107 protein-coding genes and 1 riboswitch (2 of these 108 cut by a window edge) are annotated in these 113601 nt (G+C 58.2%); of the genes, 60 read left to right on the top strand and 47 right to left on the bottom strand.

Annotated features, from left to right (window positions below; translation table 11 throughout):
• The 4 genes from UR289_RS02245 to modC all read left to right on the top strand — a co-directional run.
• On the top strand, nt 1-116 hold the 3' portion of the coding sequence (locus tag UR289_RS02245; RefSeq protein WP_023310811.1) for an AcrZ family multidrug efflux pump-associated protein. 34 nt of this gene lie to the left of the window's left edge; 116 of the gene's 150 nt are visible here — the last part of the coding sequence; its start codon lies beyond the left edge, outside the window; the stop codon is at nt 114-116.
• 178 nt (nt 117-294) lie between these two features.
• Complete coding sequence (gene modA, locus UR289_RS02250) at nt 295-1068, top strand: molybdate ABC transporter substrate-binding protein (RefSeq protein WP_069303833.1); 774 nt, start codon at nt 295-297, stop codon at nt 1066-1068.
• Entirely contained in the window at nt 1068-1757 is a 690-nt protein-coding gene (modB, locus tag UR289_RS02255) for a molybdate ABC transporter permease subunit (RefSeq protein WP_033144966.1), read from the top strand. The genes modA and modB overlap by 1 nt, the downstream gene beginning before the upstream one ends.
• A 2-nt stretch (nt 1758-1759) precedes the next feature.
• On the top strand, nt 1760-2818 hold the full coding sequence (modC, locus tag UR289_RS02260; protein ID WP_029742082.1) for a molybdenum ABC transporter ATP-binding protein ModC: 1059 nt from the start codon (nt 1760-1762) through the stop codon (nt 2816-2818).
• Here modC and UR289_RS02265 read toward each other — a convergent pair whose 3' ends face one another.
• Nucleotides 2819-3637: a pyridoxal phosphatase gene (locus UR289_RS02265; protein ID WP_320709093.1), complete on the bottom strand. Its 819-nt coding sequence runs from the start codon at nt 3635-3637 to the stop codon at nt 2819-2821. It abuts the gene before it with no gap.
• Nucleotides 3638-3777: 140 nt separating this feature from the next.
• Between UR289_RS02265 and pgl the strand changes: the two genes are divergently transcribed.
• Nucleotides 3778-4773 (top strand): 6-phosphogluconolactonase, encoded by a 996-nt coding sequence (pgl, locus tag UR289_RS02270; RefSeq protein WP_064672112.1) that lies wholly within the window; start codon nt 3778-3780, stop codon nt 4771-4773.
• A 77-nt stretch (nt 4774-4850) separates the two neighbouring features.
• Here pgl and UR289_RS02275 read toward each other — a convergent pair whose 3' ends face one another.
• Nucleotides 4851-6134: a putative acyl-CoA thioester hydrolase gene (locus tag UR289_RS02275; protein WP_048976073.1), complete on the bottom strand. Its 1284-nt coding sequence runs from the start codon at nt 6132-6134 to the stop codon at nt 4851-4853.
• Between the two features lie 226 nt (nt 6135-6360).
• On the opposite strand from UR289_RS02275, the gene hutI reads away from it, so the two are divergent.
• The 5 genes from hutI to hutH all read left to right on the top strand — a co-directional run bounded on the left by hutI (nt 6361) and on the right by hutH (nt 12606).
• Nucleotides 6361-7584: an imidazolonepropionase gene (hutI, locus tag UR289_RS02280; RefSeq protein ID WP_047061391.1), complete on the top strand. Its 1224-nt coding sequence runs from the start codon at nt 6361-6363 to the stop codon at nt 7582-7584.
• The gene (gene hutG / locus UR289_RS02285) at nt 7581-8519 is read left to right on the top strand and encodes a formimidoylglutamase (protein ID WP_320709094.1); all 939 of its coding nucleotides are present in this window, start codon (nt 7581-7583) and stop codon (nt 8517-8519) included. The genes hutI and hutG overlap by 4 nt, the downstream gene beginning before the upstream one ends.
• Nucleotides 8520-8538: 19 nt before the next feature.
• A complete protein-coding gene (locus UR289_RS02290; RefSeq protein ID WP_023310841.1) occupies nt 8539-9273 on the top strand; it encodes a histidine utilization repressor in 735 nt (244 codons plus the stop codon).
• Nucleotides 9274-9400: 127 nt separating this feature from the next.
• Nucleotides 9401-11086: a urocanate hydratase gene (gene hutU / locus UR289_RS02295; protein WP_029741916.1), complete on the top strand. Its 1686-nt coding sequence runs from the start codon at nt 9401-9403 to the stop codon at nt 11084-11086.
• Nucleotides 11086-12606 carry a histidine ammonia-lyase gene (gene hutH / locus UR289_RS02300; RefSeq protein ID WP_063440577.1) on the top strand — a complete coding sequence of 507 codons (1521 nt, stop codon included), beginning with the start codon at nt 11086-11088 and terminating at the stop codon, nt 12604-12606. The genes hutU and hutH overlap by 1 nt, the downstream gene beginning before the upstream one ends.
• Before the next feature lie 84 nt (nt 12607-12690).
• On the opposite strand, the gene UR289_RS02305 is transcribed toward hutH, so the two are convergent.
• Both UR289_RS02305 and bioA read right to left on the bottom strand, forming a co-directional pair.
• Entirely contained in the window at nt 12691-13167 is a 477-nt protein-coding gene (locus tag UR289_RS02305) for a kinase inhibitor (protein WP_008501131.1), read from the bottom strand.
• A gap of 48 nt (nt 13168-13215) precedes the next feature.
• Nucleotides 13216-14523, bottom strand: a complete 1308-nt coding sequence (gene bioA, locus UR289_RS02310; RefSeq protein ID WP_320709095.1) for an adenosylmethionine--8-amino-7-oxononanoate transaminase — start codon at nt 14521-14523, stop codon at nt 13216-13218.
• A 68-nt stretch (nt 14524-14591) separates the two neighbouring features.
• Here bioA and bioB point away from each other — a divergent pair, with 68 nt between their 5' ends.
• The 4 genes from bioB to bioD are packed head-to-tail and all read left to right on the top strand — an operon-like array spanning nt 14592 to nt 18219.
• Nucleotides 14592-15632 carry a biotin synthase BioB gene (bioB, locus tag UR289_RS02315; RefSeq protein WP_023310845.1) on the top strand — a complete coding sequence of 347 codons (1041 nt, stop codon included), beginning with the start codon at nt 14592-14594 and terminating at the stop codon, nt 15630-15632.
• Nucleotides 15629-16786, top strand: coding sequence for an 8-amino-7-oxononanoate synthase (gene bioF, locus UR289_RS02320; protein WP_167818313.1), 1158 nt, complete (start codon nt 15629-15631; stop codon nt 16784-16786). The genes bioB and bioF overlap by 4 nt, the downstream gene beginning before the upstream one ends.
• Entirely contained in the window at nt 16770-17525 is a 756-nt protein-coding gene (gene bioC / locus UR289_RS02325) for a malonyl-ACP O-methyltransferase BioC (RefSeq protein WP_094934364.1), read from the top strand. The genes bioF and bioC overlap by 17 nt, the downstream gene beginning before the upstream one ends.
• Nucleotides 17518-18219, top strand: coding sequence for a dethiobiotin synthase (gene bioD, locus UR289_RS02330; protein ID WP_167818311.1), 702 nt, complete (start codon nt 17518-17520; stop codon nt 18217-18219). Before bioC ends, bioD begins: the two co-directional genes overlap by 8 nt.
• Here bioD and UR289_RS02335 read toward each other — a convergent pair.
• Complete coding sequence (locus UR289_RS02335) at nt 18182-18904, bottom strand: ABC transporter ATP-binding protein (RefSeq protein WP_320709096.1); 723 nt, start codon at nt 18902-18904, stop codon at nt 18182-18184. The genes bioD and UR289_RS02335 overlap by 38 nt on opposite strands.
• A gap of 752 nt (nt 18905-19656) precedes the next feature.
• On the opposite strand from UR289_RS02335, the gene uvrB reads away from it, so the two are divergent.
• On the top strand, nt 19657-21672 hold the full coding sequence (gene uvrB, locus UR289_RS02340) for an excinuclease ABC subunit UvrB (protein ID WP_029742168.1): 2016 nt from the start codon (nt 19657-19659) through the stop codon (nt 21670-21672).
• Between the two features lie 72 nt (nt 21673-21744).
• On the opposite strand, the gene yvcK is transcribed toward uvrB, so the two are convergent.
• The gene (gene yvcK / locus UR289_RS02345; RefSeq protein ID WP_039261383.1) at nt 21745-22653 is read right to left on the bottom strand and encodes a uridine diphosphate-N-acetylglucosamine-binding protein YvcK; all 909 of its coding nucleotides are present in this window, start codon (nt 22651-22653) and stop codon (nt 21745-21747) included.
• 225 nt (nt 22654-22878) lie between these two features.
• A riboswitch (molybdenum cofactor riboswitch) is annotated at nt 22879-23012 on the top strand.
• On the opposite strand from yvcK, the gene moaA reads away from it, so the two are divergent.
• The 6 genes from moaA (at nt 23000) to UR289_RS02375 (ending at nt 26479) form a co-directional block, all read left to right on the top strand.
• Nucleotides 23000-23989 carry a GTP 3',8-cyclase MoaA gene (gene moaA / locus UR289_RS02350; protein WP_033144979.1) on the top strand — a complete coding sequence of 330 codons (990 nt, stop codon included), beginning with the start codon at nt 23000-23002 and terminating at the stop codon, nt 23987-23989. It overlaps the preceding riboswitch by 13 nt.
• 24 nt (nt 23990-24013) lie before the next feature.
• Entirely contained in the window at nt 24014-24526 is a 513-nt protein-coding gene (gene moaB, locus UR289_RS02355; RefSeq protein WP_320709097.1) for a molybdenum cofactor biosynthesis protein B, read from the top strand.
• Between the two features lie 3 nt (nt 24527-24529).
• Nucleotides 24530-25015 (top strand): cyclic pyranopterin monophosphate synthase MoaC, encoded by a 486-nt coding sequence (gene moaC, locus UR289_RS02360; RefSeq protein ID WP_047650631.1) that lies wholly within the window; start codon nt 24530-24532, stop codon nt 25013-25015.
• Nucleotides 25008-25253: a molybdopterin synthase sulfur carrier subunit gene (gene moaD, locus UR289_RS02365; RefSeq protein WP_023334974.1), complete on the top strand. Its 246-nt coding sequence runs from the start codon at nt 25008-25010 to the stop codon at nt 25251-25253. The genes moaC and moaD overlap by 8 nt, the downstream gene beginning before the upstream one ends.
• A gap of 1 nt (nt 25254) precedes the next feature.
• Complete coding sequence (gene moaE / locus UR289_RS02370) at nt 25255-25707, top strand: molybdopterin synthase catalytic subunit MoaE (protein ID WP_240607936.1); 453 nt, start codon at nt 25255-25257, stop codon at nt 25705-25707.
• A gap of 64 nt (nt 25708-25771) precedes the next feature.
• On the top strand, nt 25772-26479 hold the full coding sequence (locus tag UR289_RS02375; protein ID WP_033144982.1) for a Bax inhibitor-1 family protein: 708 nt from the start codon (nt 25772-25774) through the stop codon (nt 26477-26479).
• Between the two features lie 100 nt (nt 26480-26579).
• Here the strand turns inward: UR289_RS02375 and UR289_RS02380 are convergent, their stop codons facing one another.
• The 3 genes from UR289_RS02380 to UR289_RS02390 are packed head-to-tail and all read right to left on the bottom strand — an operon-like array spanning nt 26580 to nt 29538.
• Nucleotides 26580-27542: a lysylphosphatidylglycerol synthase transmembrane domain-containing protein gene (locus UR289_RS02380; protein WP_023310857.1), complete on the bottom strand. Its 963-nt coding sequence runs from the start codon at nt 27540-27542 to the stop codon at nt 26580-26582.
• Nucleotides 27542-28780, bottom strand: a complete 1239-nt coding sequence (clsB, locus tag UR289_RS02385; RefSeq protein ID WP_167818308.1) for a cardiolipin synthase ClsB — start codon at nt 28778-28780, stop codon at nt 27542-27544. Before clsB ends, UR289_RS02380 begins: the two co-directional genes overlap by 1 nt.
• Complete coding sequence (locus tag UR289_RS02390) at nt 28777-29538, bottom strand: endonuclease/exonuclease/phosphatase family protein (RefSeq protein ID WP_320709098.1); 762 nt, start codon at nt 29536-29538, stop codon at nt 28777-28779. Before UR289_RS02390 ends, clsB begins: the two co-directional genes overlap by 4 nt.
• Nucleotides 29539-29671: 133 nt before the next feature.
• Here UR289_RS02390 and UR289_RS02395 point away from each other — a divergent pair, with 133 nt between their 5' ends.
• Nucleotides 29672-30082 carry a YbhQ family protein gene (locus UR289_RS02395; protein WP_014883088.1) on the top strand — a complete coding sequence of 137 codons (411 nt, stop codon included), beginning with the start codon at nt 29672-29674 and terminating at the stop codon, nt 30080-30082.
• Here UR289_RS02395 and UR289_RS02400 read toward each other — a convergent pair.
• The 5 genes from UR289_RS02400 to cecR are packed head-to-tail and all read right to left on the bottom strand — an operon-like array spanning nt 30044 to nt 35684.
• Nucleotides 30044-31150 carry an ABC transporter permease gene (locus UR289_RS02400; protein WP_023310860.1) on the bottom strand — a complete coding sequence of 369 codons (1107 nt, stop codon included), beginning with the start codon at nt 31148-31150 and terminating at the stop codon, nt 30044-30046. The genes UR289_RS02395 and UR289_RS02400 overlap by 39 nt on opposite strands.
• Before the next feature lie 9 nt (nt 31151-31159).
• Complete coding sequence (locus UR289_RS02405) at nt 31160-32293, bottom strand: ABC transporter permease (protein WP_320709099.1); 1134 nt, start codon at nt 32291-32293, stop codon at nt 31160-31162.
• On the bottom strand, nt 32283-34022 hold the full coding sequence (locus tag UR289_RS02410; protein WP_182383200.1) for an ATP-binding cassette domain-containing protein: 1740 nt from the start codon (nt 34020-34022) through the stop codon (nt 32283-32285). The genes UR289_RS02405 and UR289_RS02410 overlap by 11 nt, the downstream gene beginning before the upstream one ends.
• Nucleotides 34015-35010 (bottom strand): secretion protein HlyD, encoded by a 996-nt coding sequence (gene hlyD, locus UR289_RS02415; RefSeq protein WP_087822211.1) that lies wholly within the window; start codon nt 35008-35010, stop codon nt 34015-34017. The genes UR289_RS02410 and hlyD overlap by 8 nt, the downstream gene beginning before the upstream one ends.
• A complete protein-coding gene (gene cecR / locus UR289_RS02420; RefSeq protein ID WP_214538240.1) occupies nt 35007-35684 on the bottom strand; it encodes a transcriptional regulator CecR in 678 nt (225 codons plus the stop codon). The genes hlyD and cecR overlap by 4 nt, the downstream gene beginning before the upstream one ends.
• Nucleotides 35685-35891: 207 nt before the next feature.
• Between cecR and rhlE the strand changes: the two genes are divergently transcribed.
• The 3 genes from rhlE to ybiB all read left to right on the top strand — a co-directional run bounded on the left by rhlE (nt 35892) and on the right by ybiB (nt 40856).
• Nucleotides 35892-37277 (top strand): ATP-dependent RNA helicase RhlE, encoded by a 1386-nt coding sequence (rhlE, locus tag UR289_RS02425; protein ID WP_096150598.1) that lies wholly within the window; start codon nt 35892-35894, stop codon nt 37275-37277.
• A 97-nt stretch (nt 37278-37374) separates the two neighbouring features.
• Entirely contained in the window at nt 37375-39540 is a 2166-nt protein-coding gene (dinG, locus tag UR289_RS02430) for an ATP-dependent DNA helicase DinG (RefSeq protein WP_320709100.1), read from the top strand.
• Between the two features lie 353 nt (nt 39541-39893).
• Nucleotides 39894-40856 (top strand): DNA-binding protein YbiB, encoded by a 963-nt coding sequence (gene ybiB, locus UR289_RS02435; RefSeq protein WP_320709101.1) that lies wholly within the window; start codon nt 39894-39896, stop codon nt 40854-40856.
• Between the two features lie 116 nt (nt 40857-40972).
• On the opposite strand, the gene ybiJ is transcribed toward ybiB, so the two are convergent.
• The 3 genes from ybiJ to mcbA all read right to left on the bottom strand — a co-directional run bounded on the left by ybiJ (nt 40973) and on the right by mcbA (nt 42174).
• Nucleotides 40973-41233, bottom strand: a complete 261-nt coding sequence (ybiJ, locus tag UR289_RS02440; RefSeq protein WP_023310874.1) for a DUF1471 family protein YbiJ — start codon at nt 41231-41233, stop codon at nt 40973-40975.
• Between the two features lie 285 nt (nt 41234-41518).
• A complete protein-coding gene (locus tag UR289_RS02445) occupies nt 41519-41785 on the bottom strand; it encodes a DksA/TraR family C4-type zinc finger protein (RefSeq protein WP_039261413.1) in 267 nt (88 codons plus the stop codon).
• A 122-nt stretch (nt 41786-41907) separates the two neighbouring features.
• Nucleotides 41908-42174 carry a DUF1471 family periplasmic protein McbA gene (mcbA, locus tag UR289_RS02450; protein WP_032661263.1) on the bottom strand — a complete coding sequence of 89 codons (267 nt, stop codon included), beginning with the start codon at nt 42172-42174 and terminating at the stop codon, nt 41908-41910.
• 243 nt (nt 42175-42417) lie between these two features.
• Between mcbA and rlmF the strand changes: the two genes are divergently transcribed.
• Nucleotides 42418-43329, top strand: coding sequence for a 23S rRNA (adenine(1618)-N(6))-methyltransferase RlmF (gene rlmF, locus UR289_RS02455; protein WP_167818301.1), 912 nt, complete (start codon nt 42418-42420; stop codon nt 43327-43329).
• A 48-nt stretch (nt 43330-43377) separates the two neighbouring features.
• Here the strand turns inward: rlmF and ybiO are convergent, their stop codons facing one another.
• The 6 genes from ybiO to rhtA all read right to left on the bottom strand — a co-directional run bounded on the left by ybiO (nt 43378) and on the right by rhtA (nt 49975).
• Nucleotides 43378-45591 carry a mechanosensitive channel protein gene (gene ybiO, locus UR289_RS02460; protein WP_320709102.1) on the bottom strand — a complete coding sequence of 738 codons (2214 nt, stop codon included), beginning with the start codon at nt 45589-45591 and terminating at the stop codon, nt 43378-43380.
• A 124-nt stretch (nt 45592-45715) separates the two neighbouring features.
• Nucleotides 45716-46438 carry a glutamine ABC transporter ATP-binding protein GlnQ gene (gene glnQ, locus UR289_RS02465; protein ID WP_087822220.1) on the bottom strand — a complete coding sequence of 241 codons (723 nt, stop codon included), beginning with the start codon at nt 46436-46438 and terminating at the stop codon, nt 45716-45718.
• Nucleotides 46435-47094, bottom strand: coding sequence for a glutamine ABC transporter permease GlnP (glnP, locus tag UR289_RS02470; RefSeq protein WP_003858462.1), 660 nt, complete (start codon nt 47092-47094; stop codon nt 46435-46437). Before glnP ends, glnQ begins: the two co-directional genes overlap by 4 nt.
• A gap of 84 nt (nt 47095-47178) precedes the next feature.
• The gene (glnH, locus tag UR289_RS02475) at nt 47179-47922 is read right to left on the bottom strand and encodes a glutamine ABC transporter substrate-binding protein GlnH (RefSeq protein WP_320709103.1); all 744 of its coding nucleotides are present in this window, start codon (nt 47920-47922) and stop codon (nt 47179-47181) included.
• 362 nt (nt 47923-48284) lie between these two features.
• Nucleotides 48285-48788: a DNA starvation/stationary phase protection protein Dps gene (gene dps / locus UR289_RS02480; protein WP_010428924.1), complete on the bottom strand. Its 504-nt coding sequence runs from the start codon at nt 48786-48788 to the stop codon at nt 48285-48287.
• Between the two features lie 299 nt (nt 48789-49087).
• Nucleotides 49088-49975: a threonine/homoserine exporter RhtA gene (rhtA, locus tag UR289_RS02485; protein WP_023334998.1), complete on the bottom strand. Its 888-nt coding sequence runs from the start codon at nt 49973-49975 to the stop codon at nt 49088-49090.
• Nucleotides 49976-50329: 354 nt separating this feature from the next.
• On the opposite strand from rhtA, the gene ompX reads away from it, so the two are divergent.
• Nucleotides 50330-50848, top strand: coding sequence for an outer membrane protein OmpX (gene ompX / locus UR289_RS02490; RefSeq protein ID WP_023310884.1), 519 nt, complete (start codon nt 50330-50332; stop codon nt 50846-50848).
• 364 nt (nt 50849-51212) lie between these two features.
• On the opposite strand, the gene UR289_RS02495 is transcribed toward ompX, so the two are convergent.
• Complete coding sequence (locus tag UR289_RS02495; RefSeq protein WP_320709104.1) at nt 51213-52796, bottom strand: phosphoethanolamine transferase; 1584 nt, start codon at nt 52794-52796, stop codon at nt 51213-51215.
• A gap of 283 nt (nt 52797-53079) precedes the next feature.
• Nucleotides 53080-53208, bottom strand: a complete 129-nt coding sequence (gene mntS, locus UR289_RS02500; protein WP_045887583.1) for a manganase accumulation protein MntS — start codon at nt 53206-53208, stop codon at nt 53080-53082.
• Nucleotides 53209-53391: 183 nt separating this feature from the next.
• Here mntS and mntR point away from each other — a divergent pair, with 183 nt between their 5' ends.
• From mntR to UR289_RS02545, 9 genes are all read left to right on the top strand, one after another.
• Nucleotides 53392-53865 (top strand): manganese-binding transcriptional regulator MntR, encoded by a 474-nt coding sequence (gene mntR / locus UR289_RS02505; protein WP_023310887.1) that lies wholly within the window; start codon nt 53392-53394, stop codon nt 53863-53865.
• The gene (locus UR289_RS02510; protein WP_320709105.1) at nt 53862-54971 is read left to right on the top strand and encodes an anion transporter; all 1110 of its coding nucleotides are present in this window, start codon (nt 53862-53864) and stop codon (nt 54969-54971) included. The genes mntR and UR289_RS02510 overlap by 4 nt, the downstream gene beginning before the upstream one ends.
• Before the next feature lie 101 nt (nt 54972-55072).
• On the top strand, nt 55073-56167 hold the full coding sequence (locus UR289_RS02515; RefSeq protein ID WP_320709106.1) for an HlyD family secretion protein: 1095 nt from the start codon (nt 55073-55075) through the stop codon (nt 56165-56167).
• Nucleotides 56164-57735, top strand: a complete 1572-nt coding sequence (locus UR289_RS02520) for a DHA2 family efflux MFS transporter permease subunit (RefSeq protein ID WP_047061442.1) — start codon at nt 56164-56166, stop codon at nt 57733-57735. The genes UR289_RS02515 and UR289_RS02520 overlap by 4 nt, the downstream gene beginning before the upstream one ends.
• Nucleotides 57735-59258, top strand: a complete 1524-nt coding sequence (locus tag UR289_RS02525) for an efflux transporter outer membrane subunit (protein ID WP_048976793.1) — start codon at nt 57735-57737, stop codon at nt 59256-59258. The genes UR289_RS02520 and UR289_RS02525 overlap by 1 nt, the downstream gene beginning before the upstream one ends.
• Nucleotides 59259-59360: 102 nt before the next feature.
• Nucleotides 59361-60401: an aldo/keto reductase gene (locus UR289_RS02530; RefSeq protein WP_048976794.1), complete on the top strand. Its 1041-nt coding sequence runs from the start codon at nt 59361-59363 to the stop codon at nt 60399-60401.
• A 148-nt stretch (nt 60402-60549) separates the two neighbouring features.
• Entirely contained in the window at nt 60550-61926 is a 1377-nt protein-coding gene (locus UR289_RS02535) for a glycoside hydrolase family 1 protein (RefSeq protein ID WP_033145006.1), read from the top strand.
• A gap of 51 nt (nt 61927-61977) precedes the next feature.
• Complete coding sequence (locus UR289_RS02540; protein WP_320709107.1) at nt 61978-63300, top strand: PTS sugar transporter subunit IIC; 1323 nt, start codon at nt 61978-61980, stop codon at nt 63298-63300.
• Between the two features lie 15 nt (nt 63301-63315).
• Nucleotides 63316-64032 carry a GntR family transcriptional regulator gene (locus UR289_RS02545; protein ID WP_320709108.1) on the top strand — a complete coding sequence of 239 codons (717 nt, stop codon included), beginning with the start codon at nt 63316-63318 and terminating at the stop codon, nt 64030-64032.
• A 42-nt stretch (nt 64033-64074) separates the two neighbouring features.
• Here the strand turns inward: UR289_RS02545 and ldtB are convergent, their stop codons facing one another.
• On the bottom strand, nt 64075-64995 hold the full coding sequence (gene ldtB, locus UR289_RS02550; RefSeq protein WP_029740604.1) for a L,D-transpeptidase: 921 nt from the start codon (nt 64993-64995) through the stop codon (nt 64075-64077).
• 222 nt (nt 64996-65217) lie between these two features.
• Here ldtB and UR289_RS02555 point away from each other — a divergent pair, with 222 nt between their 5' ends.
• Nucleotides 65218-66813 (top strand): ABC-F family ATPase, encoded by a 1596-nt coding sequence (locus tag UR289_RS02555; protein ID WP_039261438.1) that lies wholly within the window; start codon nt 65218-65220, stop codon nt 66811-66813.
• Between the two features lie 92 nt (nt 66814-66905).
• On the opposite strand, the gene UR289_RS02560 is transcribed toward UR289_RS02555, so the two are convergent.
• Both UR289_RS02560 and UR289_RS02565 read right to left on the bottom strand, forming a co-directional pair.
• Complete coding sequence (locus UR289_RS02560; protein WP_320709109.1) at nt 66906-69269, bottom strand: glycoside hydrolase family 31 protein; 2364 nt, start codon at nt 69267-69269, stop codon at nt 66906-66908.
• A gap of 17 nt (nt 69270-69286) precedes the next feature.
• Nucleotides 69287-70588 (bottom strand): MFS transporter, encoded by a 1302-nt coding sequence (locus UR289_RS02565; protein WP_014883122.1) that lies wholly within the window; start codon nt 70586-70588, stop codon nt 69287-69289.
• A gap of 288 nt (nt 70589-70876) precedes the next feature.
• Here UR289_RS02565 and UR289_RS02570 point away from each other — a divergent pair, with 288 nt between their 5' ends.
• Complete coding sequence (locus UR289_RS02570) at nt 70877-71950, top strand: LacI family DNA-binding transcriptional regulator (RefSeq protein ID WP_064672142.1); 1074 nt, start codon at nt 70877-70879, stop codon at nt 71948-71950.
• Here UR289_RS02570 and UR289_RS02575 read toward each other — a convergent pair.
• From UR289_RS02575 to UR289_RS02590, 4 genes are all read right to left on the bottom strand, one after another.
• Nucleotides 71947-73203 carry a DUF1479 domain-containing protein gene (locus UR289_RS02575; RefSeq protein WP_320709110.1) on the bottom strand — a complete coding sequence of 419 codons (1257 nt, stop codon included), beginning with the start codon at nt 73201-73203 and terminating at the stop codon, nt 71947-71949. The two genes, UR289_RS02570 and UR289_RS02575, sit on opposite strands and share 4 nt — an antisense overlap.
• A gap of 149 nt (nt 73204-73352) precedes the next feature.
• A complete protein-coding gene (locus UR289_RS02580; RefSeq protein ID WP_047061452.1) occupies nt 73353-74168 on the bottom strand; it encodes a Cof-type HAD-IIB family hydrolase in 816 nt (271 codons plus the stop codon).
• 166 nt (nt 74169-74334) lie between these two features.
• Entirely contained in the window at nt 74335-76767 is a 2433-nt protein-coding gene (locus UR289_RS02585) for a formate C-acetyltransferase/glycerol dehydratase family glycyl radical enzyme (RefSeq protein WP_320709111.1), read from the bottom strand.
• A 4-nt stretch (nt 76768-76771) separates the two neighbouring features.
• The gene (locus tag UR289_RS02590; protein WP_320709112.1) at nt 76772-77671 is read right to left on the bottom strand and encodes a glycyl-radical enzyme activating protein; all 900 of its coding nucleotides are present in this window, start codon (nt 77669-77671) and stop codon (nt 76772-76774) included.
• Nucleotides 77672-77799: 128 nt separating this feature from the next.
• Here UR289_RS02590 and fsa point away from each other — a divergent pair, with 128 nt between their 5' ends.
• Entirely contained in the window at nt 77800-78462 is a 663-nt protein-coding gene (fsa, locus tag UR289_RS02595) for a fructose-6-phosphate aldolase (protein WP_210867314.1), read from the top strand.
• An 89-nt stretch (nt 78463-78551) separates the two neighbouring features.
• On the opposite strand, the gene moeB is transcribed toward fsa, so the two are convergent.
• Entirely contained in the window at nt 78552-79304 is a 753-nt protein-coding gene (moeB, locus tag UR289_RS02600) for a molybdopterin-synthase adenylyltransferase MoeB (protein WP_320709113.1), read from the bottom strand.
• A 1-nt stretch (nt 79305) separates the two neighbouring features.
• Complete coding sequence (moeA, locus tag UR289_RS02605; RefSeq protein WP_320709114.1) at nt 79306-80538, bottom strand: molybdopterin molybdotransferase MoeA; 1233 nt, start codon at nt 80536-80538, stop codon at nt 79306-79308.
• 188 nt (nt 80539-80726) lie between these two features.
• On the opposite strand from moeA, the gene iaaA reads away from it, so the two are divergent.
• From iaaA to gsiD, 5 genes are read left to right on the top strand one after another with little or no spacing between them, the layout of a single operon-like run.
• Entirely contained in the window at nt 80727-81665 is a 939-nt protein-coding gene (iaaA, locus tag UR289_RS02610) for a beta-aspartyl-peptidase (protein ID WP_320709115.1), read from the top strand.
• A gap of 11 nt (nt 81666-81676) precedes the next feature.
• On the top strand, nt 81677-83548 hold the full coding sequence (gene gsiA, locus UR289_RS02615) for a glutathione ABC transporter ATP-binding protein GsiA (RefSeq protein ID WP_320709116.1): 1872 nt from the start codon (nt 81677-81679) through the stop codon (nt 83546-83548).
• 23 nt (nt 83549-83571) lie between these two features.
• Nucleotides 83572-85110 carry a glutathione ABC transporter substrate-binding protein GsiB gene (gsiB, locus tag UR289_RS02620; protein WP_033145024.1) on the top strand — a complete coding sequence of 513 codons (1539 nt, stop codon included), beginning with the start codon at nt 83572-83574 and terminating at the stop codon, nt 85108-85110.
• A 5-nt stretch (nt 85111-85115) separates the two neighbouring features.
• Entirely contained in the window at nt 85116-86036 is a 921-nt protein-coding gene (gsiC, locus tag UR289_RS02625; protein WP_023310911.1) for a glutathione ABC transporter permease GsiC, read from the top strand.
• Nucleotide 86037: 1 nt separating this feature from the next.
• The gene (gene gsiD / locus UR289_RS02630) at nt 86038-86949 is read left to right on the top strand and encodes a glutathione ABC transporter permease GsiD (RefSeq protein WP_024908682.1); all 912 of its coding nucleotides are present in this window, start codon (nt 86038-86040) and stop codon (nt 86947-86949) included.
• Nucleotides 86950-87063: 114 nt separating this feature from the next.
• Here the strand turns inward: gsiD and rimO are convergent, their stop codons facing one another.
• The gene (gene rimO / locus UR289_RS02635) at nt 87064-88389 is read right to left on the bottom strand and encodes a 30S ribosomal protein S12 methylthiotransferase RimO (RefSeq protein ID WP_058841665.1); all 1326 of its coding nucleotides are present in this window, start codon (nt 88387-88389) and stop codon (nt 87064-87066) included.
• 216 nt (nt 88390-88605) lie between these two features.
• On the opposite strand from rimO, the gene bssR reads away from it, so the two are divergent.
• Nucleotides 88606-88989 carry a biofilm formation regulator BssR gene (gene bssR, locus UR289_RS02640; RefSeq protein WP_064672152.1) on the top strand — a complete coding sequence of 128 codons (384 nt, stop codon included), beginning with the start codon at nt 88606-88608 and terminating at the stop codon, nt 88987-88989.
• A gap of 106 nt (nt 88990-89095) precedes the next feature.
• The gene (locus UR289_RS02645; RefSeq protein WP_087822246.1) at nt 89096-90214 is read left to right on the top strand and encodes a PQQ-dependent sugar dehydrogenase; all 1119 of its coding nucleotides are present in this window, start codon (nt 89096-89098) and stop codon (nt 90212-90214) included.
• On the opposite strand, the gene UR289_RS02650 is transcribed toward UR289_RS02645, so the two are convergent.
• Nucleotides 90215-90841 (bottom strand): glutathione S-transferase family protein, encoded by a 627-nt coding sequence (locus UR289_RS02650; RefSeq protein WP_039261465.1) that lies wholly within the window; start codon nt 90839-90841, stop codon nt 90215-90217.
• A 240-nt stretch (nt 90842-91081) separates the two neighbouring features.
• On the opposite strand from UR289_RS02650, the gene dacC reads away from it, so the two are divergent.
• The gene (gene dacC, locus UR289_RS02655) at nt 91082-92287 is read left to right on the top strand and encodes a serine-type D-Ala-D-Ala carboxypeptidase (RefSeq protein ID WP_032661393.1); all 1206 of its coding nucleotides are present in this window, start codon (nt 91082-91084) and stop codon (nt 92285-92287) included.
• 97 nt (nt 92288-92384) lie between these two features.
• Here dacC and deoR read toward each other — a convergent pair whose 3' ends face one another.
• The 3 genes from deoR to UR289_RS02670 form a co-directional block, all read right to left on the bottom strand.
• A complete protein-coding gene (deoR, locus tag UR289_RS02660; protein ID WP_008503427.1) occupies nt 92385-93143 on the bottom strand; it encodes a DNA-binding transcriptional repressor DeoR in 759 nt (252 codons plus the stop codon).
• A gap of 67 nt (nt 93144-93210) precedes the next feature.
• Complete coding sequence (ybjG, locus tag UR289_RS02665; protein WP_039261467.1) at nt 93211-93819, bottom strand: undecaprenyl-diphosphate phosphatase; 609 nt, start codon at nt 93817-93819, stop codon at nt 93211-93213.
• Between the two features lie 7 nt (nt 93820-93826).
• Nucleotides 93827-94555 (bottom strand): phosphatase PAP2 family protein, encoded by a 729-nt coding sequence (locus UR289_RS02670; protein ID WP_058841660.1) that lies wholly within the window; start codon nt 94553-94555, stop codon nt 93827-93829.
• Between the two features lie 168 nt (nt 94556-94723).
• On the opposite strand from UR289_RS02670, the gene UR289_RS02675 reads away from it, so the two are divergent.
• On the top strand, nt 94724-95956 hold the full coding sequence (locus UR289_RS02675) for an MFS transporter (protein ID WP_032661345.1): 1233 nt from the start codon (nt 94724-94726) through the stop codon (nt 95954-95956).
• 67 nt (nt 95957-96023) lie between these two features.
• Here the strand turns inward: UR289_RS02675 and UR289_RS02680 are convergent, their stop codons facing one another.
• Nucleotides 96024-96836: a Cof-type HAD-IIB family hydrolase gene (locus UR289_RS02680; protein ID WP_320709117.1), complete on the bottom strand. Its 813-nt coding sequence runs from the start codon at nt 96834-96836 to the stop codon at nt 96024-96026.
• Nucleotides 96826-98040, bottom strand: a complete 1215-nt coding sequence (locus UR289_RS02685; RefSeq protein WP_032661348.1) for an MFS transporter — start codon at nt 98038-98040, stop codon at nt 96826-96828. Before UR289_RS02685 ends, UR289_RS02680 begins: the two co-directional genes overlap by 11 nt.
• 81 nt (nt 98041-98121) lie before the next feature.
• Here UR289_RS02685 and UR289_RS02690 point away from each other — a divergent pair, with 81 nt between their 5' ends.
• Nucleotides 98122-98673 (top strand): TetR/AcrR family transcriptional regulator, encoded by a 552-nt coding sequence (locus UR289_RS02690; RefSeq protein ID WP_033145035.1) that lies wholly within the window; start codon nt 98122-98124, stop codon nt 98671-98673.
• On the opposite strand, the gene UR289_RS02695 is transcribed toward UR289_RS02690, so the two are convergent.
• The 5 genes from UR289_RS02695 to UR289_RS02715 all read right to left on the bottom strand — a co-directional run bounded on the left by UR289_RS02695 (nt 98670) and on the right by UR289_RS02715 (nt 103593).
• A complete protein-coding gene (locus tag UR289_RS02695; RefSeq protein ID WP_320709118.1) occupies nt 98670-99440 on the bottom strand; it encodes an SDR family NAD(P)-dependent oxidoreductase in 771 nt (256 codons plus the stop codon). The two genes, UR289_RS02690 and UR289_RS02695, sit on opposite strands and share 4 nt — an antisense overlap.
• A 118-nt stretch (nt 99441-99558) precedes the next feature.
• On the bottom strand, nt 99559-99990 hold the full coding sequence (gene arsC, locus UR289_RS02700; protein ID WP_047061470.1) for a glutaredoxin-dependent arsenate reductase: 432 nt from the start codon (nt 99988-99990) through the stop codon (nt 99559-99561).
• Between the two features lie 12 nt (nt 99991-100002).
• On the bottom strand, nt 100003-101292 hold the full coding sequence (locus tag UR289_RS02705) for an arsenic transporter (RefSeq protein WP_320709119.1): 1290 nt from the start codon (nt 101290-101292) through the stop codon (nt 100003-100005).
• A gap of 40 nt (nt 101293-101332) precedes the next feature.
• On the bottom strand, nt 101333-101653 hold the full coding sequence (locus UR289_RS02710; protein ID WP_033145039.1) for a metalloregulator ArsR/SmtB family transcription factor: 321 nt from the start codon (nt 101651-101653) through the stop codon (nt 101333-101335).
• Nucleotides 101654-101907: 254 nt separating this feature from the next.
• A complete protein-coding gene (locus tag UR289_RS02715; RefSeq protein ID WP_014169303.1) occupies nt 101908-103593 on the bottom strand; it encodes an aspartate:alanine antiporter in 1686 nt (561 codons plus the stop codon).
• 273 nt (nt 103594-103866) lie between these two features.
• Here UR289_RS02715 and UR289_RS02720 point away from each other — a divergent pair, with 273 nt between their 5' ends.
• On the top strand, nt 103867-104241 hold the full coding sequence (locus UR289_RS02720; RefSeq protein WP_047061473.1) for an inner membrane protein YbjM: 375 nt from the start codon (nt 103867-103869) through the stop codon (nt 104239-104241).
• A gap of 30 nt (nt 104242-104271) precedes the next feature.
• Here UR289_RS02720 and UR289_RS02725 read toward each other — a convergent pair whose 3' ends face one another.
• The gene (locus UR289_RS02725) at nt 104272-104541 is read right to left on the bottom strand and encodes a GrxA family glutaredoxin (RefSeq protein WP_006809455.1); all 270 of its coding nucleotides are present in this window, start codon (nt 104539-104541) and stop codon (nt 104272-104274) included.
• A 184-nt stretch (nt 104542-104725) separates the two neighbouring features.
• Here UR289_RS02725 and nfsA point away from each other — a divergent pair, with 184 nt between their 5' ends.
• The 10 genes from nfsA to UR289_RS02775 form a co-directional block, all read left to right on the top strand.
• On the top strand, nt 104726-105448 hold the full coding sequence (gene nfsA / locus UR289_RS02730; RefSeq protein WP_063408081.1) for a nitroreductase NfsA: 723 nt from the start codon (nt 104726-104728) through the stop codon (nt 105446-105448).
• 69 nt (nt 105449-105517) lie between these two features.
• Nucleotides 105518-106420, top strand: coding sequence for a 30S ribosomal protein S6--L-glutamate ligase (rimK, locus tag UR289_RS02735; RefSeq protein ID WP_033145042.1), 903 nt, complete (start codon nt 105518-105520; stop codon nt 106418-106420).
• A gap of 188 nt (nt 106421-106608) precedes the next feature.
• Nucleotides 106609-107085 carry a YbjN domain-containing protein gene (locus UR289_RS02740; RefSeq protein WP_014169308.1) on the top strand — a complete coding sequence of 159 codons (477 nt, stop codon included), beginning with the start codon at nt 106609-106611 and terminating at the stop codon, nt 107083-107085.
• Nucleotides 107086-107436: 351 nt separating this feature from the next.
• Nucleotides 107437-108549 carry a spermidine/putrescine ABC transporter substrate-binding protein PotF gene (gene potF, locus UR289_RS02745; RefSeq protein ID WP_023335062.1) on the top strand — a complete coding sequence of 371 codons (1113 nt, stop codon included), beginning with the start codon at nt 107437-107439 and terminating at the stop codon, nt 108547-108549.
• Nucleotides 108550-108692: 143 nt separating this feature from the next.
• Complete coding sequence (gene potG, locus UR289_RS02750; RefSeq protein WP_024907855.1) at nt 108693-109826, top strand: putrescine ABC transporter ATP-binding subunit PotG; 1134 nt, start codon at nt 108693-108695, stop codon at nt 109824-109826.
• 10 nt (nt 109827-109836) lie between these two features.
• On the top strand, nt 109837-110790 hold the full coding sequence (potH, locus tag UR289_RS02755) for a putrescine ABC transporter permease PotH (protein ID WP_033145043.1): 954 nt from the start codon (nt 109837-109839) through the stop codon (nt 110788-110790).
• Nucleotides 110787-111632: a putrescine ABC transporter permease PotI gene (gene potI, locus UR289_RS02760; RefSeq protein WP_029739447.1), complete on the top strand. Its 846-nt coding sequence runs from the start codon at nt 110787-110789 to the stop codon at nt 111630-111632. The genes potH and potI overlap by 4 nt, the downstream gene beginning before the upstream one ends.
• A gap of 65 nt (nt 111633-111697) precedes the next feature.
• Nucleotides 111698-112171, top strand: a complete 474-nt coding sequence (locus UR289_RS02765; RefSeq protein ID WP_023310935.1) for a YbjO family protein — start codon at nt 111698-111700, stop codon at nt 112169-112171.
• A gap of 40 nt (nt 112172-112211) precedes the next feature.
• On the top strand, nt 112212-113339 hold the full coding sequence (rlmC, locus tag UR289_RS02770) for a 23S rRNA (uracil(747)-C(5))-methyltransferase RlmC (protein ID WP_320709120.1): 1128 nt from the start codon (nt 112212-112214) through the stop codon (nt 113337-113339).
• Between the two features lie 72 nt (nt 113340-113411).
• Nucleotides 113412-113601 carry the 5' portion of a response regulator transcription factor gene (locus UR289_RS02775; RefSeq protein WP_320709121.1) on the top strand. Its footprint extends 518 nt past the window's final position, so only the first 190 of its 708 coding nucleotides appear in the window; the start codon lies at nt 113412-113414; its stop codon lies off the right edge, out of view.

The following is a 113601-nucleotide window of genomic DNA, read 5'->3' on the forward strand; positions in this document are numbered from 1 at the left end:
TGATCATGGTACCAGTAGTGATGGCCATCATCCTCGGTGCCATCTACGGCCTGGGTGAAGTGTTCAACGTCTTTTCGAACATTGGTCACAAAGACCAGGCTAAAAAGCAGCATTGATTCCCCACAAAACGCCCGGCCAGTCCGGGCGTTTTGCTCTCAAGATTTTCCCGTCTACGCCGATATTATTTAACGCATCACACCGGTTTACCCCTTCAGCGTTACGATTAAACGCTGGGATCTCCCTGACGTAATCGTTATATTAAGATGTATATAACGCTACTCACAGGAGTTACAGATGGCACGTTCATGGATACGCCTTTTCGCAGGGGCAACGCTGACGCTTTCACTTACCGGACACGCGCTGGCGGACGAGGGTAAAATCACCGTCTTTGCCGCGGCGTCGCTGACCAACGCGCTGCAGGACATCGCGGCGGCGTATAAAAAAGAGAAAAACGTCGAGGTGGTCTCCTCTTTTGCCTCTTCCTCGACGCTGGCGCGCCAGATAGAAGCGGGCGCACCGGCGGATCTGTTCATCTCGGCTGACCAGAAGTGGATGGATTACGCGGCGGAGAAGAAATCGATTGATGCGACAACCCGCGAAACGCTGCTGGGGAATAGCCTGGTTGTCGTGGCGCCAAAAGCCAGCGCGCAGGCGGACTTCACCATCAACAAAGAGACCCACTGGACGAGCCTGCTGAACGGTGGCCGTCTGGCCGTAGGCGACCCGGAGCACGTTCCGGCGGGGATTTATGCCAAAGAAGCGCTGCAAAAGCTGGGTGCATGGGAGACATTGTCACCGAAGCTGGCCCCGGCGGAAGACGTGCGCGGCGCGCTGGCGCTGGTAGAACGCAACGAAGCCCCGCTGGGCATTGTGTATGGCTCTGATGCCGTTGCCAGTAAAGGTGTAAAAGTGGTCGCAACGTTCCCGGAAGACTCCCACAAGAAAGTGGAATATCCTGTTGCGATTGTTGATGGACATAAAAATGCGGCCGTGACGGCCTTCCGCGATTACCTGAAAGGGCCGGAGGCGTCCGCAATCTTTAAACGTTATGGATTTACGACTCACTGATGATATTGACCGATCCTGAATGGCAGGCTGTTCTGCTGAGCCTAAAAGTCTCTTCCCTGGCGGTTGCGCTGAGCTTGCCCTTTGGGATCTTCTTTGCCTGGCTACTGGTTCGCTGTCAGTTTCCCGGCAAAACGCTGCTCGACAGCGTGCTGCATCTTCCGCTCGTTTTGCCGCCCGTGGTGGTCGGTTACCTGCTGCTGATTTCGATGGGGCGACGCGGTTTTATCGGAGAGAAGCTCTACGACTGGTTTGGGCTGACGTTTGCGTTTAGCTGGCGCGGTGCGGTACTGGCGGCGGCGGTGATGTCATTCCCGCTGATGGTGAGGGCGATCCGCCTCGCGCTGGAAGGCGTGGACATGAAGCTCGAACAGGCGGCCCGCACGCTGGGCGCAGGGCGCTGGCGCGTCTTTTTCACCATCACGCTTCCGCTCACGCTGCCGGGCATTATTGTCGGGACGGTGCTGGCCTTCGCCCGCTCGCTGGGCGAGTTTGGCGCGACGATCACCTTTGTGTCGAACATCCCCGGCGAGACGCGAACCATCCCGTCGGCAATGTATACCCTGATTCAAACGCCGGGCGGTGAAGGCGCGGCGGCGCGGCTGTGTATTATTTCTATTGTGCTGGCGCTGGTATCGCTGATGGTGTCTGAATGGCTGGCGCGGCTCAGCCGCGAGCGGATGGGGAAATAAGCATGCTGGAACTCCATTTCACCCAGACGCTGGGAAACCATACCCTGACGCTTAACGAGACGCTGCCGGCAAGCGGAATCACCGCTATCTTTGGCGTGTCGGGAGCGGGAAAAACGTCGCTGATTAATGCCATCAGCGGCCTGACCCGCCCGCAGTCAGGCCGTATTGTCCTGAATGACCGCGTCCTGAATGACGTGGAGAACAAAATTTACCTCTCGCCGGATAAGCGCCGCATCGGCTATGTTTTCCAGGACGCGCGCCTGTTCCCGCACTACAGCGTGCGCGGCAACCTGCGTTACGGCATGGCGAAAAGCATGGCCGGGCAGTTTGACAAGCTGGTGACGCTTTTAGGCATTGAGCCTCTGCTCGACAGGCTGCCATCCTCGCTCTCCGGCGGAGAAAAACAGCGTGTGGCCATTGGCCGCGCGTTGCTGACCGCCCCGGAGCTGCTGCTGCTCGACGAGCCGCTGGCCTCGCTCGATATTCCGCGTAAACGCGAACTTCTGCCTTATCTACAGCGACTGACGCGCGAAATTAATATTCCGATGCTCTACGTTAGCCATTCGCTGGATGAGATCCTCCATCTGGCCGACAAGGTGCTGGTGCTGGAAGAGGGCAGCGTGAAGGCCTTCGGCAACCTGGAAGAGGTGTGGGGCAGCAGCGTAATGCACCCCTGGTTACCCAGGGAACAGCAGAGCAGCATCCTGAAAGTGAGCGTTCTGGAACATCACCCGCACTACGCGATGACCGCCCTGGCGCTGGGCGACCAGCATCTGTGGGTCAATAAGATCGACAAACCGCTACAGTCCGCGCTGCGAATTCGCATCCAGGCGTCGGACGTCTCGCTGGTGCTGCAGCCGCCGCTGCAAACCAGTATTCGAAATATTCTGCGCGCCAAAGTCGCGGAGTGTTTTGATGATAACGGGCAGGTGGAAGTGAAGCTTGAAGTCGGCAGCAGGACGCTCTGGGCGCGCATCAGCCCGTGGGCGAGGGATGAGTTAGGGATCAAACCCGGCCTGTGGCTTTACGCGCAAATTAAGAGCGTCTCGATTACCGCCTGATTACAGCAGGTGGGTATAAATGTACTGCGCGATGCTGTCGGTGGTGTTGTCGCCAATCACCACGTTGGCGCGGGCTTTTACCGCGTCGTCGGCATTGCCCATCGCCACGCCGGTACCGGCGGCTTCCAGCATGCTGATGTCGTTGTAGTTGTCGCCAAAGGCGATCACGTCACGCATCGACCCGCCCTGTGATTCCACATACTGCGAAAGGCGCTTGCCTTTGCTGTTGCCTTTGCGGGCAATATCCACCTGGTCATGCCAGGACCATTCGCACTCCAGACCCAGCGTTTGTTCCACGTGTTTTGCGAAGGTATTCAGTTTGGTGGTGTCTTCATCGGTCAGGGCGAATTTCCAGATAGCCTCAACGTCATGGGCTGCCTGACGCAGGGAGGAAACCTGGGTAAAGACTGGACGCTGCGCTTCAGGCAGGGACAACGCCCAGTTGCTGGTGCGCACCACGTGGCCTGTAGGGCGCTCGTACACCATCGCGTTATCCACGTACATCAGGCCGTGAACGGCATGCTCATCCAGCAGATCGATCAGCTGCAGCGCCTGGGGAACCGGTAGCGGGTCGGATTCTAAAACCTTTTTTGCCTGATAATCATACAAATAAGTGCCATTACAACAAATTGCAGGTGTATCTAACGCCAGTGCCTGATAAAAAGGGTGAATGGCAACGTGATGTCGACCCGTTACGATAAGGAGTTGATATCCCACTTCCTGCGCGCGTTTTAGCGCCTCAAGGGAGGAGGGGAGGAGGGTTTTTTGCGGCGTCAGTAAGGTACCGTCTAAATCCAGAGCAATCACACGCGAGGTCATCTGTTTTCCCGGGTTAATATTGAATTTACGTTTTGATGGGATGGTACACCGAGAGGCGAACGCTTCAAAACTCCTGTCGACAATTCAGCATTCACCGTCAAAAGTTAACTACTTTCATGCGCAGTGAGGAGTGAATATTCATGAAACAAACCGTTTATACCGCCAGTCCTGAAAGCCAGCAGATCCACGTCTGGCGTTTAAATACCGAAGGGACACTCACGCTGGTTCAGGTTGTTGATGTGCCAGGCCAGGTGCAACCGATGGTCATCAGCCCGGATAAACGTTTCTTGTACGTGGGTGTGCGCCCGGAGTTCCGCGTGCTGGCCTATCGCATTTCTCCGGACGATGGCGCGCTGACGTACACTGCCGAAGCCCCGTTGCCGGGCAGCCCAACCCATATCTCGACCGATCGTAAAGGCAACTTTGTCTTCAGCGGCTCTTATAACGCGGGCTGCGTCAGCGTAACGCGTCTGGAAGATGGTATTCCGGTCGAAACCGTGGATGTGGTGGAAGGGCTGGAAGGCTGCCACTCGGCGAATATCTCTCCGGATAACCGCACGCTGTGGGTGCCTGCGCTGAAGCAGGATCGTATCTGCCTGTTCACCCTGAGCGACGACGGTCATCTGGTGGCGCAGAATCCTGCCGAAGTGACTACCGTTGAAGGTGCCGGCCCGCGCCATATGGTCTTCCATCCGAACCAGCAGTACGCCTACGTGGTCAATGAGCTGAACAGCTCTGTGGACGTATGGGAGCTGAAAGATCCAAACGGTCAGATTGAGTGCGTGCAGACGCTGGACATGATGCCGTCTGATTTCTCCGATACCCGCTGGGCGGCGGATATCCACATTACGCCAAATGGTCGCCATCTGTACGCCTGTGACCGTACCTCCAGCCTGATTACCGTCTTTAGCGTCTCTGAAGACGGCAGCGTGCTGGCGATTGAAGGGTTCCAGCCAACGGAAACCCAGCCGCGCGGCTTTAATATCGATCACAGCGGTAAATTCCTGATTGCGGCGGGGCAGAAATCCCACCACATCGCGCTGTATGAAATTAAAGGCGAGCAGGGGCTGCTGGAAGAGAAAGGGCGTTATGCCGTAGGCCAGGGGCCAATGTGGGTGGTGGTAAACGCTCACTAAGAGGCTAAAAACAAAAAACCTCGCGAATGCGAGGTTTTTTTATGCCCGGTAAACGCAGCGCCACCGGGCAAAACAGCTTACTGCTTCGGCTCAGCAACCACTTTGCTACCCAGACCGCGGTTGTTGTATTCCCACATGCGGTTGAAGTTAGCGTCGTTCAGATTGCGCTGCACGTTCCCTTTATCATCCACCGCGCCGGTGTTGCCGGAGAACGGACGTTTGGAGATCGCGGCATCAGCCCACGGCTTCGCCATGTTGAAGCCTTCATTGATCACGCTGTCGCGGATCACGACCTGACCGTTGGTCGCTGAGTCCACGTCCAGGGAGCGTCCCAGCTGCGCCACGCCGTCACCGGCAGCGTTAAAGCGGCTGTTCACGGCCAGGAAGCCGTAGAAGAGGTTAGACTGGGTTGCCGGAGCAAACACGTAACCTTCCTGCTGAGTGCGTGAGTTCACCACGCGGAAATCGGTATTATCAAACACCACCGCGCCGCGACCGGACACCAGATCCACGTCACCTTCAACGTAGCTGTTGGTCACCAGAGTACGGGTCAGGCGGTTATTCTGCAGGGTGTTCTGCACGCCGCTGTTGGTCACGAAGAAGGTGTTCTGACGGCCCAGAATGTTGACGTTGTTAATCTGCACCTTATCGCCATCGCTACGCAGCGCAACGGCCTGGTGGCTGCCGGCATCAACGCTGTCGCCCAGGGTATTCTGAATGGTCAGGTTCTGCAGCTGCAGACCGTTATTCTGAGACCAGAATACCGCCGAGCACATCACGCCAATGGTGGCGGAACGCTTGCTCTGGCAGTTATCAAACATATACCACGCCGGTTTGCCCGGCATATATTTACCGGCCGGATTCACCAGGTGACGCCAGGCGTTGCTGTCGATTTCGGAATCAATCGCCAGGCCAATTTTTACGTCGATCGCTTTTTCGCCCAGACCGTAAAGCGTAATGCTGCCAGGGGCAGCCGGAACATACACGGTGCCTTCATATTCACCCGGCAGGATCGCGATGTACTGGCGAGACGCGCTGTGTTTAGTGATGGCAGCATCAACCGCAGCCTGAATAGAGGTATGCGTTACGCCCTGCGCACCCGCCGGGCCAACCACGAAGTCAGGTTGTTTAGGCAGGTTGATAGAAGACGGCGTCCACGGCGCAGCGTTAGGATCCATCGCTGAGAAGTAGTGCGCACGATCGAAGTTCTTCGCTTCATCAGCGGACAAAATCGGGCGGGAGGCGGTACCGGGCGCAACCTGCTCAGAAGGACGCTGATCCGGTGGTGTTGAACTGCATGCGGATAAGGTCACGCCAAAGGCGAGTGCTAACGCCAGACGGGAAATCCTGGAAATGTTCAAGGTAGAGCTCCTGGGTATGCAAGTCTTAAACGGGATAGACGAAATAGCCTGCTTTTTTATACTAAGTTGAGCGAAACGGGAAGATAAAAAGGGTAAAAGTTGCATTTTTAGCCCCGGAGCGGCAGGTAGGTGATCACAAATAAATAACATTTTCCGTTAAGGTGGTTGACAGCAGACGGTGGATGCAAATAAATGTCTATACAACCTAAGACAAGTGGAATGCCCCATGCAGCAGATTCATCCCGACGATGTAATATGGCGAAATGCGCGACTGGCTACGATGGCGCCGGACGTACCTGCGCCTTATGGACTGAAAGAGCAACACGCTCTGGTCGTGCGCGGCCACACTATTCTGGCCGCGATCCCTGAATCTGACATTCCTTCCGGACACCGACACTGTGTCGATCTTCAGGGGCGTCTGGTCACGCCTGGCCTGATTGACTGCCATACCCACCTGGTATTTGGCGGCGACCGCGCGGCGGAGTGGGAGCAGCGCCTGAACGGCGTCTCTTATCAAACCATCAGCGCCCAGGGGGGCGGGATTAACGCTACCGTGACGGCGACGCGCAGCAGCTCAGCCGAAACCTTGCTGAAACTGGCGCAGCAGCGGCTCCAGCGTCTCATGAATGAAGGCGTGACGACCGTTGAAATCAAATCGGGATACGGGCTCAACGCCGAGGCCGAAGAGAAGATGCTGCAGGTTGCCCGCCAGCTGGGCCTCAATAATCCGATCGATATCAGCCCAACGCTGCTGGCGGCCCATGCGGTTCCGCCGGAATACCGGCAGGATCCCGATGCGTACCTCACGCTGGTCTGCGAGCAGATACTGCCCACGCTGTGGCAAAAAGAGTTATATGAAGCAGTCGACGTGTTTTGTGAAAACGTCGGCTTTACCCCGTCGCAAACCGAGCGACTCTTCAAGGCCGCCGCCGAGCTGGGTATCCCGGTGAAAGGGCATGTCGAGCAGCTGTCGAATCAGGGCGGCGCGGCGCTGGTCAGCCAGTATAAGGGCCTTTCCGCCGATCATATTGAGTATCTCGATGACGCAGGCGTTCAGGCGATGGCGGAAAGCGGCACGGTTGCCGTCCTGTTGCCGGGTGCGTTCTATTTTCTGCAGGAGCGCCAGCGTCCGCCGGTTGAACAGCTCAGAAAACAGGGCGTGCCGATGGCCGTCGCCACCGACTATAACCCCGGCACCAGCCCGTTTGCCAGCCTGCACCTGGCGATGAACATGGCCTGCGTCCAGTTTGGCCTGACCCCGGAAGAAGCCTGGGCTGGCGTCACGCGCCATGCCGCGCAGGCGCTGGGCCGTGGCGCAACCCACGGACAGCTCAGGGCAGGGTTTGTCGCCGATTTTATCGTCTGGGATGCACATCATCCGGTTGAGATGGTCTACGAGCCGGGACGCAATCCGCTGTATCAACGTATTTTCCGTGGGGAGGCAGTATGAGGTTATGGCGGCCCGTAGCCGAAACCGTCTGGCAGGGGCGCGATGACAGCGCCGAGGCCAGCAGTGCAAAGCGCATTTTCCAGACGATAAAGCAGCAGGGCCAGTTCACGCCGCTTTCATCCGGCATCGCGCTGATAGGCTTTGAATGTGATGAAGGGGTAAAACGCAATCAGGGCAGGCCCGGCGCCGTGCAGGCACCGGATATGCTGCGAAAAGCGCTGGCAAATATGGCAAGCCATGAGGGACATGACCGGCTGGCGGATATGGGCTCGGTGTACGTTGAAGGCCACGAGCTGGAAGCGGCACAGCAGGCGTTAAGCGATGCCGTCACGGCCTGTCAGCAGTCCGGGATGCGCACGCTGGTGTTTGGCGGCGGGCACGAAACCGCGTGGGCGCACGGTCGCGGCGTGCTGGAGGCCTTCCCGAACGAGCGGGTTGTCATTATCAACCTTGATGCCCATCTCGATCTGCGCAAGGCCGACCGGGCCACATCCGGCACCCCGTTTCGCCAGCTGGCGCGCTACTGCGATGAGCGCGGGCGGGAATTTCACTACGCCTGCCTTGGCGTGAGCCGGGCGGCGAACACGCTGGCGCTGTGGGACGAGGCCGAACGCCTGAACGTCACGCTGGTGGAAGATCTCCATTTCAGGCGCGATGCGCTATCCGCCCTGGAAAGGGTGCTGGCGCAGGCCGATCGTATCTATCTGACGATCGATCTGGACGTCCTCTCCGCCAGCGAAATGCCTGCCGTGTCCGCACCGGCTGCGTTAGGCATACCGGCGCTGGATCTTCTCCCGGTTATCGAACAAATCTGCCGTAGCGGTAAGCTACAGGCCGCCGATCTGGTAGAGTTTAACCCGCAGTACGATCGGGACGGACAGGGCGCTAAGCTCGCCGCCCGCCTGGCCTGGCAAATTGCTCACTGGTGGGCATAACACTATTCAAGGAGTCACGATGTTTTCACGCTCACCTCTGCCGCAGTCGAGCCCTCCCGCGCCTTTCTACGAAAAGGTGAAGCAGGCAATTAGTGAAAAAATCGCTACCGGCGTCTGGCGCCCGCACGATCGCATTCCTTCGGAGGCCGAGCTGGTAGCGCAGTTTGGTTTTAGCCGGATGACCGTCAACCGGGCGCTGCGCGAGCTGACCGACGAAGGGCTTCTGGTGCGCCTGCAGGGCGTGGGGACGTTTGTGGCGGAACCGAAAGGACAGTCGGCCCTGTTTGAAATCCGCAGCATTGCGGACGAGATAGCCGCGCGTAATCATCAGCACCGCTGCGAGGTGCTGGTGCTCGAAGAGACCCAGGCCAGCGCCGAGCAGGCCACAGAGCTTAACGTCAAGGAGGGAAGCCGCATTTTCCACTCCGTGATGGTGCATTTCGAAAACGACATTCCGGTGCAGATTGAAGATCGCTGCGTGAACGCTGAGCGGATACCGGACTATCTGAACCAGGATTACACCCAGACCACGCCGCACGCCTATCTCTCGCTCGTCGCACCGCTGACGGAAGGGGAGCACATTGTGGAGGCCGTGCGCGCCACGCCGCAGGAGTGCGAAAGGCTACGCATTAAAGAGCACGATCCGTGCCTGCTGATCCGCCGTCGAACCTGGTCCTCGTCGCACATTGTGTCGCATGCCCGGCTGCTTTTCCCGGGGAATCGCTACCGGCTGCAGGGTCACTTCATGTCATAAGTTTTATAAGCGTGATCGCTAACGCAATATAACAAAATTGTATCTTTTTTGTTAAATCTGACCTTGTGTGTGCTTGTCTATACAAGTATATCTAAATGCATCATCTGTCCCCTATGAGGAGCACACAATGTCGTCAGGTAAATACCGCCAGCAGGACGTCCGCGCCGCGCGCGGCACCACGCTTACCGCCAAAAGCTGGCTCACCGAAGCCCCGCTGCGCATGTTGATGAACAACCTCGACCCTGAGGTGGCGGAAAACCCCCACGAGCTGGTGGTCTACGGCGGCATTGGCCGCGCCGCGCGCAACTGGGAATGCTATGACGCAATTGTAAAATCCCTGACCGAACTCGAACACGACGAAACCCTGCTGGTACAGTCCGGCAAGCCGGTTGGCGTGTTCAAAACGCACAAAAACGCGCCGCGCGTGCTGATCGCTAACTCTAACCTCGTGCCGCACTGGGCCACGTGGGAACACTTCAACGAACTGGACGCGAAAGGGCTGGCGATGTATGGCCAGATGACCGCGGGTAGCTGGATCTACATCGGCAGCCAGGGGATCGTGCAGGGCACCTACGAAACCTTCGTGGAAGCCGGTCGCCAGCACTATAACGGCTCGCTGAAAGGCCGCTGGGTGCTGACCGCGGGTCTCGGCGGCATGGGCGGCGCGCAGCCGCTGGCCGCCACGCTTGCCGGCGCGTGCTCGCTCAACATTGAGTGCCAGCAGAGCCGCATTGATTTCCGTCTGCGCACCCGCTACGTCGATGAGCAGGCAACCGATCTGGACGATGCGCTGGCGCGCATCAAAAAATACACCTCCGAAGGCAAAGCGGTGTCGATTGCCCTGTGCGGCAACGCGGCGGACATTCTCCCGCAGCTCGTCGCCCGCGGCGTGCGTCCGGATCTGGTCACCGACCAGACCAGCGCCCATGACCCGCTGCACGGTTACCTGCCAAAAGGCTGGACGTGGGAAGAATATCAGCAAAAAGCGGAAACCGACCCGGAAGGCACGGTGCTTGCCGCGAAACGCGCCATGGCTGAGCACGTCTCCGCCATGCTGGCCTTCAGCCAGATGGGCATTCCGACCTTTGACTACGGCAACAACATCCGCCAGATGGCGAAAGAGATGGGCGTGAATAACGCCTTTGACTTCCCGGGCTTCGTTCCTGCCTATATTCGCCCGCTGTTCTGCCGCGGCATCGGTCCGTTCCGCTGGGTTGCCCTGTCCGGCGATCCGGAGGACATCTACAAAACCGACGCCAAAGTGAAGGAGATCGTCGCCGATGACGAACACCTGCATCACTGGCTGGACATGGCCCGCGAGCGCATTAACTTCCAGGGCCTGCCGGCGCGTATCTGCTGGGTAGGGCTGGAGTGGCGTCAAAAACTCGGCCTTGCCTTCAACGAAATGGTGCGCAGCGGTGAAGTTTCCGCGCCGATCGTCATCGGCCGCGATCACCTGGACTCCGGCTCCGTCGCCAGCCCGAACCGCGAAACCGAAGCCATGCGCGACGGCTCGGATGCGGTCTCCGACTGGCCGCTGCTGAACGCTCTGCTGAACACCGCCAGCGGCGCGACCTGGGTGTCGCTGCACCACGGCGGCGGCGTGGGGATGGGCTTCTCCCAGCATTCCGGGATGGTCATCGTCTGCGACGGAACCGATGAAGCCGCCGCGCGTATCGCTCGCGTGCTGCACAACGACCCGGCCACCGGCGTGATGCGTCACGCGGATGCGGGTTACGAAATTGCCATTGACTGTGCCAAAGAGCAGGGCCTTAACCTGCCGATGATCCCTGCCACACAAGGAAAGCATTAATGAACGCATTAACACTCACTCCCGGCTCGCTGACGCTCAAGCAGCTGCGTAACGTCTGGCGTAAACCGGTCACCCTTTCGCTGGATGCAAGTGCCCACGCCGCCATTAACGACAGCGTCGCCTGCGTCGAAGCCATCGTTGCCGAAGGGCGCACCGCCTACGGGATTAACACCGGATTTGGCCTGCTGGCGCAGACCCGCATCGCGACACACGATCTGGAAAACTTACAGCGTTCGCTGGTGCTGTCACATGCGGCGGGCGTGGGTCAGCCGCTGGACGATGAGATTGTCCGTCTGATGATGGTGCTCAAAATCAACAGCCTGGCCCGCGGCTTCTCCGGCATTCGCCTGAGCGTGATTCAGGCGCTGATGGCGCTGGTCAATGCGGAAGTCTATCCGTGGATCCCGGCGAAAGGTTCCGTTGGCGCATCCGGCGATCTTGCGCCGCTGGCGCACATGTCGCTGCTGCTGCTGGGCGAAGGCAAAGCGCGCTGGCAGGGCGAGTGGCTTCCTGCGAAAGAGGCGCTGAAAAAAGCCGGGCTAAACCCGATCACCCTGGCGGCGAAAGAGGGGCTGGCGCTGCTGAACGGCACGCAGGCATCGACCGCTTTCGCGCTGCGCGGCCTCTTTGAAGCGGAAGATCTGTTTGCCTCGGCGGTGGTGTGCGGTGCGCTGACCACCGAAGCCGTGCTGGGCTCGCGTCGCCCGTTCGATGCCCGCATCCACGAGGTGCGCGGTCAGCGCGGGCAGATTGATGCCGCCGCGATGTACCGTCACGTGCTTACCGACACCAGCGAGATCGCGGATTCACACCACAACTGCGAGAAGGTGCAGGATCCGTATTCCCTGCGCTGCCAGCCGCAGGTGATGGGCGCGTGCCTGACGCAGCTGCGCCAGGCGGCAGAAGTGCTGCTGGTGGAGGCCAACGCGGTGTCCGATAACCCGCTGGTGTTCGCCCAGGAAAATGAAGTGGTCTCCGGAGGCAACTTCCACGCCGAGCCGGTGGCAATGGCGGCGGATAATATCGCCCTGGCGATTGCCGAAGTCGGCGCGTTGTCCGAGCGCCGCATCGCGCTGATGATGGATAAACATATGTCCCAGCTACCGCCGTTCCTGGTGCGTAACGGCGGGGTCAACTCGGGCTTTATGATTGCCCAGGTGACCGCAGCGGCGCTGGCGAGCGAGAACAAAGCCCTGTCTCACCCGCACAGCGTGGACAGCCTGCCAACGTCAGCGAACCAGGAAGATCACGTTTCGATGGCGCCGGCTGCCGGGCGTCGCCTCTGGGAAATGGCCTCCAACACCCGCGGCGTGCTGGCGGTGGAATGGCTGGCGGCATGTCAGGGTGTCGATCTGCGTGAAGGGTTAAAATCCAGCCCGCTGCTGGAGCAGGCGCGTCATGTGCTGCGCGAGCACGTATCGCACTACGATGACGACCGCTTCTTTGCGCCGGATATTGATAAGGCGATGCAGCTTCTGGAAGAGGGAAGCCTTGTAGGACTGCTACCTTCAGTGCTGTGATTTTTTGCCCTGTGGCGCTGCGCTTACCGGGCCTACGCGTGCGAAATGTAGGCCGGGTAAGGCGTAGCCGCCACCCGGCTTTTTTTATGAATACATCGCCGTAATCGACGCGCTGCCCAGCGAATGGAAATGCACGTTAAACCCTACCATCGCGCCGCTCGCCCCTTCATCGACCTCAATCTTCTCCACATCCAGCGCGTGCACCGTGAAGATATAGCGGTGGGTTTCCCCTTTTGGCGGCGCCGCGCCGCCGTAGCCCGCTTTACCAAAGTCAGTGCGCGTCTGAATGGCGCCTTCAGGCAGGGCAACCAGGTCTGAACCGGAACCCTGCGGCAGGACGCGCGTGTCGGCAGGCAGGTTCGCCACAATCCAGTGCCACCAGCCGGAGCCGGTCGGCGCATCCGGGTCGTAGCAGGTCACGACAAAGCTTTTGGTTCCGGCCGGAACCTCGTCCCACGCCAGGTGCGGGGAGATGTTGTCTCCCTGATACCCCATGCCGTTGAATACGTGGCGTTCCGGCAGTTTTTCACCGTCGCGCAGATCTTTACTGATGATTTTCATACGGTTTACCCTCGTTGATCGCTCGTTCAGCAAGTGTAATGCATAGGGTTACATCGTGAAATGCGCGGGAATGTTAACGGCTGTTACAACCGCGTCGGTTAATTTATGCAGCTGCTCCGGCGTAATGCTGTACGGCGGCATCAAGTAGATAAGCTTGCCGAAGGGCCGTACCCACACGCCCTGGTTCACGAAGAAGCGCTGCAGCGCCGCCATATTCACCGGATGGGTGGTTTCAATCACGCCAATGGCGCCCAGCCCGCGCACGTCTGCCACAAAATTCGCGCCCGAGGCGGCGCTCAGTTCATCTTTCAGCTGCGCCTCAATCGCCGCAACCTGCGTCTGCCACTCGCCGCTCTCCAGAATGGCAAGGCTTTCGCTTGCGACGGCGCAGGCCAGCGGGTTGCCCATAAACGTCGGGCCGTGCATAAAGCAGCCCGCCTCGCCGTCGCTGATGGTGTCGGCCACCTGGCGGGTCGTGAGCGTGGCGGAGAGCGTCATGGTGCCGCCGGTCAGCGCTTTACCCAGACACAGAATATCCGGCGCAATGCCCGCATGCTCGCAGGCAAACAGCCTGCCGGTGCGGCCAAAGCCGGTGGCGATCTCATCGGCAATCAGCAGAATGCCCTCGCGGTCGCACATCCTGCGAATGCGCCTCAGCCATTCCGGATGGTACATCCGCATTCCGCCTGCGCCCTGCACAATCGGCTCCAGGATCACGGCGGCGATTTCTTGGCGATGCGCCGCCATCAGCCGCGCGAAACCGACCATGTCCATCTCGTTCCACTCGCCGTCGAAACGGCTCTGCGGGGCTGGGGCGAACAGGTTTTCCGGCAGATAGCCTTTCCACAGGCTGTGCATGGAGTTGTCCGGATCGCACACCGACATCGCCCCGAAGGTATCCCCGTGATAGCCGTTGCGGAAGGTGAGGAAGCGCTGGCGAGTTTCACCTTTCGCGTGCCAGTACTGCAGCGCCATTTTCATCGCCACTTCCACCGCCACGGAGCCGGAATCGGCCAGGAACACGCACTCCAGCGATTCAGGCGTCATCGCCACCAGACGACGGCATAAATCCACCGCGGGCTGATGGGTGATCCCGCCAAACATCACGTGCGACATCCGGTCAATCTGGGCCTTCATCGCCGCATTCAGGCGCGGGTGGTTGTACCCGTGAATGGCCGCCCACCATGAAGACATCCCGTCAACGAGCCGCTCGCCGCTGGCGAGGTGCAGCTCGCAGCCGTGGGCCGAGGCCACCGGATAAACGGGAAGGGGGCGGGTGGTGGAGGTGTAAGGGTGCCAGATATGCTGCTTGTCGAAGGCGAGATCGTCCTGGGTCATAATCGACTTGTAAACCATTTTGAAAAGTTTTAGGTTTACGAGTATAAACCGAACCGAAAATTAACAAAACCCTTTGGAGAAGCCCGATGGCTCACCACGCACGCTGGACGATGTCGCAAGTCACTGAATTATTCAACAAACCTTTCCTTGAGCTGATGTTCGAAGCCCAACAGGTGCATCGTCAGCACTTCGATCCGCGCCATGTTCAGGTCAGCACGCTGCTGTCGATCAAAACCGGTGCCTGTCCTGAAGACTGCAAATATTGCCCGCAGAGCGCGCGCTACAAAACCGGCCTGGAGTCCGAACGGCTGATGGAAGTGGAGCAGGTGCTCGACTCCGCTCGCAAGGCGAAAAACGCCGGTTCAACCCGCTTCTGCATGGGCGCAGCGTGGAAGAACCCGCACGACCGCGACATGCCGTATCTGGAACAGATGGTGAAGGGCGTGAAGGAGATGGGCCTCGAAGCCTGTATGACGCTCGGCACGCTGAACGAGGAGCAGGCGCAGCGCCTCTCTGCGGCGGGGCTGGACTACTACAACCATAACCTCGACACCTCGCCGGAGTTTTACGGCAACATCATCACCACGCGGACCTATCAGGAGCGTCTGGACACGCTGGATAAAGTGCGTGACGCGGGGATCAAGGTCTGCTCCGGCGGTATTGTCGGCTTAGGCGAAACGGTGAAAGACCGGGCGGGCCTGCTGCTGCAGCTGGCAAACCTGCCGACCCCGCCGGAAAGCGTGCCGATCAACATGCTGGTGAAGGTTAAGGGAACGCCGCTGGCGGATAACGACGACGTGGATGCGTTTGATTTTATTCGCACTATCGCCGTGGCGCGCATCATGATGCCGACCTCTTTCGTGCGCCTCTCTGCCGGTCGCGAGCAGATGAACGAGCAGACCCAGGCGATGTGCTTTATGGCCGGAGCCAACTCCATCTTCTACGGCTGCAAGCTGCTGACCACGCCGAACCCGGAAGAGGACAAAGACGTTCAGCTGTTCCGCAAGCTGGGGCTTAACCCGCATCAGACCGAGGTGCTGAAGGGCGATAACGAGCAACAGCAGCAGCTGGAGCAGCAGATTTTCAACGCCGACACTGACCAGTTCTACAACGCGGCAGCCGTATGACCTGGCAGGCACGCATCAATACCGCGCTGGACGAACGCCGGGCGGCAGAGGCGTTTCGCGTTCGCAGGGTGGTGGAAAACGGCGCGGGCCGTTTTCTTACCCGCGAGGGGCGGCAGTTTTGTAATTTCTCCAGCAACGACTATCTCGGGCTGAGCCAGCATCCTGCCATCATCCGCGCCTGGCAGCAGGGTGCGGAGCGGTTTGGCGTGGGCAGCGGCGGCTCGGGACACGTCAGCGGCTACACCACGGCGCATCAGGCGCTGGAAGAGGCGCTTGCCGACTGGCTCGGCTACCCGCGCGCGCTGCTGTTCATCTCCGGCTTTGCCGCCAATCAGGCGGTCATTACCGCCCTGATGGGAAAAGAGGACCGTATTGTCGCCGACCGCCTGAGCCACGCCTCGCTGCTGGAGGCGGCAAGTTTAAGCCCGGCGCAGCTGCGCCGCTTTGCCCATAACGATGCGGGGCAGCTCGCCGCGCTGCTGGATAAACCCTGCGACGGACAACAGCTGGCGGTTACGGAAGGGGTGTTCAGCATGGACGGCGACAGCGCGCCGCTTGCCGCGCTGCACGAGGCAGCAAAGCGGCAAAACGCCTGGCTGCTGGTCGACGATGCCCACGGCATTGGCGTAATGGGCGACGAAGGTCGCGGCAGCGCATACCAGCAAAACGTGAAGCCGGAGCTGCTGATCGTCACCTTCGGCAAGGGCTTTGGCGCCAGCGGCGCCGCCGTGCTGTGCAGCGAGTCCGTCGCTGACTATCTGCTGCAGTTTGCCCGACACCTGATCTACAGCACCAGCATGCCCCCGGCGCAGGCCGTGGCGCTGTCTGCGTCGCTGGCGGTGATCCGCAGCGCTGAAGGCGATGAACGTCGTCAGCGGCTGGCAGAGCATATCTCCCGCTTCCGCAAGGGGTTAGCGGCGCTGCCCTTCCACAGTCCCGATTCGCAAAGCGCCATCCAGCCGGTGATTGTCGGCGAAAACGGCCGCGCGCTGGCGCTGGCACAGGCGCTGCGCGAGCGCGGCATGTGGGTGACCGCCATTCGCCCGCCAACGGTCCCGCCGGGTACCGCGCGGCTGCGTTTAACCCTGACGGCGGCGCATGACGCTCGGGATATCCAGACGCTGCTGGAGGCGCTCCATGACGCCGGTGAATAAGCAGGCCGTCGCGGCGGCATTTGGTCGGGCCGCGCAGAGCTATTCTCAGCACGATGAACTGCAGCGTCAGAGCGCGGAGGGGCTTCTGGCCGCGCTTGGCGACAACCGCTTTCCGCAGGTGCTGGACGCGGGCTGTGGTCCCGGCAGCAACAGCCGCTACTGGCGCGGGGCGGGAAGCCAGGTCACGGCTATCGACCTCTCGGACCAGATGCTCGACGAGGCGCGACAGCGGCAGGCAGCGGACCATTATCTGCTGGCGGATATCGAGGCGATCCCGCTGGCGGATGCGCAGTTCGATCTGGTCTGGAGTCATCTGGCGGTCCAGTGGTGCAGCAGCCTGCCGCAGGCCTTGCGCGAGCTTTATCGCGTGGCGAGACCGGGCGGGAAGGTGGCCTTTACCACCCTGCTGGAAAGCTCGCTGCCGGAGCTGAATCAGGCGTGGAAAGCGGTGGATGAGCAGCCTCACGCTAACCGCTTTTTATCGCATGAGCAGGTGATGCAGGCGCTGGCAGGCTGGCGTTACCGCAGCACGGTGCAGACCATCACCCTCAATTTTGGCGATGCGTTCAGCGCTATGCGTTCGCTGAAGGGCATCGGCGCCACGCACCTGCACGCCGGACGGGAGAAAAAACCGCTGACCCGGGGCCAGCTGCAGCGTCTGGAGCTGGCCTGGCCGCAGCAGCGGGGACATTTCCCGCTCTCTTATCAACTTTTTCATGGGATTATCGAACGTGACTGAACGCTATTTTGTTACCGGCACGGATACGGAAGTGGGCAAAACGGTGGCCAGCTCGGCGCTGCTGCAGGCGGCACGACTGCTCGGAAAAAACACCGCCGGATATAAGCCCGTTGCTTCCGGCAGCGAGGTGACGGCGGAAGGATTACGCAACACCGACGCGCTGGCGCTCCAGCGTAACAGCACCCTTGAACTCGCCTATTCAGCGGTCAATCCGTACACCTTTGCCGAACCGACCTCGCCGCACATCATCAGCGCTGACGAAGGTCGTCCGATTGATTTCACCGTGCTGTCAGCCGGGTTACGGACGCTGGAAAGCCAGGCCGACTGGGTGCTGGTGGAAGGTGCAGGCGGCTGGTTTACGCCGCTTTCGGACACGCAGACGTTTGCTGACTGGGTGCAGGCCGAGCAGCTTCCGGTCATTCTGGTCGTCGGCGTCAGGCTGGGCTGCATCAATCACGCCATGTTGACCGCGCAGGCCGTACAGCAGGCCGGGCTGACGCTGGCTGGCTGGATAGCCAACGACGTGGTTGCGCCGGGTAAACGACATCAGGAGTATCTGGCGACGCTCAGGCGCGTACTGCCCGCCCCGTGCCTGGGGGAAATTCCCTGGCTTGCTGAGGGTGCGGAAAATGCCGACACCGGGCGTTATCTCGATCTCAGCGTCTTGCTTCCCGCGACATCCAGTGCGCGATAAGCTCGTCATCCAGTTCGTTAACGTGGCCCTGCGCCACGTTACGCCCGCGATAGAGCATGCAGAAACGGTCCGCAACCCGGCGGATAAACGACAGCTGCTGCTCCGCTAATAGCACCGTCATACCTAACTCCCGGTTTAAGCGCGCCAGCAGCTGCCCCAGCTTCTGGGCGAAGCTTTGTCCTGCGCCGTGCAGGGGCTCATCGAGGATCAGCAGGTGCGGACGGTTCACCAGCGCATTAGCCAGCGCCAGCTGATACTGATCGTCCGGAGAGAGCGTATTGGCGCGGGCCTGCCGCAATGCGTAGAGCGCCGGAAACAGGTCGTAAACGTCACTTTTCGCCTCCGGGTTGGGTTTCCCCATCGCCCGCATGGCGATATGCAGATTCTCCTCAATCGTTAGCTGGGAGAAGATCCGCCTGTCCTGCGGGACATAGCCTATCCCCGGTTCTGAACGCTGTTCTGGCGGCAGGTTAAGCAAATCGCGCGGCGGCGCGCCCGCCTCGTGCCAGATGATGCTGCCGCTTTCAACGGGCACTCTCCCGGCGATGCAATTCATGAGGGTGGTTTTCCCCATCCCCGGCAGGCCAACGACGCCTGTACACATCCCTTGCGGAAAATCCAAATTCACGTTCCATAGCGTATGTTGGCTTCCGTAAAACTGATTCACAGCACGCAGACTCAACATCTTTTTCTCCTTAAAAATGAGTGTAGGTGAGGCTCATGTTTGAATCTGCAAAACCCCTGCCAGAAACCGAAAAGTGTTCAAAAAAACGGCTTTTTTAGGAATGAATCACCAGAAAGCGGTTTATAAAAAACCGGATTGCACAGCGACGGTGCTGGAAGTGGTGAGTTGTGGTGCAGAACCCAAAATGATGAAAATGTGAGCAAGATCCCATCGACTGGTTATGAATGACGCAACTGTTAATCATCAAAAAATAGCTATAAAAATTTTTTACTGCCGTCTCGTGGGAAAAACCGGGAATTTGCCGAGCGCCAGTCTGTATGGGCTGGAAGCAGTTATCCACTATTCCTGTGGATAACCATGTGCATTAGAGTTAGAAAACACGCGATAAGCGAGAGAAGACGCGGCTTACGCCCAAATTGGCGCGAAACGCGGCTTTAGAAAATATCGTTTATTATTTAACTGCTTAGATAAAAGCAATTCCCGTCATGAAAGTGTCACCCGTTGCCACAAAACTATCATTACCTGGCTTGACAAATGTTAAAAAAGAAAAAGTTCTGGGGATAACCTGACCTGACTGGTGTTTTATATTGTCACAGTCCAAATTTTGGCCGCTATCGCGCTAATCATTCAGGCGCTATGCTAAATATCCTGACATGCTACTGGTTTTTCATCCAGTGTTTTTTACTGGCATTCCTGGCAACAACGAGTAAAATTACTCACCTGCCGCTTATAACGTCATCAGGTCGTCGCCCATGAGTAAACCGTTCAAATTGAATTCTGCTTTCCGTCCATCTGGCGATCAGCCTGAGGCGATCCGTCGTCTGGAAGAGGGGCTGGAAGACGGGCTGGCGCACCAGACGCTGCTGGGGGTAACCGGCTCGGGTAAAACCTTCACCATCGCCAACGTGATTGCGGATCTCCAGCGTCCAACGATGGTGCTGGCACCCAACAAAACCCTGGCCGCACAGCTTTACGGCGAGATGAAAGAGTTCTTCCCGGAAAATGCGGTGGAGTATTTCGTCTCCTACTACGACTACTACCAGCCTGAAGCCTACGTACCGAGCTCTGACACCTTCATCGAGAAGGATGCCTCGGTGAACGAGCACATCGAGCAGATGCGTCTGTCGGCCACGAAGGCGCTTCTGGAGCGTCGCGATGTGGTCGTCGTCGCGTCGGTGTCCGCGATCTACGGTCTGGGCGATCCGGATCTCTATCTCAAGATGATGCTGCACCTGACGCAGGGGATGATTATCGACCAGCGCGCCATCGTCCGTCGTCTGGCAGAGCTGCAGTACGCCCGTAACGATCAGGCGTTCCAGCGCGGCACCTTCCGCGTACGCGGAGAGGTGATCGACATCTTCCCGGCGGAATCGGACGATATGGCGCTGCGCGTCGAGCTGTTTGACGAAGAGGTTGAACGCCTGTCGCTCTTCGACCCGCTGACCGGACACGTTGAGTCGGTGATCCAGCGCTTTACCATCTACCCGAAAACGCACTACGTGACGCCGCGCGAGCGTATCGTGCAGGCGATGGAAGAGATCAAAGTGGAGCTGGCCGAGCGCCGTAAGGTGCTGCTGGCGAACAATAAGCTGCTGGAAGAGCAGCGCCTCAGCCAGCGCACCCAGTTCGACCTTGAGATGATGAACGAGCTCGGCTACTGCTCCGGCATTGAAAACTATTCGCGCTTCCTCTCGGGGCGCGGGCCGGGCGAGCCGCCGCCAACGCTGTTTGATTACCTGCCGGCAGACGGTTTGCTGGTGATCGACGAATCCCACGTCACGATCCCGCAGATCGGCGGGATGTACCGCGGTGACCGGGCGCGTAAAGAGACGCTGGTGGAGTACGGCTTCCGCCTGCCGTCGGCGCTGGATAACCGTCCGATGAAGTTTGAAGAGTTTGAGGCATTAGCGCCGCAAACCATTTACGTCTCGGCCACGCCGGGCAACTACGAGCTGGAGAAATCCGGTGAAGACGTTGTCGATCAGGTTGTGCGTCCGACCGGGTTGCTCGACCCAATTATTGAAGTTCGTCCGGTGGCCACGCAGGTGGACGACCTGCTCTCGGAAATCCGCGCCCGTTCCGCCATCAACGAGCGCGTGCTGGTGACCACGCTCACCAAGCGTATGGCGGAAGACCTCACTGAATATCTCGAAGAGCACGGCGAGAAGGTACGTTATCTGCACTCGGATATCGACACCGTGGAGCGCATGGAGATTATCCGCGATCTGCGTCTGGGCGAGTTTGACGTGCTGGTGGGGATCAACCTGCTGCGAGAAGGTCTGGACATGCCGGAAGTCTCGCTGGTGGCGATTCTGGATGCGGACAAAGAGGGCTTCCTGCGTTCTGAACGCTCCCTGATCCAGACCATCGGCCGTGCGGCGCGTAACGTCAACGGTAAAGCGATTCTGTACGGTGACAAAATCACCCCGTCGATGGCGAAAGCGATTGGCGAAACGGAGCGCCGACGCGAGAAACAGCAGCGTTACAACGAAGAGCACGGCATTACGCCGCAGGGGCTGAATAAGAAGGTGGTGGATATTCTGGCGCTGGGTCAGAACATCGCCAAAACCAAAGCGAAAGGCCGCGGCAAGGCGCGTTCAGTGGTGGAAGAAGATACCGTCGTGCTGACGCCGAAAGCGCTGCAGCAGAAAATCCACGAGCTGGAAGGGCAGATGATGCAGCACGCGCAGAACCTGGAGTTCGAAGAGGCGGCGCAGATCCGCGACCAGCTTCATCAGCTGCGGGATCTTTTCATCGCGGCATCGTGAGTAAAGCGTTGTTTTCTCCCTCTCCCCGTGGGAGAGGGCAGGAGTGAGGGCATCAGGCCGCACAAAACGAACCTAACCCAGCGCCTGAATCGCCTTCTCCAGCGCCTCGCGCAGCAGGTGACGATCGTGGCGATACTTGATATCGCTGGCCTCCAGCGGCTCCTGCACCACCAGACGATTGCCAATCCCTGACACATCCACTTTTGGGCCCACGACTACGCCGTCAATGATTTTCTTGCCGACGTAATGCTCCATTAATTCCAGTTTGTCAGCCAGCGACAGGCTCGCCGCCGCGGGGCTCAGTTCACGTCCCAGGTTACCGATGTAAACCATCGGGGCAGGGGTTCGGCGCAGCGCCTGAGCCAGCTCTTTTACGAGTAGAATTGGCATCAGGCTGGTATAAAAACTGCCCGGACCGATCAGGATAAGATCCGCTTCCCCGATGGCCTCCACCGCTTCTCGCGTGGCGGGCACGCTCGGATAGGTCATTAACTCCGTTGGCGGCAGGATGAGCTGGTCGATATTCACTTCGCCGTACACTTCATGCCCTTCGGCGTCGATGGCCATCAAGTCTACCGGTTGTTCTGACATGGGGATCAGGAATGCGTCCACTTTGAGCAGATTACGGATTAAGTTGATGGCTTCCAGAGGCCTTACGCTCAGGTGATCGAGCGCCTTTAACATCAAATTTCCGAGGTTATGCCCGGAAAGTTCGCCATTACCGCCAAAACGGTACTCAAACATCGCCGACGCGACGCTCGGCTCGGTAATTAACTGGTTCAGGCAGTTGCGCATATCTCCCCAGGCAATGCCGCCTTCGGCACGTCGAATGCGCCCGGTTGAGCCGCCGTTGTCGGTGGTGGTCACTATCCCTGTCAGCCTTGAGCCGAGTGACGACAAAGAGGACATAACCCGGCCTAAGCCGTGTCCTCCGCCAAGAGCGACCACTCGGTCAAGATCCGCAAAAGTGCGATTGCGCATACGTATTCCTTATCACGTTCGATCGCGTAACAGTAACCTAACTACCCCTAAAAGACGATGCCTCACCCGATGCAAAATGACGTATATCAATGTGAAAATGCGGTTTTTAGGTATTCTGTAGCGAAAATGCAGGATCGATTCGCTATATAGATAATTATATAGCGTGAAGCGATAATGGCGTCGTCAGAATTTCCGCGCTACTATCGCCCTAACCACGTTTTCAAAATTGAAAACATACACTCTAGCCCTTGTGCCTGTGTCGAAAGATATGGCGCTCTGGCCGTGGCGAATTTGCCACCAGGGTACAGAAAGAAATGACTGTGCCTCCCGATCTGGAAAGGTGTACATGGCTTCACAACTTACTGATGCTTTCGCGCGTAAGTTTTATTACTTACGTCTGTCGATTACCGATGTGTGCAACTTCCGTTGCACCTACTGCCTGCCCGATGGCTACAAACCGGGCAGCGTCACCAATAACGGCTTTCTCTCCGTGGATGAAGTGCGCCGCGTCACGCGCGCCTTCTCTGAACTCGGCACCGAAAAAGTGCGTCTGACCGGCGGCGAACCCTCCCTACGCCGCGATTTCCCCGACATCATCGCCGCCGTGCGTGAAAACGAACGTATCCGCCAGATTGCGGTGACCACCAACGGTTACCGCATGGCGCGTGACGTGGCGAACTGGCGCGATGCCGGGCTGACGGCGATCAACGTCAGCGTCGATAGCCTGGACGCTCGTCAGTTCCATGCCATTACCGGCCAGGATAAATTTCAGCAGGTCATGGACGGCATCGACGCCGCGTTCACGGCGGGCTTCGAAAAAGTCAAAGTCAACACGGTGCTGATGCGTGATGTGAACCATCACCAGCTCGATACCTTCCTGGCGTGGATCAAATCCCGCCCTATACAGCTGCGTTTTATCGAGCTGATGGAAACCGGCGAGGGCAGCGAGCTGTTTCGTCGCCATCACATCTCCGGCATGGTGCTGCGCGACGAGCTGCTGAAACGCGGCTGGATCCATCAAATCCGCCAGCGCAGCGACGGCCCGGCGCAGGTCTTCTGTCACCCGGATTATGAGGGTGAGATTGGGCTTATCATGCCCTATGAGAAAGACTTCTGCGCCAGCTGCAACCGCCTGCGCGTCTCCTCCGTTGGCAAGCTCCATCTTTGCCTGTTCGGCGACGGCGGGGTGGATCTCCGCGATCTGCTGGAAGACGATGCGCAGCAGGCCGCGCTTGAAGCACGTATTTCTGACGCGCTGACGCATAAAAAACAGACCCACTTCCTGCATCAGGGCAATACCGGCATTACTCAGAACCTGTCCTACATCGGCGGGTAATCAGGCTTAAGAAGGAATCAGAAGATGAGTCAGGTAAGCGCAGAATTTATCCCGACACGCATTGCTATCCTTACCGTTTCAGACCGCCGTGGCGAAGAGGATGATACCTCCGGCCACTGGCTGCGCGAGGCGGCCCATGACGCTGGGCATCACATCGTCGATAAAGCGATCGTGAAGGAGAACCGCTACGCCATTCGCGCTCAGGTTTCGCAGTGGATTGCGAGTGATGTGGTGCAGGTGGTGCTGATCACCGGCGGCACCGGCTTTACCGCAGGCGATCAGGCCCCTGAAGCGCTGATCCCGCTGTTCGACCGCGAGGTAGAAGGCTTCGGCGAAGTGTTCCGCATGCTCTCCTTTGAAGAGATTGGTACCTCCACGCTCCAGTCGCGCGCCGTTGCCGGGGTGGCTAACAAAACCCTGATTTTCGCTATGCCGGGCTCGACCAAAGCCTGCCGCACCGCGTGGGAAAACATCATCGCCCCGCAGCTGGACGCCCGTACCCGTCCGTGTAATTTCCATCCCCATTTAAAGAAATAAGCTATGTCACAACTGACCCACATTAACGCCGCCGGCGAAGCGCATATGGTGGACGTCTCCGCCAAAGCGGAAACGGTGCGCGAGGCGCGCGCGGAAGCGTTCGTCACCATGCTGCCGGAGACGCTGGCGATGATTATCGACGGCAGCCATCACAAGGGCGACGTCTTTGCCACCGCCCGCATCGCCGGTATTCAGGCCGCCAAACGGACCTGGGAGCTCATTCCGCTGTGCCATCCGCTGATGCTGAGCAAGGTGGAAGTGAACCTGCAGGCGCAGCCGGAGCATAATCGCGTGCGCATTGAGTCACTCTGCCGCTTAACCGGCAAAACCGGCGTGGAGATGGAGGCGCTGACGGCGGCCTCAGTCGCCGCGCTGACCATCTACGACATGTGCAAAGCGGTTCAGAAAGATATGGTGATTGGCCCGGTTCGCCTGCTGGCAAAAAGCGGCGGCAAATCCGGTGATTTTAAGGTGGACAGCCATGATTAAGGTGCTCTTTTTTGCGCAGGTGCGCGAGCTGGTGAATACCGATAGCCTGACGCTGGATGCGTCCTTCGAAAACGTCGCTGCCCTGCGCGCGCATCTGGCGGCACAAAGCGACCGCTGGGCGCTGGCGCTGGACGAAGGCAAGCTGCTGGCTGCCGTTAACCAGACGCTGGTGGAGTTCACCCATCCGCTGAAGGAGGGCGATGAAGTGGCCTTCTTCCCGCCGGTTACGGGGGGCTAAGATGGCTGAAACCCGAATTCTGGTGAGTCCCGAGCGTTTTAACGTGGGGACCGAATACAGCTGGCTGGCGGAACGTGATGAAGACGGCGCGGTCGTCACTTTCACCGGCAAGGTGCGCAATCACAACCTCGGTGACAGCGTGAAGGCGCTGACGCTGGAGTACTATCCGGGGATGACCGAGAAATCGCTGGCGGAGATTGTCGACGAGGCGCGAGGCCGCTGGCCGCTTGGCCGCGTCACGGTTATTCACCGCATCGGCGAGATGTGGCCTGGCGAAGAGATTGTCTTCGTCGGGGTGACCAGCGCGCACCGCAGCAGCGCGTTTGCGGCAGGGGAGTTCATTATGGATTACCTCAAAACCAAAGCGCCGTTCTGGAAGCGCGAAGCCACGCCGGAAGGTGACCGCTGGGTAGAATCGCGCGACAGCGATAAACAAGCCGCCAGCCGTTGGTAGTCGGTTTACGTGGATGTGTTAATCTTAACGTGTGTGTCTACTTAAACTTAATCAGGAGTGAATCATGGACCGATTTCCGCGTTCCGATTCAATAGTACAGCAGACCCGTAGCGGCCTGCAGACGTATATGGCTCAGGTGTACGGCTGGATGACGGTTGGTCTGCTGCTTACCGCGTTTATCGCGTGGTATGCGGCGAACACGCCTGAACTGATGATGTTTATCTTCTCCAGCAAAATCACCTTCTTTGGGCTGATTATCGCGCAGCTGGCGCTGGTGTTTGTGCTTTCTGGTCTGGTGCAAAAGCTGAGTGCCGGAATGGCGACTACGCTGTTTATGCTCTATTCGGCGCTAACCGGGCTGACGCTTTCCAGTATCTTCATCGTTTACACCTACTCCTCCATCGCCAGCACCTTCGTGGTCACCGGCGGGATGTTCGGTGCGATGAGCCTGTACGGTTACACCACGAAGCGCGATCTGAGCGGTTTCGGCAGCATGCTGTTTATGGGGCTGATCGGGATTGTGCTGGCGTCGCTGGTAAACCTGTGGCTGAAGAGCGACGCGCTGATGTGGGCCGTGACCTACATCGGGGTGGTGATCTTCGTTGGGTTGACGGCGTATGACACCCAGAAGCTGAAAAACATCGGCGAGCAGATCGACGTACGCGACAGTTCGAACCTGCGCAAATACGCGATTCTGGGCGCGCTGACGCTGTATCTGGACTTCATCAACCTGTTCCTGATGCTGCTGCGGATTTTCGGCAACCGTCGCTAAGGTTGTTTTGCCGGGATGCGGTCTGGTGCCCTCACCCTGACCCTCTCCCACGGGAGAGGGAACAAACACTAAAAACGGCAACAAGGTTGCCGTTTTGCTTTTATTTCGCTAACGCCTTCTCGTTCTTCGCTCTCAGCTTTTTCGCCCGACTCTCCAGCACCAGATAACACACCGTTGCCAGGGCCAGCGGCAGGAAGTAATACAGCATGCGGTACGCCAGCAGTGCGGCGATAATCGTTCCCTGAGAGACATGCTCCCCGGCCAGCAACGCGATAAACACCGCTTCCAGCACGCCGATCCCCGCCGGAATATGCACAATCACGCCCGCAATACTGCTCACCAGCAGCACGCCCAGCACGAAGAAGTAATTGACGTCCTCGCCAATCAGCAGCCAGATAATGGCCCCCATCGCCATCCAGTTGGCGCTGGAGACGGCCATCTGCAGCACCGCAAACTTCCACGAGGGCAGCACCAGCTTTTGCCCTTTAATGGTCATATGGCGGCGTTTGGCAAAGGCGCAGGCCCACAGATAAACGGCGATAATCAGCAGCAGTACGATGCCCAGAATGCGCAGCGTAGCCTCATCGATATACCAGTGCGCGGGCAGCTGCACCACGCCGATGGTGAAGATCACCCCGCCGAGCAGAATATAGCCCAGCCAGTTGGTGGTGATGCTTAACGAGAAAATGCGCGTTATGGTCCCGCCCGGCAGGCCGAGCCGCGAGTAGAGGCGATAGCGCATGCCAATGCCGCCGACCCAGGTGCTCAGCGTCAGGTTGAAGGCGTAGCAGATAAACGACACCAGCATAACCTGACGTTTGGCCAGCTTGTGGCCGCAGTAAGCACGGCCCAGCAGGTCATAACAGCCGTACATCAGGTAGCTGACAATAACCAGCCCCACAGCGCCCAGCAGCACCATCCGGTTATAGTTGCGGATGACTTTCCACACCTCTTCCCAGTCAACTTTCTGCGCGTAGACCACCAGCAGAACCGCGACCGCAATAAAAAACAGCCAGGTCAGGATCTTTTTTGCCAGCCGCCAGCGCGGATGCGATTTCGACATCAGGGTTTGCCTCCGTCTTCCGCTTCAATACGGTCCTGGGTTTCCATTTCGGGTTGTACCGGCGGGTCCACCTGCGCAAGCTTAGGCGTATGCGCCGGCAGCCAGCCGACCATGGCCGGGAAATGACGCAGAAAGTGGAACACCACCACGCTGATGCCCAGGTTCCACCAGGTGCGTTTGGGGACCATAGATTCGTCCACGCGCACGCAGTCGTTAACGATCAGCGCCTGCAGGTTATCCCGCAGGGTCTGGTTAAACTGGCGATCGTGAATGATCAGGTTAGCCTCGAGATTGAGCGATAAGCTCAGCGGATCGAGATTACTCGAACCCACGGTGGCCCAGTGATCGTCCATCAGCGCCACTTTGCCGTGCAGCGGTCGGCGGCGATATTCGTAGATCTGTACGCCGCCCTTCACCAGATAGTTATACAGCAGGCGTGCGCCGACTTTGACGATGGGCATATCCGGCTCGCCCTGCACAATCAGCTTCACGCGTACCCCGCGTCGGGCCGCATTGCGCATGGCGTGCAGCAGACGATAGCCGGGGAAAAAGTAGGCGTTAGCAATAATCACTTCGCGCTTCGCGTTGGCGAGCATCTTGAGATAATGACGTTCAATGTCGTCCCGGTGCTCGCCGTTATCCCGCCAGACGAAAAGGGCCTGCGCTTCGCCGGGCTTGCGGTTCTCTTCCGGGCGATGGCGACGTTTCCACCAGCGGCGAACGGCCTCTTTACCCGGCAGGTTCTCCAGCTCAAACAGTAAGATGTCCTGCACCACCGGGCCTTCAATGCGAATGGCGTAGTCCTGCTTCGCCTCCGGGCCGTAGTCGGACATATGCTCAGCGGAGTAGTTAATGCCGCCGACAAACGCCACCGTCTCGTCTACCACCACAATTTTGCGGTGCATCCGGCGGAAAAGATTGGTCCGCATGCCGAACAGGCGAGGGCCGGGATCGTAGTAGCGGAACACCACGCCTGCGGAGGTCAACTCATTCACAAACGTATCGCTGAGATCCGGCGAGCCATAGCCATCAAGCAGCACTTCAATTTTGACGCCGCGCCGGGCGGCGCGCAGCAGCACGCCATGCAGCTGCTTGCCGACGTCGTCTTCGAACCAGATAAAGGTTTCGAGGATCACCTTCTGCTGTGCATGGTCAATCGCTTTAAACACGGCCGGATAATACTCGTCCCCATTGACCAGAAGCGTGATTCGGTTGCCTTCCTGCCAGGAACATTTCATAGGTGGATCTCCGCGCTGAGCGGGGCATGGTCGGAAAGATGTCGCCAGTTAAGGAGCGCCAGGGCGGTCGGGCTGCTGGCGTGGGCATTTTTCACGTAGATGCGGTCAAGCCGAAGCAGCGGGAAACGGACCGGGAAGGTGCGCGCAGGCCTGCCGTTGGCGCGAGTAAAAATCTCCTCCAGCCCGGCATCCACTTTCAACGGATGGTTTGCCCGCTGTCGCCAGTCGTTGAAATCGCCCGCTACCACCACAGGTTCACCTTCGGGAAGCGCGTTGGCCCATTCGGCCAGCATTTTCAGCTGCGCCTGACGATGGGCTTCGCGAAGGCCCAGGTGAACACAGCCGATATGGACAGGTCGCTCGAGGTCGGGCGGCGTAATGCGGCAGTAAAGCAGGCCGCGTTTTTCGCTTTCCCCGACGGAAACGTCGCGGTTTTCGTAATGTTCAATGGGGTAGCGGGACAGCACCGCGTTTCCGTGATGCCCTTCCGGATAGACCGCGTTGCGGCCGTAGGCGTAGTCACTCCACATGGTGTCGGCCAGAAATTCATAGTGCGGCGTATCTGGCCAGTTCTCAAAGTGGAGCGGGTGCACTTCGTGTGCGCCCATCACCTCCTGCAGGCAGACAATATCCGCGCTGACGGTGCGTACCGCGTCGCGCAGCTCCGGTAAAATGAAGCGGCGGTTAAATGCTGTGAAGCCCTTATGAATGTTTATCGTCAGCACCTTAAGCGAGAAATGCTGCATTTTTTGAGTCATAAGCTCCTTCCTGAGTGACTATCCCAATGAAAATAAAGTGTAGTCGTCGTCACAAAAAGATGCGGCGTTACGGAATTTTCCGTAAAGTGCGGTAGTCTGATTAAGCAGAGAAAAATCCTTCAGGAGAGAAGCCATGAAGTGGCAACAACGTGTTCGTGTCGCAACTGGCCTGAGTTGCTGGCAGATAATGTTGCATTTACTGGTCGTGGCCGTACTGGTGATGGGCTGGATGAGCGGCACGCTGGTGCGTGTTGGCCTGGGGCTATGCGTCCTTTATGGCGTCACCGTGCTGTCGATGCTGTTCTTACAGCGCCACCATGAAGCGCGCTGGCGCGAGGTGGGTGATGTGCTCGAAGAGCTCACCACCACCTGGTATTTTGGTGCGGCGATGATTGTGCTTTGGCTGCTGTCGCGCGTGCTGCAAAACAACCTGCTGCTGGCCCTGGCGGGTCTGGCTATCCTCGCAGGGCCTGCGGTCGTCTCGCTGCTGACCAAAGAGAAAAAGCTACGCAATGTTGCGTCTAAACATCGCGTACGCCACTGAGCCCGTCGTGGCCGCTATGACCAGTAGCGGCCACAAACTTCCCCAGACAATATCCAGACTCGCATCCTTCAGATAGATTTGCTTGGTGATGTCCGTAAAGTGCCGAATCGGGTTTACCCACGTCAGATCCTGTAGCCACACCGGCATGTTCTCGACGGGTGAAACATAACCCGAGAGCAAAATCGCGGGCATCATAAAGACGAAGACCCCGATAAACGCCTGCTGCTGCGTCGAGCAGAGCGCCGAGATCAGCAGTCCAAATCCCACCAGCGACAGCCCGTAAATGACCATCGTGAAGTAAAACAGCGCCAGCGAACCGGCGAACGGGATCTGATAGGCCCAAATTCCCACCCCCAGCACGATAGTGGCCTGAAACGTCGCGACGATCAGCGCCGGGACCGCTTTGCCGACGAAAATTTGCCAGGTGGCGAGCGGGGAGACCAGCAGCTGGTCCAGCGTGCCCTGTTCGCGCTCGCGGGCGACGGAAAGGGAAGTCACGATCATCACCCCGATAGTGGTGATCATGGCGATTAGCGACGGCACCACGAACCACTTGTAGTCCAGGTTCGGGTTGTACCAGTTACGCACCACCAGCTCGCTGTTGTTGGGCTTCGGTTTGCCCTCCATCAGCTCCTGCTGGTAATCCTTCACCACCTGCTGCAGGTAGTTGGCGGCTATCTGGGCGCTGTTGGAGTTACGCCCGTCGAGGATCAGCTGCATCGGCGCGGTCTGGAAGGTATCCAGATTGCGGGAGAAATCCGCCGGGAACCGCACCAGCAGCAGCGCTTTTTGCGTGTCGATGGTGGGCTGGATCTCCTGCGGGCTTTTCAGCAGCAGGATGTGGGTAAAGGCTTTTGCACGGGCAAAACGCTGCGTCAGCTCGACGGAATGTTTGCCGTTATCTTCGTTGTAAATGGCAATGGTGGCGTTGGTCACCTCAAGGGTGGCGGCAAACGGGAACAGTAAAACCTGGATCAGCACCGGCAAGACCAGAATGGCGCGGGTTTGCGGCTCGCGCAGCAGGGATTGCAGCTCTTTGCGTATCAACGTCCATAATCGGTGAAACATGTTCGCTCCTTAATCCAGTCGCCGTTTGGTTTTCATCCACGTCAACCCAATAAACATCGCCGCTGACGCCATTAAAAACAGCGTGTTGACGATCAGCACCACCGGAATATTCCCCGCCAGGAACAGGCTTTGCAGCGTGCTCACAAAGTAACGCGCCGGAATAACATAGGTCACGGCGCGGATCACCGCAGGCATACTGTCTATCTGGAAGATAAACCCGGACAGCATAATCGACGGTAAAAAGGCGGCGTTGAGGGCCACCTGCGCGGCGTTGAACTGGTTGCGGGTGATGGTGGAGATGAGCAGCCCCATGCCCAGCGTGCTGAGTAAAAACAGGCTGGTGATAAAAAACAGCACCACCAGCGAGCCGCGATACGGCACGCCGAGGATAAAGACTGAGACAAGCATACAGAGCAGCATCGCCAGCATGCCGAGGAAATAGTAGGGGATGAGCTTGCACAGCAGCAGCTCGACGCGCGTCACTTCGGTAGAGAGCAGCGCCTCCATGGTCCCGCGCTCCCACTCGCGGGCGATCACCAGCGAGGTCAGGATCGCGCCAATCACCGTCATGATAATCGTCACCGCGCCCGGAATAATAAAGTGCTGGCTGATGGCGGCGGGGTTAAACCAGTAGCGCGTCTGCACGTCGATCAGCGGTTTAAATTCTTCACCCCGGTCCTCCGCGCGCTGCATCTGCCACAGCTGCCAGATCCCCTCCGCGTAGCCCTGTACAAAGTTGGCGGTGTTTGGCTCGCTGCCGTCGGTAATCACCTGGATCGGCGCGTCGGTATTTGCCCGCGCCATGTTGGCGGCGAAATCCACCGGAATGACGATCAGGCCGCGAATTTTCCCGGCCTGCATTTTCTGGATCAACTCCTGCCTGTTATCGCTGATGGTGGCGTCAATGTAGGGCGATCCGGTCATGGCGTGAGTAAAGTTCAGCGCATCCTCACTCTGCTGCTCCAGCAATATCCCGACCCGCAGCTTGCTGGAGTCCAGGTTAATGCCGTAGCCAAAAATAAACAGCAGCAGCAGGGGGATGACTACCGCAATCAGCCAGCTGCTGGGGTCACGCACGATCTGCCGCGTCTCTTTAATGCACAGCGCGCGCACCCTGCGCCAGGAAATGGCATTACTGCGCATGGGCATTCTCCTTATCCCAGTCGTGGATGAGGGTGATAAACGCCTGCTCCATGGTCGGATCCGGAACCTCATCGTCGGCGGCCTGGTTTTTCAGGTCGTCCGGGGTACCGTGGGCAATCAGCTTGCCGCGATACACCAGCCCGATGCGGTCGCAGTACTCCGCCTCGTCCATGAAGTGGGTGGTCACCATCACGGTCACCCCTTTTTCCACCATGCTGTTGATGTGCAGCCAGAACTCACGGCGGGTAATGGGGTCAACGCCTGATGTCGGCTCATCAAGAAACAGAATATCCGGCTCGTGCATCAGCGAGCAGGCCAGCGCCAGCCGCTGCTTAAAGCCGAGCGGCAGCTCGTCGGTGGCGTGGGAGGCAATGTTGGTTAAGGCGAAGGCGTCGCTCATGCGGCGGATTTTCTCGTTCTGTGCCCGCCCGCGCAGGCCGTACACGCCGGAGAAAAAGCGCAGATTCTGTTCGACCGTCAGGTTGCCGTACAGCGAAAACTTCTGCGCCATATACCCGAGATGCTGGCGCGCCTTGCCGGAGCTGACCTTCAGGTCCATATCCAGCACCAGCGCCTTGCCGGACGTCGGCACCAGCAGGCCGCACATCATCTTAAAGGTGGTCGATTTTCCCGCGCCGTTCGGCCCGAGCAGGCCAAAAATCTCCCCGCGTTTTACCGAAAAATTGACGTTATCGGTAGCGGCGAAATCCCCGAACTTTTTGGTGAGGGATTTGGCTTCAATCACCGTTTCGCCCGGCGTGCCTTCCACCGTATGCAAAATGGCGGCAAGCGGCGACTCTGAGGTACCCGCGCCGCCCAGCAGGTCGATAAACGCGTCCTCAAAGCGCGGCGCGGTCTCTTCCATCTCGATCTCAGGCATGCCGGGCGCCTGGCGAATATCGTCGACGGTGGCCTCTTTTTTGAGGATCACCCGTACCGAGCGGCCCTGGATCATCCCGTCGCTGACCTGCGGCAGCCTGAGCACCCGCTGCAGCAGCCTGCGGTTAGACTCCTGCGGGCTGTGCAGCAGGAAGCTGCGCCCGGCCATGCTCTGCGTCAGCGTCGTCGGCTCGCCCTGATAAAGCAGTTCGCCTTCGTTCATCAGCAGCACGTCCCGGCACTGTTCCGCTTCGTCGAGGTAGGAGGTGCTCCAGAGGATCAGCATCCCGTCGCCCGCCAGCTCGTGCACCATCTGCCACAGTTCACGGCGCGAAATCGGGTCTACGCCGACGCCGGGCTCATCCAGCAGCAGCACTTTCGGCTCGCCAACCAGCGTGCAGGCCAGCCCCAGCTTCTGCTTCATCCCGCCGGAGAGCTTGCCCGCCAGCCGGTCGGTGAACGGGCCGAGGGAGGTAAACTCCAGCAGGCGCGCGAAGGTTTTCTGCCGCGTTTCGCCGGTGACGCTGCGCAGGTCGGCGTACAGGTTCAGGTTTTCCATCACCGTCAGGTCTTCATACAGGCCAAACTTCTGCGGCATATAGCCGAGCATGGCGTGAAGGGCTCCGTCATCCTCGATCGGGTCAAGACCGAGCACGCTGGCGCTTCCTTCATCCGGCTTGAGCAACCCCGCCAGCATCCGCATCAGCGTGGTTTTCCCCGCGCCGTCCGGACCGACCAGCCCGGTCACATAGCCTTTCCGGATGGTGCAGTTCAGCGGCGCGACGGCCGGTTTGTCCATTCCCGCGAAGCGTTTAACCAGATTGTTGAGCTGAATAACCGCGTCATTCATGTCGTTCCCCGTTGTCTACTTTTGCGGTGACGGGCATGCCCTGACGCAGCGCGTCGTCCGCATCGGTCACGATGATGCGCAGGCGATACACGAGGTCGGTACGCAGGTCCGGTGTTTCAACGGTTTTCGGCGTGAATTCGGCGGTAGGGGAGACAAAGCCCACTTTGCCGTGATACGGCTTGTCCGGGCGACCGTCGGTATAAAGCAGCAGTTCGCGGCCCGGCTGCATCTGGCCGAGATTCGGCTCATCAACGTAGGCGCGTACCCAGACCGGGCGGGTCAGGGAGAGCGTTAAGACGGTGCTGCCCGCGCTGAGCATGCTGCCCGGCTCCACGGCGCGGGTCATCAGCATGCCGTCAGACGGCGCGATTAAGGTAGTGTCGTGCAGATCCAGCTCTGCCTGAGCCAGCTGCGCCTGCGCCTGTTCAAGGCTGGCTTTCGCCTGGGCGATATCCTGCGGGCGGTTACCGGTGTGGTACTGGCTTAACTTATCCTGCGCGGACTTCAGCGTTGCCTGCGCCTGGTCGCGGGACGAGCGCGCATTTTCCAGATCGTTGGCAGAAATGGTGCGGCTTTTCCACAACCCCTGCTGGCGCGCGTAGAAGTTCTGCGCGTAGTCATAGGCGGCTTGCGCCTGCTTAACGGCAGCGGCGGCCTGGGCGATCTCTTCGTCGCGATAGCCTGCCAGCATCAGGTCATACTGCGCCTGGGCGACGGACACCCCCGCTTTGGCCTGCAGCAGCGCATTCTCATAGGGCGCTTTATCCAGCATCCCCAGCGTCTGCCCGCTTTTAATGGCATCGCCTTCGTCAACGCTCAGCGAGGCGAGACGTCCGCCCACGCGGAAGCTCATGTTCACCGTGCGAATATCCACGTTGCCGTACAGCGTCAGGCCTTTATCCTGATGGCTCTGATACCACAGCCATCCACCGACTCCGGCGGCAAGCAAAACAACAACCACCAGAATGATGGCGACAGGTTTTTTCATGACTTCAGGCTCCTTTGCGTTAAGCCTTGCAGGATCAGATCGACGTGACAGGCGATCACCTTGCTAATCTGCGCGGCTTTATCCTCATCAAATTGTGTCCAGCCGGTGCGTAACAGGATGGTTTCCCTGCCCAGACGGAAGGCAAGAATTTCCCCCAGCAGGGCGTGGGTATGCAAAATTGTCTCGGTATCACTGGCGTCCCGCCCGGTATAGGCGGCGATCAGCCGGGTCAGGTGCGAGTGCATTGGCTCAATCACCCGATCGTGTACCCGCTGGTAGGCGACGGTCGGGGAGAGCTGCTCCCGGGAGATAAACTTGCTCAGGTTGAGCGTATCGTCGTGCGTCAGCAGGCGGATCATATCGTGGCAGGCATAGAGAATAAGCTGGCGAACGGCGGCGCGATCGGGCGACGGCTGGCCGAGCAGCGCGGTGGCTTCCTCAACGTGCGGGTGAAACTGCGTGCCGATAAAATCGGCGATCCACTCGGCGCAGGCGAGGTATAAATCCTCTTTTGAGCCAAAATAGTAGGTAATCGCCGCAATGTTCTGCCCGGCCAGCGCGGCAATATCGCGGGTGGTGGCATGCAGCCCGTACTCACCAAACTGCGCCAGCGCGGCGGCGATAAGCTGATTTTTAGCCTGTTCACCTTTGGTTGTTGTGGGGGTCGTATTCATGGCGGCATTAAGAATTAATCAATCGATTGATTAAGATTATGCCTGATTCACGCTAACGTCGAGGGAACGCTGAGGGATATTTTATGCGCCACGTCACAAAAGCTGCTACACTCCGCTCCTTCGCGACATTGTGGTTTTTGTCCTCCCCTATTCGTTATATCTCCCTGAAAACTACACCTGTGATGGTCGGGGCGGTTCGGAGTTTTTATGTCTTTTGATTCCCTTGGCCTGAACCCGGAAATTCTGCGCGCGATCGCAGAGCAGGGCTACGTTGAGCCAACCCCAATCCAGCTGCAGGCGATCCCCGCCGTTCTGCAGGGCCGTGACCTGATGGCGAGCGCCCAGACCGGTACCGGCAAAACCGCTGGTTTTACCCTGCCGCTGCTGGAACTGCTGGTAAAAAACCAGCCGCACGCCAAAGGCCGTCGTCCGGTTCGTGCCCTGATCCTGACCCCAACCCGCGAGCTGGCGGCGCAGATTGGTGAGAACGTGCGTGACTATAGCCGCTATCTCAACATTCGTTCGCTGGTGGTTTTCGGCGGGGTAAGCATCAACCCGCAGATGATGAAGCTGCGCAGCGGCGTCGACGTTCTGGTTGCGACTCCAGGTCGCCTGCTGGATCTGGAGCACCAGAATGCGGTGAAGCTGGACCAGGTTGAAATTCTGGTGCTGGACGAAGCCGACCGCATGCTCGACATGGGCTTTATCCACGATATTCGCCGCGTGCTGGCCAAGCTGCCTGCGCGTCGTCAGAACCTGCTCTTCTCTGCGACCTTCTCCGACGAGATCAAGGCGCTGGCGGAAAAGCTGCTGCATAACCCGCTGGAAGTGGAAGTGGCGCGCCGCAACACCGCCTCCGAGCAGGTGACGCAGCACGTTCACTTTGTGGATAAAAAGCGCAAGCGGGAACTGCTCTCCCAGATGATCGGCCAGGGCAACTGGCAGCAGGTGCTGGTCTTTACCCGCACCAAGCACGGCGCCAACCACCTGGCGGAACAGCTGAACAAAGACGGCATTCGCAGTGCGGCGATCCACGGCAATAAGAGCCAGGGCGCGCGTACCCGTGCGCTGGCTGAGTTCAAATCCGGCGACATCCGCGTGCTGGTGGCGACCGACATCGCCGCCCGTGGCCTTGACATTGAAGAGCTGCCGCACGTGGTGAACTACGAGCTGCCAAACGTGCCGGAAGATTACGTTCACCGTATCGGCCGTACCGGCCGCGCGGCGGCAACCGGTGAAGCGCTCTCTCTGGTCTGCGTGGACGAGCACAAGCTGCTGCGCGACATCGAGCGCCTCCTGAAGAAAGAGATCCCGCGCATCGAAACCCCGGGTTACGAAGTGGACCCGTCGATCAAAGCCGAGCCGATTCAGAACGGTCGTCAGGGCGGCGGTGGACGTGGTCAGGGCGGCGGCGGTCGCGGTCAGCAGCCGCGTCGTGCCGAAGGCGGCGCGCCGAAATCATCCGGCAAACCGCCGCGTCGTAACAACGACAGCAAACCGGCGGGTGAAAACCCGTGGCGCAGCGGCGAGGGGAAACCGGCAGGAGAAGGGCAGCGTCGACGCCGCCCGCGCAAGCCTGCTAACCCGCAGTAATCTGGAAGCCCGGTCGTAAAGCCGGGCTTTTCTTTTTGCGGCAGCGAAGAGAAAGTGCCACAATAGTGGCTGTTTATACAGTATTTCAGGTTTTCCGATGGCTTTAACCGCTGCGCTCAAGGCGCAAATTGGCGCATGGTATAAGGCGCTACAGCAGCAGATCCCCGACTTTATCCCCCGAGCGCCGCAGCGGCAGATGATTGCTGACGTGGCAAAAACGCTCGCCGGGGACGACGGGCGACATCTGGCGATTGAAGCCCCAACCGGCGTCGGGAAAACCTTGTCGTATCTTATTCCCGGCATCGCGATTGCGCGGGAAGAGGACAAAACGCTGGTGGTCAGCACCGCCAACGTGGCGCTGCAGGATCAGATCTTCAGCAAAGATTTACCCCTGCTGCGCAAAATCATCCCCGACCTGCGGTTTACGGCAGCCTTTGGGCGCGGGCGTTACGTGTGCCCGCGTAACCTGGCGGCGCTTGCCAGCAGCGAGCCGAATCAGCAGGATCTGCTCGCGTTTCTGGATGACGAGCTAACGCCAAACAATAAGGCCGAGCAGGAGCAATGTGCAAAACTCAAAGTCGAGCTCGACGGCTATAAGTGGGACGGCCTGCGGGATCACACCAGCCAGGCCATCAGCGACGACCTGTGGCGCAGGCTCAGCACCGACAAAGCGAGCTGCCTGAACCGCAACTGTCACTACTACCGCGAGTGCCCGTTCTTTGTCGCCCGGCGCGAGATTCAGGAGGCGGAAGTGGTTGTGGCAAACCACGCGCTGGTGATGGCGGCGCTGGAGAGCGAAGCGGTGCTGCCGGAGCCTAAAAACCTGCTGCTGGTGCTCGATGAAGGCCACCATCTGCCGGACGTGGCGCGGGATGCGCTGGAGATGAGCGCCGAAATCACCGCTCCGTGGTTCCGCCTGCAGCTGGATCTCTTCTGCAAGCTGGTAGCGACCTGCATGGAGCAGTTCCGCCCGAAAACCACGCCGCCGCTGGCGGTACCGGAGCGTCTGAGCGACCACTGTGAAGAGGTTTACAGCCTTATCTCGTCTCTGAACAACATCCTGAATCTTTATCTTCCTGCAACCCAGGAGGCCGAACACCGCTTTGCCATGGGCGAACTGCCGGACGAGGTGATGGAGATCTGCCAGCAGCTGGCGAAGCATCTGGAAAAGCTGCGCGGGCTGGCGGAGATGTTCTTAAACGATCTCAGCGAGAAAACCGGCTCGCATGACGTGGTGCGTTTGCACCGCGTCCTGCTGCAGATGAACCGCGCGCTGGGGATGTTCGAAGCGCAGAGCAAGCTCTGGCGGCTGGCCTCGATGGCGCAGGCGTCCGGCGCGCCGGTCACCAAATGGGCGACCCGCGACGTGCGGGACGGGCAGGTCCATCTCTTTTTCCACTGCGTGGGCATCCGCGTGGCCGATCAGCTGGAAAAGCTGATCTGGCGCAGCGTGCCGCACGTGGTTGTCACCTCTGCCACGCTGCGTTCCCTGAACAGTTTCTCAAGGCTGCAGGAGATGAGCGGGCTAAAAGAGAAAGCGGGCGACCGTTTCGTGGCGCTGGACTCGCCGTTTAACCACTGCGAGCAGGGCAAGCTGGTCATTCCGCGCATGAAATTCGAGCCGCTCATCGACAACGAAGAGCAGCACATCGCGGAAATGGCGGCCTACTTCCGCGAGCAGGTCGAGAGTAAAAAGTACCCCGGTATGCTGGTGCTGTTTGCCAGCGGGCGGGCGATGCAGCGTTTCCTCGAACACGTCACCGATCTGCGTTTACTCCTGCTGGTGCAGGGGGATCAGCCGCGCTACCGGCTGGTGGAAACCCACCGTAAGCGCATTGATAACGGCGAGCGCAGCGTGCTGGTGGGGTTGCAGTCGTTTGCTGAAGGTCTGGATTTGAAAGGCGACTACCTGACGCAGGTGCATATCCATAAAATCGCCTTCCCGCCTATCGACAGCCCGGTGGTGATTACCGAGGGGGAGTGGCTGAAAAGCCTCAACCGCTATCCGTTTGAGGTGCAGAGTTTGCCTGCGGCGTCGTTTAACCTGATTCAGCAGGTCGGGCGCTTGATTCGTAGCCACGGCTGCTGGGGCGAGGTGGTGATTTATGACAAACGTCTGCTCACCAAAAATTACGGCCAACGGCTCCTGAACGCGCTGCCGATCTTCCCGATCGAACAGCCGGAAGTGCCTGAGGTAAAAAAACGCCCGGCAACACTGACTTCCGGGCGTAAGAAAAGCCTCCGCGCTAAGGGGCGCAGGTAAAGGCCGATCCAGACATAGCGGGGCCTGTGGTAACTGCGGTCCTCGTTTGGATATAGCGTACGCCGAACCCCAGAGCGCTAACCACCGTGCAATGGATTTGCTGAGACGATGTATACGCGGTGACAGGCTGCCTTGCCTGGATATCTCATCGTGACCCTTAATGACTTTCCACTCTTTATTTAGACAAATAATGAAGCGTCAAGAATCTACTGTAGAAATCGCAACTAGCTGGAATAAGTCCAGCATGTCTTTTTTGTCATAAAAACAGAACCTTGATTCTGGAGAAAAAACTAACCTCCGGATATTCAACAGGGCTATATTGTTAACAAGATGATTTTTTCAGGAGTGATGCCGTGGATTATCGCAAGATTATCAAAGAGGTAGGCAGAGGCAAAAACCACGCCCGCGATCTGGACCATGAAATCGCGCGTGCGCTTTATACCCGCATGCTGGAGGGCGACGTCCCCGACCTGGAGATGGGGGGCATTCTGATCGCGCTGCGTATCAAAGGCGAAGGTGAAGCGGAGATGCGCGGCTTCTATGATGCCATGCAGGCGCAAACGCTGCGCTTAACGCCGCCGGTGGCAAAACCGATGCCGATTGTGATCCCGAGCTATAACGGCGCGCGCAAGCAGGCAAACTTAACCCCGCTGCTCGCTATCCTGTTACACAAGCTGGGGTTCCCGGTGGTGGTGCATGGCGTTAGCGAAGATCCCACTCGCGTGCTGACGGAGACCATTTTCGGGATGCTGGGCATCGAGCCAACGCGTCATGCCGGCCAGGCGCAGGCGAAGCTGGATGGTCATCAGCCTGTTTATATCCCGGTCGGCACGCTCTGCCCGCCGCTGGAAAAGCAGCTCGATATGCGCTGGCGCATGGGCGTGCGCAACAGCGCGCACACGCTGGCGAAACTGGCCACGCCGTTTGGTGAAGATGCCGCCCTGCGTCTTTCCAGCGTTTCGCACCCGGAATACGTGGCGCGCGTGGGGCAGTTCTTTGAGGCTATTGGCGCAAGGGCGTTGCTGATACACGGAACGGAAGGAGAGGTTTATGCGAACCCGCAGCGCTGCCCGCAGGTGATGCTGATTGATTCTGCAGGCACGCGCGCCATTCTTGAGCGCGGGGAAGAGAATACCGGTGTGATACTGCCTGAGGCAAAAGATCCCCATACTACAGCCCACTGGATTGAGCAGTGCCTTGCCGGAAATGTTCCTGTTCCGCATTCGATCAAGCTGCAGATGGCCTGCTGTTTGCTGGCTACCGGAGAAGTGGAATCCGTTCAGGCCGGGCTTGAACGCGTGGCGCAGGCGTTTTAGACAAAAAAAAGCCCGTCCAGTGGCGGACGGGCAAGCAAGGGTAACAACAACAGGGTCAATGAGGGTGGAGCAGCTCACCAGAGGGTATGGCGAGGGTACAGCATTCGTTCAGTCGATTATTTGTAGATAACCGCGGTACCGCTCAGCTTGTTATTGCCGTTAGCGGAGGTAATGGTGTATCCGCTTGCACCGGCAGCAGCGGCTTTCTCAGCCAGTTTGGCTTCCAGGCCGTCCAGAGTGGTTGCGCCATCAGCACTCACCACACCGACTTTGTTCATGTTCTGTGCCTGAGTAGAAGAGACAGGCTCTACGGCGAAAGCGCCGAAAGACAGAGCGGACAGGGCAACAGCAGCTACAGCATATTTGATGGTTTTCATAATTAATCTCTCGCAGGTGTTTCTGTTAAGGGGACGATGTTCCGTCGATGTGATAAGTATCACGGTTTTTTGCGAGTGATAAAATCGAAGAGAATTGACGTGGTTGCTCAAAAAAATTGAATGACAAATAACTTATTGAATATTAATAAATTCAAAGCACCCCTTTACACTTCTTGCGGATGCGCTTTACAGAAGCGATACGAAGGGCACGTTTTGCTACGCGTCTGGCTAAAAACCGTGAGCGTAAAGGAACGTGCAGGCTCGGTTAGCCTGGGTAAAGCAAAGTCAACGTAACTGGCTGTCTTTCGAACCTCTGCGATTATATCCCGAGTGTGATGCATTTTTTGAATCTTTATGCTGCTGGCAGGCAATGCAAAGCCGTACGCCGGGAATGGCTTTTCGGCGCGCCTCGGGAATAGGTTCTCCGCATTCTTCGCATTCCGTTAAGCTCTCGCCGCGCGGAATTTCACCGCGGGCACGCGCAACCGCATCTTCAATTGTACTGTTGATCTGTTCGTTAACAGCGTCGTCATTTGCCCAGCCGGAAGCCATAGCGTCCTCCTGAAATTGGTTTAGGCCATACGTTTACTATGGGGTTAAAAAATGAACAATCAAGGCGAAGGGAGAAGAGAACTGCACCCGTTGGGCAGATGCAGTCTTGTGGAAGAGACAGGTTATTTATAGATAGTCGCAGTGCCGTACATATGGTTATCTCCGCCAGCGGAGTTCACCACGAATCCTTTTGCACCTTCCTGACGGGCTTTTTCGGCGAGTTTAGCCTGTAGGTCGTCAAGGTTACTGGCACGGCTTACCGAAACGGTGCCCGCAGGGCGTAGCTGGCTGGTGTCAGTACTCTGGGTCAGCGACTGGACGGCCATGGCAGAGAAGGACGCGGTCGCCAGGGCGGCTGCGATAACAGCAAGGGTCAGGTACTTTTTCATAATCACATCCTCATGAGGAAACAACAGGTGATTCCCTTTAAGTTTAGAAGCCTGACGAGTGTGACTTAGCGCAAATATTTGATGATGATATGCTTATTTTTTGAACGATATAAATTGACAATTCGCTGACGGATCATAGACATAAAGGTGTTTGATTTATGGCGGTTTTTTGAGCGTCGCAGAGAAAGATTTACCGTTGGGCCTGCAAAGGGTATCTTACGCCGCTGTTTAAAGGAGAATGCCATGACTGCCCAAAAGCCGGGATTGCACCCGCGAAATCGCCACCGCAGCCGCTACGACATGAACGCGTTATGCCTGAGCTGCCCGCCGCTGAAGGACTATCTTGTTCAGACCCCAGCGGGTGAGCCCTCGGTTAACTTTGCCGACCCGCAGGCGGTTAAAATGCTGAACAAAGCCCTGCTGGCGCATTTTTACGGTGTGGCTCACTGGGATATTCCGGAAGGCTTTCTCTGTCCACCCGTGCCGGGCCGCGCGGATTACGTTCATCACCTTGCCGACCTTCTTGCCGAAGGCAATGAGGGTGTCGTGCCACAGCAGGCCACCATTCTGGATATTGGCACCGGGGCGAACCTGATTTACCCGCTGATCGGGGCGCATGAATATCAGTGGCGCTTTACCGGAAGCGAAATCGGTGACGAGGCTTTTGCCAGCGCCCAGGCGATTATCAGCGCTAACCCGGGATTAAGCCGCGCCATTCGCCTGCGTCGTCAGAAAGATGCAGGGTCGATCTTCAACGGCATTATTCACAAAAACGAAAGCTATGACGCTACGATGTGCAATCCGCCGTTCCATGATTCGGCGGCATCGGCCCGTGCGGGCAGCGAGCGCAAGCGCCGTAACCTCGGTCAGGCTGAAGATGCCGCGCTGAACTTCGGCGGACAGCAGCAGGAGCTCTGGTGCGACGGGGGCGAAGTGGCGTTTATCCTGCGCATGATTGCGGAAAGCAAACAGTTTGGCCGTCAGGTGAAGTGGTTCACGACGCTGGTTTCCCGCGGGGATAACCTGCCGCCGCTCTACCGCGCGCTGACCGAAGCGGGCGCCGTAAAAGTGGTGAAAAAAGAGATGGCGCAGGGCCAGAAACAGAGCCGCTTTATCGCCTGGACGTTTATGGAAAACAACAAACGTCGCAAATAGAACTCCGTCGTAGGCCGGGTAAGGCGAAGCCGCCCCCCGGCAACCAGGTTACAGCGTCGGCTCCTGCGGCGGGAGCGGCGATGCGGGCGGCGGCAATACCTGATAGGTCTGCACGGGCATCCGCACGTTCGCCAGATCGAAGTGTTTCTTCACCATGCTGTCGAGCGCAAAGCGCACCGTCCACTGCTTCAGCGGCTGGGTGGTGAACGACACGCGCAGGGTAAACGCCGTGTTCGTCAGCCCGACGATGCCGGCAAATGACGGTTCTCCGATCACCAGCCCGCGAATGTCCTCCATCTGCATCAGTTCTTCTACCGCATCGCGCAGCGCCTGCTTCGCTTTGTCCGCATCCTCGTGGCGATCCACATCATAGTTCGCCACAACGGAACCAATCCCGCGCACAAAGTTGGCGAAGGTGGTGATCGAAGACCAGGGGATGATGTGGTAGGCCCCGGTGTCCTGACGCACGCCAACCGAACGGATGGACATCCTCTCCACGGTGCCGGTTAACGGTCCGATGGTCACCAGATCGCCCGTGTTCATCCCGTTCTCAAACTGAATGAAGATGCCGGTAATAATATCCTTCACCAGCGTTTGCGAGCCGAAGGAGATGGCCAGCCCCAGGGCACCGGCACCCGCCAGCAGCGGGGCAATATTCACGCCGATTTCTGACAGCACGATCATGATGGTGATGGTGCTGATAATCACCGCCAGCGCGTTGCGGAACAGGGTGAGCAGCGTTCTTGCCCGGGCGCTGGGCAGGGGCCTGCCGTGAATATCCGACACCAGGCGGTTCTCAATAAGGCTCGCCAGCAGCGTCCAGCCGACGGCGGAGAAGAACAGGATCAGCGCGATGCGAATCAGGATGTCGACCGTTTTTTCACCCGCACCGTTGTGCAGCCAGTTCCAGAAATCAAACAGGCTCCACGCATTCAGAAGCAGCATAATCGCCACGCAGACGGTGAGAATGCGCGCCACTTTGAGCGATACCGACATCCAGCCGTTTACCCGTTTTTGCAGTTCCGGGTAATTACGCTGCACCTGCGGCGACAGGGTGATGGTTTTCGAGATCCATCGCGACAGCAGCCCCGACACAAAGGCCGCGATGCCGATAATGGCCAGGCTTTTGAACGTCGCCCCCATCATAAATTTCAGACTATTGCCCGGGTCAAACAGCGAGAAGAAGCACAGCACGATGAAGTAAGCGCTTGCCAGCCAGTGCCACACCAGGGCGAACGCGCGAATAAAGAGGCTAAAGAACGAGAGGGAGCGATCGGCCAGATTCAGCAGGCTTTGGGTAATGGTTTTTTTATTGTGGAAGATCAGATACAGCGACCAGACGGTAATGCAGATCATGATCAGCACGTTTGCCAGCGCGCCAAACTGGACGTTCACCTGGTTGGAGATGATCGGCACGGCAACCAGCAGGCCGTAGCCAATCAGCCCGCTGAGCACGCTCAGGCGCAGCGCCCAGTACTTCGCGCTCGCATCCCGAATGGAGAAAGGCCGCAGCTCCGGCACGTGCGGACAAAAGAGTAACCGCAGCAGCGCCTTGAAGAATTCAATCAGGGCAAAGGCATTCAGGAAAAGCGACTGCTGGAAGGCGATGGTTTTGTTGCCTGCATTCAGCCTGTCGGCCAGCATCTGGCCTAAAAACAGCGTCAACGCCAGCAGCAGTAAATCGATGATAAACGCTGAGGCTATCATCAACGGCAGGTGCAGCCAGCTGCTTTTATGCTGATTCTTCCTGCGTCCCCATTGCCCCATTTTGCGGTACAGCGGCCACGCGCACAGACGCACCAGCCAGTAAAAAAGAAATACCGCACCCGCCAGCATCAGGAACTGCGTGGCGGCGGCGGTAAACGTTTGCGGGTTAAACGGCTTGTGCGGGGAGCCAATCAGGTTGCGGTACAGCTGAGCGAAGCGTGAGGAGAGCGCTTCTCCATAGTGGCGGCTCACGTCGGTGACGTTTTCCAGCACCGTTTTTTGCTCCTCAACCTGCGGCGGGGTGAGGGTTGGCACCGACTCCTGCGGCGGCGTGGCGGCGGCTTTGCGCAGCTGGCCAATGAGCTCCTGCCGGGAGGTATCGTTTTCAAGGACGTCGGCAAGCGCACCGTAGGCGGCTTTTTTCTGTTCAACATCGGGTTCCGGAGGCGACGTATTTTGCTGGGTCGCAGGGGTTCCGGTGGTCACGCCGGGGATCGCGACGGCGAACGAAGGCGCACTAAACAGGCTAATCAACAGCAGCAGGATCCACGGCACGGCGTCCTCCGGTGAAAATGTCGAACAAAATGATAAGTATAGAAGTCGGGGCGAGGAGGGGGATTTTTGGGAACAATCTGGCGTAAAAAAGCCGGGCAAGCCCGGCTTAGCGTAAAGCGATGGATCAGGAGACGTGCTGCAGGAACTCCTGCAAACGCTGGCTCGGCGGGTTCGCAATCAAGTCCTGCGGGTTACCGTCTTCCGCGATACGGCCTTTATCAATAAAGATCAGGCGGGACGCCACTTTTTCGGCAAAGCCGATTTCGTGGGTTACGATAACCATCGTCATCCCTTCTTCCGCCAGATCCTGCATGACTTTCAGCACCTCGTGGCGCAGCTCCGGGTCGAGTGCGGACGTAGGCTCATCAAACAGCATCATTTTCGGTTTGACCGCCAGGGCGCGGGCAATCGCCACACGCTGCTGTTGACCGCCGGAGAGCTCGGAAGGGAAGTGGTGCGCACGTTCTGCCAGGCCGACTTTCGCCAGCAGATCTTTTGCCAGCGCTTCCGCCGCCGCTTTGCTGGCACCGCGCACGCGCAGCGGGCCAAACATCACGTTTTCCAGCGCCGTCAGGTGCGGGAACAGGTAGAACTGCTGGAACACCATGCCCGCTTCCTGACGAATCAGACGGTCGTCCACTTTTGGGTCGTTTACCTTCAGGCCGTCGACGATCAGATCGCCGCTGGTGATCTCTTCCAGCTTGTTGATGCAGCGCAGCAGGGTGGATTTACCGGAGCCGGATGGCCCAATAATCACCACCACTTCACCCTGTTTTATGTTCAGATCGATATTGTGCAGCACCTGGGTTGGGCCAAAGTGCTTGGAAACGTTTTTAAATTCAATCACAGGATTTTCATCCTTCTTTCAAGACGACGCAGAACGAAGCTCAGAACCAGAGTAATGATCAGGTAGACAACGGCTACCGCACTCCAGATTTCCAGCGCGCGGAAGTTGCCAGCAATGATCTCCTGCCCCTGGCGGGTCAGCTCTGCCACGCCGATAACAATGAACAGCGACGTATCTTTAATGCTGATGATCCACTGGTTACCGAGCGGCGGCAGCATGCGACGCAGCGCCAGCGGCAGAATAACGTGGCGGATCGTTTCGCGACGAGAAAGACCTAGCGCCAGACCGGCTTCACTGAAACCTTTATGAATCGACAGCACCGCACCGCGGGTGATTTCCGCAATGTAGGCGCCTGAGTTGATCATAATGGTGACGACGGCCGCGCTGAACGGGTCGATGCGCAGGTCGGTGAACGCCATAGGCAGGGCGAAGTAGATGAACATGACCTGCACGACAATAGGCGTGCCGCGGATCACTTCGATGAAAACCAGTGCGATGTGGTTTGCGATCCAGCCGCCGTAGGTGCGGGCGAAACCGGCGACAAGACCGATAATCAACCCACCAACCAGACCCAGGACCGAAATCCACAGGGTCATTTTAGCGCCTTCAAGCAAGAGTGGAATGGCAGGCCAGATGGCGCTCCAGTCAAACTGCATGATAATTTCCTGTTACTGTTACCGTGTTTCAAAAATAGCAGGGGCGAAAGGTCGCCCCCGAGTGAACGTCATTTTTACGTCTTATTATTTAGGCTCGGTACCGAACCATTTTTTGTAGATTTCGTTATAGGTGCCGTTCTCTTTCAGCGTTTTCAGCGCGCCGTTAACTTTCGTGCGCAGGTCGTCGCTGCCTTTCGGGAACGCGATACCGTACTGCTGCGCTTCCAGAGACTCGCCAACGGCTTTGAACTTGCCGTTACCGGCTGTCTTAATGAAGTACAGGATGTTAGGCGTGTCGTGCAGAACAGCGTCAGCACGGTTGGTGCCGAGTTCCATGTACGCGTTGTCGATGTTCGGGAACTGACGCAGGTCTTTGGTTTTGATATTTGCTTTCGCGTAATCAACAGAACCGGTGCCGCTCTTCACTGCCACCACTTTGCCGTCGAGCTCTTTCACGCTTTTTACGTCGTTATTATCGGCTTTGACCATGACCAGCAGGCCGCTTTTGTAGTAGCCGTCAGAGAAGTCGATCGCTTTTTTACGTTCATCGGTAATGGTGATGCCTGCCAGTGCCAGATCAACGTTTTTGGTTTGCAGTGCCGGGATGATGCCGCTGAAGTCCATAGGCTTCAGGGTGTAATCCAGCTTGAGTTCTTTTGCGACAGCGGCCCACAGATCCACATCAAAACCAACGTATTTATCACCCTGTTTGAATTCAAACGGAACGAACGCCGTGTCGGTCGCCACAACCAGTTTGTCGGCAGCCTGAGAGGACACTGCAAAAGCCAGGGTAAGTGCAGCCAGTGAAACTTTTAATACAGACTTCATAGCATTTCCTTTTATATCCACGGGGCGATCCCCTGCGAGAACAGGTGGCACAATGAAAAAATCGTGCCAACTTTACAAGCTATTGTTTTGCAAAGGGGATGATGTCATGCATTGCACAATAAATGGGGCAATGAGGCTTTATTGCACCAAAGTGGAGCACCGTTTTGGTGCGCTTCGTTTGGCTCAACTGACGGGGAGATATTTAGCGTAAATTCTGACGAAAAAACAATCTTCCGTTAACGGTTGTGTGAGGTGATTATTACATTTCGTTCACTTTTGCAGGTGTGCAGACAAAAACTGTGCACCATAGATGTGCAAAACCCTCACCGGAGGGCGAGGGTTTGATAGAAAATTCGTATGAATTATTCGATGTTAGATTCGATAAACCACAGGAACTGGTCCAGGTCGCGGGAGGCGGCAGTGAAAATGTCTGCGGTATCTTCGTCTTTGGCTTCGCCGATCGCTTTGCGCACGTCATTGGCCACAATCGCGTAGCGGTCCGCCAGCTCTTTCAGGTGATCCTGAACGGTATGGATATCCAGCGGATAACTCTTCAGTGGCGTTTTGCTGTTGATCACCTGCGTGGTACCCAGCGCCACGCCGCCTAACTGAACGGCACGTTCAGCCATCGTATCGAGGTGGGTCACCAGTGCTGTGCGGAAGCCATCCAGCATTTCATGAACGGCAATAAAGTTTGCACCGCGCATATTCCAGTGGGCCTGTTTGGTGATCAGCGAAAGATCGATGAACTGGATCACCTGGCGATTCAGCAACTCAATGGTCGCCTTTTTGTCGCTATCCGATACATCGTTACGGGTATAAAGCAGATTAGACGCTTTCGTTTTCACCAGTTTAGCGGTACTCATAATCTCATATCCTCTTGATGTTTATGTCCCAGGTAATTACGGAACTAAGTATAGCACCGGATTTTTTCTCTGCGGTTTGGCTGTGCCTATCGGTTTAATAGCGAGAAGTGGCTTGTGAATTTAATTCATTGAAATGAATGGGTAATTTTAAAATTGATACAGATCAATCTTAATTGCTGGATGGGGATGTAAACGCAGAGGGATATTTCGAAAATAGAACAAAGTGTGTAAGAAATTATAACGTCTGTCTTTCTGGCCTTTATTCTGCATGGCGTGGAAGCCATGCAGAATATATGGCCTTAGCTGATATCCACTTTCTCAACTTTAGGTTCCGGGCGCATGGTGAGCGTCGAGCCCATTGATGCCGCGATAATCGAGCAGAGCGCCAGCGTCTGGGTCAATGTCAGGGTTTCGCCGAGAAACACCATTCCGGAAATGGCGGCTAGCGCAGGCTCCATACTCATCAGGGTGCCAAATATGCGCGTCGGCAGACGCGTAAGGGCAATCATCTCCAGAGAGTAGGGGAGTGCGGTAGAGAGAATCGCGACCGCCAGCCCGATGGGCATGACGGACCATTGCCAGATAGATTCGGTCGCCTGCGCCATGCCGATAGGCACGAAGACGATGGCTGCGATCAGGGAACCTAACGCGACGGTCGCCGGACCGTGCTCTTCTCCTGCACGCTGGCCCGTAAGTATATAGACGGCCCAGCAGGCGCCAGCACCCAGCGCCAGGGCTGCGCCCGTCAGATCGATCTCAGCGACGCTCTGGCCCAGCGGCAGCAGGAACCATAAGCCCAGAACGGCTAACACAACCCAGATAAAATCGACCGGACGTCGCGAGGAGAAAAGCGCCACCGCCAGCGGGCCGGTAAACTCCAGCGCGACGGCGATCCCCAGCGGTATCGTCTGAATAGAGAGGTAGAACAGATAGTTCATTGCCCCGAGGGAAAGTCCATAAAACAGCAGGGGTAAACGCTGCTCCTTTTTGAAGCGCAGACGCCAGGGTTTGAAAATGACCACCAGTATCGCCGTGCCCAGCACGATACGCAGGGCAGTCACGCCTGGCGCACCAACCAGCGGGAAAAGTGATTTTGCCAGCGAAGCACCGCTTTGAATGGACAACATGGCAATGAGTATGACTGCCACCGGCAACCAGACCGACGACGTGCGGGATAACCCAGGCATCCTTTCTCCTGTCAGCTTATGTCAAATGAGGTAAAGGTTGCAGTGTAAAGGAAATAAGCGGCAACGGTTGAGGCGCTGTTGAAAAAAAACCGTGTCAAATCCGTAAAATGGTTAAGCTCTGGTGGATTTATCGCCTGATAGATTAGGAATAATCTGGATGAATGTAACGGCGCGTACGCGCAATATGCGCTTTTAGTAGTGAAAATTGCATGTGATTTGAAAGAGATAGCTGATGCTGGAAACGTTCTGTTACAGGAAAGGTTTCATTAGACATCACGAATCACAAAGAGTTTCGCAAAATTTTTTGATATATTTAAAACTTACGGACTTACTTGAAGCACATTTGAGGTGGTTATGAAAAAAATTGCATGTCTTTCAGCACTGGCCGCTGTACTGGCTGTTTCCGCAGGTACCGCTGTAGCTGCTACTTCTACTGTTACTGGTGGTTACGCTCAGAGCGACTATCAGGGCGTGATGAACAAAGCTAACGGTTTCAACCTGAAGTATCGCTACGAGCAGGATAACAACCCACTGGGCGTGATCGGTTCTTTCACCTATACCGAGAAAGATCGTTCTGAAAACGGCGCATACAACAAAGGCCAGTACTACGGTATCACCGCTGGTCCAGCTTACCGTCTGAATGACTGGGCGAGCATCTACGGTGTTGTAGGTGTTGGCTACGGTAAATTCCAGCAGACTGAAAACCAGAGCGAAAGCCGCACTGCAAGCAACAGCGACTATGGCTTCTCCTATGGCGCAGGCCTGCAGTTCAACCCAATCCAGGACGTTGCTCTGGACTTCTCCTATGAGCAGAGCCGTATCCGCAACGTTGACGTTGGCACCTGGATCGCGGGCGTAGGTTACCGCTTCTAATCACTCCGGTGAGCTAATAAAAAATCCGCCCAATGTGGCGGATTTTTTTTTGTCTTTTCCCTCTCCCTGTGGGCTGAGGAATTCCCGGTAATTTTTTTAACCTGTAGCGACGAATGTTGCGTCAGGAAAATGAATGATTTACAGCCAGAAGCCCGGGTCGCCAGGGTGATGGCGATTGAGCCAACCTGGCACGTTTACAAGCCATGTCGTTAAAGAGTAGCAAGGAACATAAAGTGAACGGAATGACCACAAGAGCCGTATGTTCCCCCTCACCCCAGCCCTCTCCCTCAAGGGAGAGGGAGCCGACTGTGCTGATATTATTTTGTGGGGATCCCTCAGCCCACAGGGTGAGGGCATCGGACCGCTACTTACTCTTAATATCGAAAATATCCGTACCCAGATGGTTGTAGTCAACTTTCTGTAACTTGAAGTTGGTAACGTACACTGGAGGAGCTTTCTTGTTAGAGACAAACGGGTAAGCCGTTTTTATCTGCTCGGCTGTAATTCCCGTCCACTGCGAGAAGAACTGCAGGAAATCATTTGCCGAGCGGCGCGCTTTAATCACGCGATGCGTTTTATCGTCGCTCGACAGCACCATAAACGGCACCTGGAAGTTCTGCTGGAACTTGTCATCGTGCGCCAGGTACTGCACCTCTTTACCACGCTCTTTAAACGCCAGTCCGTGATCCGAGAAATAGACCATGGAGAAGCTGTCGCCCGTATTGCGTAGCTGATCGTACAGCTTGCTCAGCAGCTCATCGGTTTGCGTCATGGTGTAGAGATAGCAAGAGGTCTCTTTGGACTGCACGAACTCCGCGTACTTCCCGCCGGTCCGATCGCAGGCCTGCGGGTGCGACCCCATCAGGTGCAGGACGATCAGCTGAGGCTGGGTGCGCGGAGTGGCGAAGACCTGTGCCGTCATTTTCAACAGCGCTTCGTCTTTGGTGTTTTTGTCGGCTTCAAAGTCGCCGTTCTTCAGGAACTGCACTTCGTCGGCACGTTTGGCGATACTGGCGATGGCCGTATCGTATTCGCCAATTTGCCCTTGATTGGAGAACCACCAGGTCTGATAACCCGCGCGGTTTGCCAGGGTGACAAAATTATCCTGATACTGAGGTTTGCCGTCGACGACCCGGTTAAGCGTCAGGCCGAGCGATTTCTGCGTCGAGCCGCTGGCCGCGACATAATCGGTGAACAGCGTGCCTTTAACCGAACTGGCAAACGGTGTGTTATCCCAGTGTCCGCCGAAGGCTCCCATTGCATCGCGACGAGCACTTTCGCCAATCACCACCACATAGGTGTGATATTTCGGCTTAACGGCCAGCACGTTCCAGGTGTCTTTCATATTGGAAAGCTCAGCCATGCGCGCCTGCTCGTCGAGAACCTCTTTATTATTGACAACGACGTCCTTCACGAAGCGGAAAACCGGATAGCCGATATTGGTGAGCCTTAGCTTACCGTCCCAGGGAATATTCTGGATGGGAGCGACAAACGCCACGGCAACGCTGAACACCAGACAGAGTATTTCGATCTTACCCCAGTTTTTTTTCTCGCCCGGCTGACGGCGGATGGCGATGACGCCCAACGCGAAGATAAAGATCCCGACCACGTAGCTGTACCACGGGAAGATCGTCAGGATCTCCGTTGACTCTTCCATATTGGTCGAGTGCAGCGCCAGCAGGGTATTAAAGTTTGGCGCGCCGTAAGCCTGGCCAAACGGGAAATAGAGTGCAGCGACCAGCGAGCAGATCCCGATTAATGCTTTTTGCACGCGAGGTGCGGTTCGCCACAGCACATGCAGAACGCAGGTGAACGCCACCGCGTAGAGCAAACTAAAGGGATAACCCAGCGCAAAGTTAATCAGTAATGACTGCAAAAAATAAAAGCCCGTCCACGGGCTTAAGGCCCGGCTGCGGGTCACAACGGTATCTATCAGGGTTACATTCATAGGTCACTATCATGGATGAAAACGCCATGTGCTCACCCTGGCGTCAAGGGTCATAACCTGCCTGACAGTGCGTGGAGAGGGAATGAGGGTCCGCTTCAGCGAGCCGCAAATTGTGCAGGGCTGCAAGAAGATAGTGCGAGCGCTAAATAATATCAACAGTTGCTAAGCAGATGTTTTGCGAAGGGGATTGCAAATCCGTAAAAAAGATCGGGAATAAGGCGGCTGGAAGCCAGTTTAGAGCGAGATTGTGACGGGAAAATGAAGCGGCGTACCGCAACGCCGCTTAGTGGGAAGGTTTGTCGTCCTGATGCGGTTTGGTGTTAAACATATCGCACAGCATGTTCAACAGCATTAAGCGCACTTTAAAGGGAGAGTGGGTAAACACGGTCATGCACCTCTTGAATTCGTTCATAAGACCTCCTGAGTTTTGATCCCTTCGATCCGTGAAGGGTGACTGCATTACATACAGATATAGCACAGGCTATATTGTATAGCTATGGCTATTTCGTTAATTTTTTGTGCTTGCGGAGCTATGGTTTACAATGTGCGCTCTCGAATCCGGGCGCTGGAAGCGTCACCCCACTGAGGAAGTACAATGAACCGTCGCGCAGGTCATCCGACAATGAGGAAAACGACGCAACTGGTGAATGTTGAAGAACATGTCGAAGGTTTTCGCCAGGTCCGTGAAGCGCACCGGCGTGAACTGATTGATGATTATGTTGAACTCATTTCCGATCTGATTCGTGAGGTCGGTGAAGCGCGCCAGGTCGATATGGCCGCCAGGCTGGGGGTCTCACAGCCAACTGTCGCTAAAATGTTAAAACGCCTGGCCTCCGTGGGCTTAATTGAAATGATCCCCTGGCGCGGTGTTTTTCTGACGCCGGAAGGGGAGAAACTCGCGCAGGAGAGCCGCGAGCGCCATCAGCTTGTCGAGAATTTTTTACTGGTGCTGGGCGTCAGCCCGGAGATCGCCCGCCGGGATGCGGAAGGTATGGAACACCACGTCAGCGAAGAGACGCTGGTCAAGTTTCGCGAATTTACCCTTAAATATGGTCCCTCCGCTGAATGAAAATCCCCGGACTGCAGGCCCTGGCACGCGATCGTTTCTTCCATCTCTTATTAATCATTGGCGCAGGGTTAAGCCTCTTTGTGCCGTTTGCGCCACACGCCTGGCCCGCCGCAATTGACTGGCGCACCATCATTACCCTGAGCGGTTTAATGATGCTCACCAAAGGGGTCGAGCTGAGCGGCTATTTTGACGTTCTGGGCCGTAAAATGGTGCGCCGCTTTGCCACCGAGCGCAGGCTGTCCCTGTTTATGGTGTTCTCCGCCGCGGTGCTGTCGACGTTTCTGACCAACGATGTGGCGCTGTTTATCATCGTGCCCCTCACGCTCACGCTGCGTAAGCTTTGCGAGATCCCCGTCAGCCGGCTGATCATCTTTGAAGCGCTGGCCGTCAATGCGGGCTCGCTTCTGACGCCAATCGGCAACCCGCAAAATATCCTTCTGTGGGGACGGTCCGGGCTGTCGTTCGCCGCCTTTACCTGGCAGATGGCCCCTCTGGCGCTGGTGATGATGCTGTCGCTGATGGCGGTGTGCTGGTTCGCGTTTCCGGATAAAAAGCTGCAGTATCACAGCGGCACAACCGGCCCGCAGTGGCAGCCGCGCCTTGTGTGGAGCTGTCTCGGGTTATACATCGTCTTTCTGTTCGCGCTGGAGCTGAAGTATGAGCTGGCGGGCGTCCTGCTCGTTGCCGCGGGGTTTGTCGTCCTGGCGCGTCGCGTGCTGGTGAGCGTGGACTGGACGCTGCTGCTGGTCTTTATGGCGATGTTTATTGATGTGCATCTCCTTATCCAGCTTCCGGTGCTGCAAAACGTTCTGCACAGCGTCAGCACGCTGTCTCAGCCGGGACTGTGGCTGACGGCGATTGGCCTGTCGCAGTTTATCAGCAACGTACCGTCCACCATTCTGCTGCTCAACTATGTTCCGCCCGATACGCTCCTGGCCTGGGCGGTGAACATCGGCGGGTTTGGGCTGCTGCCCGGCTCGCTGGCAAACCTGATTGCCCTGCGTATGGCCAATGACCGTCGTATCTGGTGGCGTTTCCACGTCTGGTCGATTCCGATGCTGGGTTGGGCCGCGGCGATCGGTTTCGGAATATTCCTTCTCATATAGTGCGCAATTTGTCAGTTTTTCCTGGCAAACGTATAGCAACGTCCTAGCTTTAGTGAACGGCATAGTGTGATGCCGCTCACTGACAGGACCGTTGCTGAACTATGGCTGAAGATCAAAACCCGCCTGCTGACGAGCAGGACAAAAACAATAATGAGCGTAAGCGCCCGGGCAAGAAACCGTTAATTATCCTCGGCATTGTCGTGGTGGTGATGGTCGTCGTGGCGCTGGTCTGGTGGTTTTTAACCCGTAACGAAGAGACGACCGACGACGCCTTTACCGACGGCGACGTGGTGACGATTGCCCCCAAAACGGCGGGCTACGTTACCGAGCTGCGCGTGCGCGATAACCAGCGCGTGAAAAAGGGCGATCTGCTGGTGGTTATCGATCCGCGTGACACCACCGCGCAGCGCGATCAGGCTCAGGCCCAGCTTGGGCTGGCTATCGCGCAGCTGCATCAGGCGCAGGCACAGCTGGCGCTCTCGAAGGTGCAATATCCCGCCCAGCTTGACGAAGCCAAAGCGCAGGTGCTGAAAGCGCAGGCCGATCTGGCGAACGCGCAGGCAGAGTACCGTCGTCAGCGCGGCGTCGACCCGCGTGCGACCACTCAGCAAAGTATCGACTCCGCGAACGCACAGCTGCGTAGCGCACAGGCGGGGCTGGCCAGCGCTCAGGCGCAGCTGGAAGTGGCAGAGCAGGTCCAGCTGCAAATCCGCCAGCAGGAAACCAACGTTGAAGCGCGCGAGCGTCAGGTCGATCAGGCTAAAGCGCAGCTGGAAACCGCCAACCTTAATCTCTCCTATACCGAAGTCCGCGCCCCGTTCGACGGCGTTGTCACCAAACGCAACGTGCAGCCCGGCACGCTGGTGCAGGCGGGGACGGCGCTGTTCTCGCTGGTTTCCCCGAACGTGTGGGTGGTCGCGAACTTTAAAGAGTCGCAGCTCGAGCGCATGAAGCCGGGCGATAAGGTCACCGTGTCCGTCGACGCGTGGCCGGATATGGAGCTTGAGGGCCACGTCGACAGTATCCAGCAGGGCAGCGGCTCGCGCTTCTCCGCCTTCCCGGCAGAAAATGCTACCGGCAACTTCGTCAAAATTGTGCAGCGCGTGCCGGTCAAAATCGTGATTGATAAAGGCCTGGATCCAAACAAACCGCTGCCGCTGGGGCTGTCGGTTGCACCGAAGGTGACGGTGGAATGACGGATCACAGCCACGACAGCTGGAAACCCGCCAGCAATCCGTGGGCGGTGGCGATTGTCGTCACCCTGGCGGTATTCATGGAAATTCTGGACACCACCATCGTCAACGTGGCGCTGCCCCACGTGGCAGGCTCGCTCTCGTCCAGCTATGACGAATCCACCTGGGTGTTAACCAGCTATCTGGTCGCGAACGGCATCGTGCTGCCCATCTCAGCGTTTCTGAGCCGGGTGTTTGGCCGCAAGCAGTTCTTCCTGATTTGCATCGTCATGTTCACCGTCTGCTCGTTCCTGTGCGGGATTGCCACCGAGCTGTGGCAGATCATCCTGTTCCGCGTGATGCAGGGCTTTTTTGGCGGCGGGCTGCAGCCCACGCAGCAGTCGGTGCTGCTCGACTACTTCAAGCCGGAGGACAGGGGCAAGGCCTTTGGTCTGTCCTCCATTGCGATTATCGTTGCGCCGGTGCTTGGCCCGACGCTGGGCGGCTGGATCACCGATAACTATTCCTGGCGCTGGGTGTTCTTTATCAACATTCCGGTGGGGATTGTCACGGTGCTGGCGATCTACCAGCTGCTGGAAGATCCGCCGTGGGAGAGCAAATCAAAAGAGAAGCTGACTATCGACTGGACGGGGATCGGCCTGATCGCGCTGGGGCTGGGCTGTCTGCAGGTGATGCTCGACCGGGGAGAAGATGAGGACTGGTTCTACTCGAACTTTATCCGCACCTTCGGCGTGTTGACGCTTGTCGGCATTATCGGCGCCATCTACTGGCTGGTGTATGCCAGAAAGCCGGTGGTGGATCTGCACTGCATGAAGGACCGCAACTTTGCCATCTCCAGCCTGCTGATGGCGGGGATGGCGATGATTTTGTACGGCAGCTCGGTGGTGATCCCGCAGCTGGCGCAGCAGGACCTGGGCTACACCGCTACCTGGTCGGGGCTGGTGCTGTCGCCCGGCGCGGTGCTGATTGTGTTAACCATTCCGCTGGTGCTGAAGCTGATGCCGGTGGTGCAGACGCGCTGGATTATCGCCTTTGGCTTTACCTGTCTGGCGGTGTCGTTCTTCTGGTCGCGAACGCTGACGCCGGATATCGACTTCGAAACCCTGGTGCTGTTCCGCAGCGCCCAGTCGATAGGGCTGGGGTTCCTGTTTGTGCCGCTCACGACGATTGCATTTATCTCGATACCGAGGCGGCTGAATGCCGATGCGGCGGCGCTGTTTACCATGTTCCGCAACGTCGCGGGCTCGATTGGCATATCCCTTTCGACGGCGGCCATCACCGAACGCGCCCAGGCGCACAGCGCGCACCTTGCGTACCACGCCTCGCCGCTTAACGAGCAGTTCCAGCAGGCGATACGCGAAAGCGCCCAGGCGATCCAGAACTTCACCACCCAGGTGGGCGACCCCACCGGCATCGCCACCGGACGCATGTACCAGACCATGATCGAGCAGTCGCGCATCCTGGCCTACATCGACGTCTTCACCATTCTGAGCGCGGTGGCCTTGTTACTGATTCCGTTTTGTTTGTTGCTCTCGCCGGTTAAGAGCGAGGGGAGTGCAGGAGCACATTGATGATACACAGACGTTTACACCCCCTGATGATAATGATGCTGCTGGCGGGCTGCGCCGTTGGGCCTGACTACCAGCAGCCTGCGCCGCCCGCCGTTACGCACTGGAACGATAAGGGCGACAGCGCGGTGAAATCGCAAACTACTTCCGCTGCGACCAATCCGCGCTGGTGGAAGACCTTCGGCTCGCCGCAGCTCGACAGCCTGGTTGAGCGCGCCATTGCCGGAAACCTGACGCTGCAGCAGACGGTGCTGCGCATCGCCGGGGCGCGAGAGCAGATTAACCAGGCGGGTGGGGCGTTTTATCCGTCGGTGAACGGCAATCTGCAAGCGACGCGCCAGCAGCTTGGCCTGGAAGGAGAGCTGAAATCCCACGGCGTGTATGACCAGGTGGATAGTATCGATCCCAACCTGAAGGGCGCGCTGGGGCCGCTGACGCAGCCGATTAACCTATACCAGGGCAGCTTCGACGCCCAGTGGGAAATCGACCTGTGGGGCAAGGTGCGTCGTCAGGTGGAAGCCGCCGAAGCGCAGCAGAAAGCGGCTATCGAGCAGCGTAACGACGCGCTGGTGTCGCTGGAGGCCGAAGTGGCGCGCGCGTGGCTCCAGCTGCGCGGGGCGCAGAGCATTATCGCCACGCTGAACACCCAGATTAAAAGCGCGCAGCAGACGCTGGATCTCACCGAAAGCCGCCAGCGGGGCGGGCTGTCGCCGCAGATGGATGTGGAAAACGCCCGGGCGCAGTTAGGCAACCTTGAAGCACAGCTTCCGCAATATCAGGCGCAGGAGCGGCAGGCGATGAACGGCCTGGCGATCCTGCTCGGCAAGCCGCCAGGGGCGCTGGATGGCGAACTTCAGTCTGCGCAGCCGATGCCGGCGTTGCCGGATATCGTGCAGACCGGCATTCCGTCCACGCTGGCACGACGCCGTCCGGACGTGCGCGAAGCGGAGGCGAACCTTCATGCCGCCACGGCGCAAATCGGCGTCTCGGTGGCGGAGCTGTTCCCGAGCTTTACGCTCTCCGGGCAGTTTGGCCTGCGCAACAGCGAAACCAACTGGCTGACCGACTGGAGCAGCCACTTCTACAGCTTTGGCCCGCAGGTCTCCATTCCCATCTTCCAGGGCGGTCGACTGGTCTCCAGCGTCAAGGTGGCGCGCGCGCAGCAGGGAGCGGCGGTGCTGGACTATCGCCAGACGGTGCTGACCGCGCTCGGGGATGTGGAAAACGCGCTGGTGAGCTATCGCACCGACCAGCAGCGTGAAGCGGGTCTCGCAAAAACGATCGACGCCCTGCAAAACGCCTTTGATTTAGCGAGCGACAGCTACCGGCAGGGGATCGCCAGCTTTATCGACGTGCTGGACGCCCAGCGTCAGCTGGCGCAGGCCCAGCAGCAGCGCGCACAGGCGCAGGTGCAGAGCGCGCTCGATCTGGTGGCACTCTACAAGGCCCTCGGCGGCGGCTGGGAGCCGTATCAGCAGGTGCAGTTACCGGACTACAGCGTCTTTGGCGACGCCCCGCGCGGATAAATTCAGAGGATTGGGCAAGAAACGGACAGGAACACCACATTCGCGATGGCTGAGGGGCGGGTATAACTATCGGGTACCCAATCGACATGCGAGGAATAACTTATGCGTTATCAAAAACTGGGCAACACCGGTCTGTTTGTTTCTGAACTGTGCCTCGGCACCATGACCTTCGGCGGCGAGGGCGGCATGTGGGGCAAGATTGGCCAGCTCCAGCAAAGTGAAGCCGAGCAGCTGGTGGGCCGCGCGCTGGATGCCGGGATCAACTTTATCGACACCGCGGACGTTTACTCGGAAGGACGCTCGGAAGAGATCACCGGTCAGGCGCTGAAAAACCTGAAGATCCCTCGCGAGAACGTGGTGGTCGCGACGAAAGTGTTCGGCGAAACGGGAACGGCAGGGGTGAACTCGCGCGGCAGCTCGCGCTATCACATCATCAGCAGCGTGAAGGAGAGCCTGCGCCGCCTGCAGCTCGATCATATCGATCTCTACCAGCTTCACGGCTTCGACCCCGCAACGCCGATTGAAGAGATGCTCTACGCGCTGGATAACCTGGTGCAGCACGGCCACGTGCGCTACATCGGCGTCTCTAACTGGGCGGCGTGGCAGATTGCCAAAGCGCTCGGTATTTCTGAACGTCTTGGACTGGCGCGTTTCGCGTCGCTGCAGGCGTATTATACCATTGCCGGGCGCGATCTGGAGCGCGAGCTAGTACCGATGATGCAGAGCGAAGGCGTCGGGCTGATGGTCTGGAGCCCGCTGGCGGGCGGTCTGCTGAGCGGAAAATATGGCCGCGACGGTCAGAGTGAAGCCGGCGGTCGTCGTCTGGAGTTTGACTTCCCGCCTGTGAACAAAGAACGCGCCTTCGACTGCGTGGACGTGATGCGCACTATCGCCGAAAGCAAGGGCGTCTCCGTCGCGCAAATCGCGCTGGCGTGGCTGCTGCATCAGAAAGCGGTGACCAGCGTCATCATTGGCGCGAAACGCGTCGAACAGCTGGACGACAATATCGCCGCGACCGGGATCCGACTGAGCGAAGACGAACTCAAGCAGCTTGATGCGGTGAGCGCGCTGCCGCGCGAATACCCGGGCTGGATGCTGGAGCGGCAGGGGGAATATCGCCGCAATCAGCTCGCGCAACAATAACCTTCCTTGCCCCGGCAATGCATCGCTAACCGGGGCTTTTTTTCCCGCATTGCTCACAAAAAACGATCCTCCTCTTTGATCCCCATATCATCTTCGCCTATATGACTAGTCATGAAATTTTAAATGACTAGTCATATAGGGAGAGAGCATGAACAATTCGCTGCCGGCCAATTTTTTATGGGGCAACTCGGTGTCCAGCATGCAGACGGAAGGCGCATGGAACGAGGGTGGGAAGGGGATGTCGGTTTACGACATTCGCGAAGCCGGGGAGAACGTCTCCGACTGGAAAGTCGCGACCGACTCCTACCACCGCTACCGGGAAGATTTCGACCTGATGCAGGATCTGGGCATGAACTGCTATCGCTTTCAGATCTCATGGAGCCGCGTCTGCCCGCAGGGCGACGGCGCGTTCAACGACGAGGGCATCGCGTTTTACGACCGCTTTATTGACGATCTCATCGCCCGCGGCATCGAGCCGATGGTCTGCCTGTACCACTTCGATATGCCGCTGGCGCTGGCGCAGGAGTACAACGGCTTCAACGACCGCCGCGTGATGGAGGCCTTTATCCGCTACGGCAAAAAGATGATCGACTGCTATGGCGACCGCGTGAAGTACTGGCTGACCTTCAACGAGCAGAACATCTTCCATATGCCGGAAGCCTTCCGCATTTCCGGCTATATGCACGGCGACAAAACCCTGCGCGAGCTGTACGAGCTGCAGCACCATACGATGGTGGCGCACATGGCGCTGACCGAATATCTGCATCAGACCAGACCGGGCCAGCTGATGGGCGGCATGCTGGCGCACCAGCTGATCTACCCGGCCACCTGCAAACCGCGCGATATCTTCTGCGCCCAGCAGTACGACGAGTTCCTCAACCAGAACCTGCTGCGCGTCTTCGCAGGGCAGGGCTACAGCCCCGCGGTGATGGCGGTGGTGGAGCAGGAGGGCTTTGGCGATATCTACCGCGCCGAGGATTTAGCGCTGCTGGCGCGGACTAAAAACGACTATATGGCCTTCAGCTACTACGCCAGCAAAACGCTGGACAGCGATGCGATCCCGGAAGGCACGCCGGTGAACTATTACCTGCTGCACGGCGAGAAAAACAACCCGTACCTGAAGGCCACCGAGTGGAACTGGCAGATCGATCCGCTGGGCTTTCGCACCATCATCACCCGCTACGCCAACGACTGGCGGATGCCGGTCTTCCCGATCGAAAACGGCATCGGGGTGATTGAGTCCTGGGACGGCGTCAATCCGATCGAGGACACCTACCGCATCGACTACCACCGGGCGCATATCAATGCCATGAAGGAGGCGATGTTCGAGGACGGGGCAGAGGTGATCGGCTACCTCGGCTGGGGGTTAATCGACATTCTCAGCTCCCAGGGCGACATGCGTAAGCGCTACGGCGTGGTCTATGTCAACCGTGAAAACCACGACCTGAAAGACCTGAAGCGCGTGCCGAAGAAGAGCTACGCGTGGTTAAAACAGGTTATCCATACCAACGGACGCGAGATGTAAGCCGTACGCTGCCGGGCCGTTTTTGTGACTGATTGATGGGAACTATCCGCTATGTCTGAAACAAAAATAACACCGCACATGCAGTCTTTTGTCGATAAATTTGTAGAGTTCTCGGCGCGCCTGGCAAATCAGGTGCACCTGCGCTCCCTGCGCGACGCTTTCGCCACGGTGATGCCGATTTTCATCCTCGCCGGTCTGGCGGTGCTGGTGAACAACGTGGTATTTCCGTGGATTTTTCACGGCGACACGCTGGCACACTTCAAAGTGTGGGGCGAGGCGATTATCAACGGCACGCTGAACATTGCCGCGCTGCTGCTGGCCCCGATGATTGCCTGGTCGCTGGCGCGCAACAAAGATTTCGACAATCCGGTCTCGGCAGTGGTTATCGGCGTCAGCAGCTTCATCATCATGATGCCGATGCGCCTGCAGATTACGCCCGTCGGCAGCGATGCCGCGGTGAACATCACCCAGGTGCTGACGTTCACCAATATTGGCTCAACCGGGATTTTCGCCGGGGTGCTGATCGGGCTGCTCTCAACGGAACTGTTTATCGCCATTTCGCGCCTGAAGGCGCTGCACATTTCCCTCGGGGAAAACGTGCCTCCGGCGGTGAGCAAATCCTTTACCGCGCTGATCCCGACCATTCTCACGCTCTCCCTGTTCGCGGTGCTGGCGGCGATACTGGCAAACGTGCTGCACACGGACCTGATCCATCTTATTACCACCTTTATCCAGCAGCCGCTGCGGCTGATTAACACCAGCCTGCCGGGGACGATTTTCATCTACAGCTTCGGTAACTTTCTGTTCACGCTCGGTATTCATCAGTCAGTCGTTAACAGCGTGGTGCTGGAGCCGTTCCTGCTGATCAACACCAACGAGAACATGCTGGCTTTCGCCAACGGTCAGCCCATCCCGCATATCATCAACAACATCTTCGTGCCGACGTTTGGCATGGTGGGCGGCACGGGCAGCACGATATCGCTGCTGATTGCTATCTTTATCTTCTCCCGACAAAAATCGGCGAAGCAGGTGGCGCGTCTGTCGCTGGCGCCCGGTCTGTTCAACATCAACGAGCCGGTGATTTTCGGCCTGCCGATCGTGTTTAACCTGCCGCTGATGATCCCGTTTGTGCTGCTGCCCGCCATCGGCATTTACTTCGCCTGGCTCTGTACCACGCTGGGGTTAATGTCGCGCTGCGTGGTGATGATCCCGTGGACCACGCCGCCCATTCTCAGCGCCTGGCTGGCCACGGCAGGGGACTGGCGGGCGGTGGTGGTGCAGTTGGCAATCATCGTATTTGGTGTATTCTTCTACCTGCCTTTCCTCAAGATTGCCGAGAGAGTGGCGTTGAAAAACAGCGGGATAGAAAACTAACTGAAAGGAAGAACGATGGCGGCGAAGTACATCACCATAGCGCGGGAAATTAAGAAACGCATTATCAGCCAGCAGTACGCCGCCAACGAACCCCTGCCTGACCAGTTTGCGCTGGCGGCGGAGTTCAACTCCAGCCGGATGACCATTCAGCAGGCGATGCGCCAGCTGATCGTCGAAGGTCTGGTCTATACCCGCCAGGGCCAGGGCACGTTCATCCGCAAAAACTTCCTTCAGCTCTCGCAGTGGGACCTCTCCGGCAGCGACTATTTTGGTGCGACCAAAACCTGGGCGCATCTGGGCACGGTGACCAGCCGGGTGGTGCATTTCGAGCTGCGCTTCCCGAACGAAAAAGAGCAGGCGTCGCTGATGATTAACGCCGATGCGCCGATCTATGACTTCGTTCGCCTCCGTCTGCTGAACGGCGAACCGATGTCGCTGGATTCCACGGTGATGCCGATGAATCTGGTGCCGGGCCTGACGAAAAACCATCTTGAAGGTTCGGTGTTCCAGTACGTGCAGGAGACGCTGGCGCTGAAAATTATGGGGTCGTATCGGGTGGTGCGGGCGCTTAAGCCCAACGCTCTGGACAGGGAGCATCTGGTCTGCGAGCAGACCGATCCCGTACTGGAAGTGGAGCAGGTGATTTATCTGGAGGACGGCACGCCGCTGGAGTATGCCCACTGCCACTATCGGTTCGACCACGGCGGGATCGTGATCGTGAATAACGGATAAAAAAAAGCGGGCAACGAGGCCCGCTTTTTTAATGCTTCGCTATCAGTTCAAACGCACCGGCATACCGGAGCGGTTCTGCACGGCCTGGTCAACAATCGCCGTTTCTACGTCTGGCTGAGAAGTCACCGCCTGCACCGCGCTGTTCAGCGTAACAGGGACGATTTCGTTGTTGTTGATCTGGTCTTCGCTGGTGGACAGCGGGTTGTGCACTTCGATGTAGCGGCTGCCGTCTGGCTCAGAGGTCGCCTTCACCGGTTCGTTGATGAACTGCACGCGCGTACCGACCGGCACGTTTTCGAACAGGAATTTGATGTCGTCGTTACGCAGGCGCACGCAGCCGTGGCTTACGCGCAGGCCGATACCGAAGTTGGCGTTGGTACCGTGGATAGCGTAAAGACGACCAATGTACAGCGCGTACAGACCCATTGGGTTATCCGGGCCTGCCGGAACAACGGCTGGCAGCGGTTCGCCCGCAGCGATGTATTCCGCGTGCATTTTGGCAGTCGGCGTCCAGGTTGGGCCCGCTTTCTTACGCTCAACTTTGGTGGTCCAGTTCATTGGGGTGTCTTTACCCAGCTGGCCGATACCGATTGGCAGCACGATAACGGTGTTGGTGCCTTTCGGGTAGTAATACAGACGCATTTCGGCGCTGTTAATCACGATACCTTCATGAACGGTATCCGGCAGGATCAGCTGCTGTGGAATATTCAGCACGGTACCCGCTTTCGGCAGATACGGGTCAACGCCCGGGTTCGCTTCCAGCATGTTAGACAGGCCCAGCTGGTACTGCGCAGCGAAATACTCCAGTGGCTGAGAGTTACCTTCTGGTACCGTCACAACCTGGTTCTGGCCTACCAGACGGCTACCGTCGGTTGGCAGGGGATACGTCACCGCAGACGCGGTCTTACAAAAACCTACTACGGCTAACGCCGCCGCAAAAAGCGTTGTTAATTTCATGTTCATGTTGTGCGAGGTATCTAAGCCATTCTGGCGATGAGTTGATAAGTCTGAATCTGTGATGGGAGCGCATTATATGTGCATTCCCGCTAACAGGGAATTCAGATGTGTACGAAATCACATTTTTTTCGATTTTGTTAAAGTTTAGTGGATTGCCGCAACACGGGATCTCAATTCGGAATTGTGGCATAATGCCGTGTTTATCACACTTTTCGCAGGAATCTCCCCGTGTTAGTTACCAGCAACGTCACTATGCAGTTTGGCAGTAAGCCGCTGTTCGAAAACATTTCCGTCAAATTTGGCGGCGGCAACCGTTACGGCCTGATTGGTGCCAACGGTAGCGGAAAATCCACCTTTATGAAGATCCTCGGCGGTGACCTGGAGCCGACGCTCGGTAACGTATCGCTCGACCCTAACGAGCGTATCGGTAAGCTGCGTCAGGATCAGTTCGCCTTCGAAGAGTTCACCGTGCTCGACACCGTGATCATGGGGCATGGGGAACTGTGGGAAGTGAAGCAGGAGCGCGATCGCATCTACGCGCTGGCCGAAATGAGCGAAGAAGACGGCTATAAAGTGGCCGATCTGGAAACGCAGTACGGCGAGATGGACGGCTACTCTGCGGAAGCGCGCGCGGGCGAGCTGCTGCTCGGCGTGGGTATTCCTGTTGAACAACATTACGGCCCGATGAGCGAAGTTGCGCCGGGCTGGAAGCTGCGCGTGCTGCTGGCACAGGCGCTGTTCTCTAACCCGGACATCCTGCTGCTCGACGAACCGACGAACAACCTGGACATCGACACCATCCGCTGGCTGGAGCAGACGCTGAACGATCGCGACAGCACCATGATCATCATTTCGCACGACCGTCACTTCCTGAACATGGTCTGTACGCACATGGCGGATCTGGACTACGGCGAGCTGCGCGTTTATCCGGGCAACTACGACGAGTACATGACGGCGGCTACCCAGGCGCGTGAACGTCTGCTGGCGGATAACGCCAAGAAGAAAGCGCAGATTGCTGACCTGCAGTCCTTCGTCAGCCGCTTTAGCGCCAACGCCTCTAAGTCGCGTCAGGCGACCTCGCGTGCCCGTCAGATCGACAAAATCAAGCTGGACGAAGTCAAAGCCTCCAGCCGTCAGAACCCGTTCATCCGCTTCGAGCAGGACAAGAAACTGTTCCGTAACGCGCTGGAAGTGGAAGCCCTTGAAAAAGGCTTTGAGAACGGTCCGCTGTTTAAAAAATTCAACCTGCTGCTTGAAGTGGGCGAGAAGATTGCCATCCTCGGCGCCAACGGCGTGGGTAAATCCACCATGCTGAAAACCCTGGTTGGCGAACTGCAGCCGGACAACGGCACCGTGAAGTGGTCTGAAAACGCGCAGATTGGCTACTACGCGCAGGACCATGAGTACGAGTTCGAAAACGACCTGACCGTCTTTGACTGGATGAGCCAGTGGAAGCAGGAAGGCGACGACGAGCAGGCGGTGCGCAGCATTCTGGGTCGTCTGCTGTTCAGCCAGGACGACATCAAAAAGCCGGCTAAGGTGCTCTCCGGTGGTGAGAAGGGCCGCATGCTGTTCGGCAAGCTGATGATGGAAAAACCAAACATCCTGGTGATGGACGAACCGACCAACCACCTGGACATGGAATCTATCGAATCCCTGAACATGGCGCTGGAGATGTATCAGGGTACCCTGATCTTCGTCTCTCACGACCGTGAGTTCGTCAGCTCGCTGGCGACCCGCGTGATCGAAATTACGCCAGAGCGCGTGGTGGACTTCACCGGTAATTACGAAGATTACCTGCGCAGTAAAGGTATCGAGAACTAAAAAAAAAGCCGGGTGGCGGCTTCGCCTTACCCGGCCTACGTTCTGTTCCCTCTCCCCGTGGGAGAGGGTTAGGGTGAGGGCATCAGGCCGCACTAGACCACCCACTCGCCCCCTTCGACCCCGTTCACCAGCAGCGTACGTTTTTCCCCTGCAGGCAGCGACACCTTAAGCGATTTCCACGCCGGACGATAATCCCCGCGCGCGTTGACCTTCAGGTTGATGGTTGCGCCGTCGCACACCATTTCCCACTCCACCCACAGCGCGTTGCCGTTCTGGTAGCCCCAGCTTTCGCCGTCGTCTTCAAACAGCATTCCGGTGGTCGTGCCGACGCCCTTCACCGGGAACAGCTTCAGCTCGCGGGTCGTATCGTTTTCGGCACTCACATGCGTAATGCGTTCGCTCAGCGGCAGAGCGGCACCGGCGCGCACCAGCAGCGGTAGTTTTTCCAGCGGCGCGTCGAGGACGATTGACTGGCCGCCCGCATACCACGCGTGGGTGTAAAAATCATACCAGCCGGTGGCGTTATCCGGCAGCCAGACGCGGCGCTCGCGCTGCCCGGCTTCGACGACGCTGGCGACCAGCAGGTCGCGGCCCAGCAGGAAGTCATCGCACTCCTCAAACGTCTGCGCATCATGCTCGTGATCGAGGAAGGTCGGGCGCAGCATCGGCTCGTCGTCGGCGTGCGCCTGCCAGAGCAGGGTATAGAGGTACGGCAGCAGGCGGTAGCGCAGCTCAACCGCGCCGCGAATGGCTGGCGTGACGCCCGGGTACATCCACGGCTCGTTCACGGTGTGGTCATCGTTCCACGAGTGAATGGTAAAGCGCGGGTGCATCACGCCGTTCTGCACCCAGCGCACGAACAGCTCGGCGTCCGGTTTGTCGCCGGAGAAACCGCCGACGTCATGGCCGACGTTGAACAGACCGGACAGGCTCATGCCCAGCCCCATGCGGATGTTATAGCGCAGGGTGTCCCAGCTGGTGCGGTTGTCGCCGCTCCAGGTCTGAACGTAGCGCTGCATCCCGGCGCAGCCGGAGCGGGAGATGAGATACGGACGTTTTTCCGGCGCGAAACGCTGCTGCGCTTCCAGCGAGGCGCGCATCATCAGCAGCGGCATCACCGGGCGAATGTGCTTGATGGCGATTTCCTTGCCGAAGCCAAAGCAGCGCGCTTCCCCGTCCCACACTTCGTACTCGTTGTTGTCGTTCCAGGTGGAGTCGATGCCCATCTCCAGCAGCTGCGTGGTGACGCCGTTCTGCCACCACTGCACCGTCTGCGGGTTGGTAAAGTCGAGGTGCGAGCCTTCGTCATCCCAGAAGCTGGAACGTTCCGGTGCATCGGTTTCTGAATCGCGAATGAACAGGCCGCTCTCCGCCACTTCGTTATAGCGCGGATGGTCCTGCAGCAGGCACGGCTTGATGTTTGCCGCCAGCTTCAGCCCCGCGTCGTGGAAGGCCTGGCTCATCACCTTCGGCTGCGGCACCTTGTCATAGTTCCAGTTGAAGACGTAGCGCTTGCCGTTGATGGAGGTATAGCCGGAGGAGAGCTGGAACGAGTCGCTCGGAATGGCGTGCTCTTCGCACAGGCGGATGAAGTTCATCAGCTGGTTCTGCGCATCCGGCGCGTCGGTGTAGTGCATGGTCGAGCCGCTGTAGCCCAGGCTCCATTTCGGTCCGAACAGCGTTTTCCCGGTCAGGCGCACGAAGGCTTTGGTGACGTCCAGCACGCGCGTGCCGGTAAAGATGTAGTAATCGATGTCGCCCGCTTCCGCCTGCCAGCGACGATAGGCGGTGTGGTAGTTGTCGATTTCGTTACCCAGATCCAGCCAGCAGCTGCTCAGGTTGTCGTAGAACAGGCCGTAGCTGACGTCGTCGCGGCGGGCGATAGTGAACGGAATATGCTTGTAGAGCGGGTCGGTGCTGGCCGCGTTGTACCCCATTGCGTCGAGGTTGCGCATCTCATAGCGCTTGCCGTTGCGCTGCAGATCGCCCGCTTTTTCGCCCAGGCCGTAGAAACGCTCGTCCTTGCGGCGGCTGAGGTAGTGCGCCACGCCGTCGCCGTGGGCGTTCAGCAGGTAGGCGCTGGTTGGACGGTCGTTGACCAGCGGCTGCCACTCGCCCGCCTCATTGCGGTAGTGCCACTCCAGCCACAGCGGCTGGTGGACCGTTACGCGCAGCTGTTCGGTTGCCACGGTGAGCGTCTCTTCCTGCTGCGTCAGTGTCCAGGCCGGGCAGGAGAAACCGCTTATATCGTCACGACGGCGGCCTTCCCACGGCACGTCTTCTTCCGGCGCGATGCTCCAGGTGCGGTCCAGCGCCAGCTCGCCTTTGCGTTTAATCAGCACGCGGAACAGGTTCTCTTCCAGCACATACAGGCACAGGCGGTGCTGGTTATCGACCAGCAGTTCCAGATGGTTTGCCGACTGCGTATCAAGGGTCCAGTTTTTCAGGGTTTTCATATGCAATACATCCACTATCAGGCGCGCTTGGCGCGACGTTCAGCAATAAATGCTACCAGGAAGACAGCGCCAATCAGGTCAAAGAAGCCCATGGCAATAAAGAGCGGGTTAAAGCCGATTTTGTCGGCGGTCACGCCGATTAACAGCGAGAACAGGAAGCTGGCGATCCACGCCGCAGAGCCGCGCATGCCGTTGACGGTCGCCATCTGGCCTTTGTCGAACGACTCAACGACCAGGGCGCTCAGCATGCAGGAGATAATCTGGTGCCCGAAACCGCCGATGGAGATCAGCACGATGGTGATATACGGGTCGCGGGTAATGGCCACGATGCCCAGAGAGATCATCAGGAACGCGCCCGTCACGGAGCTGGCAACGACCGAGTTAACGCGCGAGCAGCCGAACAGACGGGTGTACAGACGCGTCAGGTAGCCGCTCGCCACGCTGCCGAGGTCGGCGGCGAGGAACGGAAGCCAGGCAAACATCGCAATCTGCTTCAGGTCCATGCCGTGCTCTTTGGCGAGGTACAGCGGCACCCAGAAGCTCAGCACCGCCCAGGCCGGTTCTGCCATAAAGGCCGGGATGGCGATACCGTAGAAGCGTTTGTTTTTCGAGACGGTTTTCAGCGCGGTCAGGAAAGGCAGTTTCACCGCAGGCGGTTCGTTATCCTGCTTGATAAACGCCAGTTCGTCCTTGCTCAGGTTCGGGTGCTGCTCCGGGTTGTGGTAGAACGCCCACCAGAGGATCACCCACAGCAGCGCCAGCACGCCGGTAAACATAAACGCGCCCTGCCAGCCGAACGAGGCGTGAGCAAAGTAGATGATAGGCGGGGCCAGCATCGCGCCGATGGAGAAGCCCACGCCCGCCCAGCCGGCGGCAACGGGTCGCTCTGATTTCGGGAACCATTCGCCGATGGTTTTGGCGTTCGCCGGGGTAGCGGCCGCCTCAGAGGCACCCATAAAGAAGCGCAGAATAGCGAGGTGCAGCCAGCTTCCGGCGCCCGCGTGGAAAATACACATCAGCGCCCAGATCCCGGCGCAGACCATAAAGCCAATCTTCAGGCCGATGACGTCAATCAGCCAGCCGCACAGGGGCTGGAAAATGGTATAGGCGATCTGGAACGCGCCGACGATCCAGGAGTATTGCTCGGTGGTGATCCCGAGGCTCTCTTTCAGTTCCGGGGCGAGGATCCCGAGTGAGTTACGGGTGATGTAGTTAACGGTGACGCCAAGTAAGAACAGCACCAGCACGTACCAGCGCAGGTTCTTGATGACGCGACGGGTTTTGCTTGTCGCTACGGTGTTATTGATGTCCTGACTCATTTTACTCTCCACAAGACGGACGGTAAGGGGACGGAGGTTCAGGTGTCACACGGATTTTTATGCCTTTGATTTCTATCCGTTTAAAATGTTTAAGTTGGTATACAACTAGTATGGAAGTTGTGTGACAAGTTCACCTTAAGGAAGAAAATGAGTGGGCAAAAGTGGATTTTGTGCAAAATTTCTCATAACTGACGTAAACCCTCTGGCATGATGGCCTTTATGTCAGCTATTGCCTGACCAATACGCTATGAAAATTTTTTCATTTCGCAAATGGAGCCAGATCACAAAATGGACAAAAGGCTAAAAATCAGCGAAATCGCGGCCCGTACGCAGCTCTCGATCAGCACCGTGTCGCGAGTGCTGGCGGGAAAAGCGAATACCAGTGAAAAAGCGCGCGCAAAGGTGCTGGCGTGCGCGCGGGAGCTGGGGGTGATGGACGGCATGGCGGCAGGGCGTCTGCTGCTTAACAGCCTGGTGGTTTTTGCCCCGCAGCGGGCGTTTGACGAGCGGTCCGACATCTTTTACTACCGCGTGATCCAGAGCGTGAGTAAAGGCCTGGCGTCCCACGATGTGCGCCTTCGCTACTGCGCGCTGGAGGAGAACGACAGCGACGCCCAGCTGTTTCTGGCGCGCATGAACGAAGCGGACACCCAGGCGGCAATCCTTCTTGGCATCGACGATCCCCATATCCACGATCTGGCAGTGGACGTGGGTAAACCCTGCATGCTGATTAACTGCCGCGACCGGCACATGCGTCTGCCTGCCGTCGCGCCGGATCATCGCGCCATTGGCGAACGGGCGGCGGAATATCTGTTCGAAATGGGACACCGTGAGGTGATGAACGTGCTGTGCCTGCGCCGCTACACCATGGAGCTGCGCCTGGCGGGGATCCGCGACGCGTGGCAGTCTCACAACCTGAAATTCAACGATAAACGCGATCTGCTGGTGGTGCCCAGCTTCAGCGCGCGCGAAACGGAACAGATGGTCAGCAGCTGGCTCAGTGAAGTGCAGGGGAAGGATTTACCTACCGCGTTCCTGGTCGGCGGCGACTTTATGGCGGCGGGCACCATTAGCGCATTACAAAACCACGGCCTGCGCGTGCCGCAGGACGTGTCGGTGATGAGCATTGACGGCTTTAACCTGGCGGCGATTCAGGATGTTCCATTAACGGCGGTGCACGTTCCGCGCGATGAGCTGGGAACCGAAGCGGTATATATGCTCCAGCAGCGGCTGATGCGCCCGGACGCGCCGGTGGGAACATTGCTGCTAAACGGCACGCTGGCCGTGCGGGAATCGGTACGGCGGATACGTCAGGGGAAACGACGCACCGCCGTAGAGCGGGAAGGGCTGTACGACAGTTAAACCATGCCCAGCGCGCGCTTGCCGTGGATGTTGAGATCGTTCACGGTAAAGCGGTCCTGCCAGCTTTTTTCATAATCCTCGCGCGGGAAGTCTCCCGGCGACGCGCCGGTTTCCAGCGCTTCCTTGACCTTTTTCGCATAGGCGAGGTTTTTCTCGCACATCGGCGCGGCAGGGATGTACATCACGTTGCCCCAGCCCTGCTGATTTTCCACCGGTTCCACGGAGTGAATCACATCGCAGTGCCACCACACGGAATCGCCCGCGTCGAGTGCCGGAATGCTGGTCAGCGTCTCGATCAGCAGCGGGTGCCATTTCTCTGAAACCGGCAGCACGCGCCCCGGCGCCACGCCGCACAGCTCGTCTTCCGGCACGTCGTCCAGCAGCGGCCGCAGCAGAATGTAGGCCATCGCTTCCGGGATTGGCACCACGTGCAGCAGCCCCTGACCTGGGATCATATCCGACAGCGCCGTCCAGCCCTGGAAGGTGCGGAACACCGAGCATTTGGTGGTGTTATCGACGGTGTACTCTTCCACTTCGGTACGGTGCGCGGCGTTCCACGGATCGTATTTCTCAACGTTGCCGTCAAACACGCGGGCGAACACCTGTTGATAAGCCGGAAGCAGCCAGCGCTCCAGCGCGCCGGAGTCTGTATGCGCGCCCAGTCCTTTCGAGGTCGTTCCCGGCGGGCGGCGGCGGATACGGTCCGGGTAAATCACGCTCACGTCCGGGTTGAACCACTGCTTGCCGTTGCTCTCGAATGTCCATAAACGGTTCAGGAACGACTGCACCTGCGCCATCTCTTCGCTCTGGCGCGCCTGCATCTGCGCCTGAGACCAGTAAATCGGGTAAATCTCCGGACGAGAGGCCGTCAGGGTGCCGAAGAAGTTATCGCCCGGGCCTTTGTACACCTCGTCAAACTTGTTCAGATCGAGGTAGTCGAGCATCGACCGATCCCACGCCAGCGCCTGCTCGCGAGGGAAATGACCTTTAATCACCGCGCAGCCGCGGCGTTTAACGGCCTCGCGCTGTGCGTCGGTAATGGTGCCGTTTTTCACATCCGCAAACGGGATCTCCGGCCAGACGGATTCGCCCTTGTTTTTAAGCGCGTTGATTTCCGCCACGCGGGTGGCAATTTTGTCGCTGAGCTTATTAAACACCGCCTGCACGTCGCCGATCTGCGCGCGCAGCTCACGTTTTAACTGACGGATTGCCGCTTTTTGATCCGCTGGCAAAGTTTCACTGGTAAAGGTCATAACTGCCTCGCATCTTTCATTCGAAAGTAAAAATGTCTACAAGTGATACTTTAAGTTAAAAATAAGTTAATGCAAGTTTAAAAACTTGACGCAAGCCACAGGACGGAAAAAGAGTGAGAGGCCGGAGCGACGCTCCGGCGAGGAAAGGATCAGACGTCGAACGGGGAATGGTTGTCGAGCACGGCCTGGATGACGTTCAGCGCGCCCTGATGGTTGTTGTCGTCGGTGCCGTAGCGGCTGATTTCTTTGATGCTCTCTGCTGCGTTGCCCATCGCAAAGGAATATTTCACCAGCTTCAGCATCTCGGCATCGTTGCCGCTGTCGCCAATGGCCACGCACTCCTGCGGGGAGATTTTCCAGCGTTTCAGCAGACGGCTAATGCCGTTGGCCTTGTGCAGGCCGGGGATAATCAAATCAACAAAACCAAAGCCGCTGGTGACCGGCTTCATGATGCCGTCCAGGGAGACGTGCAGTTTATCCACCAGATTAGGGATATCGCTGTCCGGCAGGTTCAGGGAGAACTTAAACAGCACGTCGTCAATTTCGCGGTAATCGCTGATGCGCTTTAAGCGGTGATAGTGCTTTGACATCAGCGCCACGAATTCTTCAGGAGCCTGGTCGCTGACCCAGGCGCTCTCCAGCCCGCAGGCCACGAAGTTCAGCCCTTTGTCTTTCAGCAGTTCGCCAATCACGATCTGCGATTCATGACGCGTCAGCTCGCCGTGGAAAATCTGTTCGCCGCGATCGAACACCAGCGCGCCGTTTTCCGCCACGAAGGAGATCCGGTCTTTCAGCGCCGGAAAGAAGGAGATGAGCTGGTAATACTGGTTGCCGCTGGCGACAACGAATTCAATATCGCGGGCTTTAAGCTGTTCAAACTGTGCCTGGAAGCGGTCACGATCGTACTGCTTGGCATCATCAAGGAAAGTTCCGTCCATATCGGTGACGATAACTTTAACGGTCATACTGTGCTCCTGGGTCACTGCGTTTTGAAACATTCTAATAACAAGGTGACGGGGAGCACAAATTTAATTTCATTCGAAAGTAAAAGCAAAACGGCAACCGTGGTTGCCGTTGTTAGTGTTTTCTCCCTCTCCCCGTGGGAGAGGGGCGGGGTGAGGAGATATGCCGTTACAGCGTATGCTCAGTACGGGCGATAATATCGTCCTGCGCATCCGGCGACAGGGCGGTGAAGAACGCCGAGTAGCCCGCGACGCGCACCACCAGGTCACGATACTGGTCAGGATGTTTCTTCGCTTCCAGCAGCGTTTCGCGCGAGACGATGTTGTACTGGATATGCCAGCCTTTATGCACCTCGAAGAAGGTGCGCAGCAGCACCATCAGCTTCTGGCGATCGCTGTCGTTTTCCAGCGTCGACGGGTTCAGCTTCTGGTTCAGCAGCACGCCGCCGAGAATCGCTTCCGTCGGCAGTTTACCCACCGAGCCAATTACCGCCGTCGGGCCGAGGTGGTCCGTACCGGAAGCCGGGCTTGCTCCTTCCGCCAGCGGGGTGTGCGCCTTACGACCGTCCGGGGTGGCCATCGTTGCCGCGCCGAACGGCACGTTTGCGGAGATGGAAGAGGTGCCCGCGTAGTAGTTACCGCCAATCGGGCCGCGGCCGTGGCGAGGGTTGTGGTACTGCTTCAGCTCTTCAATGTAGGTCTGGTAGGCGCGCGTCAGCAGCATGTCCACGCTGTCGTCGTCGTTGCCGTACTTCGGCGCGCCGTTGATCAGGCGCTGACGCAGCTGCTCATGGGTCAGCCCGTCGAAGTCATCCGCCAGCGCTGCCGCCAGCTGCTGCTGACCAATAGTGCCCTGTTCGAACACCAGCTTCTTCACCGCAGCCAGGCTGTTGCCGAGGTTAGCGATGCCCACCTGCAGGCCGGAGACCCAGTCGTACTTCGCGCCGCCCTGCTTGATGCTTTTCGCACGTTCGATGCAGTCATCCACCAGCGCCGAGCAGAGAATATCGTGGACGTTCTCTTCCAGCATGGTGTCCACCACGTACTCAATCTCGATGGATTTGCGGGTGTAGTAGCGGATCTGGCTGTCCCACGCCGCCATCACTTCGTCGAAGTTGTCGAAGTTACCGGCGGAGAGCGCTTTCTCCTGCGGCAGGAACACCTTGCCGCTGGTGGCGTCGCGCCCGCCTTCCAGCGCGGCCAGCATCACGCGGGCGAAGTTGATAAAGCTCATGCCGGTGCAGCGGTAGCCCCACTTGCCGCCAACCGCGGTTTCGATACAGCCGATGGCCGCGTAGTCGTAGGCGTCGTCTCGTTCAACGCCAAGCTTGATGAATTCCGGAATGACGATTTCATCGTTGTTGAACGCGGGCATCCCGAAGCCGCAGCGGATCACCTGCACGCAGGCGTCGAGGAAGTCATTGCTCATGCCCGCGTGGTAGCGCACGCTCAGGTTTGGCTGGGTGGAGCGCAGGCGACCGCAGGACTCCAGAATCGCGTAGGAGAGCGGGTTCACCGCGTCCATCGGCTCACCGTTGACCAGCTTCTGGCCGCCGATGGTGACGTTCTGGTACAGCGGGCTACCGGCGGAAGCCTTGGAGTGCGAACCGGAGCGGATTTTGTTCACTTCCAGCAGCTTCAGCCAGCAGCTGTGCAGCAGCTCGATAGCGTGTTCGCGGTCGAGGCTCTGGTTCAGCTCGACGTCGCGGCGGTAGTACGGATAGAGATACTGGTCCATACGCGCGAAGGAGACGGAGTGGCCGTTTGACTCAATCTGCAGGATCAGCTGGATGAAGTAGCACAGCTGCAGCGCCTGCCAGAAGGTTTTTGGCGGCTCGTGGGCAATCACGTCGCAGTTTTCCGCCATCGCCAGCAGCTCGTCGCGGCGGCTTTCGCGTGTCTCGGTAGATGCCATTTCACGCGCCAGATTGGCAAAGCGTTTGATGTGCAGGCTTACGGCTTCCAGCACGATATCGATCGCCTTCAGGAACTGGTCGCCGTGCAGGTCTTCCAGCACCGTCAGGTTGATGCGCGTGCGGCGCTCGGCCACCTTAGCGCGCAGGCCGTCGAGGCCTTTTTCCAGCACCAGCGGGAAGTTGACCGCCAGGTGCGCGTCGCCGGAGGTCATGTTGCCTTCGGCTTTGATAATGCCGGTTTCCAGCAGGCCTTTTTGCTCGTCGGTGAACATGCCGTAGCAGCGGTCCTGCACCGTCTGGCCGCGCCACCACGGGCAGATGTCGTGCAGCACGCGCTTGTTCTCTTCGCTCACCGCAAAGCCCGCGCCCGGGCGGTCCGCCAGATCGTCGATCTCTTTCTCAATCCAGGAAACGGTGTATTCCGGGAAAATCGGCGCGGCGCGCACTTCGCTTGCCTGGTTACCTATAATCAGCTCGTCGTGTTTGATCCAGATGGTGCGTTCCGCCAGGTGATGCGCCAGCGCCAGAGCGCGGCGTACCGGGATCGGCTTGTCCATGTGCTGCTGGTACATTTCGGTGTAATGCTGGGCGCGCTCGGTACAGACCGGCGGCTTAACGATATGCACCAGCGCCGTTTTGTGCGCCTTAATGCGTTCGCTGAGGGTGTTGAGATTCAGGGTCGTCATAGGTTTATCCTCGTAAGGTCGCGGTTAACCCTTTCTGGCAGGCGTACTGCTGCGCGAAGTCCAGCAGGGCAGGGTTATCCAGCGGTTTGTCAGGGGCAGAGTAGGGTTGGCCGAGCAGGGTGTATTTGTTCATGCCCAGCGTGTGATACGGCAGAAAATGAATATCGTCGACGCCGAGCTCGTCGGCGGCGAAGTTGGTAATGGCGGTTACGGACGCTTCGTCAGCGTTAAAGCCCTGGATCAGCGGCACGCGGATGGTGATTTTTTTCCCGGCGGCGGCAAGGCGTTTCAGGTTGTCCAGGATTCGCTTAGCCGAACCGTCCGTCCACTGTTTGAACACCTCACCGTCGACGTGCTTCAGGTCGGCGAGGAACAGATCGACGTACGGTAATGACGGCTCGATATAGTGCCACGGCACGTGAAGGCAGGTTTCCACGGCTGTGTGGATCCCCTGTTCGTGGCTGGCTTTAAACAGGGCGTGCGCCAGCTCAGGGTTCATAAACGGCTCGCCGCCGGAGAGGGTGATCCCGCCGCCGCTGCGGTCGTAAAAGGGTTTATCGCGCAGTACGGTCGCCATGATCTCCTCGACCTGCTGCTCTTCACCGCAGACGGTCAGCGCCTGCGTCGGGCAGCAGTCACTAAGGGCGTTGAGCGTCGCTTCATCAAGCTTCTCGCGGTGGATAACCTGGCCATTCAGCGCGCGTTCGATGCAGCCCGGTGCCGCCTGCTGGCACAGGTCACAGCCGTCCAGGCACAGGCGCGCATCAAACAGCACGTCCCGGCTGCGGGAGCGGCTTTCCGGGTTCTGGCACCAGCGACAGCCCAGCGAGCAGCCTTTCAGGAACACCACGGTTCTAATACCGGGGCCATCGTGGGTAGAGTAACGCTGAATATTGAAGATCATGATTTCGCCTCTCGAATTGCATATGAAGATTAAATTACTTTCGAATGAAAGTTATCTTGATGCAGGTCAACTACTGAGCAGGTTTTGTCGTGATAGGGTAAGTGCAGGCTAAATTTGAGGGTGACATCATGGAACTTTATCTCGACACATCTGACGTCGCGGCAGTCAAAAAGCTGGCGCGTATCTTCCCGCTGGCGGGCGTGACCACCAACCCAAGCATTGTGGCGGCAGGTAAAACGCCGCTGGACGTGTTGCTGCCAGCGCTGCACGACGCGCTGGGCGGCAAAGGCCGTCTCTTCGCGCAGGTGATGGCGACCACCGCCGAAGGGATGGTGGAGGACGCGCGTAAGCTGCGCGCCATCATTAACGACCTGGTAGTAAAAGTGCCGGTGACCGCCGAAGGGCTGGCGGCGATCAAGATGCTGAAAGCGGAAGGGATCCCGACGCTGGGTACGGCGGTTTACGGTGCTGCACAGGGGATGCTCTGCGCGCTGGCGGGCGCGGAATATGTGGCGCCTTACGTTAACCGCCTGGACGCGCAGGGCGGGGACGGGATCCAGACCGTGGTTGAACTGCAACAGCTGCTGACGCTGCACGTACCGCAGTCAAAGGTGCTGGCCGCGAGCTTCAAAACGCCGCGTCAGGCGCTGGACTGCCTGCTGGCGGGCTGCGAGTCCATCACGCTGCCGCTGGACGTGGCGCAGCAGTTTATTACCTCTCCGGCTGTGGATGCGGCGATTGTGAAGTTTGAGCAGGACTGGCAGGGGGCGTTTGGACGGACGTCGATCTAACGGGTGCGGCCTGATGCCCTCACCCCAACCCTCTCCCACAGGGAGAGGGAGCAAACACTAAAACGGCAACCTGAAGGTTGCCGTTTGCTTTAACCTCCGCAAACCTCACACTCCGGGTTACGCATCAGCTTCATCTCGCGGAACTGGCAGGTCATCGCGTCATACATCACGATTTTCCCCGCGGCAGGCGTGCCGTAGCGCGCCAGCACCTTGATCGCTTCCATCGCCTGCAGGGAGCCAATCACGCCGACCAGCGGCGCCATCACGCCCGCCTCAACGCAGGTCAGCGCGTTCTCGCCGAACAAGCGGCTCAGGCAGCGGTAGCAGGGTTCGCCTTCCCCGTACGTGAAGACGCTGATTTGCCCCTCCATGCGGATCGCCGCGCCGGAGACCAGCGGGATTTTGTGGGCAAAGCAGCCCGCGTTCAGTTGGTTACGGACCGTGACGTTATCGGTGCAGTCCAGCACCAGGTCGTGCTGTGCAATTTGCGCGGACAGCGCCTCGTCATCCAGCATCGCGTCAATCAGGGTGAACTGAACGTTGGGGTTGATGCGCGCCAGCGCCGTGCGGGCAGAGTCCACCTTCGGCTGGCCAACCGTCGCGTCGCTGTGCAGCGTCTGGCGCTGGAGATTTGACACCGACACGGTATCAAAATCCAGCAGCGTCATTCTGCCCACGCCCGCCGCGGCAAGATACTGCGCGGCGGCGGAGCCCAGGCCGCCCAGACCAACAACCAGCACGCTTGCTGCCTTAAGCGCTTCCTGGCCTTCGAAATCAAACCCGCGCAGCACAATCTGGCGGTTGTAGCGCATCATCTCCGGGTCGCTCAGCTCCACCGTCATGTCAGCCTCCGAACAGGTGGTTAAAACGCTCGATCTCAACCCACTCGCCTGCTTCCACATTGCCGCGCTCGCGCTCCAGGACGATAAAGCAGTTGCCCTGGCTGAAGGAGCTGAAAATGTGTGAGCCCTGGTGCCCGGTGGTGCTCACTTCGAGCTCTCCGTCCGCGTTGCGCGCCAGAATGCCGCGCTGGAAATCGAGGCGGCCCGGCGATTTTTTCAGGCGCGTGGCAGCGCGCACGCGCTGGCGTTCCGGCAGCGGGCTGGCGCTGTTGCCGGAAAGCTTCGCCAGCAGCGGGATCACCAGCTGGTAGAAGGTGAGAGCCGCCGAGACCGGATTACCCGGCAGGCCGCAGAACCAGCCGCGCGTGAGCTTGCCAAACGCGAACGGTTTGCCCGGCTTGATGGCCAGCTTCCAGAAGGCGATTTCCCCCAGCTCTTCGAGGATGGTTTTGGTGTAATCCGCTTCGCCCACGGAAACGCCGCCGGAGCTGATGACCACGTCGGCTGCGTTATCCGCCTCGATAAACGCGGCGCGCAGTTTTTCCGGATCGTCAGGAATAATGCCGAGGTTAATCACCTCGCAGCCCAGCTGCTCCAGCATCAGGTGTACCGCCAGGCGGTTGGTGTCGTATATCTGACCGTCCTGCAGCGGCTGGCCCGGAAGCTGAAGTTCGTCACCGGTGGAGAAGACGGCCACGCGCACTTTACGAATAACGTCGATTTCAGCCACGCCGAGCGACGCCAGCACCGGCAGCTCACCTGCCGTCAGCTTCTGCCCGGCGGCAAAGACCGTCGCGCCAAGGGTGATATCTTCGCCCGTGCGGCGGATGTTCTGGCCCGCTTTAACGTTCGCGGTAAAACGCACGCCGTCGTCGGTCTGTTCGGTCTCTTCCTGCATCACCACGGCGTCGCAGCTGGCCGGAACCGGCGCGCCGGTCATGATGCGCACGCAGGTGCCCGCAGGCCATTCACCGTTAAACGGCTGGCCCGCAAAGGCTTTACCTGCCACCGGCAGGGCGTTACCCGTCTGGAGATCCGCCAGGCGTACCGCGTAACCGTCCATCGCGGAATTATCAAACCCCGGCACGTTAAGCGGAGAGACGATATCGCGCGCGGCAATACGGCCAAAACAGCGCACGAGGGGCAGCGTCTCAACGTCATTCAGCGGGGAAACTCGGTCAAGCATCTGCGTGAGTGCCGTCTCAAGCGGCATCAGTCCGGCGGTAAAATCCATGGTGGGCTCCTGCGGAGTAACAACGAAAGCGGCCATTATGGCAGAAAAGTGCGGCTAACTGTATGACCCGATGGGTGTACGCTTTACATCACAGTTACGTCTTTCTATATTCAAAAATCATCTGAAGTTTCATCGACGATAATGATATTTATAGAAAAAGCCGCAAATCAGGCTAACGGGTGATGCGAATGGTTAATGCGGTAATCGCAATTCATGGTGGCGCCGGGGCAATCACCCGAGCACAGCTCAGTCCCGAGCAGGAAAAGCGCTATATCGACGCGCTGTACGCCATTGTGGAAACGGGCCAGAAAATGCTGGAAGCGGGCGAAAGCGCGCTGGACGTGGTCACCGAGGCGGTGCGCCTGCTGGAAGAGTGCCCGTTATTTAATGCGGGGATCGGTTCGGTCTTTACCCGGGATGAAACGCACGAGCTGGATGCCTGCGTGATGGACGGCGTCACCCTGAAAGCGGGCGCCGTGGCGGGCGTGAGTCATCTGCGCAATCCGGTGCTGGCGGCGCGTCTGGTGATGGAGGCGAGTCCGCACGTGCTGCTCACAGGGGCCGGAGCGGAGGCGTTTGCCTTCGGGCACGGGATGGAACCGGTATCGCCGGATCTGTTTTCCACCGAGGAGCGCTATCAGCAGCTGCTGGAAGCCCGTTCGGCGGGCATGACGCAGCTTGACCATACAGCGCCGCTTGATGAAACCACCAAAATGGGCACGGTCGGCGCGGTGGCGCTGGATAAGGCCGGAAACCTCGCGGCGACAACCTCAACGGGCGGGATGACCAACAAGCTGCCCGGGCGCGTCGGCGATAGCCCGCTGCCGGGCGCCGGCTGCTACGCCAATAACGCGACGGCGGCGGTGTCATGTACCGGAACCGGGGAAGTGTTTATCCGCGCGCTCGCGGCCTACGACATCACCGCGCTGATGGATTACGGCGGTTTAAGCCTCAGCGAAGCCTGCGAGCGCGTGGTGATGGAGAAACTGCCTGCCCTGGGCGGCGTCGGCGGGCTCATTGCGGTGGATCGTGAGGGCAACGTGGCTCTGCCATTCAACAGCGAAGGTATGTACCGCGCCTGGGGTTATGCCGGTGATGAACCGAGCACGGGCATCTATCGTGAATAAGGGGGCAGCGCGTGCCGCACAGTGAAGAACTGGACAACCGCGAAGTGCTGGCTGTCCATCAGCTCAATATTGCGTTTCAGGAAGAGCGGCGGTTCATCCCCGCAGTACAGAATTTATCGTTCACGCTCAGGCGCGGCGAGACGCTGGCGATTGTTGGTGAATCCGGATCCGGTAAATCGGTCACGGCGCTGGCGCTGATGCGCCTGCTGGAACAGACGGGCGGGCAAATCAGCAGTGAGAAAATGCTCCTGCGCCGCCGCAACCGTCAGGTCATTGATTTAAATGAACTGAGCGGTTCGCAGATGCAGGGCGTGCGCGGGGCGGATATTGCGATGATCTTCCAGGAGCCGATGACCTCCCTGAACCCGGTTTTCCCGGTCGGGGAACAAATCGCCGAGTCCATCCGCCTGCATCAGGGGCTGAGCGGCGATGAAGCGCTCAAAGAGGCCCGACGGATGCTGGAGCTGGTGCGCATTCCGGAGGCGCAGGCCATTCTGGGTCGCTACCCGCATCAGCTTTCCGGCGGCATGCGCCAGCGGGTGATGATTGCCATGGCGCTCTCCTGCCGTCCGGCGGTGCTGATTGCCGATGAACCGACGACGGCGCTGGACGTGACGATTCAGGCGCAGATCCTGCAGCTCATTAAAGTGCTGCAGCAGGAGATGGAGATGGGGGTGATATTCATCACCCACGATATGGGCGTAGTCGCCGATATCGCCGATCGGGTGCTGGTGATGCACAAGGGCAGCGCGGTGGAAACCGGCCCGGTTGAGCAGATTTTTCACGCGCCCGCGCATCCTTACACCAAAGCGCTGCTGGCGGCGGTTCCGCGCCTGGGGGCGATGAACGGCAGCGATTTGCCGCGCCGCTTCCCGCTGATTTCTCTTGAGGCGTCTGAGCTACAGGAGGAGGAGCGCGAGCAGGACACCGTGGTGCCGGGTAAGCCCATTCTGGAAGTGCGCGATCTGGTCACCCGTTTTCCGCTGCGCAGCGGCGTACTAAACCGCGTTAAGCGCGAAGTGCACGCGGTGGAAAACGTCAGTTTCGATCTCTGGCCGGGCGAAACGCTGGCGCTGGTGGGGGAGTCCGGCTGCGGTAAATCCACCACCGGACGCGCGTTGCTCCGTCTGGTGGAATCACAGGAAGGCTGCATTACCTTTAACGGCGAGCGCATTGATACCCTTCCGGACAGCAAGCTGCAGGCGGTGCGGCGGGATATTCAGTTTATTTTCCAGGACCCGTATGCCTCCCTCGATCCGCGCCATACGGTGGGGTATTCGATCATGGAGCCGCTGCGGGTACATAACCTGCTCGACGGCGAAGCGGCCCAGCGTCGCGTGGCCTGGCTGCTGGAGCGCGTCGGCCTGAAGCCGGAGCACGCATGGCGTTATCCGCACGAGTTTTCCGGCGGACAGCGGCAGCGTATCTGCATCGCCCGCGCGCTGGCGCTGAACCCGAAAGTGGTGATTGCCGATGAATCCGTCTCGGCGCTGGATGTCTCTATCCGGGCGCAAATCATCAACCTGCTGCTGGATTTACAGCGGGATATGGGCATCGCCTTCCTGTTTATCTCGCACGATATGGCGGTGGTCGAGCGCATCAGCCATCGCGTGGCGGTGATGTTTATGGGGCAGATCGTGGAGATTGGGCCGCGAAGGGCGGTGTTTGAAAACCCGCAGCATCCGTACACCCGCAAGCTTATCGCGGCGGTCCCGGTTGCCGATCCGGCGCATCGTCACGGTCAGCGCGTGCTGCTGCAGGATGAAATGCCGAGCAATATTCATAAACGCGGCGAGGCCGTGGAGCGCGTGACGCTGCGCGAGGTCGGGCCGGGTCATTTCGTCGCTCCCCCGCGTCAGGACAACGCTTTTTCGCGGTTATAACTTACAACAGGCAGGAGAACACAATGGTTACATTTGTAGCGCGTAGATGGTTGTTAGCCGCGAGCGTGACGGCAGCCCTGGCCGCTGCCCCCGCGTTCGCTGCCAAAGATGTGGTGGTCGCCGTCGGCTCCAATTTCACCACGCTCGATCCGTATGACGCCAACGACACGCTCTCTCAGGCGGTGGCGAAATCGTTCTATCAGGGCCTGTTTGGCCTCGATAAAGAGATGAAGCTCAAAAACGTGCTGGCGGAGGGGTACACCGTGTCCGACGACGGGCTGGTGTATACCATCAAGCTCAGGACCGGCGTGAAGTTCCAGGACGGGACAGACTTCAATGCGGAGGCGGTGAAGGTTAACCTGGACCGCGCCAGCAATCCGGAAAATAGCCTCAAGCGCTATAACCTGTATAAAAATATCGCCAGTACAGAGGTGGTCGACCCGGCGACGGTTAAAATCACCCTGAAAGAGCCGTTCTCCGCGTTTATCAATATCCTGGCGCATCCGGCAACGGCGATGATTTCCCCTGCCGCGCTGAAGAAATACGGCAAGGAGATCGGCTTCCACCCTGTTGGCACCGGCCCTTACGAACTGCTCACCTGGAACCAGACCGATTTTGTGAAGGTGAAGAAATTCGCGGGATACTGGCAGCAGGGGCTGCCGAAGCTCGACACTATCACCTGGCGCCCGGTGGTGGACAACAACACCCGCGCGGCGATGCTGCAAACCGGCGAGGCGCAGTTTGCCTTCCCGATCCCGTACGAGCAGGCCGCCATTTTGCAGAAAAACAGCAAGCTGGAGCTGGTCGCCAGCCCGTCAATCATGCAGCGCTACATCAGCATGAACGTCACGCAAAAGCCGTTCGATAATCCGAAGGTGCGTGAAGCCATCAACTACGCCATTAACCGTCAGGCGCTGGTGAAGGTCGCCTTTGCCGGCTATGCCACTCCGGCCACCGGCGTGCTGCCGCCGGCGATCGCCTATGCGCAAAGCTATCAGCCGTGGCCGTACGATCCGGCTAAAGCGCGCGAGCTGCTGAAAGAGGCGGGCTTCCCGAACGGTTTCAGCACCACGCTGTGGTCCTCGCATAATCACAGTACCGCCCAGAAGGTGCTGCAGTTTACCCAGCAGCAGCTGGCGCAGGTGGGGATCAAGGTACAGGTCACCGCAATGGATGCCGGACAGCGTGCGGCAGAAGTGGAGGGGAAAGGGCAGAAAGAGAGCGGCGTGCGGATGTTCTACACCGGCTGGACGGCGTCGACCGGTGAAGCCGACTGGGCGCTGTCGCCGCTGTTTGCCTCGCAGAACTGGCCGCCAACCCTGTTCAACACCGCGTTTTACAGCAACCCGCAGGTGGACAAAGACCTTGCCGATGCCCTGAAAACCACCAAACCGGAAGAGAAGGCGCGTCTCTATAAAGACGCGCAGGATATTATCTGGAAAGAGTCACCGTGGGTGCCGCTGGTGGTGGAGAAACTGGTGTCAGCCCATAACAAAGCGTTGACGGGGTTCTACATCATGCCGGACACGGGCTTTAGCTTTGACGATGCGGATTTAAAATAAACCTCATGCTGAATTATGTTTGTAAACGCCTGCTGGGGCTTATTCCGACGCTGCTGATTGTGGCGGTCCTGGTGTTTTTGTTTGTCCATATGCTGCCGGGCGATCCGGCGCGTCTGGTCGCCGGGCCTGAGGCGGATGCCACCGTTATTGACCTGGTGCGTAAGCAGCTTGGCCTCGACCAGCCGCTGTATATGCAGTTCATCCATTACATTTGCAACGTTCTGCAGGGCGATTTTGGTATCTCGATGGTGTCGCGCCGTCCGGTGTCGGAGGAGATTGCCAGCCGCTTTATGCCGACGTTCTGGTTAACGATAGCCAGCATGAGCTGGGCGGTCGTGTTCGGGCTTGGCGCCGGGATTATCGCGGCCGTATGGCGCAACCGCTGGCCGGACAAGCTCGGCATGGCGCTGGCGGTGACCGGCATCTCCTTCCCGGCGTTCGCGCTGGGGATGCTGCTGATGCAGATCTTCTCCGTCGAACTGGGCTGGCTGCCGACCGTCGGGGCCGATACCTGGAAGCATTACATCCTGCCTTCCATGACGCTGGGCGCTGCCGTTTCGGCGGTAATGGCCCGCTTTACCCGCGCCTCGTTCGTTGACGTGCTGAGTGAAGATTATATTCGCACCGCGCGGGCGAAAGGGGTCAGCGAGAAGTGGGTCATTCTCAAGCACGGATTCCGCAATGCGATGATCCCGGTAGTGACGATGATGGGGCTGCAGTTTGGCTTCCTGCTCGGCGGCTCGATCGTCGTGGAAAAGGTCTTCAACTGGCCGGGGCTGGGACGCCTGCTGGTCGACTCCGTCGAGATGCGCGACTACCCGGTGATTCAGGCGGAAGTCCTGCTTTTCTCACTGGAGTTTATTCTTATCAACTTAGTGGTGGACGTGCTCTACGCCGCCATTAACCCGGCCATCAGGTACAAGTAAGATGCGATTGTTGAACTGGCGACGTCAGGCCGTTTTAAACGCGATGCCGGGGCTAAAACCGGACCACGTCCGCACCCCGTGGTCTGAATTCTGGCGGCGTTTCCGCCGTCAGCCGGTCGCGATGACCGCGGGGCTGTTTGTGCTGCTGCTGATTGCGGTGGCGGTGATTGCGCCGTGGGTGGCGCCGTTTGATGCGGAAAACTATTTTGACTACGACCGTCTGAACGACGGACCGTCGATGCTGCACTGGTTCGGCGTGGACTCCCTCGGGCGCGATATCTTTAGCCGCGTGCTGGTGGGGGCGCAGATCTCGCTTGCCGCCGGGGTGTTCGCGGTGCTGATTGGCGCGGCCATCGGTACCGTGCTGGGCCTCGTTGCCGGGTATTACGAAGGCTGGTGGGACCGCATCATCATGCGCATCTGCGACGTGCTGTTTGCTTTTCCCGGCATTCTGCTGGCGATTGCCGTGGTGGCGATCATGGGCAGCGGCATGGCGAACGTCATCATTGCGGTCGCGGTCTTTTCGATTCCGGCGTTCGCGCGGCTGGTGCGCGGCAACACGCTGGTGCTGAAACAGCAGACCTTTATCGAGTCCGCCCGCAGCATGGGGGCGAGCGACGCCACGATCCTGTTCAGTCATATTCTGCCGGGTACGGTGTCGTCCATCGTGGTCTATTTCACCATGCGCATTGGCGTGTCGATTATTTCGGCGGCCAGCCTGTCGTTTCTGGGGTTAGGGGCGCAGCCTCCGACCCCGGAGTGGGGCGCGATGCTGAACGAGGCGAGGGCGGATATGGTGATTGCGCCGCACGTGGCGATCTTCCCGAGTCTGGCGATTTTCCTCACCGTGCTGGCGTTTAACCTGCTGGGGGACGGGCTGCGCGACGCGCTGGATCCGAGGATTAAGGGGTAGGCTTTTGCTTGCCCCTCACCCCGGCCCTCTCCCCAAAGGGGCGAGGGTGAAAAACCGCACCCAGCAGTCCCCTCTCCCCTGTGGGGAGAGGGTTAGGGTGAGGGGGAAAGGAGATTAAACCCGGCTACCCCACAGGTCATACTCGTCCGCATTTTCAACCTTCACGCGAATAATATCACCCGGCTTAACGCTGGTTTCGCCGTTCAGGTACACCGCGCCGTCGATCTCAGGGGCGTCCGCCATGCTGCGGCCAATCGCGCCTTCTTCGTCCACTTCGTCAACGATGACCATGATCTCGCGGCCCACTTTTTCCTGCAGACGCTCGGCAGAGATCTGCTGCTGCAGCTGCATGAAGCGGTTCCAGCGCTCTTCTTTCACCTCTTCCGGCACCTGGTCCGCCAGCTCGTTGGCGGTAGCGCCTTCAACCGGGCTGTACTTGAAGCAGCCTACGCGGTCCAGACGGGCTTCTTTCAGGAAGTCGAGCAGCATCTGGAAGTCTTCTTCGGTTTCACCCGGGAAGCCGACGATGAAGGTGGAGCGCAGGGTCAGATCCGGGCAGATTTCACGCCACTGCTTGATGCGCGCCAGCTGGCGATCAACGGAGCCAGGACGCTTCATCAGCTTCAGGATACGCGGGCTGGCGTGCTGCAGCGGGATATCCAGGTACGGCAGAATTTTGCCTTCCGCCATCAGCGGGATCACGTCGTCAACGTGCGGGTACGGATAGACGTAGTGCAGACGCGTCCAGATACCGAGTTTAGACAGCTGTTCGCACAGGCCTACCATGCTGGTTTTCACCGGCTCGCCGTTGTGGAAACCGGAGCGGTGTTTAACGTCCACGCCGTAAGCCGAGGTGTCCTGGGAGATGACCAGCAGCTCCTTCACGCCCGCGTCGGCCAGACGTTTAGCTTCCGCCAGCACTTCGCCAATCGGACGGCTCACCAGATCGCCGCGCATGGACGGGATGATGCAGAAGGTGCAGCGATGGTTGCAGCCTTCGGAAATTTTTAAGTAAGCGTAGTGGCGCGGCGTCAGCTTCACGCCCTGCTCTGGCACCAGGCTCAGGAACGGGTTGTGCTTTGGTTTTGGCACGTAGTGATGAACATGTTCCAGCACCTGCTCGTAGCTGTGCGGGCCGGTGATCTCCAGCACCTTCGGGTGCACTTCGCGGATCTGGTCTTCTTTCGCGCCCAGACAGCCGGTAACAATCACTTTGCCGTTTTCCGTCAGGGCTTCACCGATGGCTTCCAGTGATTCCTGAACCGCGCTGTCGATAAACCCGCAGGTGTTCACGATCACCATATCGGCGTTGTCGTAGCTTGGCACCACGTCATAGCCCTCGGTGCGCAGTTCGGTCAGGATGCGTTCGGAATCCACGAGGTTTTTCGGGCAGCCCAGGGAGACGAAGCCGATTTTCGGCTGGTGCGTAACATTGCTCATAGGTTAAAAATTCATCAATTATGGAGTTATCAGGGCGGGATTTTACAGCGTATCGCGGGGGATTTATACACTCTTTGCAAGGCGGATGCGCCGGGCAGACGTTGTAACATTGTAAATAATGTTAATCAGTTAATAAAAATTGATCCCAGGCATTAAACTGTACAAAAAATATACTTATCCTGATTATGCACAATGGCTGACAGAGGAGGAAAGAGCATGACCGTTGACAGACTAAAACGCGATCTGCTTAACAAGCTGATCAACGCCCGAATCGACCTGGCCGCGTACCTGCAGTTGAGGAAGGCAAAAGGGTATATGTCAGTCAGCGAAAGCGAACATCTGCGTGATAACCTGTTTGAACTTTGCAATTTCATGCGTGAAAAAGCACCGACCCTTAAGGCGGAATACGGCGAAAGTGAGCTGATCGCCCTGCGCCGCGCCGCTGAGGTACTTTCCATCGCTGGGGTATGTTTGATGAACGGACGCCACGACTGCCCGAATTTTATCGCTGTTAACGCGGAGAAGCTTGAAAACTGCCTGACCACGCTCTCTCTATGCATCATGTGCCTGAACGAGCACGAGAAGCTTGAACAGCACTGACCCAGGGGGAGGCAACTCCCCCTTCTGATTAAGCTTTTGTAAAAGTGGTAACGCCCCCGGATGCAGTGGCTAACCTTTATGCCATATGCCGATAAAGGAGCGCGTTATGCCTCGATCCTTGCTAATTTCCCTGCCTGCGCTGTTCATTCCGTTTTCGCTTCTTGCTGCCCCGGAGGCGGTCAAGGTTGAGGTGCTGCAAAACAAACTCGATCACCCCTGGTCTCTGGCGTTTCTGCCGGACAATAAAGGCCTGCTGGTAACCCTGAAGGGCGGTCAGCTCAAACGCTGGCAGGCCGGAAAAGGGCTGTCCGATCCGATTGTCGGCGTGCCGAAGGTCTGGGCAAACGGTCAGGGAGGATTGCTGGACGTGGTCCTCGACCCGGATTTTGAAAAATCACGCCGCATCTGGCTGAGCTTCGCCGAAGCCGGGAGTGACGGCAAGGCCGGAACGGCGGTGGGCTATGGCCGGCTGAGCGACGATCTGACGCGCATTGAAGCCTTCCAGGTGGTGTTCCGCCAGATGCCGAAACTCTCCACCGGTAACCATTTTGGTGGGCGACTGGTATTCGACGGCAAAGGCTCGCTCTTTATCGGACTCGGCGAGAATAACCAGCGTCCGACGGCGCAGGATCTGGATAAATTGCAGGGTAAAGTGGTGCGCCTCACCGAAGACGGAAAAGTGCCGCCGGATAACCCGTTTGTGAATACCCCCGGCGCGCGACCCGAAATCTGGTCTTACGGCATTCGCAACCCGCAGGGGATGGCGATGAATCCCTGGAGCGACGCGCTGTGGCTGAACGAGCACGGTCCGCGCGGCGGGGATGAGATCAACATCCCGGAGAAAGGAAAGAACTACGGCTGGCCGCTGGCGACGCACGGCATTAACTACAGCGGTCTGAAAATTCCGGAAGCCAAAGGCGAGCACGTTGAGGGAACCGAAAAACCGCTGTTCGTCTGGAAAGTGTCGCCTGCCGTGAGCGGTATGGCGTTTTACAACAGCGACGTCTTCCCGCAGTGGAAAAACAAGCTGTTTATCGGCGCGCTGAAGGAAAAGGACGTTATCGTGCTGAGCGTGGACGGCAATAAGGTGACGGAGGACGGGCGAATTCTGGGCGATCGGGATAAACGTATTCGTGATGTGCGGGTGGGGCCGGACGGCTATTTATATGTGCTGACCGACGAGACGGACGGGCAGCTGTTAAAAGTCAGCCCGTCCGGTGCGTAATCAGGTGACCGGGATCATTACCACGTTGCGGTACGCCGGGCGATCGCTTAGCTGTTTTAGCCAGCGCTCAAGGTGAGGGCGCGGCGTCCACTTCAGGCCGAGGTTGGTCAGGTTCCAGACGAACGGCGCCACGGCAATATCGCCCACGCCGAACGCCTCACCGGAGAACCAGGCGTGCTTCGCCAGTTCGTCATCCATCATCGCAAACAGGTTTTCACACGCATCCTGAGCGGCATGAATGGCAGGGTAGTCGCGCTCGGCTTCAGGGGTTCTGACTAACCCCATCAGGATCACGCGGTGGGTTGGCGATAGCGTCTGGTTCGCCCAGTCCATCCACTTTTCACCCTGGGCGCGACGGGCCGGGCTTTCAACCCACAGGCGGCCCTGACCGTACTGGGCGGCGAGGTAACGGACAATGGTGTTGGATTCCCAAAGCGTCGCGTCGGTTTCATCATCGCGCAGCAGCGGCACCAGGCCGTTCGGGTTCATCGCCAGATAGTCGGCCTCTTTGTTCACGCCGAACGACATGCCGGCCATGATTTGATTGAACGGTAAATCCAGCTCCTCGAGCGTCCAGAGCACTTTCTTAACGTTGGTCGAGTTGTTCCTGCCCCATAGCGTAATCATATTTACTCCTGATGAGATGTGAATCCGGGTCAGCTTTCGCCATGGTGAGATAAACCTAACAATTACGCAACAGAAGACAAAAAAATCGTCTGAATCAAAGCGTATCTGAATGTTATTGCATAAACTTTAATAACTTTACCCTCGTTGGGTTTCTTTAACCGTTTTAGTGCGCTATTACTCATCGCTTCTTGCGACACGGTGATGTGACGTAATTTTTGAATGGACACTCGGGTGGCATTTATGACGCGTAAAATGACTTCTCTGCGCAGCCTTGCGACAGGCTCTGCGCTCCTTTTCCTGTTTGCACCAACGCTCTACGCAGCTGAACAGGCTGCGCCCGAAGCGCCGCCTGTGGATGCGCGCGCCTGGATCCTGATGGACTACTCCAGCGGTAAAGTGCTGGCGGAAGGCAACGCGGATGAGAAACTCGATCCGGCAAGCCTGACCAAAATCATGACCAGCTATGTGGTCGGCCAGGCGTTGAAAGCGGGCAAGATCAAGCTGGACGATATGGTCACCATCGGGAAGGATGCCTGGGCGACCGGCAACCCGGCGCTGCGGGGCTCTTCGGTGATGTTCCTGAAGCCTGGGGATCAGGTCTCCGTTTCCGATCTGAACAAAGGGGTAATTATTCAGTCGGGAAATGATGCGTGCATCGCTCTGGCCGATTACGTTGCCGGCAGCCAGGATTCTTTCATTGGCTTGATGAATGGCTACGCGCAGAAACTGGGCTTAACCAACACCACGTTCAAAACGGTTCACGGTCTGGATTCGCCGGGACAGTTCAGTACCGCGCGCGACATGGCGCTGCTGGGGAAAGCGCTGATCCACGACGTGCCGGATGAATACGCCATCCATAAAGAGAAAGAGTTTACCTTCAATAAAATCCGCCAGCCGAACCGCAACCGCCTGCTGTGGAGCAGCAACGTTAACGTGGACGGAATGAAAACCGGCACTACGGCGGGCGCGGGCTATAACCTGGTGGCCTCCGCGACCCAGGGCGACATGCGTCTGATTTCGGTGGTGCTGGGCACCAAAACCGACCGTATTCGCTTTAATGAGTCAGAAAAACTGCTGACCTGGGGCTTCCGCTTCTATGAAACCGTGACGCCGATTAAACCGGATGCCACGTTCGTCAGCCAGCGCGTCTGGTTTGGCGACAAGAGTGAAGTTAATCTCGGGGCGGGTGAAGGCGGCTCGGTGACCATTCCGCGCGGTCAGCTGAAAAACCTGAAGGCCAGCTATACCCTGACCGACCCGCAGCTTACGGCTCCGCTGAAAAAAGGCCAGGTGGTCGGGACGATTGATTTCCAGCTAAACGGTAAGTCGATTGAACAGCGTCCGCTGATTGTAATGGAGGCGGTGGAAGAGGGCGGCTTCTTCAGCCGGATGTGGGATTTCGTGATGATGAAATTCCACGGGTGGTTTGGCAGCTGGTTTAGCTAAGTTTTTTGCCGGGTGACGCTGCGCTTACCCGGCCTACGTTTTTTCTCCCTCTCCCTGTGGGAGAGGGCCGGGGTGCGGGCATCAGACCGCACCCCTCTTAATACATCAACTTCACCTGCTGCGCCTTCGCGTGGGCCACGATCTCGTCGTCCGGGCGGCAGTCGCTGACGATGGCATCGAACTGCGCCAGCTCGCCCATTCTTGCCGAACGCACCTTGCCAAACTTGCTGTGATCGACCACCAGCACATGGTACTGCGCCGCGCTTAACGCCCAGTGCTTCACCGGTAATTCTTCCAGGTTAAAGCAGGTCGCACCCTGACGCACGTTGACGCCTGCGGCGGAATAAAACGCGATATCCGGGCAGAGATTGCTGAGCGTATCCTGCAGGTTGAGCGGCTTAAAGATGGCGTTGCTGGCGTGAAACTCACCGCCGCAGAGGATCACCCGGCACTCCGGTTTCTCCTGAAGCGCCAGAAAGGTGTTCAGGGAGTAGCACACGGCGGTAAAAGGGATGCTGCTGTCGATGGCTTCGATAATCCACGGTGTGGTGGTTCCGCAGTCAAAAAACAGGGTCTGGTGCGGCTGTACCAGTGAGGCCGCAAGCCGGGCGGCTTTGCGCTTCTCTTCCACCAGGCGCGTCTTCTGGTCGCTGATCAGATAATGGCTGGCGCTACGCGGCTCAAGCACAATATACCCGCCCAGCAGCACGACGGGCGCGCTTTCGCTGTTCAGATCCCGACGAATGGTCATCTCTGAGACGCCGAGGAGGTTGGCGGCTTCCTTAAGATGCAGCTTATCGCTGCGCTTCAGCGCCTGTAGCAGCTGAGCAATGCGGTCATCGCGACGTGTTTCCATAGTTCCTCGGGATAAAAAAGTGAACCCCCGCAGGGCGGGGGCTCAAGTGTAACCTGTCAGGTTGGGGTTAGTCACGTATCCAGCCTTTGCGGATCGGGATAGCGAAAATGGCGCGATAAAGCGAAGACAGCGTGCGGTAAAGCGCTTCGCCAAAGAGGCTCCACAGGATAGCCGCGCTCACGCAGCCAATCAGCCCCACCAGGAAACCGCCCACCATATCCAGCGGCCAGTGAACGCCCAGGTAAACGCGAGACCAGGCGATAGCAAGGGCCGCCACCATCAGGACCGCACCGGACCACAGGCGATGCCAGAACAGGAAAGCCAGCGCGAAGGTAAAGATCACCGTTCCGTGATCGCTCGGGAACGAGTCATCCGGCGCGTGGTGCAGGAAGGTATAGCCGACGCGATCGACAAAAGGACGATCGTGCGGGAACGCATGGCCGAGAATGTAGCTGACCAGGACGCTTACCCCGAGCGCCATCGCGACTTTGATCACCAGCTGGCGCTGCGCCTTCACCTGGCTGCGGGGACCCCACAGCCAGAGAATCGCAGCCAGTGCAGGCACGATGCTGATCAGATCTTTTGCCAGAAAGGTGGCAAAATCGATCGACCACTCAGGCGAGGCTGGCGTGGCGTTGATCAGATAAAACAGCTGATAATTCAGATTCTCTAACATAGCGTTATCACTCTTTAGCAAACCGGATGGAAATAAGTCCGTAGACCACCACCTGGGAAAACCAGACCCACCACCCGGCCCACAGGTTGTGAGAGAAAAAATGCGCCCCGCGCATGACCTGGCCGTAGCCCATCGCCAGACCTAACACCACGCCCAGCGCGACGAAGCACCAGGCGAGACGCGGACGCTCGCGCCAGAAGGCAAAAAACAGCCCCATCACCATAAAGCCGCTGGAGGCATGACCGCCGGGAAAACAGCGCCCCGGACCGCTGTCAGCAGGGACGGCGCTGAACAGGGGATAAGACATAGCCTTACCGCCATATTCCACCAGATCCCACGGGCAGCTGTGATGGCTCACGCTTTTCAGCACGCCTACCACCAGCGCGCCAACGCCCATCAGTAGCGCCGCCGTCACCAGCCTTGCGTTGCGCTTGTAGGCGCCGTAAAACAGCGCTACGGCACCTAAGCCGATGGCGATGTACTTCGCCAGGCGGTGGTTCAGCAGATCCAGCAGGTGGTCCTTCTGCAGCGGAAAGCTCTGCGTTGCCGCGTCATACCAAAAGCCGGTGATCCATCTGTCGAGCGCTTCACTGCGCGATAGCCACGTAAAGACCACGGCAAGGGCGATCAGTACGAAAAGCTGATAACCATAAAAGCGGGTCGGTAAGCGGTAAAGTCGTTTTGTCTTATTTGTCTGTAAGTTAGACAATTCTGAACGGCTGGAGGTGAGTGCCATAATTTGGGATCGTTGACGAGTAATCGCGCTATCATAAAAGTGTCAACTTAAGGAAACCTTAAACGAAGACGATATGTGCTTTATTTCTGTTTATCCTCGATAAATCACTATCTCGGGCTGCGGCATTTCATTAAACTCGTCGCGATTTTGTCATTATAAAGAGATTGCATGTTAAACCGTTCTTCTTCTGGTTCACGTCTGGGTCGTCAGGCGTTGCTTTTCCCTCTGTGTCTGGTGCTCTACGAATTCTCTACCTATATCGGCAACGATATGATCCAGCCCGGTATGCTGGCCGTTGTGGCGCAGTACAACGCGGGTATTGAGTGGGTGCCGACCTCCATGACCGCCTATCTGGCCGGCGGCATGTTTTTACAGTGGCTGTTAGGCCCGCTGTCGGATCGTATTGGCCGTCGTCCGGTAATGCTGACGGGCGTGGTGTGGTTCATCGTCACCTGTCTCGCCACGCTGCTGGCGCAAAACATTGAACAATTTACCCTGCTGCGTTTCCTGCAGGGGGTGAGCCTGTGCTTTATCGGCGCCGTGGGGTATGCCGCCATTCAGGAGTCGTTTGAAGAGGCGGTATGTATCAAAATTACCGCGCTGATGGCGAACGTGGCGCTGATCGCCCCCTTGCTCGGGCCGCTGGTGGGGGCCGCGTGGGTGCACGTTGCGCCGTGGGAAGGGATGTTTGTGCTCTTTGCGCTTCTCGCCGCCTTCGCGTTCTTTGGCCTGCACCGGGCGATGCCGGAAACGGCCACCCGCATCGGCGAGAAACTCTCGCTGAAAGAGCTGGGTCGGGATTACAAAGAAGTGCTGAAGAACGGCCGCTTTGTGGCGGGCGCGCTGGCGACCGGGTTCGTTAGCCTGCCGCTGCTGGCGTGGATCGCGCAGTCGCCGGTCATTATCATCAGCGGTGAAAAGCTCAGCAGCTACGAGTATGGCCTGCTGCAGGTGCCGATCTTTGGCGCGCTGATTATCGGGAACCTGGTGCTGGCACGCCTGACGTCACGCCGCACCGTGCGTTCACTGATTATCATGGGCGGATGGCCGATTGCGGCAGGGCTGATTCTGGCTGCGGTGGCGACCGTCGCGTCATCCCACGCCTATCTGTGGATGACGGCGGGGCTCAGCCTCTATGCCTTCGGAATTGGCGTGGCCAACGCCGGGCTGGTGCGCCTGACGCTGTTTGCCAGCGAGATGAGTAAAGGCACGGTGTCAGCGGCGATGGGAATGCTGCAGATGCTGATTTTTACCGTCGGTATTGAAGTGAGCAAGCATGCCTACGCGATGGGCGGCAACGGGCTGTTCAGCCTGTTTAACCTCGCCAACGGCGCGCTGTGGGTCGGCCTGATGGTGGTGTTCCTGAAAGACAAACGCGTCGGGAACGCCCTGCAACCATAATCTTTTTTCCCTCTCCCCTTTGGGGAGAGGGCCAGGGTGAGGGGTGAGGGCGCCAGACCGCACGCGGTCAATTAAACGGTGCCTCCCCGTTCAACACCTTCTCAATCACGTTTAAAACGCCTTCATCGTTATTGTGCGGCGCTTCAAAACGCGCGGCCGATTTAATATGCGGTCTGGCATTCGCCATCGCAAAGCTGAACCCGGACTGGCGCAGCATCTCCACGTCGTTGCCGCTGTCGCCGAAGGCCACCACTTCGCTATCGTCTATGCCCCAGCGCTTTTGCAGGATCCGCAGGCCGTTAGCTTTATGCACGCCGGGGATAATCAGATCGATACTGCCGTGACCGGTGGTGACGGGCACCATGATGTCGCTCAGCTTTTCATGCAGCAGCGCCTGAATTCGCGGAATTTCATCATCAGAGACGTTAAGCCCGAACTTGAAGAAAATATCGTTCAGGTTATCGAAATCGCTGACCATTTCGAGGCGGTGGTAATACTTCGCCGCGATATCCTTAAAGCCCTCGTCATAGCATTTCAGCGTGTACGCGCTGCTTTTCCCGCAGGCGATGATCTCAATGCCCGGAACCTCGTTTAGCACGTTCGCGACGGTCTCGAAATGGGCTTTCGACAGTTCGCCGTTAAAGACACCTTCACCTTCGCTCACGACCCAGCCGCCGTTTTCGGCGACGAACGCAATCTCATGCGCAATCTCCGGGAAAAAGGAGATCAGCTGGTAATACTGGTTGCCGCTGGCGACCACGAAGCGGATTCCTTGCGCCTTCATGCGGGCGTACTGCGCCAGAAAGCGCGGCCGATTATAGGTCTTGGCATCGCTCAGAAAAGTACCATCCATGTCGACGGCGATCAGTTTAACGCTCATATCCCTTCTCCAGTGTCGTTTGATTCGTTTCCGGCTTTGCCACCGCGCGCGCCACCAGCGCCGCGATGATGACCAACCCTAACACCACCAGCATGGCGCTGCGCAGCCCGTAGTGCTCGCCGAGGAAGCCGAGCAGCGGCGGCCCCACCAGGAAGGCGAGGTAACCGGTAGTTGCCACCACGCTGACGCGCGTTGGCGCATCCGGGCCGGTGTCGCTGGCGGCGGAAATGGTCAGTGGGAAGCCAAGTGATGCCCCCAGTCCCCACAGGATCACGGAAACGCCCGCAATCCAGTCCACGTCCACAAAGATGATCATCGCGATACCCAGGCCGCCGAGCAGGGCGCTGGCGCGCACCACCGCCACGCGGCTGTAGCGGTCGATAAACCAGCCGCCGGTGAAGCGCCCGACGGTCATCCCCAGCGTAAACCCGGCGTAAATCAGCGAGCCGGAGGTCGGGCTAAAGCCGTGACCGTCCACCATCAGCAGCGGCAGCCAGTCGTTGGCGGAACCTTCCGCGAACGCCATCGCCAGCACCACCACGCCGATCAGCATCAGCTGGAAGTCGCGGTAGAAGGGCAGCCCTTTTTCAGCCGAGTGCTGTTCGTCAGCGGAGTTTTTACCGGTGCCGTCCGGGATGGCCCGGATGCCGGTCAGGATCGGAATGATGCACACCAGCGCCGCCAGCAGGATATGCAGATTCGCGCTCACGCCGGTGGCCGTCAGCGCCATCCCCACGCCCGCACCGGCCAGCGTGCCGAGGCTGTAAAAACCGTGCATCATCGGCAGCACGGTTTTATTCATCTCACGTTCGACCGCCGCCCCTTCCACGTTGATGGCAACTTCCGCCGAACCGAAGCTGCCGCCAAATACCGTCAGGCCCAGGGCGAACAGCACCGGCGAGGCAAACCACAGCGCCACGCTTAATATGCCCATCCCGAACACGGCAAAGCACATGGTGGTGCGGATCACCGCTCGCGTACCAAAGCGCTTTACCAGCCACGCGGAGCAGAGGATGCCGCTCATGGAGCCTATCGACAGGCCGAACAGCACGATGCCCATCTCGGCGGTAGAAACGGACAAAATATCGCGAATGGCGGGGGTGCGCGTGGCCCAGGAGGCCATCAGCAGGCCGGGAATGAAGAAGAACATAAACAGCGCCCACAGGCGTCGCTGCAGGGCTTTACGGGGAGAGGTCTGCGTCATTGGGGTAGCACCAGAAGTACAACAATAGCGACAACACTAGCAAGTTTGTGTACATTTGTACACAAACCACGTGAGGAATTTATGAGCAGACCACCGAACGATCCGCATCGCCGGGAGAAGATCCTGCAGGCAACGCTCGATACCATCGCCGAGCACGGCATTCACGCCGTCACGCACCGTAAAATCGCCACCTGCGCGGGCGTGCCGCTGGGGTCGATGACCTACTATTTCGACGGCATGGAGCCGCTGCTGGAGGAGGCCTTCACGTGGTTTACCCGGCAGATGTCGCAGCAGTACCGGGATTTCTTTGCGGGCGTCACCGGGCCGGAAATGGCGTGTGAATCCATCACCACGCTGATCCACAGCTCGCAGGTGACCACGCCGCACAACATGGCGCTGATGTATCAGCTCTACGCCTTTATGCACCGCAGCGCGGCGCTCAAAACGGTGATGCAGGACTGGATGAAAATGAGCCAGACCACGCTGGAGCAGTGGTTCGACCCGGTTACCACCCGCGCGCTGGACGCGTTTATCGAAGGGATGACGCTGCACTATGTCACCGACCGGGCGCCGTTAACCCGGGAGGAGATCCGGGCGATGGTGGGGAGAATTGCGGGCGAGGGCGGCCGCTAGGTTGCGCCCGCGGTCATATTGACGGTGGTTCCCGTCATAGCGCCTGCCGCATCTGAGGCCAGAAACGTAATCGTGTCTGCCACCTGTGCCAGCGTCGGCAGGCGATGCGTCAGGGTGCTTTGCGCGGCACCGCTGAGAAACTGCTCAACCGTAATCCCCATCGCCTGCGCCCGGGCGGCGAAAATGGCTCCCACATACGAACTCGCCTGCACCGCGTCGGCTATCGCGTGCGAACGCACGCACAGCACGCGAATATTTTGTGTCCCAAGTTCCGCCGCCAGCGCCCGGGTCAAGGCTTCCGTTCCCGCGCAGCCGACGATATGCCCGAGGTGGCCCGCGATCGTCATGTTCGCGGCAGGCGCGACGACGGTAATAATGACTCCACCATGCTCGCCGCCCATGCGGGACGACACGGCTTTCGCAATGTTAAAGTAGGCGGCCAGGAAGGGATCAAAACCCTGCCTGAACTCATCAAGCGTTAACGCCTCAAGGCGTTTGCCCTGATCGTGCATAAAGCCCGTGGCGTTGACGACGATATCAATGCGGGCAAGGTCGGGGAGCAGCGAGGACTCCTCGAGCGCATCGAAAACAAACGTGCTGGCAGAACCGCCCGCGGCGCGAATGCTGCTGGCGACCTGCTCCAGCCTGGCGTGGTCGCGTGCGGCGAAGTACACATCCGCCCCTTCACGCGCCAGAGCGTGCGCCACTGAACTGCCGATGACGCCGCTTCCGCCGAAGATAACGGCGGTTTTGTTCTTAAAGCCCATAGCTGCATATCCTCACCAGGATTAACCCTCAGAAGTATGTGCCGGGTTTCGGCTGATGCAACCTGGCAGATGGGTGGGGTATGCGGCTGGAAGGCCTTACTGCGCCATTATCAACGGGTTACTTTGGCGATATTTTTTTGCCGCTGGCGTCCACGACGGCTTCACCATCTTCTTTCGTAAACGCCCCTTTCTGCACATCCGGCAGGATGTCGAGGACGACTTCAGACGGTCGGCACAGGCGGGTGCCCAGCGGCGTCACCACGATCGGGCGATTAATCAGGATCGGGTGCTGCAGCATAAAATCAATAAGCTGGTCGTCGGTGAACTTATCGTCGGCAAGGCCGAGCTGTTCATAGGGCTCCACGTTTTTACGCAGCAGATCCCGCACTGAAATGCCCATCTCGGCAATCAGGGTGGTCAGCTTATCGCGCGACGGCGGGGTTTCCAGATAAAGGATAATCTCTGGCTCCGTGCCGCTGTTGCGGATCATCTCCAGCGTGTTGCGCGAGGTTCCGCAGGCCGGGTTGTGATAAATGGTGATGTGGCTCATATCAGTGACTCATTACAGTGTGAAGGAGAGACGTAGCACCAGCGCGGCGAGCGTCACAAACAGGACCGGCAGCGTCATAACGATGCCCGTCCGGAAATAGTAGCCCCAGGTGATTGTCATGTTTTTCTGCGCCAGCACGTGGAGCCAGAGCAGGGTGGCGAGGCTGCCGATAGGCGTGATTTTCGGCCCCAGATCGCAGCCAATCACGTTGGCGTAAATCATCGCTTCTTTGATCAAACCTGTCGCCGTACTGCCCTCGATGGAGAGCGCGCCAATCAGCACGGTGGGCATATTGTTCATTATGGATGACAGAAACGCGGTGATGAACCCGGTTCCCAGCGTGGTGGCCCACAGCCCGTGTCCGGCCAGGCTATCCAGTACGCCTGTGAGAGAGTCCGTCAGCCCGGCATTGCGCAGGCCATACACCACCAGATACATCCCCAGCGAAAAGATAACGATCTGCCACGGCGCGCCGCGCAGCACTTTTCCGGTGTTTATCGCATGTCCGCGTTTTGCGACAGCGAATAAAATCAGCGCGCCGACGGTCGCGATGGCGCTGACCGGAATGCCGAGAGGTTCAAGCACAAAGAAACCGACGAGAAGCAGCAGCAGGACGATCCAGCCCGTTCTGAACGTCGGGAGGTCGTGAATGGCCCGCGCGGGCTCGCGGAGTTTTGCAAGGTCATATTCCGGGGGGATTTCCTTGCGAAAGAACAGATGCAGCATCACCAGCGTTGCGGCAATCGCGGCGATATCTACCGGGATCATCACCGAGGCGTATTCGCTGAACCCCAGCTTAAAGAAGTCTGCCGACACGATGTTGACCAGGTTGGACACAATCAGCGGCAGGCTGGCGGTATCGGCGATGAAGCCCGCCGCCATCACAAACGCCAGCGTGGCCTGCTTGCTGAACCCCAGCGCCAGCAGCATGGCGATCACGATAGGGGTCAGGATCAGCGCCGCACCGTCATTGGCAAACAGCGCCGCCACGGCTGCGCCTAGCAGCACGATATACGTAAACAGCAATCGCCCGCGACCGTTCCCCCAGCGGGCAACGTGCAGCGCCGCCCACTCGAAAAAGCCGGACTCATCCAGCAGCAGGCTGATAATGATGACGGCGATAAACGTTGCCGTGGCGTTCCAGACGATATTCCACACCACAGGTATATCGTTAATGTGAATCACGCCGCTGGCCAGCGCCAGCACGGCGCCAATGCTGGCGCTCCAGCCGATACTGAGCCCTTTGGGCTGCCAGATGACCAGTACCAGCGTAAACAGAAAAATAGCCCCTGCCAGAAACATCTTCTACTCCGTTATATCTGTTTTTGTGAATGTGTTTTGCCTAGCACGAGCCTGAGAGTCGGTTTTTAAGCTTCATGCGCGTCTCGTCCCGCAGGCAGTTCCAGCTGTTGTCGATAACGGTTGCCGCCCATGCAGGCATGTTGGGAGACAAACGGTAATAGACCCACTTCCCCTCGCGACGGTCGATAACCAGCCCGGACTCGCGCAGCAACGCCATGTGGCGGGAGACTTTAGGCTGCGACTCGGTGGTTGCGGAGCAGAGATCGCATACGCACAACTCGCCCGCTTCGCGGAGCAGCATGACGATGGCGAGCCGCGTTTCGTCGGAGAGGGTTTTGAAGAGCTGGAGTGGGTGGAGCATGGGCGTTCCTGCAGGTGGAATGATTTATATATGTTTAATCATATATGTTTTGATTGCAGGATAGAAGCGGAGATGAGCGGTACGGGAATTTCAGGCAACAAAAAACCCATCAACCTTGAACCAAAACGGCGGGGTTGATGGGCTCCACAAATTGGGGACATCAAAGAAAAGCAGTGGCACTAGTTATGACTGCCCCCTGATAAAAAAGTTCTGCGCGTAACGAAAATAATTTTCCCCGCGCGCAAACTTAGGAGTTATCCGAGTCCAGGCCAGATGATGATGATCAGCGTACCCGCCAGCGTGAGCAGCACGTTAGCGATAGCGTACGTGCCCGCATACCCCAGCGCCGGGATGTTGCTGCGCGCGGTATCGCTGATGATTTCCATGGCCGGCGCACAGGTACGCGCGCCCATCATTGCCCCGAAGAGCAGGGCGCGGTTCATGCGCAGCACGTAGGCGCCGAACAGGAAGCAGATCACCACCGGCACCAGGCTGACGATAAGTCCGGAAACCAGCATCTGCCAGCCGACGGCGCCCAGGCTGTGGCCAATCCCGCTTCCCGCGCTTAAGCCCACGCCTGCCATAAAGACCATCAGACCGAACTCTTTCACCATGTTCAGCGCGCCCTGCGGAATGTAGCCGAAGGTCGGGTGGTTCGCTCGCAGGAAGCCCAGCATGATCCCGGCAAACAGCAGCCCGGCGGCGTTACCGATGCCGAAGCTAAAGTTGCTGAACTGGAAGGTGATCATCCCGATCATCAGGCCAACGATAAAGAAGGCGCAGAAGGCCAGCAGGTCGGTGACCTGGCTGTGAATGGAGATAAAGCCGATGCGGTCGGCAACGGTTTTCACGCGTCGCGCGTCGCCGCTGACCTGCAGAACGTCGCCTTTGTTGAGCACGACGTTATCGTCGATCGGCATCTCAATCTGGCTGCGGATCACGCGGTTGAGGAAGCAGCCGTGGTCGGTCAGCTTCAGCTGTGCCAGACGGCGGCCAACGGCGTTATGGTTTTTCACCACGATCTCTTCGGTGACGATGCGCATGTCGAGCAGGTCGCGGTCGAACACCTCTTTGCCGTTACGGAAGCTCGGGTCGAGACGGGCGTGGGCATCCGGATAACCCACCAGCGCGATGTCGTCGCCCATCTGCAGCACCGCGTCGCCGTCCGGGTTCGCCAGAATGCCGTTGCGGCGGATACGTTCGATATAGCAGCCCGTCTGGCGGTAAATCCCCAGCTCGCGCAGGTTTTTGCCATCAGCCCATGCCACCAGCTCTGGCCCGACGCGATAGGCGCGGATCACCGGGAGATAGACTTTACGTTTGGAATCGGTATCCAGACCGCGCTCGCGGGCGATTTGCTGGGCGCTGGTCTGCAGATCCTGGTGCTGCAGTTTTGGCAGGTAGCGTGCGCCAACGATCAGGCTCACCAGACCAATCAGATAGGTCAGGGCATAGCCCAGGCTCAGGTGGTCGAGCGCGGTAGAGAGCTGCGCGCCAGCCATGCCGGAATGGCGAAGGGTATCACCGGCACCCACGAGCACGGGGGTGGAGGTCATGGAGCCTGCCAGCATACCGGCCGTTAACCCGATATCCCAGCCAAACAGTTTACCCAGCCCTAACGCGATCAGCAGCGCGCTGCCGACCATCACCAGCGCCAGCATCAGATAATTTTTGCCGTCGCGGAAGAAAATTGAAAAAAAGTTCGGTCCCGCTTCCACGCCAACACAAAAAATAAACAGCATAAAGCCTAAGTTGAGCGCGTCCGTGTTAATGCTGAAGTGCTGCTGGCCTAATAATAAGGAGACGACTAAAACGCCAATGGAATTACCAAGTTGAACTGAACCCAGGCGCAATTTACCCAGGCAGAGGCCCAGCGCCAGTACCACAAATAATAACAGGATGTAATTCCCATTTAACAAGTCTGCGACGTTTATATTCACGGAGGCTAACTTCTTGTTTACCAGTAAGTTGTTGAATGAAAGGACTATTTGGGCTACTGTTTTCTGAGCCAGGGAACGTGTTCAACCCTCCCTGTTACCTAATTTATTCCCTAAAACATTAGCTGGCCGATAGTTTAATCGTATTAGCTACTGACAGCTACCTATTATCGCATCACCCTGTGCGTACTTTGGCAAGGATTGCCGCATTGCTTTATCTGACTGGGCGTCTACCCGACGAAGGTGTATTTGATAGAGATAAGTCAGGAGGATAGTTTGAACATTAAACGAAACTGGGCGGGGGTGATCAGCTGCTTTTTGCTGTTTACCGTCGTGTGCATGTCGCTCGCTTTTAATGTGAAGGGGGCATTCAGGGCTGCCGGACACCCGGAGCTGGGGCTGCTCTTTTTTACCCTGCCGGGAGCGGCAGCCAGTTTTCTTTCCCGTAAAGGGGAGGTGGTCAAGCCGCTTATTGGCGCAATGCTGGCGGCACCGCTGTGTCTGCTGCTGATGCGCATGCTGTATGTATCAACGCGAAGTTTCTGGCAGGAGATGGCGTGGTTGCTGAGCGGCGTCTTCTGGTGCGCCCTCGGCGCGCTGTGCTATTTGTTTGTGTGCAGCCTGATTAAGCATCGACGGTACCACAAATAAAAACGCCCTCCGGGTGAGGGCGTCTTCGCATTACTGGGCGGCAAACAGGCCCAGATGCTCTTTGGCGTAAGCTTCAAAGTCAGTGCAACCGCCGATGTGTTTCTGATCGAGGAAGATCTGCGGTACGGTTTCAACCGGCTTACCGACGGTTTTTTCGAGATCCGCTTTGGTGATGCCTTCCGCGTGGATGTCCACGTAGCGGAAGTTGAAGTCATCGCGCTCTTCGGTCAGTTTCTCAGCCAGCTCTTTCGCGCGCACACAGTAAGGGCACCCTGGACGACCAAAAATTACTGCAAACATTTCTCTCTCCTCAAAAAACAAGCCTGACGGCGAATAGGACATATAGTGCCCGATAACCTGCCGCCATTAAAGAAGGTTTCGCCTGTCGCTTTGATACAGTAAGGCTATGTTTCGCCAATTACACCGCGCAAATCATTGCCTATACTGGCTGCCATAAGGTTTAAGCAAGACAAAGAGAGACAAGATGACGCCAACCATAGACCTGCTCACATCCCACCGTTCCATTCGCCACTTCACCAATGAGCCGATTACCGAGGCGCAGCGCGAAGCGATTATTAACAGCGCCAGGGCGACCTCCAGCTCCAGCTTTCTGCAGTGCAGCTCGATTATCCGCATTACCGACCCGGCCATGCGTGAACAGCTGGTCGCGCTGACCGGCGGACAGAAGCATGTGGCCCAGGCCGCGGAGTTCTGGGTGTTCTGCGCCGACTTTAACCGCCACCTGCAGATCTGCCCTGAGGCCGAGCTGGGGCTGGCCGAACAGCTGCTGCTGGGCGTGGTGGATACCGCGCTGATGGCGCAAAACGCCTTTACGGCGGCGGAGTCGCTGGGATTAGGTGGCGTCTACATCGGCGGCCTGCGTAACAACATTGAAAGCGTGACCGAGCTGCTGAAGCTGCCAAAACACGTCCTGCCGCTGTTCGGCCTGTGCCTCGGCTGGCCTGCGGATAACCCGGATCTGAAGCCGCGCATTCCTGCCGCCATGCTGGTGCACGAAAACCACTACCAGCCGGTCGATCAGGACGTTCTGAATCAATATGATGAAGAGCTGGCGAACTACTACCTGACGCGCGGCAGCAATAACCGTCGGGATACCTGGACTGACCATATTCGTCGCACCATCATTAAAGAAAACCGCCCGTTTATTCTTGATTACCTGCACAAACAGGGCTGGGCGACGCGATAGTCCATTCCGCCTGCGCCTGCCTGCGTATATGATATGCAGGCTTTTTCCATGTCTTCAGAGAGGTGCAGGGTGAAAATTGCCATATTGTCCCGGGATGGAACGCTCTATTCATGTAAGCGCCTGCGAGACGCGGCGGCGAAACGCGGGCATCAGGTTGAGATCCTCGACCCGATGTCCTGCTATATGAACATTGACCCGGCCGCCTCGTCGATTCACTACAAAGGCCGCAAGCTGCCGCACTTTGATGCCGTGATCCCGCGCATCGGCTCCCAGATCACCTATTACGGCACCGCCGCGCTGCGCCAGTTCGAGATGTTGGGCAGCTATCCGCTCAACGAATCCGTCGCCATTTCGCGCGCCCGCGACAAGCTGCGCTCGCTGCAGCTCCTCGCCCGTCAGGGGATCGATCTCCCCGTCACGGGGATTGCCCATTCACCGGACGACACCAGCGATCTTATCGACATGGTGGGCGGCGCGCCTTTGGTCATCAAGCTGGTGGAAGGCACGCAGGGCATTGGCGTGGTGCTGGCTGAAACGCGTCAGGCGGCGGAGAGCGTGATTGATGCCTTTCGGGGTCTCAATGCGCACATCCTGGTGCAGGAGTACATCGAAGAGGCGAAAGGGCGCGATATTCGCTGCTTCGTGGTCGGCAATGAAGTGGTGGCGGCCATTGAGCGCCAGGCGAAAGAGGGCGATTTCCGCTCTAACCTTCACCGCGGCGGCGTGGCGCGGGTAGCTGATATTAGCGATCGCGAACGGGAAATTGCCGTCAAAGCGGCGCAAACCCTGGGGCTGGACGTGGCGGGCGTAGACCTTCTGCGGGCGACGCGCGGGCCGCTGGTCATGGAGGTGAACGCTTCGCCGGGGCTGGAAGGCGTAGAAAAAACCACAGGTGTCGATATTGCAGGTAAAATGATCGCATGGATCGAGCGTCATGCCACGCCAGGCTACTGTCTGAAAACGGGCGGTTAAATGGTATTGAACGCACTTTTTGCGTAATCTATACCCTAAATAATTCGAGTTGCAGGAAGGCGGCAAGGGAGTGAATCCCCTGGAGCTTACATTAGTAAGTGACTGGGGTGAACGAGCGCAGCCAACGCACATGCAACTTGAAGTATGACGGGTATATGCGAAGTTTTTAATTAAGAGGCTGCACAGCGATGGATTTACAGGTCGTACCTACACTGGATACGTTACGTCAATGGCTTGATGATGCCGGAATTACGTTCTTCGAATGCGATTCCTGCCAGGCGCTGCATCTGCCTCATATGCAGAATTTCGACGGCATTTTCGATGCCAAAATCGATCTCATTAACGACGTGATCCTTTTCTCCGCGCTGGCCGAAGTGAAGCCCTCCGCGCTGCTGGCGCTGGCCTCCGACCTGTCAGCGATCAACGCCAGTTCTTTGACGGTGAAAGCATTTCTCGACATACAGGATGATAATCTGCCAAAACTGGTCGTTTGCCAGTCTTTATTCTCCGGTGCCGGGCTGTCGTTCAAGCAGTTCTCCTGGTTTATGCGCTTGAGCGAAGAGCAAATTTCCATGGTCATGATGGAAGCCAATGCACACCATCTGCTGTATAGCGCGGAAGATGATGCAGAGAATAATGATGCATCTCCCAATTTTCTTCACTGAACCTGTCTGACTTTTGCGCAGTCGCTGCCATAGCGGCTGCAGAAGGCCATTTTTTCTGCTGCTTTTAACCTTTCTTTAAAGAATTTTTCACCTCCCTGAAGGCCGTTTCGGCTTATCACGTAGACATAACCTGCATAAAAAATTGATAAAAGGCGTTTTTTCGTCTGGGCTATAGCCGGAGACACGGGCTACAGTTATTCTTGCGATGCTTAAAAAAGCGAGCGGAAGCTGCCGGGTAAAGAGGTTTCTTTTTATTTTGGGCAGAGCGACAAACTATGCATGATTATTGCATATCTTCAGATTGCACAGTTTTAGTTCGTTTGTTAACGAGCTTTCAGAAGGAATAAAGATATGATCGCCTTGAATAAAAAATGGTTATCGGGTCTGGTTGCGGGTGCTCTGATGGCCGTCTCTGCCGGCACGCTCGCTGCGGAACAAAAAACGCTGCACGTTTACAACTGGTCTGACTATATCGCGCCGGACACGGTGGCGAATTTTGAAAAAGAGACCGGCATTAAAGTGGTCTACGACGTATTCGATTCTAACGAAGTGCTGGAAGGAAAGCTGATGGCGGGCAGCACCGGGTTTGATCTCGTGGTGCCTTCCGCAAGCTTCCTCGAGCGTCAGCTGACGGCAGGCGTCTTCCAGCCTCTGGACAAGAGCAAGTTACCGAACTGGAAAAACCTCGATCCGGAAGTGCTGAAGCTAGTGGCGAAGCATGACCCGGACAACAAATACGCCATGCCTTACCTGTGGGCGACCACCGGTATCGGCTACAACGTGGATAAAGTCAAAGCGGTGCTGGGCCCGGACGTCAAGCTGGACAGCTGGGACGTGGTGCTGAAGCCGGAAAACCTTGAGAAGCTGAAAAGCTGCGGCGTCTCCTTCCTCGATGCGCCGGAAGAGATTTTCGCCACCGTGCTGAACTACCTGGGCAAAGACCCGAACAGCAGTAAAGCCGATGATTACACCGGCCCGGCGACCGATCTGCTGCTGAAGCTGCGTCCAAACATTCGTTACTTCCACTCGTCTCAGTACATTAACGACCTGGCGAACGGCGACATCTGCGTCGCGATCGGCTGGGCAGGGGACGTGTGGCAGGCGGCTAACCGCGCGAAAGAGGCGAAAAACGGCGTGAACGTCTCTTACTTCATTCCGAAAGAGGGGGCGCTGGCCTTCTTCGACGTCTTCGCGATGCCGGCTGATGCGAAAAACAAAGACGAAGCCTATCAGTTCCTCAACTACCTGATGCGTCCTGAGGTGATCGCCCACATCAGCGACCACGTTTACTACGCGAACGGTAACAAGGCCTCCGTGCCGCTGGTAAGCGAAGAAATCCGTAACAACCCGGCGATTTATCCACCGGCGGATGTGTTCGCCAAGCTCTTCACCCTGAAAGTTCAGGATCCAAAAATTGACCGCGTGCGTACCCGCGCGTGGACCAAGGTGAAAAGCGGTAAATAACGGCGTTGGGTATTGTTGCCCGGTGGCGCTGTCGCCTACCGGGCCTGTACAACCCGTAGGCCGGGCAAGCGTTAGCGCCGCCCGGCGATGCGCACCCTGACGGTGCGTTTGCACCAGTACTGATCTATGCCGGAGAACACCCCGTGAATGACGCGATCCCCCGCCCGCAGGCGAAAGTCCGTAAAGCGCTGACCCCGCTTCTTGAAATTCGTAACCTCACCAAATCTTTCGATGGCCAGCATGCCGTGGACGACGTCAGCCTGACTATCTATAAAGGCGAAATTTTTGCCCTTCTGGGGGCTTCTGGCTGCGGTAAATCGACCCTGCTGCGTATGCTGGCCGGGTTTGAACAGCCCACCGCCGGGCAAATCATGCTCGATGGTGTGGATCTCTCCAGCGTGCCACCGTATCAGCGCCCGATTAACATGATGTTCCAGTCTTACGCGCTATTCCCGCACATGACGGTGGAGCAGAACATCGCCTTTGGCCTGAAGCAGGACAAGCTGCCGAAGGCCGAAATTACCGCGCGCGTGGCCGAGATGCTGAGCCTGGTGCACATGCAGGAGTTCGCGAAGCGTAAGCCGCACCAGCTCTCCGGCGGCCAGCGCCAGCGCGTGGCTCTGGCCCGCAGTCTGGCAAAACGCCCGAAATTATTGTTGCTCGATGAGCCGATGGGCGCGCTGGATAAAAAACTGCGCGACCGTATGCAGCTCGAAGTGGTGGATATCCTCGAGCGCGTGGGGGTGACCTGCGTGATGGTGACCCACGACCAGGAAGAAGCGATGACCATGGCCGGGCGTATTGCGATCATGAACCGCGGGAAGTTCGTGCAGATCGGAGAGCCGGAAGAGATTTATGAGCACCCGACCACCCGCTACAGCGCGGAGTTTATCGGCTCGGTCAACGTCTTCGAAGGGCTGCTGAAAGATCGTCAGGAGGATGGCCTGGTCATCGAATCGCCGGGGCTGCAGCATCCGCTTAAGGTCGATCCGGATAACTCCGTGGTGGATAACGTGCCGGTCTACGTCGCGCTGCGTCCGGAGAAGATCATGCTCTGTGAGGATCCGCCTGCCGATGGCTATAACTTTGCCGTGGGCGAAGTGGTGCACATTGCCTATCTGGGCGACCTGTCTATCTACCACGTGCGGCTGAAAAGCGGGCAGATGCTCAGCGCGCAGCTACAGAACGAACATCGCTACCGCAAGGGGCAGCCAACATGGGGTGACGAAGTGCGCCTGTGCTGGGATGCTGACAGTTGCGTCGTGCTGACGGTATAAGGAGCGGCAAATGAGTGCACTTGAACCTCCAGCTCGCGCAGAAAAGCCGGGCGGTTTTGCCCAGTGGCTAACGCGCTTGCAGATGAACCACGGCCGCAAGCTGGTGATCGCCATGCCGTACGTGTGGCTAATCCTGCTGTTCCTGCTGCCGTTCCTGATTGTTTTCAAGATAAGCCTGGCGGAAATGGCGCGGGCGATCCCGCCTTACACCAACCTGCTGGACTGGGCCGACGGGCAGCTGACGCTGACGCTTAACCTCGGCAACTTCCTGCAGCTCACCGACGATCCGCTCTATTTCGAAGCCTATCTGCAGTCGCTGCAGGTGGCGGCTATCTCGACGCTCTGCTGTCTGGTGATGGGCTACCCGCTGGCGTGGGCGGTGGCGCACAGCAAACCGTCGACGCGCAACATCCTGCTGCTGCTGGTGATCCTGCCGTCGTGGACCTCGTTCCTGATCCGCGTTTATGCCTGGATGGGGATCCTGAAAAACAACGGCGTGCTGAATAACTTTCTCATGTGGCTCGGGGTTATCGATCAGCCGCTGACGATCCTGCACACCAACCTCGCGGTCTATATCGGCATTGTGTACGCCTATCTGCCGTTCATGGTGCTGCCGATCTATACGGCGCTTACGCGCATTGATTACTCGCTGGTGGAAGCGTCGCTCGATCTCGGCGCCCGTCCGTTAAAAACCTTCTTCAGCGTCATTGTTCCGCTGACCAAAGGCGGCATTATCGCCGGGTCAATGCTGGTCTTTATCCCGGCGGTAGGGGAGTTTGTGATCCCGGAACTGCTCGGCGGCCCTGACAGCATCATGATTGGCCGCGTGCTGTGGCAGGAGTTCTTCAATAACCGCGACTGGCCGGTGGCCTCGGCGGTGGCGATCGTGATGCTCCTGCTGCTGATCGTGCCGATTATGTGGTTCCACAAGCATCAGCAGAAACAGATGGGAGATCACGGATGAACAACTTACCGGTAGTGCGCTCCCCGTGGCGAATTGCGATCCTCGTTATCGGCTTTACCTTCCTGTATGCGCCGATGCTGATGCTGGTGATCTACTCGTTCAACAGCTCTAAGCTGGTAACGGTCTGGGCGGGCTGGTCGACGCGCTGGTACAGCGAGCTGTTCCACGACGATGCGATGATGAGCGCGGTGGGGCTGAGTCTGACCATTGCTGCCCTTGCGGCGACAATGGCGTCGGTGCTGGGCACGATCGCCGCGCTGGTGATGGTGCGCTTCGGGCGTTTTCGCGGCTCAAACGGGTTCGCCTTTATGATCACCGCGCCGCTGGTCATGCCGGACGTGATCACCGGACTCGCGCTGCTGCTGCTGTTCGTGGCCCTGGCGCACGCCATCGGCTGGCCGGCGGATCGCGGCATGCTCACCATCTGGCTGGCGCACGTCACCTTCTGTACGGCCTACGTGGCGGTTGTGATCTCCTCGCGCATGCGCGAGCTGGATCGCTCCATTGAAGAGGCGGCGATGGATCTTGGCGCGACGCCGCTGAAGGTCTTTTTCATCATTACCCTGCCGATGATTATGCCGGCGGTGATCTCCGGCTGGCTGCTGGCGTTTACGCTGTCGCTGGACGATCTGGTTATAGCCAGCTTTGTCTCCGGACCGGGCGCGACGACGCTGCCGATGCTGGTCTTCTCCAGCGTGCGCATGGGAGTCAACCCGGAGATCAACGCCCTGGCTTCCATCATCCTTGGCGTGGTCGGAATTGTCGGATTTATCGCCTGGTATTTGATGGCGCGCGCGGAAAAACAGCGCGTGCGCGATATCCAGCGTGCAAGACGCGGCTGAAGGATTTAAAATTTCCAGTGAAGTGCCGCGCATGACGCGGCACTGTTTTTCAGGGAAGTAAAACATTGGGATTATTAAAAAAATCACGTACTACGCACGCGCGTCCTAACGTACCTGCTCTGGTTCAGGTGGCGGCGCTCGCCATTATTATGATCCGCTGCCTGGACGTGCTAATGATTCTGAACACCCTGGGCGTGCGCGGCATCGGTGAATTCATTCACCGCAGCGTGCAGACGTGGAATCTAACGCTGGTCTTTTTGAGCAGCCTGGTGCTGGTGTTTATCGAGATCTACTGCGCGTTTTCGCTGGTCAAAGGGCGCAACTGGGCGCGCTGGGTCTATCTGCTGACGCAAATTACCGCCGCCAGCTATCTGTGGGCCGCCTCGCTGGGATACGGTTACCCGGAGCTGTTCAGCATTGCCGGGGAATCCAAACGCGAGATCCTGCGCGCGCTGTTTATGCAAAAATTGCCGGATATGCTGGTGCTCTGTCTACTCTTCGTTCCGGCCTCAAGCCGGCGGTTCTTCCGCCTGCAATAATGTGTATAATCGCAGCCCTCGTGATTCTTAAGGTTTTCATATGCAGTGCGCACTCTATGACGCCGGACGCTGCCGCTCCTGTCAGTGGATAGAACAGCCGGTCTCTCAACAACTCACCGCCAAAATGGCCGACCTGCAACAGCTGCTGGCAGCACACGCGGTGGGCGAGTGGTGCGCACCCGTCAGTGGCCCGGAGCAGGGCTTTCGTAATAAAGCCAAAATGGTGGTCAGCGGCAGCGTTGAAAAACCGCTGCTGGGAATGCTGCACCGCGACGGCACGCCGGAAGACCTGACCGGCTGCCCGCTGTATCCCGCCTCGTTTGAACCCGTCTTTGCCGCGCTGAAACCGTTTATCGCGCGTGCAGGGTTAACGCCTTACAACGTCGCCCGCAGGCGCGGCGAGCTGAAGTACCTTCTGCTGACGGAAAGCCAACTCGACGGCGGCATGATGCTGCGCTTCGTGCTGCGCTCGGAAGCCAAGCTGGAGCAGCTGCGCGCGGCGCTGCCGTGGCTGCAGGAACAGCTGCCGCAGCTGAAGGTCATTACGGCAAACGTTCAGCCGGTGCATATGGCGATCATGGAAGGGGAGAAAGAGATTTTCTTCACCGACCAGCACGCGCTGGCCGAAAGCTTCAACGGCGTGCCGCTGTGGATCCGCCCGCAAAGCTTCTTCCAGACCAACCCGACCGTGGCAAGCAGCCTGTACGCCACCGCCCGCGACTGGGTTCGTGCGTTAAACGTCCATCATATGTGGGATCTCTTCTGCGGCGTGGGCGGCTTTGGTCTGCACTGCGCCACGCCAGAGATGCAGCTCACCGGCATTGAGATCTCTGCCGAAGCGATTGCCTGCGCGAAGCAGTCCGCCGCCGGGCTGGGGTTAACGAATCTGCACTTCCAGGCGCTCGACTCCACGCAGTTTGCGACCGGCCAGGGCAACGTGCCGGAGCTGGTGCTGGTCAACCCGCCGCGCCGCGGCATCGGCAAGGCGCTGTGCGACTACCTGAGCCAGATGGCGCCCGAGTACATCGTCTATTCCAGCTGTAACGCCCAGACCATGGCGAAAGACATCGCCAGCCTGCCGGGCTACCGCATTGAACGCGTTCAGCTTTTCGATATGTTCCCGCATACCGCGCATTACGAAGTGCTGACGTTGCTCGTGAAATCTTAAACAAAATGTGAACTCTTCCCCCGCTCGAAATCAGGTAAGCTTACGTCATAAGAGATGAATAAAGGCTTACCCATGAAGCAGATCCTGCTGGTGGAAGACGACCAAGATATCGCGGCGCTTCTGCGACTCAATTTAGAAGACGAAGGCTACGCCATTACCCACGAGCCCGACGGGGGCAAGGCCTTACTGCGTCTTGAAAAACAGCCGTGGGATGCGGTGATCCTCGACCTGATGCTGCCCAGCGTTGACGGTCTGGAGATTT

Source organism: Enterobacter sp. 302C9 (genome assembly GCF_034106085.1).
GTDB classification, from domain to species: Bacteria; Pseudomonadota; Gammaproteobacteria; order Enterobacterales; family Enterobacteriaceae; genus Enterobacter; species Enterobacter asburiae_B.

Excerpts from the sequence above, each read along its gene's own strand:
- modA (WP_069303833.1), top strand. The coding sequence starts at position 295 with ATGGCACGTTCATGGATACGCCTTTTCGCAGGGGCAACGCTGACGCTT.
- modB (WP_033144966.1), top strand. The coding sequence starts at position 1,068 with ATGATATTGACCGATCCTGAATGGCAGGCTGTTCTGCTGAGCCTAAAA.
- modC (WP_029742082.1), top strand. The coding sequence starts at position 1,760 with ATGCTGGAACTCCATTTCACCCAGACGCTGGGAAACCATACCCTGACG.
- UR289_RS02265 (WP_320709093.1), bottom strand. The coding sequence starts at position 3,637 with ATGACCTCGCGTGTGATTGCTCTGGATTTAGACGGTACCTTACTGACG.
- pgl (WP_064672112.1), top strand. The coding sequence starts at position 3,778 with ATGAAACAAACCGTTTATACCGCCAGTCCTGAAAGCCAGCAGATCCAC.
- hutI (WP_047061391.1), top strand. The coding sequence starts at position 6,361 with ATGCAGCAGATTCATCCCGACGATGTAATATGGCGAAATGCGCGACTG.
- hutG (WP_320709094.1), top strand. The coding sequence starts at position 7,581 with ATGAGGTTATGGCGGCCCGTAGCCGAAACCGTCTGGCAGGGGCGCGAT.
- UR289_RS02290 (WP_023310841.1), top strand. The coding sequence starts at position 8,539 with ATGTTTTCACGCTCACCTCTGCCGCAGTCGAGCCCTCCCGCGCCTTTC.
- hutU (WP_029741916.1), top strand. The coding sequence starts at position 9,401 with ATGTCGTCAGGTAAATACCGCCAGCAGGACGTCCGCGCCGCGCGCGGC.
- hutH (WP_063440577.1), top strand. The coding sequence starts at position 11,086 with ATGAACGCATTAACACTCACTCCCGGCTCGCTGACGCTCAAGCAGCTG.
- UR289_RS02305 (WP_008501131.1), bottom strand. The coding sequence starts at position 13,167 with ATGAAAATCATCAGTAAAGATCTGCGCGACGGTGAAAAACTGCCGGAA.
- bioA (WP_320709095.1), bottom strand. The coding sequence starts at position 14,523 with ATGGTTTACAAGTCGATTATGACCCAGGACGATCTCGCCTTCGACAAG.
- bioB (WP_023310845.1), top strand. The coding sequence starts at position 14,592 with ATGGCTCACCACGCACGCTGGACGATGTCGCAAGTCACTGAATTATTC.
- bioF (WP_167818313.1), top strand. The coding sequence starts at position 15,629 with ATGACCTGGCAGGCACGCATCAATACCGCGCTGGACGAACGCCGGGCG.
- bioC (WP_094934364.1), top strand. The coding sequence starts at position 16,770 with ATGACGCCGGTGAATAAGCAGGCCGTCGCGGCGGCATTTGGTCGGGCC.
- UR289_RS02335 (WP_320709096.1), bottom strand. The coding sequence starts at position 18,904 with ATGTTGAGTCTGCGTGCTGTGAATCAGTTTTACGGAAGCCAACATACG.
- uvrB (WP_029742168.1), top strand. The coding sequence starts at position 19,657 with ATGAGTAAACCGTTCAAATTGAATTCTGCTTTCCGTCCATCTGGCGAT.
- yvcK (WP_039261383.1), bottom strand. The coding sequence starts at position 22,653 with ATGCGCAATCGCACTTTTGCGGATCTTGACCGAGTGGTCGCTCTTGGC.
- moaA (WP_033144979.1), top strand. The coding sequence starts at position 23,000 with ATGGCTTCACAACTTACTGATGCTTTCGCGCGTAAGTTTTATTACTTA.
- moaB (WP_320709097.1), top strand. The coding sequence starts at position 24,014 with ATGAGTCAGGTAAGCGCAGAATTTATCCCGACACGCATTGCTATCCTT.
- moaC (WP_047650631.1), top strand. The coding sequence starts at position 24,530 with ATGTCACAACTGACCCACATTAACGCCGCCGGCGAAGCGCATATGGTG.
- moaD (WP_023334974.1), top strand. The coding sequence starts at position 25,008 with ATGATTAAGGTGCTCTTTTTTGCGCAGGTGCGCGAGCTGGTGAATACC.
- moaE (WP_240607936.1), top strand. The coding sequence starts at position 25,255 with ATGGCTGAAACCCGAATTCTGGTGAGTCCCGAGCGTTTTAACGTGGGG.
- UR289_RS02375 (WP_033144982.1), top strand. The coding sequence starts at position 25,772 with ATGGACCGATTTCCGCGTTCCGATTCAATAGTACAGCAGACCCGTAGC.
- UR289_RS02380 (WP_023310857.1), bottom strand. The coding sequence starts at position 27,542 with ATGTCGAAATCGCATCCGCGCTGGCGGCTGGCAAAAAAGATCCTGACC.
- clsB (WP_167818308.1), bottom strand. The coding sequence starts at position 28,780 with ATGAAATGTTCCTGGCAGGAAGGCAACCGAATCACGCTTCTGGTCAAT.
- UR289_RS02390 (WP_320709098.1), bottom strand. The coding sequence starts at position 29,538 with ATGACTCAAAAAATGCAGCATTTCTCGCTTAAGGTGCTGACGATAAAC.
- UR289_RS02395 (WP_014883088.1), top strand. The coding sequence starts at position 29,672 with ATGAAGTGGCAACAACGTGTTCGTGTCGCAACTGGCCTGAGTTGCTGG.
- UR289_RS02400 (WP_023310860.1), bottom strand. The coding sequence starts at position 31,150 with ATGTTTCACCGATTATGGACGTTGATACGCAAAGAGCTGCAATCCCTG.
- UR289_RS02405 (WP_320709099.1), bottom strand. The coding sequence starts at position 32,293 with ATGCGCAGTAATGCCATTTCCTGGCGCAGGGTGCGCGCGCTGTGCATT.
- UR289_RS02410 (WP_182383200.1), bottom strand. The coding sequence starts at position 34,022 with ATGAATGACGCGGTTATTCAGCTCAACAATCTGGTTAAACGCTTCGCG.
- hlyD (WP_087822211.1), bottom strand. The coding sequence starts at position 35,010 with ATGAAAAAACCTGTCGCCATCATTCTGGTGGTTGTTGTTTTGCTTGCC.
- cecR (WP_214538240.1), bottom strand. The coding sequence starts at position 35,684 with ATGAATACGACCCCCACAACAACCAAAGGTGAACAGGCTAAAAATCAG.
- rhlE (WP_096150598.1), top strand. The coding sequence starts at position 35,892 with ATGTCTTTTGATTCCCTTGGCCTGAACCCGGAAATTCTGCGCGCGATC.
- dinG (WP_320709100.1), top strand. The coding sequence starts at position 37,375 with ATGGCTTTAACCGCTGCGCTCAAGGCGCAAATTGGCGCATGGTATAAG.
- ybiJ (WP_023310874.1), bottom strand. The coding sequence starts at position 41,233 with ATGAAAACCATCAAATATGCTGTAGCTGCTGTTGCCCTGTCCGCTCTG.
- UR289_RS02445 (WP_039261413.1), bottom strand. The coding sequence starts at position 41,785 with ATGGCTTCCGGCTGGGCAAATGACGACGCTGTTAACGAACAGATCAAC.
- mcbA (WP_032661263.1), bottom strand. The coding sequence starts at position 42,174 with ATGAAAAAGTACCTGACCCTTGCTGTTATCGCAGCCGCCCTGGCGACC.
- rlmF (WP_167818301.1), top strand. The coding sequence starts at position 42,418 with ATGACTGCCCAAAAGCCGGGATTGCACCCGCGAAATCGCCACCGCAGC.
- glnP (WP_003858462.1), bottom strand. The coding sequence starts at position 47,094 with ATGCAGTTTGACTGGAGCGCCATCTGGCCTGCCATTCCACTCTTGCTT.
- glnH (WP_320709103.1), bottom strand. The coding sequence starts at position 47,922 with ATGAAGTCTGTATTAAAAGTTTCACTGGCTGCACTTACCCTGGCTTTT.
- dps (WP_010428924.1), bottom strand. The coding sequence starts at position 48,788 with ATGAGTACCGCTAAACTGGTGAAAACGAAAGCGTCTAATCTGCTTTAT.
- rhtA (WP_023334998.1), bottom strand. The coding sequence starts at position 49,975 with ATGCCTGGGTTATCCCGCACGTCGTCGGTCTGGTTGCCGGTGGCAGTC.
- ompX (WP_023310884.1), top strand. The coding sequence starts at position 50,330 with ATGAAAAAAATTGCATGTCTTTCAGCACTGGCCGCTGTACTGGCTGTT.
- UR289_RS02495 (WP_320709104.1), bottom strand. The coding sequence starts at position 52,796 with ATGAATGTAACCCTGATAGATACCGTTGTGACCCGCAGCCGGGCCTTA.
- mntS (WP_045887583.1), bottom strand. The coding sequence starts at position 53,208 with ATGAACGAATTCAAGAGGTGCATGACCGTGTTTACCCACTCTCCCTTT.
- mntR (WP_023310887.1), top strand. The coding sequence starts at position 53,392 with ATGAACCGTCGCGCAGGTCATCCGACAATGAGGAAAACGACGCAACTG.
- UR289_RS02510 (WP_320709105.1), top strand. The coding sequence starts at position 53,862 with ATGAAAATCCCCGGACTGCAGGCCCTGGCACGCGATCGTTTCTTCCAT.
- UR289_RS02515 (WP_320709106.1), top strand. The coding sequence starts at position 55,073 with ATGGCTGAAGATCAAAACCCGCCTGCTGACGAGCAGGACAAAAACAAT.
- UR289_RS02520 (WP_047061442.1), top strand. The coding sequence starts at position 56,164 with ATGACGGATCACAGCCACGACAGCTGGAAACCCGCCAGCAATCCGTGG.
- UR289_RS02525 (WP_048976793.1), top strand. The coding sequence starts at position 57,735 with ATGATACACAGACGTTTACACCCCCTGATGATAATGATGCTGCTGGCG.
- UR289_RS02530 (WP_048976794.1), top strand. The coding sequence starts at position 59,361 with ATGCGTTATCAAAAACTGGGCAACACCGGTCTGTTTGTTTCTGAACTG.
- UR289_RS02535 (WP_033145006.1), top strand. The coding sequence starts at position 60,550 with ATGAACAATTCGCTGCCGGCCAATTTTTTATGGGGCAACTCGGTGTCC.
- UR289_RS02540 (WP_320709107.1), top strand. The coding sequence starts at position 61,978 with ATGTCTGAAACAAAAATAACACCGCACATGCAGTCTTTTGTCGATAAA.
- UR289_RS02545 (WP_320709108.1), top strand. The coding sequence starts at position 63,316 with ATGGCGGCGAAGTACATCACCATAGCGCGGGAAATTAAGAAACGCATT.
- ldtB (WP_029740604.1), bottom strand. The coding sequence starts at position 64,995 with ATGAACATGAAATTAACAACGCTTTTTGCGGCGGCGTTAGCCGTAGTA.
- UR289_RS02560 (WP_320709109.1), bottom strand. The coding sequence starts at position 69,269 with ATGAAAACCCTGAAAAACTGGACCCTTGATACGCAGTCGGCAAACCAT.
- UR289_RS02565 (WP_014883122.1), bottom strand. The coding sequence starts at position 70,588 with ATGAGTCAGGACATCAATAACACCGTAGCGACAAGCAAAACCCGTCGC.
- UR289_RS02570 (WP_064672142.1), top strand. The coding sequence starts at position 70,877 with ATGGACAAAAGGCTAAAAATCAGCGAAATCGCGGCCCGTACGCAGCTC.
- UR289_RS02575 (WP_320709110.1), bottom strand. The coding sequence starts at position 73,203 with ATGACCTTTACCAGTGAAACTTTGCCAGCGGATCAAAAAGCGGCAATC.
- UR289_RS02580 (WP_047061452.1), bottom strand. The coding sequence starts at position 74,168 with ATGACCGTTAAAGTTATCGTCACCGATATGGACGGAACTTTCCTTGAT.
- UR289_RS02585 (WP_320709111.1), bottom strand. The coding sequence starts at position 76,767 with ATGACGACCCTGAATCTCAACACCCTCAGCGAACGCATTAAGGCGCAC.
- UR289_RS02590 (WP_320709112.1), bottom strand. The coding sequence starts at position 77,671 with ATGATCTTCAATATTCAGCGTTACTCTACCCACGATGGCCCCGGTATT.
- fsa (WP_210867314.1), top strand. The coding sequence starts at position 77,800 with ATGGAACTTTATCTCGACACATCTGACGTCGCGGCAGTCAAAAAGCTG.
- moeB (WP_320709113.1), bottom strand. The coding sequence starts at position 79,304 with ATGACGGTGGAGCTGAGCGACCCGGAGATGATGCGCTACAACCGCCAG.
- moeA (WP_320709114.1), bottom strand. The coding sequence starts at position 80,538 with ATGGATTTTACCGCCGGACTGATGCCGCTTGAGACGGCACTCACGCAG.
- iaaA (WP_320709115.1), top strand. The coding sequence starts at position 80,727 with ATGGTTAATGCGGTAATCGCAATTCATGGTGGCGCCGGGGCAATCACC.
- gsiB (WP_033145024.1), top strand. The coding sequence starts at position 83,572 with ATGGTTACATTTGTAGCGCGTAGATGGTTGTTAGCCGCGAGCGTGACG.
- gsiC (WP_023310911.1), top strand. The coding sequence starts at position 85,116 with ATGCTGAATTATGTTTGTAAACGCCTGCTGGGGCTTATTCCGACGCTG.
- gsiD (WP_024908682.1), top strand. The coding sequence starts at position 86,038 with ATGCGATTGTTGAACTGGCGACGTCAGGCCGTTTTAAACGCGATGCCG.
- rimO (WP_058841665.1), bottom strand. The coding sequence starts at position 88,389 with ATGAGCAATGTTACGCACCAGCCGAAAATCGGCTTCGTCTCCCTGGGC.
- bssR (WP_064672152.1), top strand. The coding sequence starts at position 88,606 with ATGACCGTTGACAGACTAAAACGCGATCTGCTTAACAAGCTGATCAAC.
- UR289_RS02645 (WP_087822246.1), top strand. The coding sequence starts at position 89,096 with ATGCCTCGATCCTTGCTAATTTCCCTGCCTGCGCTGTTCATTCCGTTT.
- UR289_RS02650 (WP_039261465.1), bottom strand. The coding sequence starts at position 90,841 with ATGATTACGCTATGGGGCAGGAACAACTCGACCAACGTTAAGAAAGTG.
- dacC (WP_032661393.1), top strand. The coding sequence starts at position 91,082 with ATGACGCGTAAAATGACTTCTCTGCGCAGCCTTGCGACAGGCTCTGCG.
- deoR (WP_008503427.1), bottom strand. The coding sequence starts at position 93,143 with ATGGAAACACGTCGCGATGACCGCATTGCTCAGCTGCTACAGGCGCTG.
- ybjG (WP_039261467.1), bottom strand. The coding sequence starts at position 93,819 with ATGTTAGAGAATCTGAATTATCAGCTGTTTTATCTGATCAACGCCACG.
- UR289_RS02670 (WP_058841660.1), bottom strand. The coding sequence starts at position 94,555 with ATGGCACTCACCTCCAGCCGTTCAGAATTGTCTAACTTACAGACAAAT.
- UR289_RS02675 (WP_032661345.1), top strand. The coding sequence starts at position 94,724 with ATGTTAAACCGTTCTTCTTCTGGTTCACGTCTGGGTCGTCAGGCGTTG.
- UR289_RS02680 (WP_320709117.1), bottom strand. The coding sequence starts at position 96,836 with ATGAGCGTTAAACTGATCGCCGTCGACATGGATGGTACTTTTCTGAGC.
- UR289_RS02685 (WP_032661348.1), bottom strand. The coding sequence starts at position 98,040 with ATGACGCAGACCTCTCCCCGTAAAGCCCTGCAGCGACGCCTGTGGGCG.
- UR289_RS02690 (WP_033145035.1), top strand. The coding sequence starts at position 98,122 with ATGAGCAGACCACCGAACGATCCGCATCGCCGGGAGAAGATCCTGCAG.
- UR289_RS02695 (WP_320709118.1), bottom strand. The coding sequence starts at position 99,440 with ATGGGCTTTAAGAACAAAACCGCCGTTATCTTCGGCGGAAGCGGCGTC.
- arsC (WP_047061470.1), bottom strand. The coding sequence starts at position 99,990 with ATGAGCCACATCACCATTTATCACAACCCGGCCTGCGGAACCTCGCGC.
- UR289_RS02705 (WP_320709119.1), bottom strand. The coding sequence starts at position 101,292 with ATGTTTCTGGCAGGGGCTATTTTTCTGTTTACGCTGGTACTGGTCATC.
- UR289_RS02710 (WP_033145039.1), bottom strand. The coding sequence starts at position 101,653 with ATGCTCCACCCACTCCAGCTCTTCAAAACCCTCTCCGACGAAACGCGG.
- UR289_RS02725 (WP_006809455.1), bottom strand. The coding sequence starts at position 104,541 with ATGTTTGCAGTAATTTTTGGTCGTCCAGGGTGCCCTTACTGTGTGCGC.
- nfsA (WP_063408081.1), top strand. The coding sequence starts at position 104,726 with ATGACGCCAACCATAGACCTGCTCACATCCCACCGTTCCATTCGCCAC.
- UR289_RS02740 (WP_014169308.1), top strand. The coding sequence starts at position 106,609 with ATGGATTTACAGGTCGTACCTACACTGGATACGTTACGTCAATGGCTT.
- potF (WP_023335062.1), top strand. The coding sequence starts at position 107,437 with ATGATCGCCTTGAATAAAAAATGGTTATCGGGTCTGGTTGCGGGTGCT.
- potH (WP_033145043.1), top strand. The coding sequence starts at position 109,837 with ATGAGTGCACTTGAACCTCCAGCTCGCGCAGAAAAGCCGGGCGGTTTT.
- potI (WP_029739447.1), top strand. The coding sequence starts at position 110,787 with ATGAACAACTTACCGGTAGTGCGCTCCCCGTGGCGAATTGCGATCCTC.
- rlmC (WP_320709120.1), top strand. The coding sequence starts at position 112,212 with ATGCAGTGCGCACTCTATGACGCCGGACGCTGCCGCTCCTGTCAGTGG.